The sequence below is a fragment of the Pantoea osteomyelitidis genome, from assembly GCF_044342975.1.
Classification (GTDB): Bacteria; Pseudomonadota; Gammaproteobacteria; order Enterobacterales; family Enterobacteriaceae; genus Pantoea; species Pantoea osteomyelitidis.
The window spans coordinates 399,153-514,495 of the sequence record NZ_JBGFSN010000003.1; the positions used below are offsets into that span (position 1 = coordinate 399,153).

General features: G+C 57.0%; 92 protein-coding genes and 4 pseudogenes (1 of these 96 only partly in view). 51 read left to right on the top strand and 45 right to left on the bottom strand.

The genetic code is table 11. The annotated features are described in order from the left end of the window. The 4 genes in view from leuD to leuA are tightly spaced (at most 3 nt apart) and all read right to left on the bottom strand, a layout consistent with a single transcriptional unit that may run on beyond the window. A protein-coding gene (leuD, locus tag ABU178_RS04105; protein WP_397212240.1) for a 3-isopropylmalate dehydratase small subunit crosses the window boundary here: on the bottom strand, positions 1 to 578 show its 5' portion. The gene continues 28 nt to the left of window position 1, outside the view; 578 of the gene's 606 nt are visible here — the first part of the coding sequence; its start codon is at positions 576 to 578; its stop codon lies beyond the left edge, outside the window. A gap of 3 nt (positions 579 to 581) precedes the next feature. Continuing rightward, positions 582 to 1,991 (bottom strand): 3-isopropylmalate dehydratase large subunit, encoded by a 1,410-nt coding sequence (gene leuC / locus ABU178_RS04110; protein ID WP_397212242.1) that lies wholly within the window; start codon positions 1,989 to 1,991, stop codon positions 582 to 584. 2 nt (positions 1,992 to 1,993) lie between these two features. After that, a complete protein-coding gene (gene leuB, locus ABU178_RS04115; protein ID WP_397212244.1) occupies positions 1,994 to 3,085 on the bottom strand; it encodes a 3-isopropylmalate dehydrogenase in 1,092 nt (363 codons plus the stop codon). A gap of 2 nt (positions 3,086 to 3,087) precedes the next feature. Beyond that, positions 3,088 to 4,653, bottom strand: a complete 1,566-nt coding sequence (gene leuA, locus ABU178_RS04120; protein ID WP_397212246.1) for a 2-isopropylmalate synthase — start codon at positions 4,651 to 4,653, stop codon at positions 3,088 to 3,090. Positions 4,654 to 5,567: 914 nt separating this feature from the next. Here leuA and ilvI point away from each other — a divergent pair. From ilvI to mutT, 22 genes are all read left to right on the top strand, one after another. Further along, the gene (ilvI, locus tag ABU178_RS04125; protein WP_397212247.1) at positions 5,568 to 7,292 is read left to right on the top strand and encodes an acetolactate synthase 3 large subunit; all 1,725 of its coding nucleotides are present in this window, start codon (positions 5,568 to 5,570) and stop codon (positions 7,290 to 7,292) included. 2 nt (positions 7,293 to 7,294) lie between these two features. Next, positions 7,295 to 7,786, top strand: coding sequence for an acetolactate synthase small subunit (gene ilvN, locus ABU178_RS04130; protein ID WP_397212249.1), 492 nt, complete (start codon positions 7,295 to 7,297; stop codon positions 7,784 to 7,786). A gap of 198 nt (positions 7,787 to 7,984) precedes the next feature. After that, positions 7,985 to 8,995 carry a catabolite repressor/activator gene (gene cra / locus ABU178_RS04135; protein ID WP_397212251.1) on the top strand — a complete coding sequence of 337 codons (1,011 nt, stop codon included), beginning with the start codon at positions 7,985 to 7,987 and terminating at the stop codon, positions 8,993 to 8,995. Positions 8,996 to 9,496: 501 nt separating this feature from the next. Continuing rightward, on the top strand, positions 9,497 to 9,955 hold the full coding sequence (gene mraZ, locus ABU178_RS04140) for a division/cell wall cluster transcriptional repressor MraZ (RefSeq protein ID WP_397212253.1): 459 nt from the start codon (positions 9,497 to 9,499) through the stop codon (positions 9,953 to 9,955). Between the two features lie 2 nt (positions 9,956 to 9,957). After that, positions 9,958 to 10,899, top strand: coding sequence for a 16S rRNA (cytosine(1402)-N(4))-methyltransferase RsmH (gene rsmH, locus ABU178_RS04145; RefSeq protein ID WP_397212255.1), 942 nt, complete (start codon positions 9,958 to 9,960; stop codon positions 10,897 to 10,899). Next, a complete protein-coding gene (ftsL, locus tag ABU178_RS04150) occupies positions 10,896 to 11,216 on the top strand; it encodes a cell division protein FtsL (RefSeq protein WP_397212257.1) in 321 nt (106 codons plus the stop codon). Before rsmH ends, ftsL begins: the two co-directional genes overlap by 4 nt. Before the next feature lie 16 nt (positions 11,217 to 11,232). Beyond that, a complete protein-coding gene (locus ABU178_RS04155) occupies positions 11,233 to 12,996 on the top strand; it encodes a peptidoglycan glycosyltransferase FtsI (protein ID WP_397212259.1) in 1,764 nt (587 codons plus the stop codon). Next, on the top strand, positions 12,983 to 14,470 hold the full coding sequence (gene murE / locus ABU178_RS04160; RefSeq protein WP_397212261.1) for a UDP-N-acetylmuramoyl-L-alanyl-D-glutamate--2,6-diaminopimelate ligase: 1,488 nt from the start codon (positions 12,983 to 12,985) through the stop codon (positions 14,468 to 14,470). Before ABU178_RS04155 ends, murE begins: the two co-directional genes overlap by 14 nt. Next, entirely contained in the window at positions 14,467 to 15,828 is a 1,362-nt protein-coding gene (gene murF / locus ABU178_RS04165) for a UDP-N-acetylmuramoyl-tripeptide--D-alanyl-D-alanine ligase (RefSeq protein ID WP_397212263.1), read from the top strand. Before murE ends, murF begins: the two co-directional genes overlap by 4 nt. Next, a complete protein-coding gene (gene mraY, locus ABU178_RS04170) occupies positions 15,822 to 16,904 on the top strand; it encodes a phospho-N-acetylmuramoyl-pentapeptide-transferase (protein WP_397212265.1) in 1,083 nt (360 codons plus the stop codon). Before murF ends, mraY begins: the two co-directional genes overlap by 7 nt. A 2-nt stretch (positions 16,905 to 16,906) precedes the next feature. Further along, positions 16,907 to 18,223 (top strand): UDP-N-acetylmuramoyl-L-alanine--D-glutamate ligase, encoded by a 1,317-nt coding sequence (gene murD, locus ABU178_RS04175; protein ID WP_397212267.1) that lies wholly within the window; start codon positions 16,907 to 16,909, stop codon positions 18,221 to 18,223. Next, positions 18,223 to 19,446: a cell division protein FtsW gene (gene ftsW, locus ABU178_RS04180; RefSeq protein ID WP_397212269.1), complete on the top strand. Its 1,224-nt coding sequence runs from the start codon at positions 18,223 to 18,225 to the stop codon at positions 19,444 to 19,446. Before murD ends, ftsW begins: the two co-directional genes overlap by 1 nt. Continuing rightward, positions 19,443 to 20,522, top strand: a complete 1,080-nt coding sequence (gene murG / locus ABU178_RS04185; RefSeq protein WP_397212271.1) for an undecaprenyldiphospho-muramoylpentapeptide beta-N-acetylglucosaminyltransferase — start codon at positions 19,443 to 19,445, stop codon at positions 20,520 to 20,522. Before ftsW ends, murG begins: the two co-directional genes overlap by 4 nt. 48 nt (positions 20,523 to 20,570) lie before the next feature. Next, on the top strand, positions 20,571 to 22,046 hold the full coding sequence (gene murC, locus ABU178_RS04190) for a UDP-N-acetylmuramate--L-alanine ligase (protein ID WP_397212273.1): 1,476 nt from the start codon (positions 20,571 to 20,573) through the stop codon (positions 22,044 to 22,046). Then, positions 22,039 to 22,959: a D-alanine--D-alanine ligase gene (locus ABU178_RS04195; protein ID WP_397212275.1), complete on the top strand. Its 921-nt coding sequence runs from the start codon at positions 22,039 to 22,041 to the stop codon at positions 22,957 to 22,959. Before murC ends, ABU178_RS04195 begins: the two co-directional genes overlap by 8 nt. 1 nt (position 22,960) lies before the next feature. Next, a complete protein-coding gene (gene ftsQ, locus ABU178_RS04200; protein ID WP_397212277.1) occupies positions 22,961 to 23,803 on the top strand; it encodes a cell division protein FtsQ in 843 nt (280 codons plus the stop codon). Next, positions 23,800 to 25,056, top strand: a complete 1,257-nt coding sequence (ftsA, locus tag ABU178_RS04205) for a cell division protein FtsA (RefSeq protein ID WP_397212279.1) — start codon at positions 23,800 to 23,802, stop codon at positions 25,054 to 25,056. The genes ftsQ and ftsA overlap by 4 nt, the downstream gene beginning before the upstream one ends. Before the next feature lie 71 nt (positions 25,057 to 25,127). Next, positions 25,128 to 26,285, top strand: coding sequence for a cell division protein FtsZ (gene ftsZ, locus ABU178_RS04210; protein ID WP_312240259.1), 1,158 nt, complete (start codon positions 25,128 to 25,130; stop codon positions 26,283 to 26,285). A gap of 101 nt (positions 26,286 to 26,386) precedes the next feature. Beyond that, positions 26,387 to 27,304 carry a UDP-3-O-acyl-N-acetylglucosamine deacetylase gene (lpxC, locus tag ABU178_RS04215; RefSeq protein WP_397212282.1) on the top strand — a complete coding sequence of 306 codons (918 nt, stop codon included), beginning with the start codon at positions 26,387 to 26,389 and terminating at the stop codon, positions 27,302 to 27,304. A gap of 268 nt (positions 27,305 to 27,572) precedes the next feature. Next, positions 27,573 to 28,082, top strand: a complete 510-nt coding sequence (secM, locus tag ABU178_RS04220; protein WP_397212284.1) for a secA translation cis-regulator SecM — start codon at positions 27,573 to 27,575, stop codon at positions 28,080 to 28,082. A 73-nt stretch (positions 28,083 to 28,155) separates the two neighbouring features. Continuing rightward, positions 28,156 to 30,861, top strand: coding sequence for a preprotein translocase subunit SecA (gene secA / locus ABU178_RS04225; RefSeq protein WP_397212286.1), 2,706 nt, complete (start codon positions 28,156 to 28,158; stop codon positions 30,859 to 30,861). A 158-nt stretch (positions 30,862 to 31,019) separates the two neighbouring features. After that, on the top strand, positions 31,020 to 31,415 hold the full coding sequence (gene mutT / locus ABU178_RS04230; protein WP_397212288.1) for an 8-oxo-dGTP diphosphatase MutT: 396 nt from the start codon (positions 31,020 to 31,022) through the stop codon (positions 31,413 to 31,415). 30 nt (positions 31,416 to 31,445) lie between these two features. On the opposite strand, the gene yacG is transcribed toward mutT, so the two are convergent. From yacG to coaE, 3 genes are read right to left on the bottom strand one after another with little or no spacing between them, the layout of a single operon-like run. After that, the gene (yacG, locus tag ABU178_RS04235) at positions 31,446 to 31,643 is read right to left on the bottom strand and encodes a DNA gyrase inhibitor YacG (protein WP_397212290.1); all 198 of its coding nucleotides are present in this window, start codon (positions 31,641 to 31,643) and stop codon (positions 31,446 to 31,448) included. Positions 31,644 to 31,653: 10 nt separating this feature from the next. Next, on the bottom strand, positions 31,654 to 32,397 hold the full coding sequence (zapD, locus tag ABU178_RS04240) for a cell division protein ZapD (protein WP_397212292.1): 744 nt from the start codon (positions 32,395 to 32,397) through the stop codon (positions 31,654 to 31,656). Between the two features lie 4 nt (positions 32,398 to 32,401). After that, the gene (gene coaE, locus ABU178_RS04245; RefSeq protein ID WP_397212294.1) at positions 32,402 to 33,010 is read right to left on the bottom strand and encodes a dephospho-CoA kinase; all 609 of its coding nucleotides are present in this window, start codon (positions 33,008 to 33,010) and stop codon (positions 32,402 to 32,404) included. A 235-nt stretch (positions 33,011 to 33,245) separates the two neighbouring features. Between coaE and ABU178_RS04250 the strand changes: the two genes are divergently transcribed. Continuing rightward, a complete protein-coding gene (locus ABU178_RS04250) occupies positions 33,246 to 34,286 on the top strand; it encodes a GMP reductase (protein ID WP_397212296.1) in 1,041 nt (346 codons plus the stop codon). A gap of 36 nt (positions 34,287 to 34,322) precedes the next feature. Here the strand turns inward: ABU178_RS04250 and hofC are convergent, their stop codons facing one another. The 4 genes from hofC to nadC form a co-directional block, all read right to left on the bottom strand. Further along, entirely contained in the window at positions 34,323 to 35,522 is a 1,200-nt protein-coding gene (hofC, locus tag ABU178_RS04255) for a protein transport protein HofC (protein ID WP_397212297.1), read from the bottom strand. Continuing rightward, entirely contained in the window at positions 35,515 to 36,903 is a 1,389-nt protein-coding gene (gene gspE / locus ABU178_RS04260) for a type II secretion system protein GspE (RefSeq protein WP_397212299.1), read from the bottom strand. Before gspE ends, hofC begins: the two co-directional genes overlap by 8 nt. Continuing rightward, positions 36,900 to 37,346: a prepilin peptidase-dependent pilin gene (gene ppdD / locus ABU178_RS04265; RefSeq protein ID WP_397212301.1), complete on the bottom strand. Its 447-nt coding sequence runs from the start codon at positions 37,344 to 37,346 to the stop codon at positions 36,900 to 36,902. Before ppdD ends, gspE begins: the two co-directional genes overlap by 4 nt. 179 nt (positions 37,347 to 37,525) lie before the next feature. Beyond that, on the bottom strand, positions 37,526 to 38,422 hold the full coding sequence (nadC, locus tag ABU178_RS04270; RefSeq protein WP_397212303.1) for a carboxylating nicotinate-nucleotide diphosphorylase: 897 nt from the start codon (positions 38,420 to 38,422) through the stop codon (positions 37,526 to 37,528). A gap of 242 nt (positions 38,423 to 38,664) precedes the next feature. Here nadC and ampD point away from each other — a divergent pair, with 242 nt between their 5' ends. Both ampD and ampE read left to right on the top strand, forming a co-directional pair. Beyond that, positions 38,665 to 39,216: a 1,6-anhydro-N-acetylmuramyl-L-alanine amidase AmpD gene (gene ampD / locus ABU178_RS04275; protein ID WP_397212304.1), complete on the top strand. Its 552-nt coding sequence runs from the start codon at positions 38,665 to 38,667 to the stop codon at positions 39,214 to 39,216. Positions 39,217 to 39,235: 19 nt separating this feature from the next. Further along, the gene (gene ampE, locus ABU178_RS04280) at positions 39,236 to 40,090 is read left to right on the top strand and encodes a beta-lactamase regulator AmpE (RefSeq protein WP_397212306.1); all 855 of its coding nucleotides are present in this window, start codon (positions 39,236 to 39,238) and stop codon (positions 40,088 to 40,090) included. Here ampE and ABU178_RS04285 read toward each other — a convergent pair. The 3 genes from ABU178_RS04285 to aroP form a co-directional block, all read right to left on the bottom strand. Then, on the bottom strand, positions 40,072 to 41,031 hold the full coding sequence (locus ABU178_RS04285; protein ID WP_397212308.1) for a glycoside hydrolase family 43 protein: 960 nt from the start codon (positions 41,029 to 41,031) through the stop codon (positions 40,072 to 40,074). The two genes, ampE and ABU178_RS04285, sit on opposite strands and share 19 nt — an antisense overlap. Then, a complete protein-coding gene (locus ABU178_RS04290; RefSeq protein WP_397212310.1) occupies positions 41,028 to 42,425 on the bottom strand; it encodes a glycoside-pentoside-hexuronide (GPH):cation symporter in 1,398 nt (465 codons plus the stop codon). The genes ABU178_RS04285 and ABU178_RS04290 overlap by 4 nt, the downstream gene beginning before the upstream one ends. Positions 42,426 to 42,629: 204 nt before the next feature. Then, complete coding sequence (aroP, locus tag ABU178_RS04295; RefSeq protein WP_397212312.1) at positions 42,630 to 43,985, bottom strand: aromatic amino acid transporter AroP; 1,356 nt, start codon at positions 43,983 to 43,985, stop codon at positions 42,630 to 42,632. Positions 43,986 to 44,502: 517 nt separating this feature from the next. On the opposite strand from aroP, the gene pdhR reads away from it, so the two are divergent. The 5 genes from pdhR (at position 44,503) to acnB (ending at position 55,144) form a co-directional block, all read left to right on the top strand. After that, the gene (gene pdhR / locus ABU178_RS04300; protein WP_397212314.1) at positions 44,503 to 45,267 is read left to right on the top strand and encodes a pyruvate dehydrogenase complex transcriptional repressor PdhR; all 765 of its coding nucleotides are present in this window, start codon (positions 44,503 to 44,505) and stop codon (positions 45,265 to 45,267) included. A gap of 122 nt (positions 45,268 to 45,389) precedes the next feature. Beyond that, positions 45,390 to 48,053 (top strand): pyruvate dehydrogenase (acetyl-transferring), homodimeric type, encoded by a 2,664-nt coding sequence (gene aceE, locus ABU178_RS04305; RefSeq protein ID WP_397212317.1) that lies wholly within the window; start codon positions 45,390 to 45,392, stop codon positions 48,051 to 48,053. Between the two features lie 14 nt (positions 48,054 to 48,067). Continuing rightward, entirely contained in the window at positions 48,068 to 49,957 is a 1,890-nt protein-coding gene (gene aceF, locus ABU178_RS04310; protein WP_397212319.1) for a pyruvate dehydrogenase complex dihydrolipoyllysine-residue acetyltransferase, read from the top strand. Positions 49,958 to 50,158: 201 nt separating this feature from the next. Further along, a complete protein-coding gene (lpdA, locus tag ABU178_RS04315; protein ID WP_397212321.1) occupies positions 50,159 to 51,583 on the top strand; it encodes a dihydrolipoyl dehydrogenase in 1,425 nt (474 codons plus the stop codon). A gap of 963 nt (positions 51,584 to 52,546) precedes the next feature. Next, on the top strand, positions 52,547 to 55,144 hold the full coding sequence (acnB, locus tag ABU178_RS04320; protein ID WP_397212324.1) for a bifunctional aconitate hydratase 2/2-methylisocitrate dehydratase: 2,598 nt from the start codon (positions 52,547 to 52,549) through the stop codon (positions 55,142 to 55,144). A gap of 56 nt (positions 55,145 to 55,200) precedes the next feature. Here the strand turns inward: acnB and ABU178_RS04325 are convergent, their stop codons facing one another. The 9 genes from ABU178_RS04325 to ABU178_RS04365 form a co-directional block, all read right to left on the bottom strand. Beyond that, a complete protein-coding gene (locus ABU178_RS04325; RefSeq protein ID WP_397212326.1) occupies positions 55,201 to 56,505 on the bottom strand; it encodes an MmgE/PrpD family protein in 1,305 nt (434 codons plus the stop codon). Then, positions 56,502 to 57,428 carry a serine hydrolase domain-containing protein gene (locus tag ABU178_RS04330; RefSeq protein WP_397212327.1) on the bottom strand — a complete coding sequence of 309 codons (927 nt, stop codon included), beginning with the start codon at positions 57,426 to 57,428 and terminating at the stop codon, positions 56,502 to 56,504. The genes ABU178_RS04325 and ABU178_RS04330 overlap by 4 nt, the downstream gene beginning before the upstream one ends. A 9-nt stretch (positions 57,429 to 57,437) precedes the next feature. Then, on the bottom strand, positions 57,438 to 58,196 hold the full coding sequence (locus ABU178_RS04335) for an ABC transporter ATP-binding protein (protein ID WP_397212329.1): 759 nt from the start codon (positions 58,194 to 58,196) through the stop codon (positions 57,438 to 57,440). Next, on the bottom strand, positions 58,193 to 59,059 hold the full coding sequence (locus tag ABU178_RS04340; RefSeq protein ID WP_397212330.1) for an ABC transporter ATP-binding protein: 867 nt from the start codon (positions 59,057 to 59,059) through the stop codon (positions 58,193 to 58,195). Before ABU178_RS04340 ends, ABU178_RS04335 begins: the two co-directional genes overlap by 4 nt. Next, entirely contained in the window at positions 59,052 to 59,987 is a 936-nt protein-coding gene (locus ABU178_RS04345) for an ABC transporter permease (RefSeq protein WP_397212332.1), read from the bottom strand. The genes ABU178_RS04340 and ABU178_RS04345 overlap by 8 nt, the downstream gene beginning before the upstream one ends. Then, positions 59,984 to 61,054: an ABC transporter permease gene (locus ABU178_RS04350; protein WP_397212334.1), complete on the bottom strand. Its 1,071-nt coding sequence runs from the start codon at positions 61,052 to 61,054 to the stop codon at positions 59,984 to 59,986. The genes ABU178_RS04345 and ABU178_RS04350 overlap by 4 nt, the downstream gene beginning before the upstream one ends. A gap of 11 nt (positions 61,055 to 61,065) precedes the next feature. Next, positions 61,066 to 62,658 carry an ABC transporter substrate-binding protein gene (locus tag ABU178_RS04355; RefSeq protein ID WP_397212335.1) on the bottom strand — a complete coding sequence of 531 codons (1,593 nt, stop codon included), beginning with the start codon at positions 62,656 to 62,658 and terminating at the stop codon, positions 61,066 to 61,068. A gap of 20 nt (positions 62,659 to 62,678) precedes the next feature. After that, a complete protein-coding gene (locus ABU178_RS04360) occupies positions 62,679 to 64,106 on the bottom strand; it encodes a M20 family metallopeptidase (protein ID WP_397212337.1) in 1,428 nt (475 codons plus the stop codon). 201 nt (positions 64,107 to 64,307) lie between these two features. Then, a complete protein-coding gene (locus ABU178_RS04365) occupies positions 64,308 to 65,222 on the bottom strand; it encodes a LysR family transcriptional regulator (protein ID WP_397212339.1) in 915 nt (304 codons plus the stop codon). A gap of 466 nt (positions 65,223 to 65,688) precedes the next feature. On the opposite strand from ABU178_RS04365, the gene gbpA reads away from it, so the two are divergent. Both gbpA and yacL read left to right on the top strand, forming a co-directional pair. Beyond that, positions 65,689 to 67,131 (top strand): N-acetylglucosamine-binding protein GbpA, encoded by a 1,443-nt coding sequence (gene gbpA / locus ABU178_RS04370; RefSeq protein ID WP_397212340.1) that lies wholly within the window; start codon positions 65,689 to 65,691, stop codon positions 67,129 to 67,131. Between the two features lie 172 nt (positions 67,132 to 67,303). Next, entirely contained in the window at positions 67,304 to 67,666 is a 363-nt protein-coding gene (gene yacL, locus ABU178_RS04375; protein ID WP_397212342.1) for a protein YacL, read from the top strand. A 59-nt stretch (positions 67,667 to 67,725) separates the two neighbouring features. Here yacL and ABU178_RS04380 read toward each other — a convergent pair whose 3' ends face one another. The 6 genes from ABU178_RS04380 to ABU178_RS04405 all read right to left on the bottom strand — a co-directional run bounded on the left by ABU178_RS04380 (position 67,726) and on the right by ABU178_RS04405 (position 74,630). Then, on the bottom strand, positions 67,726 to 68,775 hold the full coding sequence (locus ABU178_RS04380) for a cyclase family protein (RefSeq protein ID WP_397212344.1): 1,050 nt from the start codon (positions 68,773 to 68,775) through the stop codon (positions 67,726 to 67,728). Next, positions 68,772 to 70,112, bottom strand: a complete 1,341-nt coding sequence (locus ABU178_RS04385) for an MFS transporter (protein ID WP_397212346.1) — start codon at positions 70,110 to 70,112, stop codon at positions 68,772 to 68,774. Before ABU178_RS04385 ends, ABU178_RS04380 begins: the two co-directional genes overlap by 4 nt. A gap of 90 nt (positions 70,113 to 70,202) precedes the next feature. Further along, on the bottom strand, positions 70,203 to 71,522 hold the full coding sequence (locus tag ABU178_RS04390) for an MFS transporter (RefSeq protein ID WP_397212348.1): 1,320 nt from the start codon (positions 71,520 to 71,522) through the stop codon (positions 70,203 to 70,205). Between the two features lie 43 nt (positions 71,523 to 71,565). Beyond that, complete coding sequence (locus tag ABU178_RS04395; RefSeq protein ID WP_397212350.1) at positions 71,566 to 72,519, bottom strand: phosphoglycerate dehydrogenase; 954 nt, start codon at positions 72,517 to 72,519, stop codon at positions 71,566 to 71,568. Positions 72,520 to 72,579: 60 nt separating this feature from the next. Continuing rightward, positions 72,580 to 73,464: a dihydrodipicolinate synthase family protein gene (locus ABU178_RS04400; protein WP_397212352.1), complete on the bottom strand. Its 885-nt coding sequence runs from the start codon at positions 73,462 to 73,464 to the stop codon at positions 72,580 to 72,582. 17 nt (positions 73,465 to 73,481) lie between these two features. Continuing rightward, complete coding sequence (locus ABU178_RS04405; RefSeq protein ID WP_397212354.1) at positions 73,482 to 74,630, bottom strand: iron-containing alcohol dehydrogenase; 1,149 nt, start codon at positions 74,628 to 74,630, stop codon at positions 73,482 to 73,484. Between the two features lie 190 nt (positions 74,631 to 74,820). Between ABU178_RS04405 and dtnK the strand changes: the two genes are divergently transcribed. The 3 genes from dtnK to ABU178_RS04420 are packed head-to-tail and all read left to right on the top strand — an operon-like array spanning position 74,821 to position 77,833. After that, positions 74,821 to 76,092, top strand: a complete 1,272-nt coding sequence (dtnK, locus tag ABU178_RS04410) for a D-threonate kinase (RefSeq protein ID WP_397212356.1) — start codon at positions 74,821 to 74,823, stop codon at positions 76,090 to 76,092. Then, positions 76,085 to 77,065: a D-threonate 4-phosphate dehydrogenase gene (locus ABU178_RS04415; RefSeq protein ID WP_397212358.1), complete on the top strand. Its 981-nt coding sequence runs from the start codon at positions 76,085 to 76,087 to the stop codon at positions 77,063 to 77,065. The genes dtnK and ABU178_RS04415 overlap by 8 nt, the downstream gene beginning before the upstream one ends. A gap of 6 nt (positions 77,066 to 77,071) precedes the next feature. Beyond that, positions 77,072 to 77,833 (top strand): DeoR/GlpR family DNA-binding transcription regulator, encoded by a 762-nt coding sequence (locus tag ABU178_RS04420; protein WP_397212359.1) that lies wholly within the window; start codon positions 77,072 to 77,074, stop codon positions 77,831 to 77,833. 54 nt (positions 77,834 to 77,887) lie between these two features. On the opposite strand, the gene speD is transcribed toward ABU178_RS04420, so the two are convergent. The 3 genes from speD to ABU178_RS04435 all read right to left on the bottom strand — a co-directional run bounded on the left by speD (position 77,888) and on the right by ABU178_RS04435 (position 80,047). Then, positions 77,888 to 78,697, bottom strand: coding sequence for an adenosylmethionine decarboxylase (speD, locus tag ABU178_RS04425; protein ID WP_397212361.1), 810 nt, complete (start codon positions 78,695 to 78,697; stop codon positions 77,888 to 77,890). 28 nt (positions 78,698 to 78,725) lie between these two features. Further along, positions 78,726 to 79,589, bottom strand: coding sequence for a polyamine aminopropyltransferase (speE, locus tag ABU178_RS04430; RefSeq protein ID WP_397212363.1), 864 nt, complete (start codon positions 79,587 to 79,589; stop codon positions 78,726 to 78,728). A gap of 110 nt (positions 79,590 to 79,699) precedes the next feature. After that, positions 79,700 to 80,047 (bottom strand): YacC family pilotin-like protein, encoded by a 348-nt coding sequence (locus ABU178_RS04435; RefSeq protein ID WP_397212365.1) that lies wholly within the window; start codon positions 80,045 to 80,047, stop codon positions 79,700 to 79,702. A gap of 177 nt (positions 80,048 to 80,224) precedes the next feature. Here ABU178_RS04435 and cueO point away from each other — a divergent pair, with 177 nt between their 5' ends. Continuing rightward, entirely contained in the window at positions 80,225 to 81,802 is a 1,578-nt protein-coding gene (gene cueO / locus ABU178_RS04440; RefSeq protein WP_397212367.1) for a multicopper oxidase CueO, read from the top strand. Positions 81,803 to 81,805: 3 nt separating this feature from the next. Here the strand turns inward: cueO and ABU178_RS04445 are convergent, their stop codons facing one another. Together ABU178_RS04445 and oxlT are read right to left on the bottom strand one after the other, a co-directional pair. Next, positions 81,806 to 83,089, bottom strand: a complete 1,284-nt coding sequence (locus tag ABU178_RS04445) for a cystathionine gamma-synthase family protein (RefSeq protein ID WP_397212369.1) — start codon at positions 83,087 to 83,089, stop codon at positions 81,806 to 81,808. Positions 83,090 to 83,256: 167 nt separating this feature from the next. After that, the gene (gene oxlT, locus ABU178_RS04450) at positions 83,257 to 84,513 is read right to left on the bottom strand and encodes an oxalate/formate MFS antiporter (RefSeq protein WP_397212370.1); all 1,257 of its coding nucleotides are present in this window, start codon (positions 84,511 to 84,513) and stop codon (positions 83,257 to 83,259) included. A 269-nt stretch (positions 84,514 to 84,782) separates the two neighbouring features. On the opposite strand from oxlT, the gene hpt reads away from it, so the two are divergent. After that, positions 84,783 to 85,313 carry a hypoxanthine phosphoribosyltransferase gene (gene hpt, locus ABU178_RS04455; RefSeq protein WP_397212372.1) on the top strand — a complete coding sequence of 177 codons (531 nt, stop codon included), beginning with the start codon at positions 84,783 to 84,785 and terminating at the stop codon, positions 85,311 to 85,313. A gap of 61 nt (positions 85,314 to 85,374) precedes the next feature. Here the strand turns inward: hpt and can are convergent, their stop codons facing one another. Further along, positions 85,375 to 86,037, bottom strand: coding sequence for a carbonate dehydratase (can, locus tag ABU178_RS04460; RefSeq protein ID WP_397212373.1), 663 nt, complete (start codon positions 86,035 to 86,037; stop codon positions 85,375 to 85,377). A gap of 106 nt (positions 86,038 to 86,143) precedes the next feature. Between can and ABU178_RS04465 the strand changes: the two genes are divergently transcribed. Both ABU178_RS04465 and ABU178_RS04470 read left to right on the top strand, forming a co-directional pair. Beyond that, positions 86,144 to 87,070 (top strand): ABC transporter ATP-binding protein, encoded by a 927-nt coding sequence (locus ABU178_RS04465; protein WP_397212375.1) that lies wholly within the window; start codon positions 86,144 to 86,146, stop codon positions 87,068 to 87,070. Then, positions 87,067 to 87,837: an ABC transporter permease gene (locus tag ABU178_RS04470; protein WP_397212377.1), complete on the top strand. Its 771-nt coding sequence runs from the start codon at positions 87,067 to 87,069 to the stop codon at positions 87,835 to 87,837. The genes ABU178_RS04465 and ABU178_RS04470 overlap by 4 nt, the downstream gene beginning before the upstream one ends. A 49-nt stretch (positions 87,838 to 87,886) precedes the next feature. Here ABU178_RS04470 and panD read toward each other — a convergent pair whose 3' ends face one another. The 9 genes from panD to thpR all read right to left on the bottom strand — a co-directional run bounded on the left by panD (position 87,887) and on the right by thpR (position 94,891). Continuing rightward, positions 87,887 to 88,267: an aspartate 1-decarboxylase gene (gene panD, locus ABU178_RS04475; protein WP_397212379.1), complete on the bottom strand. Its 381-nt coding sequence runs from the start codon at positions 88,265 to 88,267 to the stop codon at positions 87,887 to 87,889. Between the two features lie 48 nt (positions 88,268 to 88,315). Beyond that, positions 88,316 to 89,170 (bottom strand): pantoate--beta-alanine ligase, encoded by an 855-nt coding sequence (panC, locus tag ABU178_RS04480; protein ID WP_397212381.1) that lies wholly within the window; start codon positions 89,168 to 89,170, stop codon positions 88,316 to 88,318. A 15-nt stretch (positions 89,171 to 89,185) separates the two neighbouring features. Beyond that, positions 89,186 to 89,980 (bottom strand): 3-methyl-2-oxobutanoate hydroxymethyltransferase, encoded by a 795-nt coding sequence (gene panB, locus ABU178_RS04485; protein ID WP_397212383.1) that lies wholly within the window; start codon positions 89,978 to 89,980, stop codon positions 89,186 to 89,188. 92 nt (positions 89,981 to 90,072) lie between these two features. Then, positions 90,073 to 90,552, bottom strand: a complete 480-nt coding sequence (gene folK / locus ABU178_RS04490; protein WP_397212385.1) for a 2-amino-4-hydroxy-6-hydroxymethyldihydropteridine diphosphokinase — start codon at positions 90,550 to 90,552, stop codon at positions 90,073 to 90,075. Continuing rightward, positions 90,549 to 91,964 carry a polynucleotide adenylyltransferase PcnB gene (gene pcnB / locus ABU178_RS04495; RefSeq protein WP_397212526.1) on the bottom strand — a complete coding sequence of 472 codons (1,416 nt, stop codon included), beginning with the start codon at positions 91,962 to 91,964 and terminating at the stop codon, positions 90,549 to 90,551. The genes folK and pcnB overlap by 4 nt, the downstream gene beginning before the upstream one ends. A 39-nt stretch (positions 91,965 to 92,003) precedes the next feature. Then, entirely contained in the window at positions 92,004 to 92,933 is a 930-nt protein-coding gene (gluQRS, locus tag ABU178_RS04500; RefSeq protein ID WP_397212528.1) for a tRNA glutamyl-Q(34) synthetase GluQRS, read from the bottom strand. Positions 92,934 to 93,009: 76 nt separating this feature from the next. Then, positions 93,010 to 93,465, bottom strand: coding sequence for an RNA polymerase-binding protein DksA (gene dksA / locus ABU178_RS04505; RefSeq protein ID WP_352410680.1), 456 nt, complete (start codon positions 93,463 to 93,465; stop codon positions 93,010 to 93,012). Between the two features lie 181 nt (positions 93,466 to 93,646). Beyond that, positions 93,647 to 94,351 carry a DNA/RNA nuclease SfsA gene (sfsA, locus tag ABU178_RS04510; RefSeq protein ID WP_397212387.1) on the bottom strand — a complete coding sequence of 235 codons (705 nt, stop codon included), beginning with the start codon at positions 94,349 to 94,351 and terminating at the stop codon, positions 93,647 to 93,649. A gap of 12 nt (positions 94,352 to 94,363) precedes the next feature. Beyond that, positions 94,364 to 94,891, bottom strand: a complete 528-nt coding sequence (gene thpR / locus ABU178_RS04515) for an RNA 2',3'-cyclic phosphodiesterase (protein ID WP_397212389.1) — start codon at positions 94,889 to 94,891, stop codon at positions 94,364 to 94,366. A gap of 24 nt (positions 94,892 to 94,915) precedes the next feature. Between thpR and hrpB the strand changes: the two genes are divergently transcribed. From hrpB to imm45, 9 genes and pseudogenes are all read left to right on the top strand, one after another. Further along, a complete protein-coding gene (gene hrpB, locus ABU178_RS04520; RefSeq protein ID WP_397212392.1) occupies positions 94,916 to 97,408 on the top strand; it encodes an ATP-dependent helicase HrpB in 2,493 nt (830 codons plus the stop codon). A gap of 98 nt (positions 97,409 to 97,506) precedes the next feature. Next, entirely contained in the window at positions 97,507 to 100,044 is a 2,538-nt protein-coding gene (gene mrcB, locus ABU178_RS04525) for a bifunctional glycosyl transferase/transpeptidase (RefSeq protein ID WP_397212394.1), read from the top strand. A gap of 212 nt (positions 100,045 to 100,256) precedes the next feature. Continuing rightward, positions 100,257 to 101,891: pseudogene (locus tag ABU178_RS04530) on the top strand (ShlB/FhaC/HecB family hemolysin secretion/activation protein). 73 nt (positions 101,892 to 101,964) lie between these two features. Beyond that, entirely contained in the window at positions 101,965 to 110,475 is an 8,511-nt protein-coding gene (locus ABU178_RS04535; RefSeq protein WP_397212396.1) for a hemagglutinin repeat-containing protein, read from the top strand. Then, positions 110,472 to 110,768, top strand: coding sequence for a hypothetical protein (locus ABU178_RS04540; protein ID WP_397212398.1), 297 nt, complete (start codon positions 110,472 to 110,474; stop codon positions 110,766 to 110,768). Before ABU178_RS04535 ends, ABU178_RS04540 begins: the two co-directional genes overlap by 4 nt. A gap of 96 nt (positions 110,769 to 110,864) precedes the next feature. After that, positions 110,865 to 111,935: pseudogene (locus tag ABU178_RS04545) on the top strand (VENN motif pre-toxin domain-containing protein); the annotation flags it as partial. Next, positions 111,932 to 112,174 (top strand): hypothetical protein, encoded by a 243-nt coding sequence (locus ABU178_RS04550; RefSeq protein WP_397212400.1) that lies wholly within the window; start codon positions 111,932 to 111,934, stop codon positions 112,172 to 112,174. The pseudogene ABU178_RS04545 and the gene ABU178_RS04550, both read left to right, overlap by 4 nt. Next, positions 112,161 to 112,942: pseudogene (locus tag ABU178_RS04555) on the top strand (colicin E3/pyocin S6 family cytotoxin); the annotation flags it as partial. The gene ABU178_RS04550 and the pseudogene ABU178_RS04555, both read left to right, overlap by 14 nt. Further along, positions 112,942 to 113,262 (top strand): Imm45 family immunity protein, encoded by a 321-nt coding sequence (gene imm45, locus ABU178_RS04560; protein ID WP_397212402.1) that lies wholly within the window; start codon positions 112,942 to 112,944, stop codon positions 113,260 to 113,262. The pseudogene ABU178_RS04555 and the gene imm45, both read left to right, overlap by 1 nt. 45 nt (positions 113,263 to 113,307) lie before the next feature. Here the strand turns inward: imm45 and ABU178_RS04565 are convergent, their stop codons facing one another. Next, a complete protein-coding gene (locus tag ABU178_RS04565; protein WP_397212404.1) occupies positions 113,308 to 113,517 on the bottom strand; it encodes a SymE family type I addiction module toxin in 210 nt (69 codons plus the stop codon). Positions 113,518 to 113,604: 87 nt separating this feature from the next. Here ABU178_RS04565 and ABU178_RS04570 point away from each other — a divergent pair. The 3 genes and pseudogenes from ABU178_RS04570 to ABU178_RS04580 all read left to right on the top strand — a co-directional run. Next, positions 113,605 to 114,234: pseudogene (locus ABU178_RS04570) on the top strand (tyrosine-type recombinase/integrase); the annotation flags it as partial. A gap of 31 nt (positions 114,235 to 114,265) precedes the next feature. Next, a complete protein-coding gene (locus tag ABU178_RS04575) occupies positions 114,266 to 114,541 on the top strand; it encodes a type II toxin-antitoxin system ParD family antitoxin (protein ID WP_397212530.1) in 276 nt (91 codons plus the stop codon). Beyond that, complete coding sequence (locus ABU178_RS04580) at positions 114,538 to 114,846, top strand: type II toxin-antitoxin system RelE/ParE family toxin (RefSeq protein ID WP_397212406.1); 309 nt, start codon at positions 114,538 to 114,540, stop codon at positions 114,844 to 114,846. The genes ABU178_RS04575 and ABU178_RS04580 overlap by 4 nt, the downstream gene beginning before the upstream one ends. Positions 114,847 to 115,343: the final 497 nt, after the last annotated feature.

The following is a 115,343-nucleotide window of genomic DNA, read 5'->3' on the forward strand; positions in this document are numbered from 1 at the left end:
TCGTAGTCGGCGATGGCGTCGTCGTGTTGCAGCGTCAGGCCGATGCTGTCGAGACCGTTAATCATGCAGTGGCGGCGAAAGCTGTCGATCTCAAAGCTGTGGGTTTTGTCGCCGGCGCGCACGGTCTGCGCTTCCAGATCCACGGTAAACTGCACGCCCGGCTGGGCGGCGACCAGCTTAAACATCTCATCCACTTCTTCTTCGCTCAGCTTCACCGGCAGCAGCTGGTTGTTAAAGCTGTTGCCGTAAAAGATATCGGCGAAGCTGGGGGCGATCACCACGTGAAAACCGAAGTCGGTCAGCGCCCAGGGCGCGTGCTCGCGCGAGGAGCCGCAGCCGAAATTTTCACGCGCCAGCAGAATGCTGGCGCCTTTAAACTCCGGCTTGTTCAGCACGAAATCGGGATTCGGCACCTTGCCGGCATCGTCAACAAAACGCCAGTCGTTAAACAGGTGCTGGCCAAAACCGGTGCGCGTCACCTTTTGCAGAAACTGCTTGGGAATGATGGCGTCGGTATCCACGTTCGCCGCATCCAGCGGCGCCACAATGCCGCTATGTTGAGTAAATTTTTTCGCCATGACTCACACTCCTCCGTTCAGTTCGCGAATATCGGCAAAATGGCCGGTTACCGCTGCCGCCGCGGCCATCGCCGGGCTGACCAGATGGGTGCGTCCGCCACGACCCTGACGACCTTCAAAGTTACGGTTGCTGGTTGACGCGCAACGCTCGCCCGGATTCAGACGGTCGTTGTTCATCGCCAGACACATGGAGCAGCCCGGCAGACGCCATTCAAATCCCGCCTCGAGGAAGATTTTGTCCAGACCTTCCGCTTCCGCCTGCGCTTTCACCGGGCCGGAACCCGGTACCACCATCGCCATCACGCCCGGTGCCACTTTGCGCCCTTTGGCAATCGCCGCAGCGGCGCGCAGATCTTCAATACGCGAGTTGGTGCAGGAGCCGATAAAGACTTTGTCGATGCTGACGTCGGTCAGTCGGATGCCCGGCTGTAAGTTCATATAGGCCAGCGCTTTTTCCGCCGAGGCGCGTTCTACCGGATCGGCAAAAGAAGCCGGGTTCGGGATCAGCTGATCCACCGCAATCACCTGACCCGGATTGGTGCCCCAGGTCACCTGCGGCGCGATCTCTTCGGCATGCAGCGTCACCACGCGATCAAATTGCGCGTCGGCGTCCGACTTCAGGGTACGCCAGTACGCTACCGCCTGTTCCCACTTCTCGCCCTGCGGCGCGAACTGGCGGCCCTTCAGATAGGAGAAGGTGGTGTCATCCGGCGCCACCAGGCCCGCTTTGGCGCCCATCTCGATCGCCATGTTGCACAGCGTCATACGACCTTCCATGCTCAGCGCTTCGATGGCCGGGCCACAGAACTCGACGACGTGACCGGTGCCGCCGGCGCTGCCGGTTTTGCCGATGATCGCCAGCACGATATCTTTTGCGGTGATACCGGTTGCGGCTTCGCCCAGCACTTCAATCTTCATGGTTTTGGCGCGACCCTGCTTCAGGGTTTGCGTCGCCAGCACATGTTCTACTTCCGAAGTGCCGATGCCGAAAGCCAGCGAACCGAAAGCGCCATGAGTCGCAGTATGGGAGTCGCCGCAGACAATGGTCATTCCCGGCAGGGTCATCCCCTGTTCCGGGCCGATCACATGCACGATGCCCTGGAACGGGTGATTCAGGTCATAGAGCTGCACGCCAAACTCGCTGCAGTTTTTAATCAGCTCCTGCATCTGGATGCGCGCCATTTCGCCGGAGGCATTGATATCTTTGGTCTGCGTCGAGACGTTGTGATCCATAGTCGCGAAGGTCTTTGACGGCTGACGCACTTTGCGGCCGTGAGCGCGCAGACCATCAAAGGCTTGCGGCGAGGTCACTTCATGGACCAGGTGACGATCGATATAGAGCAGTGGCGTCTCGTTGGGCGCTTCGTAAACGACATGTGCATCAAATAACTTCTGGTATAAGGTCTTGCTCATTTTTATTTTTCCTCTGCGATAAAGCGGGCAATGATGCTGCCCATCTCATCGGTGCTGACTGCCTGGCCGTCGCCAGCCAGATCGCGGGTGCGGTAACCCTCTTCCAGGGCGCGGCTGATGGCGCGCTCGATGCTGTCGGCGGCCTCGTCGGCGTTCAGGCTGTAGCGCAGCAGCAGAGACAGCGACAGAATCTGGGCGACCGGGTTAGCGATGTTTTGCCCGGCGATATCGGGGGCAGAGCCACCCGCCGGTTCAAACAGGCCAAAGCCTTGCTCGTTCAGACTGGCTGACGGCAACATTCCCATGGAACCGGTGATCATGGCGCACTCGTCAGAGAGAATGTCGCCAAACAGGTTGGAGCAGAGCAGAACGTCAAACTGCGACGGATCTTTGATCAGCTGCATGGTGGCATTATCGATGTACATGTGGCTCAGCTGCACATCCGGGTAATCTTTTGCCACTTCATTCACGATCTCGCGCCACATTACAGAAGTCTGCAAGACGTTGGCTTTATCTACCGAGGTCACTTTCTGACGACGCTTGCGTGCCGACTCGAAGGCGATGCGGGCGATGCGTTCAATTTCGAAACGGTGATAAACCTCGGTATCGAATGCGCGCTCATGCGGGCCGCTGCCTTCGCGGCCTTTCGGCTGGCCAAAGTAGATGCCGCCGGTGAGCTCGCGCACGCAGAGAATATCGAACCCTTTCGCAGCGATGTCGCTGCGCAGCGGACAGAAAGCTTCCAGACCTTTATACAGCGCCGCCGGACGCAAGTTGCTGAACAGCTTGAAGTGCTTACGCAGCGGCAGCAGGGCGCCGCGCTCCGGCTGGGCGGCGGGCGGCAGATGCTCCCACTTCGGGCCGCCGACGGAGCCGAACAGAATGGCGTCGGCCTGCTCGCAGCCCGCAACGGTAGCGGCCGGCAGCGGCTCGCCGTGACGATCGATGGCGATACCGCCAACATCATATTCGCTGGTGGTGATACGCATATCAAAGCGCTGACGAATGGCATCCAGCACCTTGATAGCCTGCGCCATCACTTCCGGGCCGATACCGTCGCCTGGCAATACCGCGATATGAGAGGAGTTTGACATAGTTACACCGTTTCCTTCTGCTCAGTCTTAAATTTACGCTGCAATTCTTTTTCAACTTGTTTGGCGCGCCAGATATTATTCAGGGCGTTCACCATCGCTTTCGCCGAGGATTCGACGATATCTGTCGCCAGGCCCACGCCGTGGAACTTACGACCGTTGTAATTCACTACGATATCCACCTGGCCCAGCGCGTTTTCGCCGTGGCCTTTGGCGGTCAGCTTGTAGTTCACCAACTCGGCATCAAACTCGGTGATGCGGTTGATCGCCTGATATACCGCATCCACCGGGCCGTTGCCGGTGGCCGCTTCCGCTTTCGCTTCGTCGCCGCAGCCCAGATTGACCGAGGCGGTAGCAGTGATGCTGGAACCGGACTGCACGTTAAATTCGTTCAGCTGGAAATATTCCGGCTCTTCGTTCTGTTTATTGATGAATGCCAGCGCTTCCAGATCGTAATCAAATACCTGACCTTTTTTGTCGGCCAGCTTCAGGAAGGCGTCATACAGCGTATCCAGGTTGTAGTCGCTCTCTTTGTAGCCCATCTCTTCCATGCGGTGTTTCACCGCCGCACGGCCGGAGCGTGAAGTCAGGTTCAGCTGGATTTTGTGCAGGCCGATCGACTCCGGCGTCAGGATCTCGTAGTTTTCGCGATTTTTCAGCACGCCATCCTGATGAATGCCGGAGGAGTGAGCGAAGGCGTTAGAGCCGACCACCGCTTTGTTCGCCGGGATCGGCATGTTGCAGATCTGGCTGACGATCTGGCTGGTGCGCCAGATTTCCTGATGATGAATATTGGTATGCACATTCATGATCTGCTGACGGGTTTTGATCGCCATGATCACTTCTTCCAGCGCGCAGTTACCGGCGCGCTCGCCCAGTCCGTTCAGAGTGCCTTCTACCTGACGCGCGCCCGCCTGCACGGCGGCCAGCGCGTTGCCAGTGGCCATGCCCAGATCGTCATGGGTATGCACAGAAAGAATCGCTTTGTCGATGTTCGGTACGCGCTGGATCAGCTGGCTGATAATGGCGGCGTACTCGCCCGGCAGGGTATAACCCACGGTATCGGGAATGTTGATGGTGGTGGCACCAGCGTTGATCGCTGCTTCAACCATACGGCAGAGATCGTCAATCGGCGTACGACCGCCATCCTCGCAGGAGAACTCCACATCATCGGTATAGTTACGTGCACGTTTGACCATATGTACCGCGCGCTCAATCACTTCCGGCAGCGTGCTGCGCAGTTTGGTGGCGATATGCATCGGCGAAGTGGCGATAAAGGTATGAATGCGAAAGGCTTCTGCAACGCGCAGCGCTTCATAAGCGGCATCGATATCTTTCTCAACGCAGCGCGCCAGGCCGCAGACACGGCTGTTTTTGATGCTGCGGGCGATGGTCTGAACAGACTCAAAATCACCAGGAGAAGAGACCGGGAAACCCACTTCCATCACATCAATGCCCATGCGCTCTAACGCCAGAGCGATCTGCAGTTTTTCTTTCACACTCAGGCTCGCCTGTAAGGCTTGTTCACCGTCGCGCAGAGTGGTATCGAAAATAATAACTTGCTGGCTCATGTTGTTCATCCTTTTGCGTTATCTTCGCCTGTGCAACGAGCATAAAAAAACCCGCGCATGGCGCGGGTTTTTAACTTTTTGCAGGCTCGAATCAGTGTTTGATTTCGCCCACAAGGTCACCGCGCAACATAATTGCGTTAAGTAGTAGACCTGGTAGGCGGAAAGCGCGAAACATGGATTCAAACCTCATAAAATTTTTTGCTGCCCCTATTGGTACTGGAATCAAGATAGGATGTCAACCATAAGTAAAAGGTTATTAAACGAAGCGATAAAGAAAAATATGCTGCGATTAACTTCTCAGACAGCGTAATGAAAAGCAGTAACGGCAGGTAATAAAAATAAAAGGCGTAAATCAGGGTTTTTAGTGGTTTTTTTTGCGTATATGATATTGAATTATATACTATTATTATCGTTTTCTTCGGCGCGGGAAACAGCCGGAATGCAGGTTGGCACAGAGGAATGTCATGCCCAGCGGCTGTTTAAAGGATAATAACGCCAGAAATCAATTGTCCGGTAAAATAGTGGGCTAAGCAGCGAGAGAATGAATTTTAAATATTTCTTACATCAGCCTGAAAATAATCATAACAGCAGCATATTCATCTGTGGTTGCGCCATTGAATTAGCGTATTCCTCGCAAGGGAATCTTTCCTTGCAGAAGCTTTTATGCAGCATTTGCGGCAGGGCGTGAGTTTGGCGTTTGCCTGCTAACTTTTCTGCGGTTATGGTAATCATCCTACTCTTACAAGAATTAACTCAGCAGATTTCTCTGTACCTGGATGGCGGAAATGAATTCCGCCGTCTGCGCATAAACATAAGATTTTGATCTTAATTGGCGAATCGGGGACAGAATGCATGTGACACGCTGGTTTTGCGTTCATCCATGGATTCTGTTCTTCACGCCTGGAGGCAGAAAAATGGAGATGTTGTCAGGAGCCGAAATGGTCGTACGCTCTTTAATCGACCAGGGCGTGAAGCAGGTTTTCGGTTATCCGGGCGGAGCGGTGCTCGATATCTATGATGCTCTGCAGACGGTGGGCGGGATCGACCATATTTTAGTGCGTCATGAACAGGGCGCGGTACATATGGCCGACGGCTACGCCCGAGCCACGGGAGAAGTCGGCGTGGTGCTGGTGACCTCCGGCCCCGGCGCGACCAATGCCATTACCGGCATCGCCACCGCCTATATGGACTCTATTCCGCTGGTGGTGCTCTCAGGCCAGGTTCCTTCATCCTTGATTGGCTACGACGCCTTCCAGGAATGCGACATGGTGGGCATTTCGCGGCCGGTGGTGAAGCACAGTTTTCTGGTGAAGCACACGGAAGAGATTCCCGGCATATTGAAAAAAGCGTTCTGGCTGGCGGCAAGCGGGCGTCCGGGACCGGTGGTGATCGATCTGCCGAAAGATATCCTGAATCCGGCGAATAAGCTGCCTTACGCCTGGCCCGACTCGGTAAGCATGCGTTCTTACAATCCTACCATTCAAGGCCATAAAGGGCAGATCAAGCGTGCGCTTCAGACACTGTTAGCGGCCCACAAGCCGGTAATGTATGTGGGCGGCGGCGCCATTACTTCTGCATGCGAAGCTGAACTGCTTCAGCTGGCGGAAACGCTGAATATTCCGGTGACCACCTCCTTAATGGGACTGGGCGCCTTTCCGGGCACGCATCGGCAGTGCGTAGGCATGCTGGGTATGCATGGCACCTACGAAGCCAACATGACGATGCACAATGCCGATTTAATTTTCGGCGTTGGCGTACGTTTTGACGATCGCACCACCAACAATCTGGCGAAATATTGTCCGAACGCCACCGTGATGCATATCGATATCGATCCCACCTCTATTTCGAAAACCGTGGCGGCCGATATTCCGATCGTCGGCGATGCGAAGCAGGTGCTACAGCAGATGCTGGAGCTACTGGCGCAGAGCGAGGCTAAACAGCCGTTCGACAGCCTGCGCGACTGGTGGCAATCCATTGAAACCTGGCGCGGCCGCAAGTGCCTGGAGTTCGATCGCAGCAGCAGCAAAATCAAGCCGCAGGCGGTGATCGAGACCATCTGGCGTTTAACCAAAGGCGATGCCTACGTCACCTCTGACGTCGGGCAGCATCAGATGTTCGCCGCGCTCTACTATCCGTTCGATAAACCGCGCCGCTGGATCAACTCCGGCGGTCTCGGCACCATGGGGTTTGGTCTGCCCGCCGCGCTGGGCGTGAAAATGGCGCTGCCGGAAGAGACGGTGATTTGCGTCACCGGCGACGGCAGCATCCAGATGAACATCCAGGAGCTTTCCACGGCGTTGCAGTACGATCTGCCGGTGCTGGTGCTGAACCTGAACAACCGTTTCCTCGGTATGGTGAAGCAGTGGCAGGATATGATCTATTCTGGCCGCCATTCACAGTCCTATATGGAGTCGCTGCCTGACTTTGTGCGTCTGGCGGAAGCCTATGGTCATGTGGGCATCGGCATTCATCATCCCGAAGAGCTGGAAGATAAGCTGAGCCTGGCGCTGACAGAGCTGGCGAAAGGCCGGCTGGTGTTTGTGGATGTCAATGTGGATGGCAGCGAGCATGTTTACCCGATGCAGATTCGCGGCGGGAGTATGGACGAAATGTGGTTGAGCAAAACGGAGAGGACTTAATTATGCGTCGCATCTTATCGGTTCTGCTGGAAAACGAATCTGGCGCATTGTCACGCGTGGTTGGATTGTTTTCCCAGCGCGGCTATAACATTGAGAGCCTCACCGTGGCGCCCACTGACGATCCCACGCTTTCGCGCATGACGATTCAGACCGTGGGCGACGAGAAAGTGCTGGAGCAGATCGAAAAGCAGCTGCATAAGCTGGTGGACGTGTTGCGCGTCACCGAGCTGGGGCAGGGCGCTTATGTCGAGCGTGAAATCATGCTGGTGAAGATCCAGGCCAGCGGTTACGGTCGCGAAGAGGTGAAACGCAGCGCGGAGATCTTCCGTGGGCAGATCGTGGACGTGACGCCTACGCTGTATACGGTTCAGCTTGCCGGTACCAGCGATAAGCTCGACGCGTTTTTAAACTCGGTGCGCGACGTGGCGGAAATCATTGAGGTGGCCCGCTCCGGCGTGGTCGGCGTTTCACGCGGCGATCGCATTATGCGTTAACGGCGCTGCGTGACAATCGACAAAACTAGCTAACCCGGCGTAATGCCGGGTTTTTTTATTTTTATGCGGTAGTGCCCCTTCGTTAACAAAAGCGGTTGCCCCGCGCACTTTTCTGCTGTTAGATGTAACAAACGTCTAATCCATAGCTAAACTGCGGATATTTTCAGCAGCGAGGCTTTGTTGAGGTGTGGGGTTCTTGTGAAACTGGATGAAATTGCGCGCCTGGCGGGCGTGTCGCGTACCACGGCCAGCTATGTCATTAACGGCAAAGCCAAGCAGTATCGTGTCAGCGACAAAACCGTTGAGAAAGTGATGTCGGTGGTGCGTGAGCATAATTACCATCCCAACGCGGTAGCGGCGGGTCTGCGCGCGGGCCGCACGCGCTCGATCGGACTGGTTATTCCCGATCTGGAGAATACCAGCTATACGCGTATCGCCAATTATCTGGAGCGTCAGGCGCGTCAGCGTGGTTATCAGCTGCTGATCGCCTGTTCGGAAGATCAGCCTGATAATGAGATGCGCTGCATTGAGCATCTGTTACAGCGTCAGGTGGATGCGATTATTGTCTCAACCTCGCTGCCGCCGGAACATCCGTTCTATCAGCGCTGGATCAACAATTCATTGCCTATCATTGCGCTGGATCGCGCGCTGGATCGTGAACACTTCACCAGCGTGGTCGGCGCCGATCAGGATGATGCTTTTATGCTGGCGGCTGAATTGCGTCAGCTGCCGGTTAAAAACGTGCTGTTTCTCGGCGCGCTGCCGGAGCTGTCGGTGAGCTTTCTGCGGGAAACGGGCTTTCGCGAGGCCTGGAAAGAGGATCCGCGTCCCATCGACTATATCTACAGCAACAGTTTTGAACGCAGCGCGGCGGCGGCGCTGTTTGAAAGCTATCTTGACGCGCATCCTATGCCGGAGGCGCTTTTCACCACCTCGTTTGGCCTGCTGCAGGGGGTAATGGACGTCACGCTGAAACGCAGCGGCCGTTTGCCGACCGATCTGGCTATCGCGACCTTTGGCGACCACGAATTACTGGACTTCCTGGAATGCCCGGTACTGGCGGTAGGGCAGCGTCATCGCGATGTGGCGGAACGGGTGCTGGAACTGGTATTAGCGAGCCTGGATGAGCCGCGAAAACCTAAACCTGGCTTAACCCGCATCCGCCGTAATTTATTTCGGCGGGGACAATTAAGCAGGAAAGTAAAATGAATAAGCGGGCAGAAAATTGCTGCCCGCCTGGTTTTTTTATCGCAGGAAATCTATTTTTGGCGCGCTTTTTTAGCGTAAAAAAGCGTAAATTCTCGCCACGCTTGCTAACATTTTAGAATTATTAATATTTCTAATTTGTATAGATCTGCATCAATGCAAAATCTCAGGCCCCGTCTGCACCTTGCAGCCTGACTTTCGGAAATCCCCTAAAATGCCGCCTTTGTCGCAGAATCACATGTAAATATAATTCAGGGTAAATTTGTGTTATTTTTAGCCAACCAATCAGGCGTAAAAATTTTTATTCAATTATTCATCGGGTTAATATTTCTTTTTTAATCCCTTTCCAATTAATCCCCTCCTTTTTTTATTTCTGTTAGCAGGAAATAGTGATATTCAGCCCCCGCTCCGGCTTGACAAGGATTTCGTCGGCTCCGTAAACTCGTTTCGTGGTAAAAAGTGGGATAAAGTGGTGAAAACAGGTGATTGAGGGGAAAGGCTGGCATGTTCCGTGGAGCAACGTTAGTCAACCTCGACAGCAAAGGTCGTTTGGCCGTACCAACGCGCTATCGTGAAACGCTGATCGGGGAGTCTCAGGGGCAAATGGTTTGTACCATTGACCTTCATCAGCCCTGCCTGTTGCTCTACACCTTGCCCCAGTGGGAAATTATCGAAAAAAAGCTGTCTCGCTTATCCAGCATGAATCCGCTTGAGCGCCGCGTGCAGCGCTTGTTATTGGGTCATGCCAGTGAGTGTCAGATGGATAATGCAGGCCGTTTACTGCTGGCGAATACGCTTCGTCAACATGCGAACCTGACAAAAGAAGTGATGCTGGTCGGCCAGTTTAATAAGTTTGAACTGTGGGATGAACAGACCTGGTATCAACAAGTCAAGGATGACATAGACGCAGAACAGTCGGCTCAGGAACCTTTATCTGAGCGGTTGCAGGACTTGTCGCTATAGCTATGCAGGAAAATTTTAAACATACCACCGTGCTGTTAGATGAGGCCGTTAACGGCCTGAACATCAAGGATGACGGCATTTACATCGATGGCACTTTCGGTCGCGGCGGACATTCACGCCTGATCCTTGCGCAGCTGGGCGAGAAAGGCGAACTGATCGCCATCGATCGCGATCCGCAAGCAATTGCTGCAGCCGCTGAGATGAAGGACCCGCGATTCTCCATTATTCATGGTCCTTTTTCTGAACTGGCTGGCTATATCACGGAGCGCGGGCTCAGCGGCAAGATCGACGGCGTTTTGCTGGATTTAGGCGTTTCATCGCCGCAGTTAGATGACGCGGAGCGCGGGTTTTCTTTTATGCGCGACGGTCCGCTTGATATGCGCATGGATCCGACGCGCGGCCAGTCGGCGGCGGAATGGCTGATGCAGGCGGAAGAGAGCGATATCGCCTTTGTACTAAAGACCTATGGCGAAGAGCGTTTTGCGAAACGCATTGCGCGCGCCATTGTGGAACGCAACCGCCTGGAGCCGATGACGCGCACCAGGGAGCTGGCTGAGGTGATTGCCGCGGCCACGCCGGTGAAAGATAAGTTTAAGCATCCGGCGACGCGCAGCTTCCAGGCGATTCGTATCTGGATCAATAGCGAGCTGGAAGAGATTGAAACCGCGTTGAAAGGCGCGCTTGAGGTGCTGGCACCGCAGGGACGTCTGTCGATTATCAGCTTCCATTCGCTGGAAGATCGCCTGGTGAAGCGCTTTATGCGCGATCGCAGCCGTGGTCCGCAGGTGCCTGCCGGTCTGCCGATGACCGAAGCGCAGCTGAGCGCGCTCGGCGGACGCGAGCTTAAATTGCTGGGCAAAATGGTGCCGGGCGAAGCGGAAGTGGCGGAAAACCCGCGCGCGCGCAGTTCGGTATTACGCATCGCTGAAAGGAACGCCTCATGATCGGCAATGAGCGCCACAGCCTGCCCGGCGTGATCGGGGCCGATCTGCTGCGGTTTGGCAAAATTCCGGTTTTGCTGATTATTGCGGTGCTGGTCTCTGCGGTGCTGGTGGTGACCACCACCCACAAGACGCGTTTGTTAACCGCGCAGCGCGAACAGCTGGTGCTGGAGCGTGACGCGCTGGACATTGAGTGGCGCAACCTGATTCTGGAAGAGAACGCGCTGGGCGATCACAGCCGCGTGGAACGCACAGCGACGGAAAAACTGCATATGCAGCATGTGGATCCTTCACAGGAAAACATTGTGGTACAGCAATAAGGAATCCCTGAACCAAATGAGCGGCAGCAGAACGCTGAAGTTGAAAAAACAGGAAGATAAAGCCAGCTTTGTGAGCTGGCGTTTTGCGTTGCTGTGCGGCTGTATTCTGCTGGCGCTCTGCGGTTTGCTCTCTCGTGTCGCCTGGCTGCAGGTGATCAAACCGGACAAACTGGTTAAAGAGGGCGATCTGCGTTCGCTGCGCGTACAGGCGATCCCCACCGCACGCGGCATGATCAGCGACCGCGCCGGCCGTCCACTGGCGGTGAGCGTGCCGGTTAACGCCATTTGGGCCGATCCGAAAGAGCTTCATGAGCACGGCGGCGTCACCCTCGACAGCCGCTGGAAAGCGCTCGCTGACGCGCTCTCTGTTCCTCTCGATCAGCTGGCCGCCCGCGTCAACGCCAACCCAAAAGGGCGTTTCGTCTATCTTGCCCGTCAGATCAATCCGGCGATTGGCGACTACATCAAAAAACTCAAGCTTCCTGGCATCTATCTGCGCGAAGAGTCGCGTCGTTATTATCCCGCCGGTCAGGTAACCTCGCACCTGATCGGCTTTACCAATATTGACGGTCAGGGCATTGAAGGGATCGAAAAAAGCTTCGATAAATGGCTGACCGGCCAGCCGGGCGAACGTACGGTGCGTAAGGACCGCTATGGTCGCGTGATTGAAGATATCTCTTCCGTTGACAGCCGCGCAGCGCACAACCTGACGCTCAGCATTGATGAGCGCTTGCAGGCGCTGGTGTACCGCGAGCTCAATAATGCCGTGGCGTTTAACAAAGCGGAATCGGGCACCGCCGTGCTGGTGGATGTCAATACCGGCGAAGTGCTGGCGATGGCCAACAGCCCGGCCTACAACCCGAATAACCTCAGCAACACGCCGAAAGATGTGATGCGCAACCGCGCCATTACCGACATCTTCGAACCAGGCTCCACGGTCAAGCCCATGGTGGTGATGACCGCGCTGCAGCGCGGCGTGGTGAAAGAGAACAGCGTACTAAATACCATGCCGTACCGCGTTAATGGTCATGAGATCAAAGATGTGGCGCGCTATAACGAATTGACCCTTACCGGGGTTCTGCAGAAGTCGAGTAACGTCGGCGTTTCACGTTTGGCGTTAGCGATGCCCTCCTCAGCGTTAGTAGATACTTACTCTCGCTTTGGATTGGGAAAGCCGACCAATTTGGGGTTGGTCGGGGAAAGTAGTGGCTTATATCCGCAAAAACAACGGTGGTCTGACATAGAGAGGGCCACCTTCTCTTTCGGCTACGGGCTAATGGTAACGCCGTTACAGTTAGCGCGAGTCTATGCAACCATCGGCAGTTACGGCATCGCCCGTCCGCTGTCGATCACCAAAGTTGACCCGCCGGTTGCCGGCGAGCGCGTCTTCTCCGAATCACTGGTAAAAACCGTGGTGCATATGATGGAGAGCGTGGCGTTACCCGGAGGCGGCGGCGTGAAGGCGGCTATCAAGGGCTACCGCATCGCCATTAAAACCGGTACCGCGAAGAAAGTCGGCCCGGACGGGCGTTACGTCAATAAATATATCGCTTATACCGCAGGCGTCGCGCCTGCCAGCCATCCTCGTTTTGCCCTGGTCGTGGTGATTAACGATCCCCAGGCCGGGAAATATTATGGCGGTGCGGTTTCGGCACCGGTGTTCGGCGCCATCATGGGCGGCGTTCTGCGCACCATGAACATCGAGCCAGACGCGTTGCCGGTCAATGAGAAAAACGAGTTGGTGATTAATTCAAATGGGGATCCAAGTGACAGATCGTAATCTGCGCGACTTACTGGCTCCGTGGGTGCCTGGCGCGCCGGAGCGTCCGCTTCGTGACATGACACTGGACAGCCGCAGCGCGGCGTCCGGCGATCTGTTTGTTGCTGTAGCCGGTCATCAGGCTGACGGACGGCGCTTTATTCCACAGGCTATCGCCCAAGGCGTTTCGGCAGTGATTGCCGAAGCGGAAGGCGAAGCCGCCGACGGCGATATGCGCGAACTGCACGGCGTGCCGGTGATTTACCTGGCGCAGCTGCAGCAACGCCTTTCCGCGCTGGCCGGGCGTTTTTACCGCCAGCCGGGCGAAAAGCTGAAGCTGGTCGGCGTAACCGGCACCAACGGTAAAACCACCACCACGCAGCTGCTGGCGCAGTGGACGAACCTGCTGGGCGAAACCGGCGCGGTGATGGGCACCGTCGGCAATGGCCTGTATGGCCGCCTGGTGCCGACTGAAAATACCACCGGCTCTGCCGTTGAGGTGCAGCAAGTGCTGCACGATCTGGCAGGGCAGGGGGCGACCCTCGCCGCAATGGAGATCTCTTCTCATGGTCTGGTGCAGCATCGCGTGGCGGCGCTGCCTTTTGCCGCCGCGGTATTTACCAACCTGAGCCGCGACCATCTCGATTATCACGGCGATATGCAGAGCTACGAGTCAGCCAAGTGGCTGCTGTTCTCAGAGCATCATCCGGGCCAGGCGATTATCAATGCCGATGATGAGGCAGGTCGCCGCTGGCTGCAAAAATTGCCCGATGCGGTCGCGGTCACGCTGGAAGATAACTTACAGCCAGGCTGCCATGGTCGTTGGCTGAAAGCGACCGACGTGCATTATCACGACAACGGCGCCCGTATCCGTTTCCGCTCCAGCTGGGGCGATGGCGAAATTGAAAGCCGCCTGATGGGCGCGTTTAACGTCAGTAATCTGCTGCTGGCGCTTGCCACGCTGCTGGCGCTTGGCTATTCGCTGGATCGACTTGTGGAGAGCGCCTCACAGCTGCAGCCAGTCTGCGGGCGCATGGAGGTGTTTAACGCGCCGGGCAAGCCTACCGTTGTCGTCGATTATGCCCACACGCCTGACGCGCTGGAAAAAGCGCTCGAAGCGGCGCGTCTGCACTGCAAAGGCCAGCTCTGGTGCCTGTTTGGCTGCGGCGGCGATCGCGACAAAGGAAAACGCCCGTTAATGGGCGCTATCGCCGAGCAGTATGCCGACGTGGTGGTGATAACCGATGACAATCCGCGCAGCGAAGAGCCGATGGCGATTGTGAACGATATTCTGAGCGGTCTGCTGGATCCGGGCCGGGCGCGCGTGGTGTCAGGACGGGCGCAGGCGGTGACCAATACGGTGATGCAGGCGCAGCCTGACGATATTGTGCTGGTAGCGGGCAAAGGCCACGAGGATTACCAGATTGTCGGTAACCACCGTCTCGACTACTCCGACCGCCTGACGGTCGCCCGTTTACTGGGGGTGATCGTATGATTCCTGTTTCTCTGCAAACCCTGGCGGAAATCAGCGGCGGCACGCTGGTTGGCAGCGATCTCACGCTGAACGACGTGACGACCGATACGCGTAAGGTTACCGCCGGCAGCCTGTTTGTGGCGCTGGTGGGCGAGCGCTTCGACGCGCACGATTTTGTCGGTGACGCTATTGCCAACGGCGCGCAGGCGTTACTGGTGAGTAAGCACTTACAGGTCGCTGTGCCGCAGGTGATCGTCAGCGATACGCGTCTGGCGTTTGGCAAGCTTGCCGCCTGGGTGCGTCAGCAGGCCAAAGCGCGCGTGGTCGCGCTCACCGGCTCCTCCGGCAAAACCTCAGTGAAAGAGATGACGGCGGCGATTCTGCGCCAGTGCGGCGAGACGCTCTATACCGCCGGCAACCTCAACAACGATTTTGGCGTGCCGATGACGCTGCTGCGCCTGACGCCGGAGCATGATTACGCGGTGATCGAGCTGGGCGCCAACCATCAGGGCGAAATTGCTTATACCACCGAGCTGGTGCGCCCTGAGAGCGCGCTGGTCAACAACCTGGCCGCGGCGCATCTGGAAGGTTTCGGCTCGCTGGACGGCGTGGCGAAAGCCAAAGGCGAAATCTTTGCCGGTTTACCGGTGCATGGCACGGCCATTCTGAATCAGGAAAGCAATGACTGGCCGCACTGGCAGACGCAGCTGCACGGCAAAACCGTCTGGCGCTTTGCGCCGCAGGCGCAGGCCGACAGCGATTTCTGGGCCAGCGATATTCAGGTCAGCGGCGACGGCACGCGATTCATCATGCATACCCCGCGCGGCGAGACCGATATCCTGCTGCCGCTGCCGGGCCGCCATAACGTGGCGAACGCGTTGGCTGCGGCGGCGCTGGCGCTCTCCGTGGATGTGCCGCTCAGCGCCATCCAGGCCGGTCTGAAAACGTTGCAGGCGGTGCCTGGCCGACTTTTCCCGGTGCGCCTCTCTGACACTCAGCTGCTGCTGGACGACAGTTACAACGCCAACGTCGGTTCGATGACTGCCGCCGCACAAGTACTGGCTACCATGCCGGGCTACCGCGTGATGGTGGTGGGCGATATGGCGGAACTGGGCGACGAAGCGGAGCAGTGCCACCGTGAGGTTGGTCTGGCGGCGAAGCTGGCAGGTATCGATCTTGTGCTCAGCACCGGGTCGCTCAGCCATTTCATCAGCGAAGCCAGCGGCGCTGGCGAACATTTCAGCAATAAGACCGCGCTGGTTGAACGTTTACGGACGCTGTTGTCCGAATACCCGGAAATTACCGTTTTGATAAAAGGCTCGCGTAGTGCCGCCATGGAGCAGGTAGTACAGAGCTTACAGGAGAAAGGAACATGTTAGTCTGGCTGGCCGAGCATCTGGTCACATTCTATTCCGGCTTTAACGTCTTTTCCTATTTGACGTTTCGCGCCATTGTCAGCCTGCTGACCGCACTTTTCCTCTCGCTGTGGATGGGGCCGCGCCTGATCGCGTGGCTGCAGAAGTTACAGATTGGTCAGGTCGTACGTAACGATGGCCCGGAGTCGCACTTCAGCAAGCGCGGCACGCCGACCATGGGCGGCATTATGATCCTTACCTCAATCACCGTTTCGGTGCTGATGTGGGCCTATCCTTCCAATCCCTATGTCTGGTGCGTGCTGGTGGTGCTGGTCGGCTTCGGCGTTATCGGCTTTGTGGATGATTACCGCAAAGTGGTGCGCAAAGATACTAAAGGACTGATCGCGCGCTGGAAATATTTCTGGATGTCGGTGATCTCGCTGGGCGTGGCGTTCGCGCTGTTTGTCGCGGGCAAAGGCACCCCGGCTACCCAGCTGGTGGTGCCGTTCTTCAAAGACATCATGCCGCAGCTCGGCTTGTTCTATGTGCTGCTGGCTTACTTCGTCATTGTCGGCACCGGCAACGCGGTCAACCTCACCGACGGTCTGGATGGTCTGGCGATCATGCCCACGGTGTTTGTGGCGGCGGGCTTTGCGCTGGTCGCCTGGGCAACGGGCAACGTGGTGTTCGCGGAATATCTGCATATCCCTTATCTGCGCCATGCTGGCGAACTGGTGATCGTCTGCACCGCCATTGTAGGCGCCGGTCTCGGTTTTCTCTGGTTCAACACCTATCCGGCGCAGGTCTTTATGGGCGACGTCGGCTCGCTGGCGCTGGGTGGCGCGCTGGGCACCATCGCTGTGCTGCTGCGTCAGGAGTTTTTGCTGGTGATCATGGGCGGCGTATTCGTGGTTGAAACGCTGTCGGTGATTCTGCAGGTGGGATCGTTCAAGCTGCGCGGTCAGCGTATTTTCCGCATGGCGCCGATTCACCATCACTATGAATTGAAAGGCTGGCCGGAGCCGCGCGTGATTGTGCGTTTCTGGATTATTTCGCTGATGCTGGTGCTGATTGGCCTGGCAACGCTGAAGGTACGTTAATTATGGCTGACTATCGGGGCAGAAAAGTAGTCATTATCGGGTTAGGCCTGACCGGGCTCTCCTGTGTTGATTTCTTTTTAGCGCAGGGCGTAACGCCCCGCGTGATGGATACCCGTGTGTCGCCGCCGGGCGTTGATAAGCTGCCGGAAAACGTTGAGCGTTACCTTGGCGGCATTAACCGCGACTGGCTGCTGGCGGCTGATTTGATTATCGCCAGTCCGGGTATTGCGCTGGCTCATCCTGACCTGAGCGAAGCGGCTGACGCGGGAATCGAAATCGTTGGCGATATCGAGCTGTTTTGCCGCGAGGCGCAGGCGCCAATCGTGGCGATTACCGGCTCCAACGGCAAAAGCACCGTGACGACGCTGGTGGGCGAAATGGCGAAAACGGCAGGCTGGCAGGTAGGTATCGGCGGCAATATCGGCTTACCGGCTTTATCCCTGCTGAAAGAGCCTGCGCAGCTTTATGTACTGGAGCTTTCCAGCTTCCAACTGGAAAGCACCTGGAGCCTGAAGGCCGCGGCGGCGACGATCCTGAATGTGACCGAAGATCATATGGATCGTTATCCGCTCGGTATGCAGCAATACCGCGCCGCCAAGCTGCGCATTTATGAAAACGCCGACGTCTGCGTGGTCAATGCTGATGACGGCATGACGATGCCAGTGCGCGGCGCTGACGCGCGTTGCGTCAGCTTCGGCGTAGACGTGGGCGATTATCATCTGAACCAGCAGCAAGGCAGCACCTGGCTGCGGGTAAAAGGTGAGAAGGTACTGAACACCGACGAAATGAAGCTGGTGGGTCAGCACAACTATACCAATGCGCTGGCGGCGCTGGCGCTGGCCGATGCCGCAGGCGTGCCGCGCGCCTCCAGCCTGAAAGCATTGACCACCTTTACCGGTCTGCCGCACCGTTTTCAGCTGGCCCATGAACGTAACGGCGTACGCTGGATTAATGACTCGAAAGCCACCAACGTCGGCAGCACCGAAGCGGCGCTGAACGGCTTGCAGGTGAAAGGCACGCTCTGGCTGCTGCTGGGCGGCGACGGCAAATCCGCCGATTTTACCCCGCTGGCGCACTACCTTCAGGGCAATAAAATCAGGCTTTACTGTTTTGGCCGCGACGGCGACGCGCTGGCCGCTTTGCGGCCCGAAATCGCCACGCGTACCGAAACATTGCAACAGGCGATGGAACAGATTGCGCCTCAGGTGCAGCCAGGCGATATGGTTTTGCTCTCGCCCGCCTGCGCCAGCCTTGACCAGTTCCGTAATTTTGAACAGCGCGGCGAACGCTTCGCGCAGCTGGCGAAGGAGTTGGGCTGATGCGCATTCCCGGAGTGAAAAACCTGGCGGGCGCTATTACCGGGCGTCTGAAAGAGTGGGTGATGGGCGTTGGCGCACGCGAAAGCGATGGCGCCCCGATGGTGCTTTACGATCGCACGCTGCTCTGGCTGACCTTTGGCCTGGCGATTGTGGGTTTCGTAATGGTGACTTCGGCCTCGATGCCGGTGGGTCAGCGTCTGTCAGAAGACCCGTTTTACTTTGCCAAGCGCGATGCGCTCTATCTGGCGCTGGCGCTGGGTATCGCGCTGGTCACCCTGCGCGTGCCGATGAGTTTCTGGCAGCGTTACAGCAACATTATGCTGCTGGTGTCGGTAGTGATGCTGCTGATCGTGCTGGTGGTGGGCAGTTCGGTTAACGGCGCATCACGCTGGATTGCGCTCGGGCCGCTACGTATTCAGCCCGCTGAATTGTCGAAGCTGACGCTGTTCTGCTACCTCGCCAGCTATCTGGTGCGCAAGGTGGAAGAGGTACGCAACAATTTCTGGGGCTTCTGTAAGCCGATGGGCGTGATGGTGGTGCTGGCGGTGCTGCTGCTGGCGCAGCCGGACTTAGGGACAGTGGTAGTGTTGTTCGTCACCACTTTGGCGATGCTGTTTCTCGCCGGGGCCAAGCTGTGGCAGTTCCTGGCGATTATCGGCTCCGGCATTTTTGCCGTGGTGCTGCTGATTATCGCCGAGCCGTACCGTATGCGTCGCGTCACCTCGTTCTGGAACCCGTGGGAAGATCCCTTCGGCAGCGGTTACCAGTTAACCCAGTCGCTGATGGCGTTTGGCCGCGGTGAGTTCTGGGGACAAGGCCTCGGCAATTCGGTGCAAAAACTTGAATATCTGCCGGAGGCGCATACCGACTTCATTTTCTCGATTATCGGGGAGGAACTCGGTTATGTCGGTGTGGTTTTGGCGTTGTTAATGGTATTCTTCGTGGCTTTTCGTGCCATGTCGATTGGTCGCCGGGCATTAGAGCTTGACCAGCGTTTTGCCGGTTTTCTGGCCTGCTCGATTGGCGTCTGGTTCAGCTTTCAGGCGCTGGTGAACGTTGGCGCGGCAGCGGGAATGCTGCCAACCAAAGGGCTGACGCTGCCGCTGATCAGTTACGGCGGCTCGAGCCTGATTATCATGTCGACGGCCATTGTGTTTTTATTGCGCATAGATTACGAAACGCGTCTGGCGAAAGCGCAGGCGTTTACCCGAGGTGGTCGATGAGTGGCAAGCGACTGATGGTAATGGCGGGCGGAACCGGTGGACATGTGTTTCCCGGCCTGGCCGTTGCTCATCATCTGATGGAACAGGGCTGGCAGGTGCGCTGGCTGGGAACCGCTGATCGTATGGAAGCGGATCTGGTGCCGAAGCACGGCATCGACATTGAATTTATCCGCATCAGCGGCTTGCGCGGCAAAGGCCCGAAGGCGCTGCTGCTGGCGCCGGTGCGCATTTTCAACGCCTGGCGTCAGGCGCGCGTCATTATGAAAAAGTGGCAGCCGGATGTGGTGCTGGGCATGGGCGGCTACGTCTCGGGTCCCGGCGGCCTGGCAGCCTGGAGCTGCGGCATTCCGGTAGTGCTGCATGAACAGAACGGTATCGCGGGCCTGACTAACAAGTGGCTGGCGAAAATCGCCAAAAAGGTGATGCAGGCATTTCCCGGCGCGTTTCCCGATGCGATCGTCGTAGGCAATCCGGTGCGCACCGACGTGCTGGCGCTGCCGTTACCGGCGCAGCGTCTGGCGAACCGCAGCGGACCGATCCGGGTGCTGGTAATTGGCGGCAGCCAGGGCGCGCGCATTCTGAACCAGACGATGCCGCAGGTGGCAGCCCGCATGGGCGAGCAGATTACGCTCTGGCACCAGACAGGCAAAGGCGCGCTGGAAAGCGTGTTGAATGCCTATCAGCAGGCAGGGCAGGAGCAGCACAAAATCGTCGAGTTTATCGATGATATGGCAGCCGCTTACGCCTGGGCCGATGTGGTGGTTTGCCGTTCCGGCGCGCTGACGGTGAGCGAAGTGGCGGCCGCGGGTTTACCGGCGATTTTTGTCCCGTTTCAGCATAAAGATCGCCAGCAGTACTGGAATGCGCTGCCGCTGGAGAAAGCGGGCGCAGCCAAAATTTATGAGCAGCCGCAGTTTAATGCGGATGCCGTGGCGGAAACGCTGAGTCATTGGGATCGTGAAACCTTGCTGGCGATGGCGGAAAAAGCCCGTCAGGTCGCGATTCCCGATGCCACTGAACGTGTCGCTGTTGAAGTGGCAAAAGCCGCAAACACCTTTTCCGGTCAGCCCGGCTGACCCGTGTCGTTATACGGCACAAACCGAAACAACAGGTAATTGAGAAAGATGAATACACAACAATTGGCAAAACTGCGTTCCATTGTGCCCGAGATGCGTCGCGTCCGGCACATCCATTTTGTCGGCATCGGCGGTGCCGGCATGGGCGGTATTGCCGAAGTGTTGGCGAATGAAGGCTATCATATCAGCGGCTCCGATCTGGCGCCGAACGCTGTGACTCAACACCTGACCTCGCTGGGCGCGACCATCTATTTTAACCACCGGCCGGAAAACGTTAATGACGCCAGCGTGGTAGTGGTTTCCAGCGCGGTTGCGCAGGATAACCCGGAGCTGGTTGCCGCGCGTGAAGCGCGAATCCCGGTGATCCGTCGTGCGGAGATGCTGGCGGAGCTGATGCGATTCCGCCACGGTATCGCGATTGCCGGGACGCACGGAAAAACCACCACCACCGCGATGGTTTCCAGCATCTATGCCGAAGGCGGACTCGATCCCACCTTCGTGAACGGCGGCTTAGTGAAAGCGGCGGGTACTCATGCGCGCCTGGGCAGCAGCCGCTATCTGATTGCGGAAGCGGACGAAAGCGACGCCTCTTTCCTTCATTTGCAGCCGATGGTGGCCATTGTCACCAATATCGAAGCTGACCATATGGATACCTATCAGGGCGATTTTGAGAACCTGAAGCAGACCTTTATCAACTTCCTGCACAACCTGCCTTTTTACGGCCGTGCGGTGATGTGCGTGGATGATACGGTGATCCGCGATCTGATCCCGCGCGTCGGTCGTCAGATTACCACCTACGGCTTCAGCGACGACGCGGACGTGCGCATTGAGAATTATGAGCAGCACGGCGCGCAGGGGCATTTTACGCTGGTGCGTCACGATAAGCCGTTGATGACGGTGACGTTGAACGCGCCGGGACGCCACAATGCGCTGAACGCAGCGGCGGCAGTTGCCGTGGCCACGGAGGAGGGCATTGATGACCACGCCATTCTGGCGGCGCTGGAGAGTTTCCAGGGCACAGGTCGTCGCTTCGACGTACTGGGCGAATTCGCCACCGAAGGGGTGAACGGCACAGCGGGCAGCGCGATGTTGGTAGACGATTACGGACATCATCCAACGGAAGTGGATGCCACCATCAAAGCCGCACGCGCGGGCTGGCCGGATAAAAAACTGGTGATGGTGTTCCAGCCGCACCGCTACAGCCGCACGCGCGATCTGTTTGATGATTTCGCCAATGTGCTGTCGCAGGTTGACGTTCTGCTGATGCTGGACGTGTACCCGGCGGGCGAGCCGGCGATTCCCGGCGCCGACAGCCGATCGCTTTGCCGCTCGATTCGCGGTCGCGGCAAAGTCGATCCGATTCTGGTTTCCGATCACGATGCGCTGCCTGGCATGCTGGCGCCGACGCTCTCCGGCAACGATTTGATCCTGGTGCAGGGAGCCGGTAACGTTGGCAAAATCGCCCGGAAACTGGCTGAACTGAAGCTGCAACCGGCGCGTCAGCAGGAGGAACAGCATGGCTGAGAAAGTAGCAGTATTAATGGGCGGCACCTCGGCGGAGCGTGAAGTGTCGCTGATGTCAGGCAACGCGGTGCTGGCTGGACTGCGCGAAGCGGGCATCGATGCGTATCCGGTCGATACGCGCGATTTTTCCGTGCTGCGCCTGAAAGATGAAGGTTTCGACAAAGCGTTTATCGCGCTGCACGGTCGCGGCGGCGAAGATGGCACCTTGCAGGCCATTCTGGATTTTATTCAGCTGCCTTATACCGGCAGCGGCGTGATGGCTTCGGCGATCACCATGGATAAACTGCGCACCAAGCTGCTGTGGCAGGGGCGGGGACTGCCGGCCGGACGCTTTGTCTGGCTAACGCGTCAGCAGAAGGAGAGCGGGTTGAGCGCGGAGACCGAGGCGGCGATTGCCGCGCTGGGCCTGCCGCTGTTTGTTAAGCCGAGCTGCGAAGGCTCCAGCGTCGGCATCAGCCGGGTCAACAGCCTGGAGGCGTTGCCCGCCGCGCTGGAAGAGGCGTTTCGCCACGACAACGACGTATTGGTCGAGGCCTTTCTCAGCGGAGCGGAATACACCGTGGGGATCGTTGGCGATCGTATCCTGCCTTCGATTCGCATTCAGACCGCCAGCGAATTTTATGACTATCAAGCAAAGTATATTTCTGACGATACTCAATATTTCTGTCCGAGCGGCTTAAGCGCGGAGCGGGAAGCGGAGTTGCAGGCGCTGGTGCTGTCAGCCTGGCAGGCGCTGGGCTGCAGCGGTTGGGGTCGTGTGGATGTAATGAGCGACGGCGATGGAAAATTTTATCTGCTGGAGGTGAATACCTCGCCAGGCATGACCAGCCATAGCCTGGTGCCGATGGCGGCAAAGCAGGCGGGCTTGAGCTTCTCACAGCTCGTGGCGCGTATTCTGGAGCTGGCCGACTGATATGTCACAGGCGGCGCTGAACGTACGTAACCGCGAAGCTCAGGAGCAGCGCGCGCGCTCCGGGCGGAGCAATGGTGCCCGACTCTTCGGCATTGGTTTTTTGCTGATCGTTGTTGGCATCATGATTTTTGGTGGACTGGTGGTGCTGAAGTGGATGAATGACGCATCCCGACTGCCGCTGTCGAGACTGGTGGTCACCGGGCAGACGCACTACACCACCAACGACGATATTCGTCAGGCGATTCTGTCGCTGGGCGCGCCCGGCACCTTTATGTCGCAGGACGTCAATATTATCCAGCAGCAGATCGAACGCCTGCCGTGGATCAAGCAGGTCAGCGTGCGCAAGCAGTGGCCGGACGAACTGAAGATCCATCTGGTTGAGTATGTCGCCATCGCCCGCTGGAACGACCTGCATATGGTGGATGCTGACGGCGTGTCGTTCAGCGTACCGGCCAATCATGCCGGCAAAGAAACGCTGCCGATGCTGTACGGGCCGGAAGGCAGCGAAAAAGAGGTGCTGGCGGGTTATCACAACCTCAGTGACGTGCTAAAGGCGAACAAGATAACCCTGAAGGCGGCGTCGATGGCGGCGCGGCGTTCATGGCAGCTGGTCACCAGTGACGATGTGCGAATTGAGCTTGGACGCAGCGACACCATGAAGCGTCTGCAGCGATTTATTGAGCTCTGGCCGGTGCTGCAACAGCAGGCGCAGACGGAGAATAAACGCGTCGACTACGTTGATTTGCGTTATGACTCGGGCGCGGCGGTAGGTTGGTCGCCGGCATTGATGGAGCCACAGGACAGTAATCAGCAACAAAACCAGGCACAGGCTAAACAACAATGATCAAGGCAACGGACAGAAAACTGGTAGTGGGACTCGAAATCGGCACCGCTAAGGTTGCCGCCCTGGTTGGGGAAATTCTGCCCGATGGTATGGTCAACATTATTGGGGTGGGCAGCTGCCCGTCCCGCGGTATGGATAAAGGCGGCGTAAACGATCTGGAGTCGGTGGTGAAATGCGTGCAGCGCGCCATCGACCAGGCGGAACTGATGGCGGATTGTCAGATTTCTTCGGTCTACCTCGCATTATCGGGCAAACATATCAGTTGTCAGAATGAAATCGGGATGGTTCCGATTTCCGAAGAGGAAGTCACCCAGGATGATGTGGAGAACGTAGTACATACTGCCAAATCCGTGCGTGTACGCGATGAGCACCGCATCCTGCATGTGATCCCACAGGAATATGCCATCGACTATCAGGAAGGGATCAAAAACCCGGTGGGACTTTCCGGCGTGCGTATGCAGGCGAAGGTCCATTTGATCACCTGCCACAACGATATGGCGAAAAATATTGTCAAAGCCGTTGAACGTTGTGGCTTGAAAGTTGACCAATTGATTTTTGCCGGCCTTGCATCCAGCTTTGCGGTGCTGACCGAGGATGAACGTGAACTGGGCGTCTGTGTTGTCGATATTGGTGGCGGTACAATGGATATCGCCGTCTATACTGGCGGGGCGCTGCGTCATACCAAGGTGATCCCGTATGCCGGGAACGTGGTGACCAGCGATATCGCCTATGCGTTCGGCACGCCGCCCACTGATGCGGAAGCGATCAAAGTGCGTCACGGTTGCGCCCTGGGGTCCATTGTCGGCAAAGATGAGAACGTCGAGGTGCCCAGCGTGGGCGGTCGTCCGCCGCGCAGCCTGCAGCGTCAGACTTTGGCGGAAGTGATTGAGCCACGTTACACCGAGCTGCTGAATCTGGTTAACGACGAGATTCTGCAGCTACAGGAGCAGCTGCGTCAGCAGGGAGTGAAACACCATCTTGCCGCCGGCATCGTATTAACCGGCGGCGCGGCGCAGATTGAAGGGCTGGCGGCCTGCGCGCAACGCGTATTCCATACGCAGGTGCGCATCGGTCAGCCGCTGAACATTACCGGCTTAACAGATTATGCGCAGGAGTCGTACTACTCAACGGCAGTGGGACTTCTGCACTACGGAAAAGAATCGCATCTGAATGGCGATGCGGAGACGGAAAAACGAGCGTCAGTCGGCAACTGGTTCAAACGAATCAACAGTTGGCTGAAAAAAGAGTTTTAATTTTAGTAAAAGGGGATCATGCTGACACTATTAATGATCTCCAGGCGACAGGCACATAACGGAGAGAAATCATGTTTGAACCTATGGAATTAACCAACGACGCGGTGATTAAAGTCATCGGCGTCGGCGGTGGCGGCGGCAACGCCGTAGAACACATGGTACGCGAACGTATCGAAGGTGTGGAATTCTTCGCTGTGAACACCGACGCGCAGGCGTTGCGTAAAACGGCGGTCGGCCAGACTATCCAGATTGGTAACAATATTACCAAGGGGCTGGGCGCGGGTGCGAACCCGGAAGTGGGCCGCACCTCAGCAGAAGAAGATCGCGAAGCACTGCGTTCTGCGCTGGACGGGGCAGACATGGTGTTCATCGCGGCAGGCATGGGTGGCGGTACCGGTACCGGTGCGGCGCCTGTGGTGGCGGAAGTCGCCAAAGATTTAGGTATTCTGACGGTTGCGGTGGTTACCAAGCCGTTCAACTTCGAAGGCAAAAAGCGTATGGCTTTTGCCGAGCAGGGTATCGCTGAGCTGTCGAAGCATGTTGACTCGCTGATCACCATCCCTAACGACAAGCTGTTGAAGGTATTGGGACGCGGCATCTCTTTGCTGGACGCTTTCGGCGCGGCCAACGACGTGCTGAAAGGCGCAGTGCAGGGTATCGCTGAGCTGATTACCCGTCCGGGTCTGATGAACGTCGACTTTGCCGACGTGCGCACTGTGATGTCCGAAATGGGCTACGCCATGATGGGTTCCGGCGTTGCCTGTGGCGAAGACCGCGCGGAAGAAGCGGCCGAAATGGCGATCTCCAGCCCGCTGCTGGAAGATATCGATCTCTCCGGTGCACGTGGCGTACTGGTTAACATCACGGCTGGCTTTGACCTGCGTCTGGACGAGTTCGAAACCGTGGGTAACACCATCCGCGCCTTCGCCTCTGACAACGCGACCGTAGTGATCGGCACTTCGCTGGATCCGGAAATGAATGACGAACTGCGCGTCACCGTGGTAGCAACCGGTATCGGCATGGATAAGCGCCCGGAAATCACGCTGGTCACTAACAAACCCGCCAGCCAGCCGGTTATGGATCATCGCTACCAGCAGCACGGTATGTCACCGCTGCCGCCGCAGGAGCAGAAGCCGGCCGCTAAAGTGGTAAACGACCAGAATACGCCGTCAAACAAAGAGCCTGACTATCTGGATATTCCGGCGTTTCTGCGCAAGCAGGCCGACTAGGAATAAGCTGAGAATTGGGATTCTCCGCTCTTTGTGCTAAAGTACTCGCCCGCCGGTAAAGTATACTGGCGGTCGGATGGGTAATATTGCGAGATAATACGATGATCAAACAAAGGACTCTAAAACGTATCGTTCAGGCGACTGGCGTCGGTTTGCATACCGGCAAGAAAGTCACCCTGACGTTGCGCCCTGCGTCGGCTAATACCGGGGTCATCTATCGTCGCACTGACTTGAATCCACCGGTAGACTTCCCGGCTGATGCAAAATACGTGCGCGACACCATGCTGAGTACCTGCCTGGTGAACGATGAAGGCGTGCGTATTTCCACGGTCGAGCATCTTAATGCCGCGCTGGCGGGTCTGGGTATCGACAACATTATTGTTGAAGTTGATGCGCCGGAAATCCCGATTATGGACGGCAGCGCTGCGCCTTTCATCTATTTGTTGATGGATGCCGGTATCGACGAGCTGAACAGCGCGAAAAAATTCGTGCGCGTGAAGCAAACAGTGCGTGTTGAAGATGGCGATAAATGGGCTGAGATCAGACCCTTTAACGGCTTCTCGCTCGATTTTACTATCGACTTCAAACACCCGGCGATCGATGCCAGTTCGCAGCGCTACAAGATGAACTTCTCGGCTGAGGCCTTTATGCGCCAAATCAGCCGTGCGCGTACCTTCGGCTTTATGCGCGAAATCGAATATCTGCAGTCTCGTGGCCTGTGCCTGGGCGGTAGTCTTGATTGCGCCATCGTGGTTGATGATTTCCGCGTACTGAATGAAGAAGGCCTGCGTTTCGAAGATGAGTTCGTTCGTCACAAAATGCTGGACGCTATCGGCGATCTGTTTATGTGCGGCCACAACATTATCGGCGCGTTCACCGCCTTTAAATCGGGCCACGCCTTAAACAACAAATTGCTGCAGGCGGTGCTGGCGAAACAGGAAGCCTGGGAATGGGCGACCTTCAAAGACGAAGCTGAACTGCCGCTGGCATTCAAAGCCCCGAACCTGGTTCTGGCATAAGCTGTTAAGGCAGCTGGTTTCGCTGACACTCTCTCCGGTCAGTTGAACCAGCTGTTTTTATTGTTTTTTCTCTGCGTTGCGCTCCTGCTTCCACACTTTTCTTTCCCTGCTGAAAGCCTGCGCAAAAAAGCGCGGTTTCTCTCTGACGACACCAATCTTTGATGTGGAAACAGCGCAATAGTGATACTATCAGGCGCTTAAACAGGCATGGCGCCGTTGCGATAACGCAACAGGCAGGCTCCTCCACGTTGTGTTCTATGGACAGGTTGTGATCGGAATTCTTCTACGCTGGCGACAATTTGGCAGACGCTATTTCTGGCCTCATCTCTTATTCGGGATGGTGGCGGCCAGCCTTGGCTTGCCGGTCAACGCACAAAGCACCGATCCAAATGCGCAGCCTGAAAAACCCTCAAGCAGCCAGTTTATCGGCAATGCCGCCCGTTTCGATCATCTTATTCGTCTGCAGGAAACGGCAAGGCGGCCCAATTTTACGGTGGATTATTGGCATCAGCATGCCATTCGCACCGTTATTCGCCATCTCTCCTTTACGCTTGCGCCGCAACATCTTACCGAGCAGGCCGATGCGCTGCCGCTGGCGGTGCAAAAGCTGGCGTTAATCGATTCACTGCACGCGCTACTGACGCATCAATCACAGCCTCTCTTGCTCCAGCATGCTGCTGAAAAAGCACAGCCATCCAGTGCCGAATCGTTTCACAGTGGACGCTGGCGAGCTAAAGTTCTGGGCATTCGCGCCGGTCCGCAATCCGATCTCTGCTAAGCTTGTTGGTTTTTTCACTCTGTTAAGATTTCGCAGCCCGTGTTGTCACGGCTGAATTGAGAACATATTTATCATGTTAATCAAATTATTAACCAAGGTTTTTGGTAGCAGCAACGATCGTACTTTGCGCCGCATGCGCAAAGCGGTAGAGATCATCAACAAAATGGAGCCTGATTTCGTCAAGCTCTCTGATGATGAACTTAAAGCGAAAACTCAGGAGTTCCGCGCGCGTCTGGAGAAAGGCGAAGTGCTGGAGAACCTGATCCCGGAAGCCTTCGCCACAGTACGTGAAGCGAGTAAGCGCGTATTTAATATGCGTCACTTTGACGTACAGCTGATTGGCGGGATGGTGCTGAATGATCGCTGCATCGCCGAAATGCGTACCGGTGAAGGTAAAACGCTGACGGCAACGCTGCCCGCTTATCTTAACGCGCTGAGCGGCAAGGGCGTGCATGTCATTACGGTGAACGACTATCTGGCGCAGCGTGACGCCGAAAACAACCGTCCACTGTTTGAGTTCCTTGGCCTGACCGTGGGCATCAACCTGCCTAACATGCCGGCGCCGGCCAAACGTGCCGCCTACGCGGCCGATATCACTTACGGCACCAACAACGAATACGGCTTTGACTACCTGCGCGACAACATGGCGTTCAGCCCGGAAGATCGCGTTCAGCGCAAGCTGCACTATGCGTTGGTGGATGAGGTGGACTCCATCCTGATTGATGAGGCGCGTACGCCGCTGATCATCTCAGGACCGGCAGAAGACAGTTCCGATCTCTATATCAAAGTAAACAAAATCATTCCTCATCTGATCCGTCAGGAAAAAGAAGATTCTGATACCTTCCAGGGCGAAGGTCACTTCTCCGTGGATGAGAAAGCGCGTCAGGTTCACCTGACCGAGCGTGGTCTGGTGACGATTGAAGAGCTGCTGGTCAGCCAGGGCATCATGGAAGAGGGCGAATCGCTCTATTCACCGACCAATATCATGCTGATGCATCATGTCACCGCAGCGCTGCGTGCGCATGTGCTCTTTACGCGCGATGTGGATTACATCGTCAAAGATGGCGAAGTGATCATCGTTGATGAGCACACCGGTCGTACCATGCAGGGGCGTCGCTGGTCCGATGGTCTTCATCAGGCGGTGGAAGCGAAAGAAGGCGTGGAGATTCAGAACGAAAACCAGACGCTGGCCTCCATCACTTTCCAGAACTATTTCCGTCTCTACGAGAAACTGGCCGGTATGACCGGTACGGCTGACACGGAAGCCTTTGAGTTCAGCTCCATTTACAAGCTTGATACCATTGTTGTGCCGACCAACCGTCCGATGGTGCGTAAAGATTTGTCGGATCTGGTCTACATGACCGAGAAAGAAAAAATCGACGCCATCATTGAAGATATCCGCGAGCGCACCGCGAACGGACAGCCGGTGCTGGTCGGGACTATCTCGATTGAAAAATCTGAGGTGGTGTCAAACGAGCTGACCCGCGCAGGCATCAAGCATAACGTGCTGAACGCCAAGTTCCATGCGCGCGAAGCGGATATCGTGGCCCAGGCTGGCCAGCCGGGCGCGGTGACCATTGCCACCAACATGGCCGGTCGTGGTACCGATATCGTGCTGGGCGGCAGCTGGCAGGCAGAGATCGCCGAACTGCAGGAACCTGATGCCGCTCAGATTGAAGCGATCAAATCAGCCTGGCAGCAGCGTCACGAAGCGGTGCTGGCGGCGGGTGGTCTGCATATTATTGGTACTGAGCGCCATGAATCACGCCGTATCGATAACCAGCTGCGTGGCCGCGCAGGTCGTCAGGGCGATGCCGGTTCCTCTCGTTTTTACCTTTCAATGGAAGATGCGCTGATGCGTATTTTTGCCTCGGATCGCGTCTCCAATATGATGCGTAAGCTGGGAATGAAACCGGGTGAAGCGATTGAGCATCCGTGGGTTACCAAGGCGATCGCCAATGCGCAGCGCAAAGTTGAAAGCCGTAACTTCGATATTCGTAAGCAGCTGCTGGAATATGATGATGTGGCGAACGACCAGCGTCGTGCGATCTACAGCCAGCGTAATGAACTGCTGGATGTGGCGGACGTGAGCGAAACCATCAACAGCATCCGCGAGGATGTGCTTAAGGCCACTATCGATACCTGCATTCCGCCGCAATCGCTGGAGGAAATGTGGGACGTGCCGGGTCTGGAAGAGCGTCTGCGTAACGATTTCGATCTTGATCTGCCGATTGCTGACTGGCTGGATAAAGAACCGGATCTGCATGAAGAGACGCTGCGTGAGCGTATCATGACGCGCGCCGTCGAGAGCTATGCCGCGAAAGAAGAGATCGTGGGCGAAGAGATGATGCGCAACTTTGAAAAAGGCGTGATGCTGCAAACGCTCGACTCACTGTGGAAAGAGCATCTGGCGGCGATGGACTATCTGCGTCAGGGCATTCACCTGCGTGGTTATGCGCAGAAGGATCCGAAGCAGGAGTACAAGCGCGAATCTTTCGCCATGTTTGCGGCAATGCTGGAGTCACTGAAATATGAAGTAATCAGCACGCTAAGCAAGGTACAGGTACGTATGCCGGAAGAGGTTGAGGCGATGGAGCAGCAGCGCCGTGAAGACGCTGAGCGCCTGGCACAGCAGCAGCGACTGAGCCATGTGGATACCGAAACGGAAGCGGCGGTCGCGCTGGCGGCGCAAAGCGGCGAGCGTAAAGTGGGCCGCAACGATCCTTGCCCGTGCGGCTCAGGCAAAAAATATAAGCAGTGCCACGGTCGCCTGGCCTGACAGTCAGCCAAAACAGAAAAGGAGCCGCTGGCTCCTTTTTTTGTGCTGTATTTTGCCGGCGCTTTTGGCATTATCCCTTTAGCAATAGCGTTTAACATCAGCGATCTTATGATGCGCAATGTTGCGCTTACCCGTTAAAACGATCAGGACAGCAATATATGAAACACCTGCAGGTTGCAGTGGGCGTGATCCGCAATGCCAGTAAACAGATTTTCCTCACTCAACGGGCAGCAACATCACATATGGCCAATAAGTGGGAGTTTCCCGGCGGGAAAATCGAAGCGGGCGAGAGCGCTGAAGAAGCGTTAAAGCGCGAGCTGCATGAGGAGACCGGGATTGAGGTGGCCGCGGCGCAGGCTATCGGCAGTGCCGATCACAGCTACAACGATGTACGCGTCACGCTGCATTTTTTCCTGGTGGAGAACTGGGAAGGCGAGCCGTGGGGACGGGAAGGACAGCCGCAGCGTTGGGTTGAGCAACAGGATCTCGTGGCAGATGAGTTCCCACCTGCCAATCATGGACTGATTTCCCGCCTGGTTTCCGGCGCGCTTTAAACCTTGTGGGGCAAACAGCCCCACAATGCTCTAGCGATCCTCTTCACTCCACTCGTCGCTGTCTGTCATATCGCCGCTGCTAGGAATGCGTTTTTCTTCCGCCGCCCATTCGCCCAGGTCAATCAGCTGGCAGCGCTTGCTGCAAAAAGGCCGCCACGGGCTCAGCTCATCCCAAATCACCACTTTCCCGCAGTTCGGGCAGCTTACGGTTACCATTTCATTTTGCATGATTTACCTCTCAACAACATGCCAGTTCAAAATTCAGGCGCGCTGGCACTTCGCCGCGTTCGCTGTCGAGCGGCAGAAAGCGTATCGCGTAGCGACTCTTATGTCCGGAAACCTGAGGATAAAGCGAGTCCTCCAGCGTCAACTGCAGGCGCAACAAATCGGCGCCTTCGGCATTGTCCTGATAAAAACCATTCAGGCTGGTTTGATGGCGAAATACGCCGGATTGACGAATCAGGTTGAGAATCATCGCGAGGCTGGCCCGCAGCGGCGTCAGCGTCGCCAGCCATGCATTAACCTGCTCATCGCGCGCCGCCTGCGGAAGATGCAGCCAAATATGCAAACCCGGTAAGTCGAAGCTGCAGCAGCCGCCGGGAATGCTCAGGCGCTGGCGAACCAGGCCAATTAAGCGATCTTCGCGCAGAGGTTGCCCCATGCGCGGTGCGGCCATCAGCTCGGCAGAGTGAGCTTTTAACTGGTCGCGCAGCGCGTTAACGCGCTCGCTATCCACGCCAGGAACATCGGTCCACGCCAGCAGTTTCTGCTGCTGACGATCGAGCTCTTTAAGCAGTTCGGTGCGCATATCGCCGCGCTCGAAAATATCCAGCAGGTCGCCCACGATGCGAAAGAAGCCCAGCGCCGTAACGGTGCTGGTAACCGGAATGGTTTCATATAACTGATTAATAAGAAACTCAACGCGCAGCCAGGTGCGCATTTTTTCATTTAATGGGTGTTCAAACAGAACGACTGTACTCATGATGTTAATCCTGTTTCGTTGCCGCCAGCGCCAGATAACGCTGGTGGAGTTCGGCAACATACGGCAGCGCAGCTTCAGGTGCGCCGCTGTTATCTATGACGTCATCGGCAGCTGCCAGGCGCTGTTGTCGCGTAGCCTGAGCAGCAAGAATATTTTTAGCCTGTTCGGGTGAAATGCGATCGCGTTTCAACGTGCGGGTAATCTGCGTCTCTTCATCCACATCCACCACCAGTACGCGATCGGCCTGCTGCTGCAACCCATTTTCCACCAGCAACGGTACCACCCACAGTACGTAGGGCGAGGCGGCCTGCGCCTTCAGCTGCCGGGTACGGGCGTTGATCAGAGGATGCAGCAGCTGATTTAACCAGGCTTTCTCATCCGGCGAGCGGAAAATCACCTCACGTAACGCCGCGCGCAACAAGGTTCCGTCAGGGTTCAACATGCGATTGCCGTAACGCTGCGCAATGGCCTGCAAAGCAGGCGTGCCCGGCTCAACGACCTCTCTGGCAATGATGTCGGCATCAATAATTTCAACACCAAAGTCGGCAAACGCGTTGGCGATAGTACTTTTTCCGCTGCCGATTCCGCCGGTCAGCGCAACGGTATAGGGCATCTCACTCTCTCACTGATAGCGATCGTAACAACCACAGACTGCGCCCTTGCTTCGAACCCGGAACAAAATGAGCGCACGATCACAATCACGTTTCACAGGTAAATTTATCGGATTGTAGCTTATATAAAGTGAAATTCGCAGTCTTGTCGGCGGGCAAATGGCGCGTATGATAACGTCACTGGAGCCGTGAGCTGCACCCGAACAGTGTTCGCTGCCACTAACCAGGATATTCCTTATGCGTATTGAAGAAGATTTGAAGCTGGGCTTTAAAGATGTGCTGATTCGGCCTAAGCGTTCCACCTTGAAAAGCCGATCTCAGGTTGAACTGGAGCGGACTTTCACCTTTAAACACTCCGGGCTGAGCTGGACAGGCGTGCCGGTTATCGCTGCAAACATGGATACCGTGGGCACCTTCAGCATGGCCGAGGCACTGGCCTCGTTTGATATTCTCACCGCCGTACATAAACACTATAGCGTGGAGCAGTGGAAAGCCTTTATCCAGCGCGTACCGGCGTCAGTGCTTAATCATCTGATGGTTTCCACCGGCACATCCGAAGCGGATTTCAGCAAACTCAGCGCCATTGTCGCCCTTTCCCCGGCGCTGAAGTTTCTCTGTATTGATGTCGCCAATGGCTATTCAGAGCATTTCGTTGAGTTTTTGCAGCGCGCGCGTGAAGCCTTTCCGGGCATGACGATTTGCGCCGGCAACGTCGTGACCGGCGAAATGGTGGAGGAGCTGATCCTCTCCGGCGCTGATATTGTTAAAGTGGGCATTGGCCCCGGCTCAGTCTGTACCACCCGTGTGAAAACAGGGGTGGGTTATCCTCAGCTCTCTGCGGTAATCGAATGCGCTGACGCCGCGCATGGCCTCGGCGGCCAGATTGTCAGCGACGGCGGCTGTTCCGTGCCGGGTGACGTGGCTAAAGCGTTTGGCGGCGGTGCGGATTTCGTGATGCTCGGCGGCATGCTGGCGGCGCATGATGAGTGCGAAGGCACCATTGTTGAGGAGAACGGCGAGCAGTTTATGCTGTTCTACGGGATGAGTTCCGAATCGGCGATGAAACGCCACGTTGGCGGCGTCGCGCAATATCGTGCCGCGGAAGGCAAAACAGTTAAGCTGCCTTTACGCGGTCCGGTCGAGGAAACGGCGCGCGATATTCTGGGCGGCCTGCGTTCAGCCTGTACCTATGTAGGCGCTGAACGGCTCAAAGAGCTGACCAAGCGCACCACCTTTATTCGCGTGGCAGAGCAGGAAAACCGCGTTTTTACACGCTGAGTAAGCAGCCGGTAAGGGTGCGCGCCTGGCGTGCCCTTACTGTATCGCATCGCCCAAGCCAAAAACCGGCAGGTACATGGCAATCACCAGCGTACCCACGATTCCTCCAATCACCACCATCATCATCGGCTCCAGCGATGCGGCAAGGCTTTCCGCGCGTGACAGCGTTTGTCCTTCATGCCATTCAGCCAGCCTCGCCAGCATGATATCCAGCGCGCCCGCTTCCTCGCCAACCCTGATAAGCTGATGACAAAGCGGCGTAAACAGCCTGTGGTCTTGTACCGCCTGGTGCAAAGGCAGTCCACGAGCGATATGCTGCTGGAGATAACCCACCGCTTCACGCCAGATCAAGGGCGTCAGCGTCTCCTCGACTGCCTGTAAACTCTGCAACAGCGTCAGGCCCGCTTTTTGCGTAAGCTGCAGGATGGCAAAGATCTGGCTCAGCTGGCTGCCGCGCCAGAGCGGAGCGATCAGCGGCAACCGCAGCATCAGCAACTGCTCCCTGCGTTGCCAGTCCGCTGATGCCTTTCGCAGTTTTCGCCAGCCAAACGCAATGCTCAGCGCCACCGCTGCGATAAGCCCGCCCCAACGTTGTAATCCTTGTGATAGCGCTATTACCGCAGCGGTAAAGGCTGGCAACGGCGCATTAAAGGCGCTGTAAACCGAGACGAACTCTGGCAACACAAACAGCAGCATACCCACGGTGACGCCGACAGCCACCAACAGAATAAACAAGGGATAGCGCAGCGCTTTTACCACCTTTTGCCAGAGATGCTGCTGGCGAGTCTGCTGTTGCGCCAGTTGATTACAACATTCATCCAGCTGGCCGGTCAGTTCACCGACCTGCATCAAAGCGGGATAGAGCGATGGAAAAACCTGCGGCCACTGGCGTAACGCTGCTGAAAAGGCCTCACCTTTCATTACGCTGCGCTGCAGATCGTTCAGCAACGCGCGCCATCCGGGATGCGGATGGCCGTCAGCGAGCAGGCGTAATCCTTCTGATAAGGGCAGGCCCGCTTTGAGTAAGGTAGCCAGCTGGCGAAACAGGGCAATTTTCTGCTCCCATTTCCAGTCGCGCGCGCGCCAGGTTTTTCGTTTGCGCCAGGAGACTGGCAGCAGCTCACGATCGGCCAACTGTCGCAACAGAAGTTCGCTGCTTGCCGCCAGTGATTCTCCCTGTTGCAGATTGCCTGCGCCATCCACCGCCTGCCAGTGAAAAAGCGATACTTCAGCCATCATCCATGCCTACTACGCGTTGCATCTCTTCCAGTGAGGTATCGCCACGGCTAACCGCTTCCAGCCCCGCAACAAACAGGCTGCGCATTCCCTGCTGTTTCGCCAGCAGCAGGGTTTGTTCAAAAGGGGCGTCAGCGGCAATGGCATTCTGTAATTTAGCTGTTATCGGCAACACTTCAAACAGCGCCAGTCGACCAAAATAGCCGGAAAAACAGTGATCGCAGCCCGGCGCGCGCCAGGTTTGCAAGGTGCCAGGCCAAAGTTCGCTGGGAAAATGGGAGACGATCTGTGAAGGCTGTCGGCAGTGTGGGCAAAGCCGCCGCACCAGACGCTGCGCGATAATAAGCCGCAGCGCAGAGCTCAGCAGATAACCGGGCAGCCCCATCTGCCGTAGCCGGGTCAGGGTTTCGGCAGTGGAGTTAGTATGCAGGGTAGAAAGTACCAGGTGGCCGGTTTGCGCCGCCTTTACGGCGATCTCGGCAGTTTCCGCATCGCGTATTTCGCCAATCATAATCACGTCCGGGTCCTGACGCAGCAGCGCGCGCAGCACGCGGTTAAAATCGAGACCGCACTTTGGATTGATTTGGGTCTGGTTGATGCCCGCCAGCGGGATCTCTACCGGATCCTCCACGCTGCAAAGATTTTTCTCCGCCACGTTAAGCGCGCTGAGGCCGCTATAAAGCGTAAAGGTTTTCCCGCTGCCGGTTGGGCCAGTAACCAGAATCAGCCCCTGCGGCCGTGCCAGCGCCGCTTTAAACTGGCGAAGCTGGTTCGCATGCATGCCGAGCTTATCCAGCGAGATGGCCGACGCCTCGCTTTGCAAAAGACGAATGACCGCTTTTTCACCCCAGCGGGTCGGCAGGGTAGAGAGGCGAAAAGCCTCCTGCTTCCCGTTCAGCTCCAGAGCGAACTGACCATCCTGCGGCAAACGCCGCTCGGCGATATCCATGCCGCCTAATATTTTCAACCGCGCCAGCATGGCGTTGGGCTGCGCTTCAGGCAGATTGGTGAGCGTTTGTAATACCCCATCGATACGCAAACGCACGCGCATCAGGTTATGCTGAGGCTCAATATGAATATCGGAAGCACGGCGCTCCAGCGCCTGACGCAGAATCTGGTTTACCGCTTCAACTGCCGATTCTGTGGGGGCGTGTTCATGCGCCCCGACAGGCGAAGCATTCTGCTGCTGATACTGCTCCAGCCGCGCCTGCGGCCAGCACTCCACCTCAACCTGACACTGACTGGCAAACCGCAGCGCCTCAAGAAATTCTCCTGACGGCGTATCGGCCAGGGCGACGCGTAACAGCATGTCGTTATGGCTCAGGATAACGGCCCGGTAACGCTGGCAAAGGAGCTGTAATGCACGTCGCTGTTCGCTCATTCTGCGCCTTCCTTATCGGCAAAGCGGAACTGGGCAAGACAGTTATCACGCAGGCTGCTGCTATCGCTATTACAGCTACGCTGCCAGGTGATAAAGCCTTCATTGCTGTCCCAGACCGGCAGCATTTCTACACTCAGGCCGCTCAGACTCTCCTGGCCGGTCAGGCTGATTGCGCCGTTAACCACGCTCAGCGATGAGACATAGCGCGAACCTTTCGCCGCCGGAATGTTATTTTCACCTGCGCTACACTGCGCCGGTCCGCCATGTTCAATGGCGCACAGCTCTACGGCGGTTTTGTAAGGCACCATGGTTTGTAGCATGTCGGTCAGTGCGGCACGTTGCAGATAGTTTTGATAGGCGGGCAAACCGATAGCGCTGAGGATGGCAACGATGCCCACCACGATCATGAGCTCTATCAGGGTAAATCCCTCTTCTTTTTTCATCTTTCAGCCTCCTTGTTGAGAAGGCGTCACCATAAAAAGAATGGGATGACGAAAAAAGCGGGAGATTTTGCGGCTGGAAAGCGTTACGCAGGAAAGCGTCGGCGTTGCAGGAAACTGAAGTCGAACCGGAAGCCCGTTCACAAAACACCGCCCGACGCAGGCCGGGCGGCAGCGGCTTGTCAGACTTCCTGAAAGCGCATGGAGAGATCGAGCGCGCGCAGATGCTTGGTCAAGGCGCCGACGGAGATGTAGTCCACGCCGGTTTGGGCGTAGAGCGGCAGCGTCTCATCAGTGACGTTGCCGGAGACTTCCAGCAGGGCGCGGCCGTTAGTGATGGCGACCGCTTCGCGCATCGTTTCAGGGGTGAAGTTATCCAGCATCACAATGTCCGCACCCGCATCCAGCGCGGCGGAGAGCTCCTGCAGGTTTTCCACCTCTACTTCAACCGGCACGTCGGGATAGAGCCAGAGCGCTTTTTCTACGGCCTGACGAATCGAGCCGCTGGCAATAATATGGTTTTCCTTGATCAAAAAGGCGTCGGAAAGTCCCAGACGATGATTGTTGCCGCCGCCGCACAGCACCGCATATTTCAGCGCGGTACGCAGACCCGGCAATGTTTTGCGGGTATCAAGAAGCTGAGTTTTTGTCCCTTCCAGCAGTGATACGTAGCGGCGAACTTCTGTCGCCGCGCCGGAAAGGGTTTGTACGAAATTTAAGGCGGTGCGTTCTGCGGTAAGCAGCAGGCGCGCCGGGCCGTCGATATCGAACAGCGCCTGATTGGCGATCAGCGTTTGTCCATCCTCAACGTGCCAGGTAAGCGTTACCTTATTGCCTAACTGGATAAAAACCTCTTCGACCCAGCGTTTACCACAAAAAACGCCCGCCTCGCGCGTGATAACCTGCGCATGAGCCATCTTGTCAGCGGGCAGCAGCAGGGCGGTAATATCCCGGTCAGCATCGACTTCGCCGCCAAGATCCTCCTGCAATGCCCGCGCTACGGCGGAGGGAATGTCATGTTCAATACGCTGAAGAAGTTCTTTACGGCGGCGATCGGGGTCATAACCTCGGGTTGACATAAGCTGAGCGCTCCGGTTGAAAGAGAGGAGAAAAGGGTCACTCTAGCGTGAATAACGCAAGCTTGCCAGAAGCAGGTTCGCTTTTTGTTTAGTATCCTTAACAGCAAGGCTTTGTCTTATTGATGCTGCGCTGGAAAAATAACCCATGGCCTGTAACATCTGTTTACATAACGCATTATGCGACAAGAAGGTTAAAAAAATCATGTTATTCTCAGCCGACACTAAGAAAAGGTAGATAAGGCATGAGACTGGAACAGGGCTGGATCGCTGAAGCGCGAAAAGTATTATCGCCGCACTTTAACGAGCGGCCGGATAACGAAGCGCCTTCGCTATTGGTCATACATAACATCAGTTTGCCGCCCGGTGAGTTTGGCGGTCCCTGGATCGATCGGCTTTTCACCGGAACGCTTCCGCCCGATGCGCATCCTTATTTTGCCGATATTTGCCAGCTACGCGTCGCCGCGCACTGTCTGATTCGCCGCGACGGCGAGATCGTTCAGTATGTCCCTTTCGACAAGCGCGCCTGGCACGCGGGCGTCTCCTGCTTTCAGGAGCGGGAAAACTGCAACGATTTCTCCATTGGCATTGAGCTGGAGGGCACCGACGCCTTGCCCTACACCGATGCGCAGTATCAGCAGCTAAGCGCCATCACCCAATTATTACTGACGCACTATCCGTTGACGCCGGAGCGAATCACCGGGCACAGCGATATCGCACCCCAACGTAAAACCGATCCTGGTCCGGCATTCGACTGGAATCGCTACAGGACACAAATAATGCAGGAGAAGGTATGATCTTGCGGGAGCCGCTGGTATGACGTTGTTTACCCTGTTGTTAGTGTTAGGTTGGGAACGCCTGTTTAAGCTGGGCGAGCACTGGCAGTTAGATCACCGGCTTGAGCCGCTGTTTCGGCAGCGTCGGCATTTTTCGCTGCTGCGCACGCTATTGATGACGCTGCTGGCGATGCTGATTACCTGGCTGGTGGTCTGGAGCCTGAAGGGCGTGCTGTTTGGCGTGGTACAGCTGCTGTTCTGGATTGTGGTCGGACTGCTGTGCATCGGCGCCGGTTCGGTGCGTCTGCATTATCATGCCTATCTCAAGGCGGCCAGCCATGACGACCTGGCTGCGCATCAGGCGATGGCCGCAGAACTGACCCTGATCCACGGCGTACCGGTTGAATGCAGCGAGGGGGAGTTTCTGCGCGAGCTGCAGAATGCGCTGCTGTGGATTAACTTTCGCTTTTATCTGGCGCCGCTTTTCTGGTTCGTGGCAGGCGGGCAATGGGGACCGGTGCTGCTGGTCGGCTACGCTTTTCTGCGCGCCTGGCAGAGCTGGCTGGCACGACATCAGTCGCCGCTGGAGCGTGCGCAGTCGGGCGTGGACAAAATCCTTCATCTGCTGGACTGGATCCCGGTGCGCCTGGCTGGCGTCGCTTATGCCCTGCTGGGACATGGCGAGCGCGCCTTGCCCGCCTGGTTCGCTTCGTTAACCGACTGGCGCAGCGCCCAGTATCAGGTGCTGACCAGCCTGGCGCAATTCTCGCTGGCGCGCGATCCGCACCTGGATAAAGTCGAGACGCCGCGTGTCGCGGTGGCGCTGGCGAAGCGGGTCTCGCTGGTGCTGGTTGTGGTAGTGGCGCTGCTGACGATTTACGGCGCGCTGGTGTAATCGGCGGGCGGCACGCCGAAATCAGGGGTGCCGTCGTCACGCCAGTCAATGGTTTTCAGCCGCGTATGACGGTTGGGATCCCAGAGCGGATCGCCCTCAATTTCGGTGTAGTTGCGCGCATGATAAACCATCACCTCGCGACCGGTTTCGTCCTGAGTAAAACTGTTGTGTCCCGGACCATATTGCCGATTCTGCCAGCTGGTGCCAAACACCGGCCGTGCTGATTTCTGCCAGTTGTCGGCCTGCATCGGATCGGCATTCACGTCAATACTCAGCAATCCCAGACAGTAATTTTCATCCGTCGCGCTGGCTGAGTAGGTGACAAACAGCCGCTCGCCATGACAAATCACCGCCGGGCCTTCGTTGACGCTGAACCCCGCACACTCCCATTCATATTCAGGACGGCTCAGCATTACCGGCTGTCCCTTAATCGTCCACGGATTGATCAGCTGCGCCAGATAAAGGTTTGAATTGCCGGGTATGGCAGGATCTTTCTGCGCCCAGAGATACCAGTTTTTTCCCTGATGAACAAAATGGGTCGCATCCAGCGAGAAGCTGTCAATAGGGGTGAATACGCGACGGCACGGCTGCCAGTAGCCGCTTAACGGATCGGCATCATCGCAAACCAGCGCATACATACGGTGCTGAAACAGACCATCCTTGATAGCGCGCGTGGGCGCAGCCGCAAAGTAAATTACCCATTGCCCGTTGATGTGGTGCAGTTCCGGCGCCCAGATCAGCTGGCTGAAGGGACCGCTGTCGGGCTTGCGCCACACCACAACGGGTTCGGCGGAACGCAGGCCAGCGAGGGAGTCGGCTTGACGAATCTCCAGCCGATCATATTCAGGCACCGAGGCGATAAAGTAGTAATGCGCTTCGTGGCGCAGAATAAAGGGATCGGCGCGCTGCTCGATAAAGGGATTCGGCCATTCAGTGTTCATTTTACCACTCCCGGATTGATGGTGGTCAGTTCATTAAGCTCGCGAAAATTTTCACGTCGCAGTGCCAGATCGTTCTGAATGGTGCGCATTAATGCGCGATCGACTTTCAGCAATCTCACCACCCCTGCGGTAATCAGATAGCCGATACCGGGTATCACCGTGAACAGCAGCATAATGCCGTTAAGCGCGGCAGCAGACTGTTGTTTCGCACCGGCATCGTAACCATAAAAAGAGAGCAGAAAGCCCACCATTGCCCCGGCGACCGCCAGCCCAACCTTGAGAAAGAACAGGTTGCCGGAAAAGCTAATCCCGGTGATGCGTTTGCCGGTTTTCCATTCGCCATAATCGTCGACGTCAGCCATCAGCGACCAGTGCAGCGGCGAGGGGATCTGATGCAGGATATTGAGCAGAAAATAGGCCGCCATCACGGCTGTTGTGGCGTGCGGGTCGAGCCAGTAAAAGCCGCAGGAGAAGAGCGCCAGCGCGATATTGGTCCAGAAGAAAACTTTAAGCTTGCACCAGCGGTCGGTAAGCACCTTCGCCAGCGTGCTGCCAACCATCATGCCGATTACGCCGAGACTAATAAACAGCGTGGCGAAGCGCGTGGATTGCTCCATGACCCAGGTCACGTAATACATAGTGGCGGCCATACGGATAAAGCCGGGGCAGACGTTACAAAAGGTCAGCAACAAAATGCGCACCCACTGGTCGTTTTTCCAGACGTCGCGCAGGTCTTTTTTCAGATCGTCGTTGCTGGGCACAGCCGGGCGGATGCGCTCGCGCACGGTAGCGAAGCAGTAAAGAAACATACACAGACCAATCAGCGCCAGAACGCTCATCGCCATCTGGTAGCCGCGCGCCTTGTCCGCACCGCCAAACCACTCCGCCAGCGGCAATAGCGAGAGTGAGAGAATCAGGGTAGCAATGCCGACCATAACAAAACGATAAGACTGACAGGATACGCGCTCACCCGGATCGTTGGTAATCACGCCGCCCAGCGAGCAGTAGGGAATATTGATCGCGGTATAGGTGAGCGACATCAGAAAGTAGGTAATAAACGCGTAAATAACCTTATTGTCGTAGCTCCAGTCGGGTGTGGTGAACATCAGCACGCTGAACAGCACATAGGGCACGGAAACCCAGAGCAGCCATGGACGAAAACGCCCCCAGCGGCTTTGCGTCCGATCGGCGATGGCGCCCATTATCGGATCGGTCACCGCATCCAGCACCCGCACCGACAGCAGCAGGGTGCCGACCAGCGCCGGGGCCAGGCCAAAAATGTCGGTATAGAAGTAAGTGAGAAACAGCATGATCGCGCCGTTAATCATGTTGCATCCGGCATCTCCCATGCCATAACCCACTTTCTCTTTAAAAGAGAGGGCGGAACCTTTCATGGTCTTTCTCCTGCTCATCCAGTGTGAGCAGAAATTATTAATGCATTATCAGCAGAATGGCTGGCAGTAAATAGTCACGATAATGGACAAAACGCGCGCGCGGAGAGAAATGTGAGGTTGATCGGCAAGCAAACAGGGCTGGGAGAGGGGAATATTCCGCCAGCGACAAGGGTATCGCCGGCGGAAAGCAGTCAGCAGAATCGTTTAGCGCTGCTGCGCTTTATTCTTCACAAAGTAACCGATACCCAGAATCACCAGCCACACAGGGATCAGCCAGACGGAGATAGCCATGCCTGGGGTCATCGCCATGATAACCAGAATTGCGGCCATAAAGAGCAGACAGATCCAGTTGCCCACCGGATAGAACATCGCTTTGAAGCGGGTAGTCACGCCCTGCTGATCCTTTTTACGGCGGAACTTCAGGTGCGCCAGACTGATCATCGCCCAGTTGATCACCAGCGCGGAGACGACCAGCGCCATCAGCAGGCCAAAGGCTTCACCCGGCATCAGGTAGTTGATCAATACGCAGATGGCGGTCGCCAGTGCAGACAGGCCAAGCGCCACATAAGGTACGCCGCGACGATCCACCTTCAGCAGCGATTTCGGACCGTTGCCCTGTTTAGCCAGGCCGTAAAGCATACGGCTGTTGCTGTAAACGCAGCTGTTATACACCGACAACGCCGCAGTCAGGATCACCACGTTCAGCGCGTTAGCCACCAGGCTGTCGCCTAACTCGTGAAAAATCATCACGAACGGGCTGCCGCCTTCGATGACTTTAGTCCAGGGATAGAGCGACAGCAGTACCGCCAGCGAACCGATATAGAAGATCAGGATACGGTAGATCACCTGGTTTGTGGCTTTCGGAATGCTCTTCTCCGGCTCATCCGCTTCGGCAGCGGTGATGCCGACCAGCTCCAGACCGCCAAACGAGAACATGATCACCGCCATCGCCATCACCAGACCGGTAACGCCGTGCGGGAAAAAGCCGCCCATCGCCCAGATATTGCTGACGCTGGCTTCCGGACCGGCGTGCCCGCTCAGCAGCAGCCAGCAGCCGAACACGATCATCCCCACCACGGCGGCGACTTTAATAATGGAAAACCAGAACTCCAGCTCGCCGTAGACCTTCACATTGGTGAGGTTGATGGCGTTAATAAACAGGAAGAATACCGCAGCGGAGACCCAGGTAGGGATGCCCGGCCACCAGTACTGGATATAGATACCCACGGCGGTGAGTTCCGCCATGGCGACCAGCACGTAAAGCACCCAGTAGTTCCAGCCAGAGGCAAAACCGGCAAAGTTGCCCCAGTATTTATAGGCGAAGTGGCTGAAGGAACCGGCAACCGGCTCTTCCACCACCATCTCACCCAGCTGACGCATAATCAGAAAGGCGATAAAGCCGCCGATAGCATAACCCAGCAGAACTGACGGACCGGCCATTTTGATCGTTTGCGCGATCCCCAGAAACAGACCGGTACCCACTGCACCACCCAGCGCGATCAGCTGAATATGGCGGTTTTTCAGACCACGTTTCAGCGTTTCGCCGTGCTGTTGTTCCATACAAACCTCGTGATGTTTTTTATGCTTCTTCCGCAGCGCAGGCACGCTGTAAGAAAGTTATTACGGTAATGTATTCATTCTTTTACGGTATCAGGCGTGCTGTTTACAGACGGATGCTACCCTGGCGACAAGAATAGTGATAAGCGTGCGGCTTTGCACCTGGTTTCGCTTTTTGTGCTAAGAGATGGCCGAAAAAGCAGCATTGCTCTGATTTTTGCTCTTTTTTTCCTGCTGCTATAAATAAAGAAGAAACACGAATAGTTTTCTCTTATGGCGGTAATGATCGGCAATCTAACTCTGTGTAAGTTTTGGTAAAAATGCCGCAGCATAAACCGCCCCGCTAAAGTGACTTTTTTGTTTTTTTCCCACAGGCTTATCGCTGTTACAACTTTTTAACTTCTTTTATTGTGACGGCGCTCATATAGACACCGCGTGAATACTTTGTTACTTTACCGGCACCTTTTTGCAATTGGTATTACCAATTTACTCCGGACGATTGGCATAATAAGAAGGGAAGATGGCTTATACTAAGATTCGCCAACCCAAACTCTCTGACGCCATCGAGCAACAGCTCGAATCCCTGATCATGGAAGGGACGCTGCGTCCGGGAGAAAAGCTGCTCCCTGAGCGCGAACTCGCCAAACAATTCGATGTCTCACGTCCTTCATTACGCGAAGCGATCCAACGTCTGGAAGCCAAAGGGTTGTTGCTGCGCCGTCAGGGCGGCGGCACCTTCGTGCAAAACAACCTTTGGCGAAGCCTCAGCGACCCGCTGGTGGATCTGCTTGCCGAACACCCGGAGTCTCAGTTCGACCTGTTAGAAACCCGTCATGCTCTTGAAGGCATTGCGGCCTATTATGCTGCCCTGCGCGGCACGGAAGAGGACCTGCAACGCATACGCGACTGCCATTTGCAGATCCAGCAGGCGCAGGAAAGCGGCGATCTCGACGCCGAAGCGGACGCAGTAATGCAGTATCAGATCGCTGTCACAGAAGCGGCCCATAATGTTGTGCTTTTGCATTTGCTCCGTTCCATGGGCCCTATGCTGGAACAAAACGTTCGCCAGAATTTTGAATTGCTCTACTCCCGCCGGGAAATGCTGGCGAAAGTGAGCGGTCACCGCGCCAGAATTTTCGAGGCGATTGTTGCTCGTGAGCCGGAACAAGCGCGCGAAGCATCACACCGCCATCTGGCGTTCATAGAGGAAATCTTGCTGGACAGAAGTCGGGAGCAGAGCCGGCGTGAACGCTCCCTGCGTCGTTTACAGCAACGTAAGGAATAACGCGCGGCAACGAACGTGCGGATAAAACGACGGGCCTGTCTCCTTGTGCTTTTCAGAAAAGAGTACAGGGAGACAGGCTCCAGACAATTCAACGTATTAGACACAGATAAGGAATACCCCCCATGTCAGAACGTTTACATAATGACGTGGATCCGATCGAAACTCGTGACTGGCTACAGGCGATCGAATCGGTCATCCGTGAAGAAGGTGTTGAGCGCGCGCAGTATCTGATCGATCAGGTTCTGGGTGCTGCCCGCAAAGGCGGCGTGAAAGTAGCTGCAGGTTCCACCCTCAGCAACTATATCAACTCTATTGCCGTTGAAGATGAACCGGACTATCCGGGGAATACGACTCTGGAGCGCCGTATCCGTTCCGCTATCCGCTGGAACGCGATCATGACCGTTCTGCGTGGTTCGAAAAAGGATCTGGAGCTGGGCGGACATATGTCCTCTTTCCAGTCCTCCGCAACCATTTACGAAGTGTGCTTTAACCATTTCTTCCGTGCGCGCAGTGAAAAAGATGGCGGCGACCTGGTCTATTTCCAGGGCCATATTTCGCCCGGCGTCTATGCGCGCGCCTTCCTGGAAGGGCGTCTGACCGAAGAGCAGATGAACAACTTCCGTCAGGAAGTGGATGGTAAAGGTCTCTCTTCCTATCCGCACCCGAAACTGATGCCGGAATTCTGGCAGTTCCCGACCGTCTCTATGGGTCTTGGCCCGCTGTCGGCGATCTATCAGGCCAAATTCCTGAAGTACCTTGAGCATCGTGGACTGAAAGATACTTCCGGTCAGACCGTTTACGCTTTCCTTGGCGATGGCGAGATGGATGAGCCGGAATCCAAAGGCGCCATCACCATTGCGACGCGCGAGAAGCTGGACAACCTGGTGTTTATCATCAACTGTAACCTGCAGCGTCTCGACGGCCCGGTCACCGGCAACGGCAAAATCATTAACGAACTGGCAGGCATCTTTGGTGGCGCCGGTTGGGAAGTGATCAAAGTGATTTGGGGCAGTCGCTGGGATGAACTGCTGCGTAAAGATACCAGCGGCAAGCTGATCCAGCTGATGAACGAAACCGTCGACGGTGACTATCAGACCTTTAAATCCCGCGACGGCGCGTACGTGCGCGAGCACTTCTTCGGTAAATATCCGGAAACCGCCGAGCTGGTTAAAGATATGACCGACGAGGAGATCTGGGCGCTGAACCGTGGCGGTCACGATCCGAAGAAAATCTATGCGGCGCTGAAAAAAGCGCAGGATACCAAAGGCAAGCCGATCGTTATCCTGGCGCATACCATTAAAGGCTATGGTATGGGCGACACCGCCGAAGGCAAAAACATCGCGCACCAGGTGAAGAAGATGAACACGGATGGCATTCGCTATATCCGCGACCGCTTCAACGTGCCGGTAGCGGATGAGCAGCTGGAAAGCCTGCCGCTCGTCACCTTCGAAAAAGGTTCCGAAGAGCACAGCTACCTGCACGCGCAGCGTGAAAAGCTGGGTGGCTATCTGCCGAGCCGTCAGCCGCAGTTCAGCGAGAAGCTGGAGCTGCCGAACCTGGAAGATTTCAGCGGCCTGCTGGAAGAGCAGAGCAAAGAGATCTCCACCACCATCGCCTTTGTGCGTGCGCTGAACGTGATGCTGAAGAACAAGTCGATCAAAGATCGTCTGGTGCCGATCATCGCGGACGAAGCCCGTACTTTCGGTATGGAAGGCCTGTTCCGTCAGATCGGTATCTACAGCCCGAACGGCCAGCAGTACACCCCGCAGGACCGTGAGCAGGTGGCGTACTATAAAGAAGATGAGAAAGGCCAGATTCTGCAGGAAGGGATCAACGAGCTGGGCGCAGGCGCATCCTGGCTGGCTGCGGCGACCTCTTACAGCACCAACAACCTGCCGATGATTCCATTCTACATCTACTATTCCATGTTCGGCTTCCAGCGCATCGGTGATCTGCTGTGGGCGGCGGGCGACCAGCAGGCGCGCGGCTTCCTCGTAGGCGGCACCTCAGGTCGTACTACCCTGAACGGCGAAGGTCTGCAGCACGAAGATGGTCACAGCCACATTCAGTCGCTGACCATTCCTAACTGCATCTCCTACGATCCGGCCTATGCGTACGAAGTGGCGGTCATCATGCATGACGGTCTGGCGCGTATGTATGGCGAAGCGCAGGAAAATATCTATTACTACATCACTACGCTGAACGAAAACTACCATATGCCAGCGATGCCGGAAGGCGCGGCAGAGGGTATCCGTAAGGGTATCTACAAGCTGGAAACGGTGGAAGGCAGCAAAGGTAAAGTGCAGCTGCTCGGCTCTGGTTCTATCCTGCGTCACGTACGTGATGCGGCGCAGATCCTGGCGAAAGATTACGGCATCGGTTCTGACGTCTACAGCGTGACCTCATTCACCGAACTGGCGCGTGACGGCCAGGATTGCGAGCGCTGGAACATGCTGCATCCGACCGAAGAAGCACGCGTGCCTTACATCGCTCAGGTGATGAACGACGCGCCTGCCGTCGCCTCAACGGATTACATGAAACTGTTTGCTGAACAGGTTCGTAGCTACATTCCGGCCAGCGATTATCGCGTACTGGGCACTGACGGTTTCGGCCGCTCTGACAGCCGCGAAAATCTGCGTCACCACTTCGAAGTGGACGCGGCTTATGTTGTGGTTGCGGCACTGGGCGAACTGGCTAAACGTGGCGAAGTCGACAAGAAAGTGGTGGCCGATGCGATCGCCAAATTCAACATCGATGCAGATAAAGTTAACCCGCGTCTGGCATAAGAGGTAAATGAGTAATGGCTATCGAAATTAAGGTACCGGATATCGGGTCAGATGAAGTTGAAGTGACCGAGATCCTGGTGAAGGTGGGCGACAAGGTAGAAGCTGAGCAGTCGCTGATCACCGTGGAAGGCGATAAAGCCTCTATGGAAGTGCCGTCGCCTCAGGCCGGCGTGGTAAAAGAGATCAAAATCTCAACCGGCGACAAAGTGGAAACCGGCTCGCTGATCATGATTTTTGAAGCGGAAGGTGCGGCACAGGCTGCGCCAGCTCCGGCCGCAGCGGAAGAGAAGAAAGAGGCTGCTCCGGCCGCCGCGACGCAGAGCAAAGACGTAAACGTGCCGGATATCGGCGGCGACGAAGTGGAAGTCACCGAGATTCTGGTGAAGGTGGGCGATAAGGTTGCCGCTGAGCAGTCGCTGATTACTGTGGAAGGCGATAAAGCTTCGATGGAAGTCCCGGCGCCTTTCGCCGGCACCGTGAAAGAGATCAAGATCGCTACCGGCGATAAAGTGAGCACCGGCTCGCTGATCATGATCTTTGACGCGGAAGGTGCAGCGCCGTCTGCCGCGCCTAAGCCGGAAGTGAAAGAAGAAGCCGCCACGGCGCCTGCCGCGGCCGCTGGCGCGAAAGATGTTGAAGTGCCAGACATCGGCGGCGACGAAGTGGAAGTGACCGAAGTGATGGTGAAGGTTGGCGATAAAGTCGCGGCTGAACAGTCACTGATCACCGTAGAAGGCGACAAGGCTTCTATGGAGGTCCCGGCACCATTCGCGGGCACCGTAAAAGAGATCAAAGTTGCTACCGGCGACAAGGTGAAAACCGGCTCTCTGATCATGGTATTCGAAGTGGAAGGCGCTGCGCCTGCCGCGGCCCCGGCTGCGAAGCAAGACGCAGCGGCTGCCCCGGCGAAAGCCGAGCAGAAAGCGGCTCCGGCAGCGGCGAAAGCTGACGCGAAGAGCGACTTCGCCGAAAACGACGCCTATGTCCACGCTACGCCGGTTATCCGTCGTCTGGCGCGCGAGTTTGGCGTGAATCTGGCGAAAGTCAAAGGCACCGGACGCAAAGGCCGTATCCTGAAAGAAGACGTTCAGGCATACGTGAAAGAGGCGGTGAAACGCGCTGAAGCCGCACCGGCTGCCGCTGCGACCGGCGGTGGTCTGCCAGGCATGCTGCCGTGGCCGAAAGTCGACTTCAGCAAGTTTGGTGAAATCGAAGAAGTCGAGCTGGGCCGTATCCAGAAAATCTCAGGCGCCAACCTGAGCCGTAACTGGGTGGTGATCCCGCACGTTACCCACTTCGACAAAACTGATATCACCGATCTGGAAGCGTTCCGTAAGCAGCAGAACGCGGAAGCGGAAAAGCGTAAGCTGGATGTGAAATACACCCCGGTGGTGTTTATCATGAAAGCGGTCGCGGCTGCGCTGGAGCAGATGCCGCGCTTCAACAGTTCGCTGTCTGAAGATGCGCAGAAACTGACGTTGAAAAAATATATCAACATCGGTGTGGCGGTCGATACGCCAAATGGTCTGGTGGTTCCGGTGTTTAAAGACGTGAACAAAAAAGGCATCACCGAACTTTCTCGCGAGCTGATGGCGACCTCGAAAAAAGCGCGTGACGGCAAGCTGACCGCAAGCGACATGCAGGGCGGATGCTTCACCATCTCCAGCCTGGGCGGCCTGGGCACCACGCACTTCGCGCCGATTGTTAACGCGCCGGAAGTGGCGATCCTCGGCGTCTCCAAATCGGCGATGGAGCCGGTGTGGAACGGTAAAGAGTTTGTGCCGCGTCTGATGATGCCAATCTCGCTTTCTTTCGATCACCGCGTGATCGACGGTGCTGATGGTGCGCGCTTCATCACCATCATCGGCAACATGTTGTCAGATATTCGTCGTCTGGTGATGTGAAAGTAATCAAGGCCGGCAAATGCCGGCCTTGTTGTCGCCGTTCGTGACACTGCTGTTTGCAGTCTGTTAACATTTCTGTAAACTCTTGCGGTGAACGCGTCCCGGTGGATGAAGGGCGTTGCTAATAATTGATTTACTCGTCGCCTGCGGCGGCAAGTAATAAAGACGTCTGACCCGCCGGAAATCAATTAAGAGGTCATGATGAGTACAGAGATTAAAACTCAGGTCGTAGTACTTGGGGCAGGTCCTGCAGGCTACTCTGCAGCCTTTCGTTGCGCTGATTTAGGTCTGGAGACCGTGATTGTCGAGCGTTACAGCACCCTTGGCGGTGTTTGTCTGAACGTTGGCTGTATCCCTTCTAAAGCATTGCTGCACGTTGCGAAAGTGATCGAAGAGGCGAAAGCCCTTGAAGAGCACGGTATCGTTTTCGGTCAGCCCTCTACCGATATTGACAAGGTTCGCACCTGGAAAGAGAAAGTCATTAACCAGCTGACCGGTGGTCTGGCGGGTATGGCGAAAGGGCGTAAAGTCAAAGTGGTTACCGGCCTGGGTAAATTTACCGGCGCCAATACCCTGGTGGTGGAAGGTGAGGGTGGCGCAACCACCATCAATTTCGATAACGCCATCATCGCAGCCGGCTCCCGTCCGATTCAGCTGCCGTTTATTCCGCATGAAGATCCGCGCGTATGGGATTCCACCGCCGCGCTGGAGCTGAAAGAAGTGCCGAAACGCATGCTGGTGATGGGCGGCGGTATTATCGGTCTGGAGATGGGTACCGTTTACCATGCGCTGGGTTCAGAGATTGATGTGGTCGAAATGTTCGATCAGGTCATCCCGGCCGCTGATAAAGATGTGGTGAAGGTGTTCACCAAACGCATCAGCAAGAAGTTCAACCTGATGCTGGAAACCAAGGTCACCGCCGTAGAAGCGAAAGAAGACGGTATCTACGTTTCTATGGAAGGCAAAAAAGCCCCAGCCGAAGCGCAGCGTTATGACGCGGTGCTGGTCGCGATCGGTCGCGTACCGAACGGGAAAGGTCTGGATGCAGGCAAAGCGGGCGTGGAAGTTGACGATCGTGGCTTTATCCGCGTTGACAAGCAGATGCGCACCAACGTGCCGCACATCTATGCGATTGGCGACATCGTCGGGCAGCCGATGCTGGCGCACAAAGGCGTGCATGAAGGCCACGTAGCGGCAGAAGTGATCGCCGGTAAAAAACATTACTTCGATCCGAAAGTGATCCCGTCTATCGCCTACACCGAGCCGGAAGTGGCATGGGTGGGTCTCACCGAGAAAGAAGCGAAAGAAAAAGGCATCAGCTACGAAACTGCCACCTTCCCGTGGGCAGCGTCTGGCCGTGCTATCGCTTCTGACTGCGCGGACGGCATGACCAAGCTGATTTTCGATAAAGAAAGCAATCGTATTATCGGCGGCGCGATTGTCGGCACCAACGGCGGCGAGCTGCTGGGTGAAATTGGTCTGGCGATCGAAATGGGTTGTGATGCCGAAGATATCGCGCTGACCATCCATGCTCACCCGACGCTGCACGAGTCTGTGGGTCTGGCGGCAGAGATCTTTGAAGGTAGCATCACCGATCTGCCGAACGCGAAAGCGAAAAAGAAGTAATTCTTTAGCGTGTTAATTAACGGCCCCGCATCGGGCCGTTTTTTTTTGCTTATTTTGTTAGTGGAACGTTTTAATAAACTAAGTAAGGCGATGTGTTAAATCTCATATCAATTAATTAAAAAAGGGCGCCCGAGGCCGACACATCACAACATCAGGAAGGGCGGGATATTGCTATCCCGCCAATGTTTTACTGTCTGGATTCGTAGGCCATGACAGCGGAAATTTCAGCGATGATCATTTTAAACCGAAATTCGCAAAGGCGGTTTCGGCTCGGTAGAATTATTGTAAATAAAATAATTCCACTGATAATGATTATATAAAATTTCAACTTCATGGTAACTTCTCCTTGTCTTTTAACGAGCAAGAAGCTACCCTGACATTGTTCAGGTGTCGGGTAGCCCCCCGCTCTGGTTTAAGTAATTAAATCGAGCGGGGCTTTCTTCTTTCAGCTTCCCGATACACGCCTGAAGCTGAAAGCCTCAAGCGCCCAAATAGAGTCTACGTATTTTTAATTTTATTTCACGCTTTAAATTCCAATATTTTTAATTTAACGGTTTCTTATTAATTTTTTAATTAAAACGTTTAACGCGTTTGTATAATGTTATTTCCTTAGTTGGGTTTTATTTTTTACGGCTTTTAAAACCCCAAATTAAATAGCAGTCACGCTATTACTGTGTAAAAGAAGCTGTGCCTGCGCAATAAGCATAACTAAAAGCAAGCTAAATTCCCTGTCAGCAAACAAAAGGTAATGGCGCGGGCTACGACCTGCCGCCCGAATGCGGGGAGCTGCCCCCTCTGCACATCGCGATCATGTTGCTTTTTTGTAAACAGATTAACAAACGCACGAAATTCTGCTATGCTGCCCCCCGCAAACCGGACACCATGGCCCTACACAGGATGCCGATCTCCAGGACATCAACGAGGTGGCCGGAAAGCCTATACAATGAGAGCGAGGAGAACGTCGTGCTAGAAGAATACCGTAAGCACGTTGCCGAGCGTGCAGCCCTGGGAATTGTTCCTAAACCATTAGATGCATCCCAGATGGCCGCGCTGGTTGAACTGCTGAAAAACCCGCCAGCGGGTGAAGAAGAATTCCTGACTGACCTGTTAGTTAATCGTGTTCCACCGGGCGTCGACGAAGCGGCCTATGTTAAAGCCGGTTTCCTGGCGGCAATCGCCAAAGGCGAAACGACCTCTCCTCTGGTAACCCCCGAAAAAGCCATTGAACTGCTGGGCACCATGCAAGGCGGTTATAATATTCATCCGCTGATTGATGCTCTCGACGATGCCCGACTGGCGCCCATCGCCGCTAAAGCGCTCTCCCACACGCTGCTGATGTTCGACAGCTTCTACGATGTGGAAGAAAAAGCGAAAGCAGGCAATGCGCATGCGCAGCAGGTGATGCAATCCTGGGCTGACGCCGAGTGGTATCTGGCGCGTCCGGAACTGGCTGAGAAGATCACCGTCACCGTGTTCAAAGTCACCGGTGAAACCAATACCGACGATCTTTCTCCGGCGCCGGATGCCTGGTCACGTCCCGATATTCCCCTGCACGCGCTGGCCATGTTGAAAAACGCCCGCGAAGGCATCGAGCCGGATGAGCCGGGCAACGTGGGTCCGATCAAGCAGATCGAAGCGTTGCAGGCCAAAGGTTTCCCTCTGGCTTATGTTGGCGACGTGGTAGGTACCGGTTCTTCCCGTAAATCCGCCACCAACTCGGTGCTGTGGTTTATGGGCGACGACATCCCGAACGTGCCGAACAAAAAAGGCGGCGGCGTGGTGCTGGGCGGTAAAATCGCGCCAATCTTCTTTAACACCATGGAAGATGCGGGCGCGCTGCCGATCGAAGTGGATGTGAACAACCTGAATATGGGCGATGTCATCGACATCTATCCGTTTAAAGGCGAAGTGCGCAATCACGAAAGCGGCGAAGTGCTGGCCACTTTCGAACTGAAAACCGACGTCCTGATCGACGAAGTGCGCGCCGGTGGCCGTATTCCGCTGATCATCGGTCGTGGCCTGACCACCAAAGCGCGCGAAGCGCTCGGCCTGCCGCACAGTGACGTGTTCCGCCAGGCGAAAGACGTGGCGGAAAGCGCGCGCGGCTTCTCGCTGGCGCAGAAAATGGTCGGTCGCGCCTGTGGCGTTGACGGTATTCGTCCGGGCCAGTATTGCGAACCGAAAATGACCTCGGTCGGCTCACAGGATACTACCGGTCCGATGACCCGTGACGAGCTGAAAGATTTGGCGTGCCTCGGTTTTTCTGCCGATCTGGTGATGCAGAGCTTCTGCCACACCGCCGCCTATCCGAAGCCGGTTGACGTTACCACGCACCACACGCTGCCGGACTTTATCATGAACCGTGGCGGCGTCTCGCTGCGTCCGGGCGACGGCGTAATTCACTCCTGGCTGAACCGTATGCTGCTGCCGGATACCGTTGGCACCGGCGGTGACTCGCACACCCGTTTCCCGATCGGCATCTCTTTCCCGGCCGGCTCCGGTCTGGTAGCTTTTGCCGCCGCAACCGGCGTTATGCCGCTGGATATGCCGGAATCGGTGCTGGTGCGCTTTAAAGGCAACATGCAGCCGGGCATCACCCTGCGCGATCTGGTTCACGCCATCCCGCTCTATGCCATCAAACAAGGCCTGCTGACCGTTGAGAAGAAGGGCAAGAAAAACATCTTCTCTGGCCGCATCCTTGAGATTGAAGGTCTGCCGGATCTGAAAGTTGAGCAGGCGTTTGAGCTGACCGATGCGTCAGCTGAGCGTTCCGCTGCCGGTTGTACCATTAAGCTGGATCAGGCGCCGATCATCGAATACCTCAGCTCTAACATCGTGCTGCTGAAGTGGATGATTGCGGAAGGCTATGGCGATCGCCGTACGCTGGAGCGTCGTATCCAGGGCATGGAAAAATGGCTGGCGGATCCGCAGCTGATGGAAGCGGATGCGGATGCGGAATACGCTGCCGTAATCGAAATCGATCTGGCTGAGATCAACGAGCCGATTCTCTGCGCGCCGAACGATCCGGACGATGCGCGCCTGCTCTCTGACGTGCAGAACGAGAAGATCGATGAGGTGTTTATCGGTTCCTGTATGACCAACATCGGTCACTTCCGTGCTGCCGGTAAGCTGCTCGACAGCCATAAAGGCCAGCTGCCGACCCGCCTGTGGGTTGCGCCGCCGACCAAAATGGACGCCGCGCAGCTGACGGAAGAGGGCTACTACAGCGTCTTCGGCAAGAGCGGTGCGCGTATTGAGATCCCTGGCTGCTCGCTCTGCATGGGCAACCAGGCGCGCGTTGCCGATGGCGCGACTGTGGTATCGACCTCAACGCGTAACTTCCCGAACCGTCTGGGCACTGGCGCGAACGTCTATCTGGCCTCAGCAGAGCTGGCGGCGGTCTCTTCTCTGCTGGGCAGACTGCCCACGCCAGATGAGTATCAGCAATTTATGGCGCAGGTGGATAAGACCGCGGCCGACACCTACCGTTACCTCAACTTTGACCAGTTGAATCAGTACACGGAAAAAGCGGACGGCGTGATTTTCCAGACTGCGGTATAACGCATCAGTCACAAAGCAAAGGGGCGATATTTCGCCCTTTTTTTATTGCGCTGTTTTTACATTAACAAAGTGCGTAGAAAAGACAGATTCTCTGCTTTATCAATTTGCTCCAGCTGTAGCCAGAGATTATCCCGATCGGCCAGCTGGCGACAACAGTCGTTAAATTTCTCTCTGCGCTCTGCGGCTGAAAATGGCTCGTCCAGCGTGCCTTTAGCGCGCAGTCGCTGGTGGCGCAGCGTACGTCCGTCTTTCAACGTCAGGGTAACGATATGTGGCCGATCCGCCTGTTCTGCCTCTTCTTCAGCACTCCAGTGCGTCATGCTCACGCGCGCCAGCCGATGTGGATCCGCCTGCTGCGCCCGGCGCGGCGTAAAGTCTTCTACGCTCAACGCTCCTTTTTCTAACATCACGTTAACGCAGTAGTTCATGGAGAAGCGCGCCTGCATCTCATCTTCCGGCTGGTTGTAGGCCAAATTGCGCCAGTTGGAGATACCTACTTTGCACGCGACCCGCTCAACGTCATCATCATGAAAGTGGTGCTTCGCCTGTAAATCAGCAATGGCATCCAGCACGCGATGCGTTGAGCCGCAGCAGGGATGCTTTTTCGGCATCACGCCCACGCTCTCAATAATATGAAGCGGGTCAGTGAGCCAGCTTGTCATCTTCTCCGGCGTGAAGTGTGCCCCGGCAAACAGTTGGTAGAACCCCTGTTCCCGCTCCAGGATATCGAGGCGTCCGGTCATGCCAGTCATCGCCAGCTGCGCCGCCTCGACCGCATTGCGGGCCGCCATACCGGCATGGAAAGGCTTTAGCGGCGTACCAAACTGTCCCTTTACGCCGCTGGCAAGGCTGACGGCAATACTCAGGGTGCGCGCGATACCGGCAGCGTCCATGCCTTTCAGCCAGGCAACGCCTGCCGCCGTACCGATGCAGCCCACGGTCGAGGTACCGTGCCAGCCCGCAGTATAGTGGGCATGGCTGACCATATCGCCTGTAAAAGCCTGCGCCTGTAACCCTATCAGATAGGCTTCCAGCAGACGCCGCCCTGAAAGCTGCTCTTCCAGCGCTACCGCCAGCAGGGCGGGGACCAATACCGCCGAGGCGTGGCTCATGCCTGGCGCAAAATTATCATCATAATCGATAGCGTGGGCGGCAGTACCGTTCAGCAGGGCAGCCACGGCGGCAGACGGCTCACCCTGATGTTGCCAGGCCTGCTGCACCGCCCGACTGGAAAAGTCTTCCCGACCGGCATACAAGCAGGCCAGGGTATCGATAATGGCGTCGCGTCCGAGCTGTAAAGCGCGCGCGCTGAAGCGGTGCGGCTGTACGCACCAGGCGGCAATGGTTTCTGTCACGGTCACAGAGCACCTCCGGAAGAGCAGGCATCCAGCAAGCGCTGTAAAAGTTGTCCGATGGCGAAGCGGTTAACTTCCCGCCCCGGTTGGTCGGTATCGACACGGTGCGCGATCACCATCTGCATATTGGGTATCACCAGGCAAAAGTGGCCGCCTGCGCCACGTGCGGAATAGCTTCCGGCAGGCAGCAGAACATCAGGCCAGGCGACTCCGTCGCGCGTTACCCACCACATATAGCCATAGGCGCCGCGCTCCCCGGCATGGGAGATAGCGGAAGTGCTGGTTTGAACCCAACGGGCAGGCAGAATCTGTTGCTCGCGCCAGCGCCCCTGCTGCAAAAAAAGTTGGCCGAAGCGCGCCAGATCCCGGTTGGAAAGCCGGAAGGGCCAGGCAGGATGGCGTGAAAATTCTCCCGGCTCCATCCAGCCGTCTCGATCGCAGTCAAAATCCTCCATGCCGAGAGGCTGCGCGATGCGGCGATAAAAAGCCTGATGGATATTTTCGCCGGTAAGCTGGAGCCAGAGCGTGCCCAGGGCGTTGAAATCCCAGTTGCTGTAGCACCAGTTAACGCCAGGAGCATAGTGATGACGGGGCGGTTTGATACGCCGCATCCAGGGCGTTTCATAGTTGGCCGGATGGTAGATGCCGGATCGGGCGGTCAGCAGATCGTAAATAGTGGCCTGTTTCTCTGTTTCTGTGAGCGGATCAAGGTCATCGATCTCAAGCTGGTTGAGCGTAAGCGAGAGATCGATTTTTCCTTCCGCCACGGCCTGTCCTGTTAGCGCGCTGAGAAAGCTTTTACGCATCGAGTGACACTGAAAGCGATGCTGGTTATCGCCATATTCATACAATACCTTGCCATGTTGCAGGATCAGCAGGGCATCGCTGTTATTCTTCTCAAGCCAGGCGTGCAGGTGCGTGAACTCCATTTTTCCTCCTCAGGCTTCACTGGCCGCCAGAAACCGGCGGGTATAATCTTCGCGCACGTCACCGCGACGCAGTGCGTCGGCACTCATCTCTTCCAGCAGGCTGCCCTGATGCATGATTGCGACGCGCTGACAGAGGTGGGTTACTACCGCCAGATCGTGTGTCACCATCAACCAGGTGAGCTGACGCTGTTTGCGCAGGCTCGCCAGCAGGTTAAGCACTTCCGCCTGCACGGAGACGTCCAGCGCCGAGGTGGGTTCGTCCAGAAGCAGCACCGAAGGCTCCACGATCAGCGCGCGGGCAATGGCGACGCGCTGGCGCTGGCCGCCGGAAAGCTGATGCGGATAGCGGTAGCGGAAGGCGTCGCTGAGCCCTACCGCATGCAGTGCCTCGCTGATGCGTTCCTGATGACGATCCATACCCTGCAACTGCAGCGGTTCACGCAGGGCGTTCCAGACCATTTTGCGCGGATGCAGCGAGGCGTAGGGATCCTGAAACACCATCTGCACCTTGCGGTAAAAGGCTTTATCGCGCTGCGGCTGCACCTCTTTGTTATCAAACAGAATGGCGCCCTGAAAATCGCTGTTCAGCCCGGCGAGGGCGCGCAGGATGGTGGATTTGCCGCAGCCGGACTCACCAATCAGCCCGTAGCTTTCACCGGCTGCCAGAGTAAAACTGACGTTGTTTACCACCTGACGCCGCTGGCGGCCCTGACCAAAGGCGATATTTAAATCAACGGTTTCGACCCGTCGTTGCTGTGTCGGGATCATAGCGCTACTCCGTTGCGGTAAGTCGGTCCGTGCAGCCAGGCGCTGTCGCGCGTCGGCACGCTGAGGGTTTCTACCGGATGGCGCAGACGCGGCTGGCTGGCCAGCAGCGCCTGTGTATAGGGATGACGCGCCTGGTGCAGGTCGCGCGCTGAAATCTCCTCGACGATGCGCCCGGCGTACATGACCAGCACGCGATCGCAGAAGCGCGAAACCAGATTAATATCATGCGTAATAAACAGCAGGCCGGTGTTGCGCCGCGCCAGCAGCTCATCAAGGATGCTCAGCACCTGCTGGCGCACGGTAACGTCAAGGGCAGAAGTCGGCTCGTCAGCAATAATCAGATCCGGTTCCGGGATCAGCATCATGGCAATCATCACACGTTGTCCCATGCCGCCGGAGATCTCATGGGGATAGAGCCGGAACACGTTATCCACGTCGCGGATATGTACCGACTCCAGCATCATGCGCGCCCGATTACGCGCCTCGGTTTTACTTACCCGACTGTGCAGGCGATAGGCCTCTATAATCTGATCGCCAATACGCATCAGCGGATTCAGAGAAAATTTCGGGTCCTGCAAAATCATCGAAATACGGTTACCGCGCACGCGCCGCATCGCTTTTTCGCTACTGTTCAGCAGATCGATATCGCCAAATTGCATCTTGTCCGCGCTGATGCGTCCCGCTTTGGGCGTCAGCTTCAGCAGCGCGCGACAGGTTTGCGACTTGCCGGAGCCTGATTCGCCGACAATGGCCAGCTTTTCCCGCCCCACGCAAAAGCTGACGTCGCGCACCGCATGATGGTCCTGATGTGCTCCTTTAAAAACGATATTCAGGTTTTCCACTTCGAGTAAGGTTTTATTCATGGCGCAGATCCATCACATCACGCAGGCCATCGCCCAACAGGTTAAAAGCCAGACTGGTAAACAGGATCGCTAAACCGGGGATGGCCGCAATCCAGCCGTTGTTCAGCATAAATTCCCGGCCGGAGGCGAGCATGGCGCCCCATTCCGGACTGGGCGCCTGAGCGCCAAGGCCGAGAAAACCCAGCCCGGCGGCGGTCAGGATAATCGCCGCCATGTTCAGGGTGACGCGCACCACCACCGAAGGCAGGCACATCGGAATCACATGACGCAGGATAATGTGCCACGAGGAGGCACCCTGCAGGCGCACCGCCGCGATATAGTCCATTTTGCGGATGGAGAGCGTCTCCGCACGGGCGAGGCGGGCAATCGGCGGCCAGGAAGAGAGCGAGATAGCGATAATCGCATTCTCAATGCCGGGACCGAGCGCGGCGACAAAAGCCAGCGCCAAAATCAGACTGGGGAAGGCGAGAAAAATATCCACCAGGCGCATCAGCACCGTATCCACCCAGCCGCCAAGATAGCCTGCGCTGGTGCCGATCAGTAGCCCCAGCGGCGTGATAATCAGCGCCGTCAGGCCCGCGATGTAAAGAGTGATGCGCGCGCCATAAAGCAGACGGCTGTAGATATCGCGTCCCAACTCATCGGTGCCGAGCCAGTGCGTCTGGCTGGGGGGGTGAAGCCGCGCGGTGAGATCCTGCGCGAAGATATCCTGGTTCGCCAGCCAGGGGGCGAAGAGCGCCGCCGTGATAATCACCAGCAATACCAGCAGGCCAAACAGCGCCGAGTGGTTGGCGCAAAAACGTCGCCATTGCAGCCAGAACTGCTGCACCTGCGCCTGAAAAGGCGAGCGCGGCGCGGGATCGCTCAGCCAGGCGCGCAGCGTGCCGTGCGCAGCGTGCGGGATCGTTTTGTTAAGGGAGCGGGTCATTTCATCTCCTGCCGCGTGCGCGGATCGAACAGGTGATAGAGCAAATCGCAGAGCAGATTGATCGCCACGAAAATGGCCCCGGTCAGCAGGGTGCAACCCACTACGGCGTTCATGTCGCCCGCCAGCAGCGCATTGGTGAGATAGCGGCCAAAGCCAGGCCAGGCAAAAACGGTTTCGGTGAGCACCGCGCCTTCCAGCAGCCAGGCCCAGGAGAGTGCTACCACGGTGAGCGTCGGTACCGCAACGTTGCGCAGGGCGTGCACCCAGACGCAGCGCGCCCATGACAGCCCCTTTACCCGCGCCGTGATGATGTACTCCTGCGACAGCTGCTCAAGCATAAAGCTGCGCGTCATCCGGCTGATGTAAGCCAGCGAACTCAGCCCCAGGATCGAGGCGGGCAGAATGATATGACTGAAAACATTTTTAAATACCCCCCAGTTGCCGCTCAACGCGCTGTCGATCAGCCAGAAGCCCGTCACCGGTTGCAGATCGAACTCATACATAAAATCGATCCTGCCGGGACCGCCGATCCAGCCGAGAGTGGCATAGAAGAGCAGCAGACCCATCAGGCCGAGCCAGAAGTGCGGCGTGGAGTAGCTGAGCAACCCCAGCGCGCGGATCAGATGATCGAACCAGGAGTTGCGATACATGGCGGAAAGCACTCCTGCGGGAATGCCGAGGCCGACCCCGATAATGGCGGCCACGGTGGCCAGCTCAAGGGTGGCCGGGAAGACGCGAGCGATATCCTGCGCCACCGGATGGCTGGTGGTCAACGCCACGCCGAAATCAAGATGAGCCAGCTGCCACACGTAATCGAGAAACTGTTTCCACAGCGGTTGATCCAGCCCCAGCTGGTGAAACATCTTCTCATAAGCCTCCTGGCTGGCGTTATCCCCGATAATCGCCACCACCGGATCGATCGGCAGCAGGCGGCCTATAAAAAAGGTCAACGCCGCCAGCCCCAGCAGAGTGCAGAAAATAGAGAGGATCCCTTTACCGATGCGTTTGACGAGACGCCAGCATGGTGAAGGGGATGAACTCAACGTAGTCGAACAGACGTGTGACATGCCGGCCTCCGTTATTTACTGGCTGCACCGTACCAGACGCGGAAACCATTCCAGGTCCAGTTCTTCACTGTCGGGCTAATGCCGGCGGTGTTATACATCTGGAACATGATGGCCATTGGCCCTTTCTGCATCACTTCGTGTTGCAGATCGGCATACAGAGCGATACGTTTGCTGTCGTCCGGCTCCAGCAGGGCGGCCTCGACTTTTTTGTTCATCTCCGGATCGTAATAAGCAGCGCGCCAGCTGGGATATTGCGTGGCGCGCGCCTCTTTACGGTTGTCAGGATTGAACACCAGGCGCGAGGCGTTGCCATAGGCATCGGGCACCGAGGTTTGCCATGCCATCATAGCGCTCTGAAATTCACGTCCGCGGGCGCGGCTGAAAAGCTGGGCGTTTGCCATGCGCTCGAGGTTGAGCTTGACGCCGATCTTCGCCGCATTTTGCTGCACGCTCTGAGCAATCGGCGCCGAGTGGGGCAGGGTGCCGAAAATCACCGAGGCGCTAAAGCCGTTGGGGTAGCCCGCCTCGTTCAGCAGCTGCTTCGCTTTTGCCAGATCGAGCTTAAACGGCTGGCCCGCCTGTTCATCCAGCGCGCCGAAAGCGCCAATCTGCACAAAGCTGGCTCGGGGAACGCCCAGATAAGGCATGACGCTTTTCGCCAGCCCGTCATAATCGATCAGGTAGCGCATTGCCAGCCGCACCTTTTCGTTTTTGAAAATCGGATCTTCATTATTGAAGGTCCAGAAGAAGAGCTGCGGCTTCAGGGTTTTTTCCACCTTCACCTTGCCGCCTTCATCCAGGGTTTTCAGATCGTCGGCAGAAAGATCGCGCGCGATATCTACATCCCCCTGAATCAGCAACAGACGCTGCGTGCCGGTTTCCGCTACGTGGCGGATCAGGATACGTTTCAGTTTTGGCTGCTCGCCCCAGTAGTTGGGCGTCGCCTGCAACACCACCCCTTCGCCGGCATTCCAGCGCATCAGCTGATAAGGACCGACGCAGGCGGTATGGGTAGAGAGGTATTTATGTCCCAGATCGCCATTCACTGCCTCTTTCTCCACGATCTTGCGGTTCAGCAGCGAAGAGACGTTATTGGCGGCAATCGCCTGCAATACCAGATTGGTTGGATAGGCTTTGTCAAAGCTCATCACCAGGGTTTTGTCATCGGGCGCGGTGATGCGTTGGTCAACGTTCTCTTTATCAAACCCGTACTCTTTGATATTGGCCGCATTGCCGTAACCCAGCTTCACAACGCGCTGCATCGACCAGGCGAGATCGCCTGCGGTCGCCGCAGAGCCGTCAGCAAACTTAAGGTTATCTTGCAAATGAAAAGTGATGGTTTTGCGATCCGCTGAAACCTCCCAGCTTTTCGCCAGGTCCGGCGTAACCTTTTTTTCATCGGCAACGGCAAAATCTGCCAGGGTGTCACAGGTATTGGAATAGATCTCGCTGGTTACCACTTCGCCAATTTGCGCCGGATCCCAGGTGCTGATGGCGTCAATGTTCCATGCCATGACCAGGGAATCAGGGGGCGTGGCGGCCAGACCTGCCGCGCTGTAAGAACTCACTAAAATCAGTGCGGCAGTAAGTTTCGTGAATTTCATTGAATTCTCCATTACGGACATCACAGATTTTCAGGACGTGGCTGAACAGGCGGCTTAACGTCAGTGGGAATAGGGCAGTGATAGGGGGTATCTCTGACCTGCTCGTAATGGGCTTTCTTGACCTGCGCCAGCAGCACCTTATCGGTCAGCACGTCGATGGCGGTCCCGACCATGACTTTCGCCACATGAGCTAACCCTTTATGCGCGGCCGGCATTTTTCCCTGCGCCGTTAGCTGCCAGGAGTGTCCCGGCGTGCCGATCGCCATGGTCGGGATGTGCGCCTGTACGGTCGGGATCACCCAGCTGACGTCGCCAACGTCGGTGGAGCCAATCATCACTTCGCCGTGGGTATCCAGCGGGATGATATAGTCGCTAAGCGGTTTCGGGCTGGCGGGTTTGATGCCGGTTTTACGATAGCAGTTATCAATTTCTTCCGGCGTCAGGGTCGCCTGGATGTCGGCGGCGAAGGCGTGATCGGCCTCGTCGAAGGGCACCGGTCCCAGCGCTTCCAGATTGCGCTGCATCGCCTCTTCCAGCGGACGGTTCCCCAGTAAGTTCGACACGGCGCTCATGATGCTGATCTCAACTTTGGTCTCTGTCATCATCGCCGCGCCCTGAGCGACGCGTTTTACCCGTTCATTCAGCTCAAACATGGCATGCACATCACGGGCGCGAATGGCGTAGCGTACCGCCGCCTTCGCCTGTACCACGTTAGGGGCGATGCCGCCGGAATCGAGCATGGCATAGTGGATGCGGGAATCCTGCGGAACATGCTCGCGCAGATACTGCACGCCCACATTCATCAACTCGACGCCATCCAGCGCACTGCGGCCAAGATGCGGTGAGGCGGCCGCGTGGGAAGAGCGTCCGGTAAAAAAGAAATCCATACGGGTATTGGCCAGCGAAAGCGGCTTCGCCACCTCATGATGAGCACTGGGATGCCAGGTGATGGCAACATCGACGCCGTCAAACGCCCCAGCGCGGGCCATGAACGATTTTGCCGCACCGCCTTCTTCAGCCGGACAGCCGTAGTAGCGCACGCGCCCCGGCAGTCCGCTTTCCGCCAACCAGTTTTTCATGGCGGTGGCGGCCAGCATCGCGGCTGAACCGAGCAGGTTATGCCCGCAGCCATGGCCATTACCATTGCCGGGCAGCGGCGAATAGTGCGCCACGCCCGCCGCCTGGCTCAGGCCCGGCAGGGCGTCATATTCGCCCAGAAAAGCGATCACCGGGCCGCCTTTGCCCGCTTCGGCCATTACCGCCGTGGGGATATCAGCGACGTTTTCCGTTACCCGAAAGCCTTGCTGTTTCAGCATGGCGGTATGCTCAGCCACTGAACGATATTCGGTATAACAGATCTCCGGCATTCCCCAGACGCGATCGCTCAGATCGCAGAAGTCAGCTTTGCTTTCGTCGATTAATTTCCAGGCTAGCGCTTTGTTTTCCATGGCACCCTCAGATTGGCTCGTCAGAGAATAAGCAGACGCCCCGGCGTCTGTGTGCCACCAGAATGGCGGAAAAAAGCGCGGCAAGGCCAATGAGCAATTCACACCCCCCATTCCAAAATTGCATAGTTAGCCGCAGCCGCAGAGGAGCAACAGGCAGGGGGCATCGCGCGCAAAATTGCACGATATGCCAGCCAGAAAAGGTTAGGCCGCGTCAGCGGTTTCGTTCTGCTTCGCGCTGCGCCACAGGGTTTCCGCCTGCGGATTTTGCAGGACCGGCTGCCGGTAGAGCCGGATCGCCAGCAGCATATCCCAGCAGGGCGTTCCGGCGCGTACCAGCGCGCCGCTTTTGAGTTCCTCCCGGATCAGACTGAGCGGCAGCCAGGCCAGACCGCTGCCAGCCAGCGTCATCGCCTTGAGGTTAATCGACATGCCGTTTTCATAAATGGTTTCCAGCGGCAGCGGTTTCTCGTTCAGCAAGGGCGTCAGGGCATGGGCGAAAAAGGAGTGTTGACCGTAGCTCAGCCAGGGGATAGGCGAGCCGTCGGGCGATATGGGGTAAAGCGGCTTGCCATCGCTGTCCGGGCGGCAGACGGCGATGGCGCGCTCGTGGCCCAGCTCCATCATCGGATAAGGCGCAAGTTGATGGATCAGCGAGACGGAATCATGCGCATAGGTCAGCAGAAAATCGGTTTCGCCGCTGTGCAATAAAGAGATGTGCTCGACAAATGTCGGCTTTTGATGGCACAGGCGAATATAACCCAGCTGCTGATGCAGATTCAGGCGCTGGATCCAGTCCGGAAAAAAGGTCAGCGAAAGGGTATTCAGCATGGCGAAACGTAATACTGCGGTGCGCGAAGCATAGCGTTGGTGAAGATCGTTGCGCAGATGCGTCATGGAAAATACCGTTTCACTGGCGGTGGTGAGGAAGGTTTGCCCCTCCGGGGTCAGCGTGACCGGATAGGTTTTGCGGTCAAACAGCGGCACGCCAAGCCACTCCTCAAGCTGGCGGATGCGGCGGCTCAAGGCGGATTGCGTGATATGGCGCTCATCGGCGGCGCGGGTAAAGCTATAACAGCGTGCAACACTGAGAAAATCTTCAAACCATTTCAGTTCCATAGCGTTTGCCTCATTGGACGGAAAGGGAAAACAATGCCAGCGGACGGACACACTCTGTAACACGCAAGAATCGCGCCAGTCTCGGTTTTAGTCCTGATGAGCGACAATCATGCGCTCCGGGCGATGCAGCCCAACGGCGGGGCGAGAAAAATGCACTAAGTAAGTGCATCAGCTGCTGCACGATTCATCATGATGCCGCTGTATGCTGAGCGATATCTCTGCATTCAGAACGCATGTGCGAAAGACAAAGTCTTTTATTAAATGAATTAAAGGTTCTTTTAAAATAAAAACTTTAATTTACAGAATTATTTTTTGCCGATTATACCCTGCCAGCTTATTGCTTTGCTTTAACAGAATAAAGGTAAGTTGCCGTTACTATCCCATCATTTTTTATTCTTTCACTTGCTTAAAATACAACGCCTGAAAGGAAGGCTATTTATTAAAAAAACAACGCAGGATGTAGAAATTGAAATTTAAAAATATTGCACTGACAGTTTGTTTAACACTCATTTCTGGCGGCGCGCTGGCGCACGGCTATGTCGAAAAGCCGGAAAGCCGTGCTTATATGTGTAAGTTAAACAAACAGCAAAACTGCGGCAGCGCGCAGTGGGAGCCGCAAAGTATTGAGCAACTTAAAGGATTTCCCGCGCAGCCCAAGGTGGTTGATGGCCAATTAGCCAGTGCGGGCTTAGCAGGATTTGCGCCTCTTGATCGGCAAAGCGTTTCTGACTGGTTAAAAACGGATATCAAGCCGGGCCTCAATGAATTTACCTGGTATCACACAGCAAAACACGCCACAACAAAATGGCAGTATTTTATTACCAAACAGCACTGGGATGTAAATAAGCCGCTGACGCGTGACTCGCTGGAATTAACGCCGTTCTGCGAGGTTGATGGCAAAGGTCTGGCGCCGCAACCACGCGAGACGCATACCTGTAACGTACCTCAGCGTAGCGGTTATCAGGTTATTTATGCGGTATGGGAAATCGCAGATACGGCCAACAGCTTTTATCAGGTTATTGACGTTAATTTCCCGACAGAGGGCGGTGACGAAAATGGCCAGGTATCAGAGTGGAGTAAACAGCTTAACGGCGGAATTTATGGTCAGAATCTGAAAAAAGGCGATAAGGTTATTGCGCGCTTTATTGACAATAACGGTCAGGAAGTCAGCGCAATGCAGACCTCTCTGGAGATCGCCAGCGACGAGCAGGGCGCAATGCAATATTGGTCCCACGCTCTGGCAACGAAATTGAACGCCAACCATAACGATATTCGTGTGGGCGTAAAAGACCAGAACGGAGAAATTAACCCGACATACGGCGCCAATAATATTTATGTGCGTGCGAACAGCAATTTGCAGAGCATAGTGATTTCGTATGAAATAAGTCAACCCGGTGTGGAAGAGAGCATGACCCTGAGCGACGCGCAGGTCAGCGAAATCGTTGACGGCAAATCTGATGTCGGGCTGACGGCGAATGTGAGCGGCAACGTCACGCTGGAGATCAGCGTAAGCGATCATGCCGGCAGCAATAAAGGCTTTATGAAGAAAAGCCTCAGCACCGGCGAGCATTCTCTGAACCTGACGCTGGAAAATGTCCAGCCGGGACACCATATCCTGAGCTACGTTGCCAACAACCCGGCAGGAGAGCTTGTTGATCAAGGCACGCAGAATTTGCAGCTGACCTCTGCTGCTGGCGACGAGGATAACGGCGTGTATGACTTTCGCTTCCCTGATAATCTGAAGTCTTATAAAGCGGGTACGGTGGTTCTACAGCCGAAAGATGGCCGCACCTATGAGTGCAAGCCTTTCCCTTACAGCGGTTACTGCTCGCAGTGGAACGCCTCAGCGAACCACTACGAGCCGGGCGCAGGCAGTCACTGGCAGGATGCGTGGATCCTGAAAAAATAAACTTTTGCCGAGCGGCCCCGGATGGGCCGCTTTTTAGTTCCTGCCTGCTAATCCTCTGCCGCCAGGCGGCGAAATCCGCTGACTTTCTTAGGGCAGATTGCGATAATCCCACTCTGAAGACGTTCCGTTCGTCTGGCGGATAAAACAGGCGTGACAGTCAGAGGGCAGCACCATGGAGTATGAGTTTTTACGCGACCTTACCGGCCAGGTAAAGGTACGCATGTCGATGGATCACGAGGCGGTCGGCCACTGGTTTAACGACGAAGTGAACGAGAATCTGGCCCTGCTGGCGGAGGTGGAAGCGGCGGCGCAAAGCATCAAAGGCAGCCAGCGTCAATGGCAGCGCGTGGGCCGTGAGTATACGTTGTGGATGGATGACGAAGAGGTGATGATTCGCGCCAACCAGCTCGCCTTCGACAACGATGAACTGGAAGAGGGGATGAACTACTACGACGAAGAGAGCCTGGCTTTTTGCGGCGTGGAGGACTTTCTGGCGGTGATTGCCGCTTACCGGCAATTTTTACAGGGGCGATAAGCATCGCCCCGTTGGCTCTGATAAAACATAGACGGTCTGGCGGGAAAATCTTGTGGAATTTACACCGTGGCGATCGGCGTGACGGGCGAACCGACCGCGCCAGGAAGCCTTAACGGCGGGGCCGTCAGCAGAAAGGCATGGCGCTGATGTTTTGCCAGCCACTCCGCTAAAGGGCTGAGCAGCCAAAGCTCGCCAAGATAAACACCAAGTCGGAACAGGCAGAGATCGTGCAAAGGATGCGAAGGATAGAAGTCATCATTCAGCGGGCGGGCGGGCAGGATCTCAACGGCGGGATTGTCGGCAATTAACGCCACCACGCCGCTCTCCTCGACCCATTGCCGCAGTTTGCTGTCCGCGCCATCCAGCCCGGCAAAATGGCTGTTGAGATAATCCATGTCAGGTTCGCCTGCCATCGACAGGATCGCTTCATCCATTCCGGTGCGAAAACAGACCATATCCCCTGGCGCGATGGTAATGTTATCGGCAGCCAGAATCTGTTGCAGATGCTGATAGCCAAAAGAAAAACGCGCCGTGCCAAAGTGACGCTTGATATCGATCATCACCGCACGTCCCTGAATTCCCTGCTGCGCCATATTTTCAATGCCGAGCGCTTTCGCGCCCAAATGCGTGCCGTGATCGCAACCGCATCCGGCGCGGTAATCGGTTTCGCCGACGATATCCACGCCCGCGCGGTAGCCGTTATAGAAAACCATCTCTGGTTGCCCGTTGTCATTCACGTCAAACCACTGGCCCATATGCGCCAGGCTGTCCCACTGCGTGGAGTATTGCAGCGCCAGCGTAACGGTATCATCGCAAATCACATCGGTAAGATGGGCATTATCCCGTGACAGCGGATAGGTCATGTTGGCCGCTTCACCACGTCGCGTGGCGTTTAGCTGTGGCGGCGGGCGGCGCGGATTCATCGCGGTGCCGCCGGGCAAATCCAGCGGCAGGCTCAGGCAAAAGGTCTGCCCGGTGCGAACCTCGGCGACGCCTGCGCGTACTTTATCCGCGGTCAGAAGATTGAGCCGACCCAGCTGGTCGTCGGCGCCAAAATCGCCCCAGGTAGCGTGCGCAGGGCGTTTTTTCCAGCGTGAATGCGCATTCATATATTAACTCCTGTTTTACTCTGCATAGCCTGGTCCACATTGAGCTGCATCGGTTTAACGCGCGGCAACCAGAAACCATAGATGAACGCGCCAGCGATACCGACCACGCCCGCAATTTCCAGCGGAATCACAAAGGAGTGGGTAAATTGCATAATCACACCGATCATCACCGGAGAAATGATACCGGCGAGATTGGCCGCCATATTCTGGATGCCGCCGATGGTGGCGACGTTAGCGCGATTTGGCGCGACATCTGAAGGCAGTGCCCAAAGGGCGGCCGACGCGAAGGTCGCAGCAAAGTTGGCGAAGCAGAGCGCCGAAAGCGCCAGGCCCACCGTGGGCGAGAAAGCCGCCAGGCCAATCACCGCGCTGCCCAACATGCCGCCTACCAGCGGGATTTTACGCGCTACGCTGAGGGAATAGCCGCGCCGCACCAGGCTGTCTGAAAGCAGGCCGCCGCACCAGCCGCCAACGATCGCCGCCACGCCCGGCAGCATTCCCAGCAGGCCAAACTTCATCAGGGAAAGGTGGAAGGTTTCCACCAGATAGGTCGGGAACCAGGTAAAGAAAAAGTAGGAGACGAAATTGATACAGAAGAAGCCCGCCATCATCGCCTGCACGGTGCGCTGCGCCAGCAGCTGACGTACGCTCATCGGCTCGCCGGTTTGCGGATCCTGATTGGCTTCAATAAAGGCCACTTCCTGCGCTGAAACCGTTTTATGATCGCGCGGGTCGCGATACCAGAGATACCAGCCCAGCGCCCAGACAACGGCCACCACGCCGGAAATCACAAAGGTCATACGCCAGCCGACCAGCGCAATCAAAAAAGAGATCACGGGAATCGCCAGGGTGCCGCCAATTTTACTGCCGTTGTTGAAGGTGGCCGCAGCAAAGCTGCGCTCCTGGCGAGGGAACCAGCGGGTTACCGTTGAGGAGCTGGCGGGATAGCTGGGCGCTTCCACTGCGCCAAGCACAAAACGAAAACCCACCAGCGCGGCAACGCTGCTGGCGAGACCGCAGGCCGCCGTGGCCAGACCCCAGCCGAGGCTGCTGAGCGCGAAGGTGAGGCGCGGCCCCAGCCTGTCCACCAGCCAGCCGCCGGGAAGCTGAAACAGCACGTAACTCCAGAAAAAGGCGGAAAGCAGCAACCCGCTGTCAGTGGGAGAAAAATGCAGTTCCTCGCTCATAAAGGGGATCGCTACGCTCATGGCGGCCCGATCGATATAGTTGATGGCAATGCCCACTGAAAGCACCGTCAGGATGACGAAGCGGAATTTGCCGGTCTGTTTTTCACTTGCCGAAACGGTCATGGGAGACCCATTGGAATTAAGCGACATTATCGCCTCCAATTTGCGTTGTTATGGTTTGGGTGAGGTAAGGAAAACGCCGCCACGGCAGCAGCCGTTACGGCGTCAGGAACCGCTTGTTCAGGCCCGGCTTGCTACAGCAGAGTGCGCCGTCGCCCTCTTTTCATCCACAATCGGCTCGACTTTGCCCATCAGGAACAGATAATTAAGGATGCCGATCACCACCAGCGCGGCAGAGAAAACCAGCGCCCAGGTGAAGTGGCCGGTAGCGCCCACAATGGCGCCGGTGATAATCGGGCCGACCGCGCCGCCCATATTGGAAACAGTATTCTGAAGCCCCGCCACGATGGAAACGCTGTTTTGCGGCGCCACATCGCCCGGCAAGGCCCAGACCTGAGAAGCCGCCACCGTGGTGCCCGATTTAGCAATACAGAGCAGCAGCACCGTCATGAAAACCGATTCGGTAAAGGGAGCAAAGCCGATGCACAGCGCCATCAGCAGACCGATGGTCAGAAACAGCTTGCGCGTGGCGGTCAGGGAGAGCACTTTTTTATGTACCATGCGATCCGACGCCCAGCCAGCGATCACTTCGATCACCATGCCGCAAATCAGCGGCAGCGCGGCCACCATCCCCATCTTGAGAAAATCCATCCCCTTGTCTTTCACCAGATAGGTCGGCAGCCAGGTGATAAAGAAGTAGGAGGTGTAGTTAATGGTGAAGAAACCGATGCACATCGCCCAGATGTTGCGGTAGCGCAACAGCTTGTACCACTTCATTGGCCGCACGCTTTTATCGCCGTGCTTCTGCGCCTGGCCATCACGGATCAGGCTGACTTCGCTCGCGGAAATCTTTGTATGCGCTTCCGGGTTTTCGGCGTAGATGAAATACCAGGCGATGACCCAAAACAGCCCGAGTCCGCCAATGACCAGAAAGGTAATCCGCCAGTCGAACATGGCGATCATCCAGACGATCAAGGGCATCGCCACCGCGCCGCCAAATTTCGAGGCGCTGTCGAACAGGCCGGACACGGTAGCGCGCTCGCGATCCGGGAACCAGCGTGCGGTGATGCCGGCATTGCTGGGGTAAGCCGCCGCTTCGCCCACGCCCAACGCCAGGCGCAGCGCCAGCAGAGATTTAAAGCCGGTCGCCAGCCCCATCGCCATCGTCGCAACAGACCACCAACCCACCGCGATCCCTAAGCCTTTTTTCTGACCGAAGCGATCGGCAAACCAGCCCGCCGGGATTTGCAGCAGCGCATAAGACCAGAAAAAGGCGGCCATGATAAAGCCCATCATTTCCGGGTTGATCTCCAGCTCCTTGATCAGGTGCGGAGCCGCCGCAGAGAGTACGGTACGGTCAATGTAGTTAATGGCGATAGCCAGCCACATCAGGCCGGCGATCCACCAGCGAATACGGGTCGCGCTCAGGGTGTTGTTCATAATAATAATCACCTGAAGGTAGGATTGCAGGGTAGGGCGGCGCTTACGCCAGCCCGTTCATGACGTTCATCGGGCGCTCGCCCTGGGTAATAGATTGCAAAATCTGCTGTACGCAGCGTTCGCCAATCGCGCTAATCGCGCCGTCGGTGTAACCGGCGATATGCGAGGTGGGAATAAAATTGGCCAGCGAAAAGAGCGGATGCGTCTCCAGCGGCTCCTGTACGAAAACGTCTGCCGCCGCACCGGCGATCACGTTGTCCTGTAGCGCGTGGAACAGATCCTGTTCATTCACCACGCCGCCGCGCGAAACGTTGATCAGAAAAGCGCTCTTTTTCATGCGTCCGATGCGCGCGCGGTCAAACAGGTTGCGGGTCTCGTCAGTGAGCGGCGTGTGCAGCGTGATAAAATCGCTCGCTTCGGTGAGCCGATCCATGCTGACAAATTCAATGTTGTGTTCAGCGGCAAATTTCTCATCCGGGTAAAAGTCGAAGGCGATAACGCGCATGTTGAAGCCTTTGGCGCGCAGCGCCACCTGCTTGCCGATATTTCCCAGACCAATAATGCCCAGCGTTTTGCCATAAACATCGGTAGCGAAAATACGCGGCCAGTGACCTGCACGCGTCTCAAAGGCCGCCTGCGTCACCTGACGGGCACTGTTCAGGATCAGCGCAAAGGCGAAATCGGCGACCGCATGCTTATTGGCGTCCGGCACGTTGGTGACGTAAATGTCGCGCGCGCGCGTCGCTTCCAGATCGATATTATCGACGCCGACGCCGTGCTTGCAGACAATCTTCAGATTGGGCGCGTTTGCCAGCAGCGCATCGTTGACGTTGGTAAAGGCCACGATCATCGCGACGGTTTCCGCCAGATGCGGTTCCAGTGCGGAGAGCGGCGCATCGGCGGCCAGAGTAATCAGCTCGAAGCCGTTCTGTTTCAAAGTCTCGATCGGCGTCGCATCATATTTGGCGAAGGACGGCGAGGTGCAAATCACTTTCATAAGGCTTTCCGGTGTTGAAATGTTAACGGGCAAGGGCAGCAACCGCTGCCCTGACGGCCATTACTGCAGGTACTGATTCACAATCTGACGAATCTTCTGCTCGTCATCGTTGCTGAAGCTCACCGCGTAGCGGCTTTCGCCGACGTCGTGGCCCAGCAGCGCCAGCGCTTTTTTCACCGCGGCAGGTGAAAAGGCGACGCTGTAAAGATCGGTGCGCAGGCCGGTAACGCTCTCCTGCGCCTCGCGGGATCCTGCGATATCGCCTGCCTGGAAACGTGTCCAGATGGCATTAATCGCCTCGGGCGCCACATTAGCGAGGCCGGAAATGCAGGCGGAACAGCCATCGACGAAGCCCTGATGGATCAGCGAATCCGGGCCGTTCAGCACGTCAAAGTTGTCGATGCCGTCGGCCGCTTTCAGGAAGCCGCTCAGGCTCTCATAGCTGCCAGCGCTGTCTTTAATGCCGATGATGTTGGGATGCGCGGCCAGAGTACGTACCGTATCCGGCTGTAGGGTATTGCCGGTACGCGCCGGAATGTTATAAAGAAACAGCGGGACCTCAAGGGCATCGGCGACGGTCTGATAGTGATAAATCAGCTCCGTCTGCTTGAGCGGCACAAACCAGGGGGTGATAACCGATACGGCATCAACGCCCAGCTTCGCCGCCTGTTTGCCGAGACGGATGGTTTCACGCGTGGAGATTTCGCCCACGTGTGCCACCACCGGTGCGCGGCCGTTAACCTCATCCAGACAGGTCTCGGTCACCGCCAGCTTTTCCTGCTCGTTCAGGACGAAGAATTCCCCATTGGTGCCGCCGCAAAAAATTCCGTTGCCAGCATCCAGCTGGCGCTTAACCTGGACGCGCTGGGCTGCCGGATTAAAGGCGCCGTCACGGTCAAAGGCGGTGACAATGGCGGTCAGTACGCCGTTAATTTTCTTATTCATCTCTTCCTCGCAATCCTTTAGTGATTCAGGGTGGGAAACAGGGTCAGATAGACATCGCGCACGTCGTTAGCGCTGACGGACGCAGGCACGTTTTTCATCAGGCGCTGCACATCCAGCGCCGCTTCCACCAGGTAAGGCAAGTGATCCGGGCCGATGCCCAGCTCATCCAGGCTGGCCGGCAGCTTGAGACGCTTCACCAGCGCAGCGAAGTACTCCACCAGCGCGTGAGATTTGGCGTCGTCATCCAGAGAGCGGTCAGCATCAGGCAGCAGATCGTACGCCTGGGCGAATTTCGCCACCGCCGCCGGACGGACAAAGCGCATGCAGGGCGCCAGCAGAATGGCGTTCGCCACGCCGTGCGGAATATGATATTTGCCGCCCAGCGGATAGCTCATGGCATGCACCAGATGGGTGCCCGCATGGGCGATGGCCGCGCCGCCGTAGTATGACGCCCAGAGCATATCGAGACGCGCCTGCAGGTTGTCCGGCTCGGCGACCGTCTTCTCCAGACTGGCGAACAGCTTTTTCATGCCGATCAGGGCGTAGTTATCGCTGACCGGATTGGCGACGGTAGCGGTAAAGCACTCAATCAGGTGACAAAGGGCATCAATGCCGGTCGAAGAGGCGATATGCGCGGGCATGCTGGTGGTAAGCTCCGGCACCAGCGCCACATAGTCGGGCAGCATCACAGGGGTAATGATGCCGACTTTGGTCTCTTTTTCCGGGATCGCCAGGATCGCGTTCGGCGTGGCTTCCGAGCCGGTTCCGGCGGTGGTGGGAATCAATAAAGAAGTGGTGCGCGACTGCGGTTTCTCACCGGCCAGCAGCGCATCCAGCGTGGGCGCGCCCGCAACGCAAAGCACGGAGAGCAGCTTGGCGACATCCAGTACGCTGCCGCCGCCCACGCCGATCACCAGATCGATATCGCGCGTCGGCAGCGCGGCAACAATCGCGGCCACGTCATGCTGGCTGGGTTCCGGCGGAACGCTGTTCACCAGGCTCAGGCTGGCGATCTGGCCGCGCAGCTGCTGGATGAACGCCTGAACGGCGGGAATAGCTTCAATATTCTTGTCGGTGACCAGCAGCGCTTTTTGCTTACCCTGCAAAAGATAGCTCACATCATTAAGCGCCTGATAACCACTGAGCACCGTGCTGTTGATATTCATCTCGTTACCCTTTCTCCTGCGACGTTTCGATCGCCTGATTGGTTTTGCTCATACCAGTGCGGCATGTATCACTTACTGTGGAGAAGTTATAGGGCATCCTGATTTCAATTAATTTGATCTTGCTCACATATAATCAATCGTGATTGAATATAATCATCCCAGCGGCAAACAGCCGGAACCAGGAGAGAAGATGAAGCAGCAGCAATGGACCACACCCGTACTGGCGATCGCCGACGACTTTACCGGCGCAAACGATGCCGGAAGCGGACTGGCGCGAGCCGGCGCCAGGGTGCATGTGCTGTTCAACAGCGACGCGCCGGTTGCACCCGGCGCAGCGGACGTTTGGGTGATCAGTACCGACAGCCGCGCCTTGTCAGCCGCCGAGGCGGCAAAGCGCACCACGCAGGCCGTGCGTCAACACCAGGACCTGGCGATACGTGGATGGCTGTTTAAGAAGATCGACTCTACGCTGCGCGGCAATCCCGGCGCGGAGATTGCCGCCGCCCTGCAGGCCGCCGGTAAATCGCTGGCGCTGGTGGTTGCGGCGGTGCCGAAGCTGGGGCGCACCACACGTAACGGCGAGGTATTGATTAATGGCCGCCTGCTTACGGAAACCGAGTTCGCCAGCGATCCCAAAACGCCCGTGCTCAGCGCCAGCGTGCTGGCGGCTCTGCAGGCGCAGAGCGATTTGCCTGGCGCGGTGCTCGACCTGGCTGCGCTGCGCGCGCCGGGACTGGCGGCCAGGCTGGCCGGTAAGCAGGGTTTTCTGGTGGTGGATGCGGAGAGCGATGAGGATATCGCCTGCCTGATGGCCGCCGCCGCAGAGCTGGAGGAGAAGCCGCTGCTGGCGGGAGCGGCCGGGCTGAGCGATGCGCTCGGCGCCTGGCTCTCCACCCGCAGGCCGCGGCCGGTACTGGCGATGGTGGGTTCCATGAGCGCTATCGCACAACAGCAGATCGACCGTTTAGCGCAGCAGCGGCGCGTCACGCTGGTGGATATCGATATTCGCCAGCTCTTTTCCCGGCCCGCCTGGCGCGACCGCGCCTTCTGGATCGAACAAGCGCTGGATGCGCTACGGCGCGGAGAACATACGGTGATTCGCACCTGCCAGTACGCCGGGCAGCGTCATGAGATTGCCGCGCTCTGCGAGCAGCATCAGCACTCGCGTCAACAGCTGGGAGAGCAGATTTGTCAACTGCTGGGCGAGCTGGCGCAGGCGATTTGCCAGCACGCTGAACCGGCCGGGCTTTATCTTTCCGGCGGCGATGTGGCGCTGGCCGTTGCAAAAGCGCTGGGAGCTAACGGGTTTCAGATTCAGGGCCTGATCGCGGGCTGCGTCCCGCACGGGTTTTTACTAAACAGTCACTCACACCTGCCGGTGATGACCAAAGCCGGTGGCTTTGGTGATGAAAACACCCTGGTAGAAGCCATTCGTTTTATTGAGGAGATGTCGAATGAGTAAGGTTATAGCGGTCACCATGGGCGATCCGGCGGGCATTGGCCCGGAAATCATCATCAAATCACTGGCGGAAGGCGCGCTTTCCGGCGCACCGGCGGTTGTGGTGGGCTGCGCCAGCACGCTGCACCGTATCATGGGCATGGCGATCACGCCGCAGGCGGAGCTGCGCGTGCTGGAGCGCGTCAGCGATGCGCATTTCGCGCCGGGCATCATCAATATTATCGACGAGCCGCTGGCCGATCCGGATGCGCTGAAGCCGGGCGTGGTGCAGAAAGCGGCAGGGGATTTAGCCTATCGCTGCGTCAAACGCGCCACCGAACTGGCGCTGGCGGGAGAAGTGCAGGCGATCGCCACCGCGCCGCTGAATAAAGAGGCGCTGCATTCGGCAGGGCATATCTATCCGGGCCATACCGAGCTGCTGGCGAAACTCACCGACAGCAAAAATTACGCCATGGTGCTTTATACCGATCGCCTGAAGGTGATCCATGTCACTACCCATATCGCCCTGCGTAAATTCCTCGATACCCTGAACCGCGAACGCGTAGAGACGGTGATCGGCATGGCGGATACCTTTCTGCGTCGCGTCGGCTACAGCAACCCACGTATCGCCGTAGCGGGCGTCAATCCGCACGCCGGGGAGAATGGCCTGTTTGGCGACGAAGAAATCAACATCGTCGGTCCTGCTATCGAAGCGATGAAAGCGCAGGGTATCCAGGCCAGCGGCCCTTGCCCGCCCGACACGGTTTACCTGCAGTGCTACGAAGGGCAGTACGATATGGTGGTGGCGATGTATCACGATCAGGGACACATTCCGCTGAAGCTGCTGGGTTTTTACGACGGCGTGAATATTACGGCGGGCCTGCCCTTTATCCGCACCTCGGCTGACCACGGCACGGCTTTTGATATCGCATGGACAGGTAAAGCGAAGTCTGAGAGCATGGCGATCTCAATTGAACTCGCGATGCAGCTTGCATAAGGAAATATGACAGGACAAAGCCGCCTCGATCAGATTATGGATTACCTGAAAAGCCATAATCTGGTCACCGTTGACCAACTGGTGAGCGCGATTAACGCGTCGCCAGCCACTATTCGCCGCGATCTGATTAAGCTGGATAAAGAGGGCGTTATCAGCCGGACGCACGGCGGCGTGACCCTTAACCGTTTCATTCCTTCCCAGCCTACCACGCTGGAAAAAATGCAGCGTAACCTGGTTGAAAAGCAGGCTATTGCCCGAAGTGCCGCCACATTTGTGCAGGCGGGCGATGCGGTGGTGCTGGATGCCGGGACTACCATGCTGGAGCTGGCGCGTCAGCTGACGCACCTGCCGCTGCGCGTGATTACCGCCGATCTGCATATCGCGTTGTTTCTTTCTGAGTTTAAACAGATTGAGGTGACCATTATCGGCGGGCGCATCGATGACTCCAGCCAGTCCTGCATTGGTGAGCACGGACGACGCCTGCTGCGCGCCATCAACCCCGATATCGCCTTTGTCAGTTGCAACTCCTGGAGCCTGGATCGCGGCATCACCACGCCAACCGAAGAGAAGGCCGGACTGAAGCAGGATCTACTGGCAAACGCCCGTCGGCGCGTGCTGCTGGCGGACAGCAGTAAATATGGTTCTTGGTCGCTGTTCTGCGCCTCGCCGCTGGCTAACCTCACCGATATCGTCACCGATCAGCGGCTGGATAGCGAGGTTTGCCGCAGCCTGCGGGAGCGCGGCATTACGCTGATGCTGACGGCGTAACCGCAATAAAAAAGGGCATCCGTTGATGCCCTCTGTTTTTGCCTCAGACCAACCTTACTGCGTTTTCAGGCCCACGGCGGGAATATTGCGGCCGTAGTAGATCTCACGCATCTCTTTCCACAGCAGGTCGGTGATGCGCTTGTGCTCTTCGGCGCTCAGCTCTTCCGGTTTGGTGTGGAAAAGATAGTGTTTAAGGTCGAACTCTTTCAGCAACATCTTGGTGTGAAACATGTTTTCCTGATAAACGTTCACATCCATCATGTCATACATCGACTTCATATCTTCCGACATAAAGTTCTGAATCGAGTTGATTTCATGATCGATAAAATGCTTTACACCGTTGATATCGCGGGTAAATCCCCGGACGCGATAATCAATGGTAACGATGTCCGACTCCAGCTGATGGATAAGGTAGTTCAGCGCTTTCAGCGGGGAAATCACGCCGCAGGTGGAGACTTCGATATCGGCGCGGAAGGTGCAGAGTCCGCCTTCCGGATGGCTTTCCGGATAGGTATGCACGCAGATATGGCTCTTATCCAGGTGGGCGACCACGGAGTTCGGCAGCGGGCCGGGATGTTCCGAGTTATCGATATCTTTCGGATCGATCGGCTCTTCGCTCACCAGAATGGTGACGCTCGCGCCCTGGGGTTCATAATCCTGGCGCGCGATGTTCAGCACGTTGGCGCCAATGATCGAGCAGGTTTCCGTCAGGATTTCAGTGAGACGGTTGGCGTTATATTGCTCATCAATATAGGCAATGTAACCGTCGCGTTCAGCTTCAGTATTCGCATAGCAGATATCGTAAATACAAAAACTCAGGCTTTTCGTCAGGTTGTTGAAGCCATGTAGTTTCAGCTTTTGCAATTTCGTTCACCCCCTTATAAATGCCCGATCAGCGCGCGTCTGACAGTGCATTCAGCAGATATTGCGGCAGAGCAAAGCTGCCCGTATGGATTGCCGGATTGTAATAACGGCAGTTCAGGCCTGCGGCCGCAAAACGCGCCTGCAGGGTTGCTGCGTCAAGCTGGCGCAGCGCCGGATTGTCGCTCGCCCAGGCAAAGGTCATGATGCCGCCGTAGTAGGTCGGAATCGCTGCCTGGTAGAAGCTGACGTCGGCAAAATAGTTTCCCAGCTTGCGGTGGCTGTTGATCGCCTCGTCCTGCTGTAAAAAGCAGACGCCGTTCTGCGCAACGAAAATACCGTTTTCATTCAGGGCATTTTTGCAACCAGCATAGAATTCTGAGGTGAAGAGGCTCTCGCCCGGCCCGATGGGATCGGTACAGTCAGAGATGATCACGTCGAATTTGTCGCGGGTCTGGTTAACGAAGTTGACGCCATCGTCAATCACCAGGGTGAAACGCGCATCCTCATAGGCGCCAGCGCTGTGGTTGGGCAGATACTGCTTGCAGAAGGTCACCACGCCCGCATCGATCTCCACCATGGTGATTTTGTCGATTTGGCTATGGCGGGAAACTTCGCGCAGCATCGCGCCGTCGCCGCCGCCGATAATCAGCACGCTTTTTGCTGCCCCATGCGCCAGAATGGGTACGTGGGTCATCATTTCGTGATAGATAAACTCATCACGTTCGGTGGTTTGTACCACACCATCCAGCGCCATAACGCGACCAAAAGCCGCATTTTCGAAGATAATTAAATCCTGATGCGCGGTTTTTTCCCGGTAAAGCACCTTGTCGACCGTGAAATATTGTCCAAAACCGGCATGAAGGGTTTCATACCACATTTCATGTTGGGCCATGGTGGGGGCTCTCCTCTGATGACATCACCCTGAAAAATGGGCGGAACATCATAGCTAACTCTGACCGTGGTTGCACGGTCAAATTATCAGCAGAGAGGCGGGGCGGCGGGTTACTTCACGTAGGCAAGCAGGCTCAGGGAGTCGCGCGCCAGCGACTTACACTTTTTGTCATTGGCGATGGCGATGCCGCTCAGATCGCGGTAGCTCGCTTCACCCAGCGCTTTCATGTTGTAGCTGCCGTAGTTGCTTAAATCCCAACGGTTTTGCTGGGCGAAGAAGACCAGCGCCTTACGGATTTGCGCATCCGGCAGATCCTGGTAGCCACAGTCATTTTTCAGGTAGACAAACACGGCGGTAAGATCGGCCAGATCTTCCGCTTCCGATTCACTCAGGGCAAAGCTGGTGGAGGAGAAGCCAAGGAGTCCCGACAGCAGCAGGATCTTGATGCTTTTCTTCATGATGGTTCTCAATAAGGGATAGTGATCTGACGTTAGCACAGTTGCCGACAGGATTCCGATAATTTTGACCTGAGCGGGCAGGCTGGTTATTTTTTGGTACCGATCTGTTATCTCAGCTTGACCCTCCCGTTGGGGAAGGGTTTAGTCTGACGCTTTTACCGCTACAAGGATGAGATTATGCAACGCCGCCAATTCCTGAAACTCTCCGCTGTGCTTAGCGCCGCAGGGGCACTGCCGCTCTGGAGTCGCTCTCTGCTGGCCGCGACACGCCCGCTGCTGCCGGTTCCCTCGCTGCTCGAGCCGGATGCGCGCGGTCACTATAACCTGACGGCGATGACCGGCAGCACGCGGTGGCAGGATAAAGAGGTGCCGAGCTGGGGCTATAACGGCAGCCTGCTCGGTCCGGCGCTGGTGCTGGAGCGCGGCAAGGCGGTGACGGTGAACATCCATAACCGGCTGCCGGAAGCCACCACCGTGCACTGGCACGGGCTGGAGGTGGCGGGCGAGGTGGATGGCGGTCCCCAGGCGCGTATCGAACCGGGTGCGTCGCGTCAGGTAACTTTTACCCCCGATCAGCCTGCCGCTACCTGCTGGTATCATCCTCATTTGCATGGCAGAACCGGCTATCAGGTGGCGCAGGGACTGGCGGGATTGGTGGTGCTGAAGGATGTGGCGTCCGCTAAGATACGGCTGCCAGGCCAGTGGGGCGAAGATGACGTGCCGCTGATCTTCCAGGATAAGCAGCTCAGCGCGGACAGCAGCCGCATCGACTATCAGCTTGATATCATGCGCGCCGCAGTCGGCTGGTTCGGCACTCTGATGTTGACCAATGGCGTGCAGTATCCGCAGCACGCGGTGCCGCGCGGCTGGCTGCGCCTGCGCCTGCTGAACGGCTGCAATGCCCGTTCGCTGCACATCGCCGCCAGCGACCAGCGACCGTTTTACGTGATCGCCAGCGACGGCGGCCTGCTGGCGGAGCCGGTAAAAGTGGCGTCGCTGCCGCTGCTGCCGGGCGAACGTTTCGAAATCATGGTGGATACCAGCGACGGCAAAGCCTTTGATCTGGTGACGCTGCCGGTTGAGCAGATGGGCATGACGCTGGCGCCGTTCGACCAGCCGCTGCCGCTGGTGCAGATTCTGCCGCTCAGGGTGCAGGCGAGCGCCATTCTGCCCGACAGTCTGGCGACGCTGCCGCCGCTGCCGACAACTGAGGGGCTGAATACGCGCTGGTTACAGCTGATGATGGATCCGCAGCTCGACCAACAGGGCATGCAGGCGCTGATGCAGCGCTACGGCCACGGCGCAATGGGCGGCATGAAAATGGATCGCAGTATGCCGATGGATCACAGCATGAAAATGGATCACAACATGCCAATGGATCATGGCGATCATGGCCAGTCCGGCTACGACTTCCATAACGGCAATAAGATCAACGGCCAGGCGTTTAATATGGCGAAGCCGATGTTTAACGTCGCGCCGGGCACTTTTGAAAAATGGACCATCTCCGGCGAAGGCGATCAGATGCTGCATCCTTTCCATATCCACGGTGCCCAGTTCCGCATTCTGTCGGAAAATGGCAAGCCGCCTGCGCCGCACCGTCAGGGATGGAAGGATATGGTAAACGTTGACGGCTGGCGCAGCGAAGTGTTGGTGCGCTTTAACCACCGGGCCACGGCGGAACACGCCTATATGGCCCACTGTCACCTGCTGGAGCATGAAGATACTGGCATGATGCTCGGCTTCAGTGTCGGCTGAGGGTTACGCCTGTTCCAGCGCCAGGCGAATATCTTCCACCAAATCGTCGGCGTTTTCGATGCCGATCGACAGACGGAGGGTAGCATCGCTAATGCCGATGCGCTGGCGTACCTCGATCGGCACGCCCGAATGGGTGGTGCTGGCGGGATGGCTGGCCAGCGACTCGGTGCCGCCCAGGCTGACCGCCAGCTTAAACAGCCCCAGCGCATTCAAAAAGCGGAATGCCGCCTCTTGTCCGCCGCGAATATCAAAGGAGAAGGTGGAGCCTGCGCCCTGGCACTGAGTATGGAAGGTTCTGCCCGCCGGGCTGTCTTTATCCAGAAACGAGAGCCAGTGCAACTTTTCCACCTTTGCGTGATCGCGCAGAAAGGCCGCCACCGTTTCGGCATTGCGCCAGGCTTTCTCCATACGCAGCGACAGCGTTTCCAGCGAACGGCTAATCATCCAGCTGGAGTGCGGATCGAGCTGCGTGCCGATGGCGCTGCGCAGCGCACGAATCTGCGTCATCACCGCCTTGCTACCCATTGCCGCGCCGGCAATCAAATCGGAATGGCCGCCGACATACTTCGTTAGCGAATAGAGCGAAATATCCGCGCCGAGCGCCAGCGGACGCTGAAACAGCGGGCCGAGCAGCGTGTTGTCGCAGGCCACATAAGGGCGCGAACCCTGCTGCTGCGCAATCTCATCCGCCACGCGCGCCATCAGAGCGATATCCACCAGGCTATTGGTGGGGTTAGCGGGCGTCTCCACCAGAATCAGCGCAACCCGACCCTGCGCCATGGCGCGGCGAGCAGCGTCGCGCACTTTCGCCTCGTCATTGCCGTCGCTAAAGCCAACCGCCTGAATCGACAGATTATGAAACGTCTTGCTCAGCAGGGTTTCCGTGCCGCCATACAGCGGCTGTGAATGCAAAATTACCTCGCCGGGACGCGCAAAGGCCAGCAGGGCAGTGGAGATAGCTGACATGCCGGAGGAAAACAGCGCACAGCTCTCCGCCCCTTCATAAACCGCCAGCCGATCCTCAACAATCTCGCTGTTGGGATGGTTAAAACGTGAATAAACCAGCCCGCCGCTTTTACCTTCCGGTGGCTCACGTCGGCCCGCGACATAATCGAAGAAATCGCGTCCCTCTTCCGCGCTGTTAAATACAAAGGTCGAGGTCAGGAATACTGGCGGCTTAACCGCACCCTCCGACAGACGCGGATCGTAACCGTAGTTAAGCATCTGTGTTTCCGGATGCAGGGGACGGGTGCCGATATGAGTTTTCTTGTGCGATGAAGATGACATGAGATCTCCTCTCGGGAAGGCCAGTTATACAAGGTTATGTTGAGCATACGCTACCATGCAGGGGATTGTGCCGGGAAAGAGGCAAATGTTCTGTGCTTATAACGCGCGTCATAAAAAAGCCGCCTTCGCAGATTGCAGAAGGCGGCCAGGTTAAGGCTCAGCCACGATTAGCTGTGCTGTTTGATAAAGCGATGGCGCAGAGGCTTAAGCAGCAGCAGCGCCAGCAGCGCGCTGAGGATATCCAGCGTAATGGCGCTGCCGAAAACAACGCCCCAGCCGTGGGTGTGCTGATAGAGCAGCGCGGCGAGCGGGCCGCCCAGCACTGAACCGATGCCCTGAGAAATATAGAGCCAGCCGTAGTTGCTGGTGGCGTGTTGGGTACCAAAGGTATCAGTCAGGGTGGCGGGAAACAGGGAAAAAATCTCGCCCCAGCCAAAAAACACCACGCCGGAGAGCAGCACGAACAGCAGCGGATCGCTGTGACACATCAGCCACAGCGCCATGGCGCAACCTTCGAGGCCAAAGGCGATAAACATCATGTTTTCGCGGCCAATTTTATCGGAGATAAAGCCGCAAACCGGGCGCGTCAGGCCGTTCATCACTCTGTCGATGCTTAACGCCAGCGGCAACGCCGCCATGCCGAACAGCGTGATTGAGGTCATGCCGAAATCCTGGGCAAAAATCGCCATTTGCGAGGTAACCATCAGGCCCGAAGTCGACATCATGGTCATCATCAGAAACATTAGCCAGAACAGCGGCTGGCGCAGCATCTCTTTCGGCCTGAACTGACGTCCGCTGACCATCCGATCGGCCAGCGCTGGCGCAACGTGCTCAGCAGGTGGCACGCGCAAACCCTGGCTGGCGATAAAGCCGATGGCGGCCAGCAGCAGGCCGAACTGCCAGAGCGTGGTTTCCAGCCCGTGAGTCTGCAATGAATGGGAAATCGGAAAGGTGGTCAATACCGCGCCCATGCCGTAACCGGCGGCGACCATACCGGCAGCGAAGCCGCGTTTTTCCGGGAACCAGCGCACCATTAATCCCACCACGCCGACATAAACAATGCCGGTACCGAGGCCGCCCAGCACGCCATAGCAGATCCAGATAGCGGTGATGCTGTCAGCAAAAGAGGCCAGTACCCAGCTGAAGCCGGCAACCAGCGTGCCGATGGCGATCAGACGGCGCGGACCATAGCGATCGATCAGTTTCCCCTGAAACGGCGAGAAAAAGGTTTGCAGCACAATCAGCAGTGAGAAGGTCAGCTGAATCTCAGCCAGCGGAACATGAAGCTTATCCATTAAAGGACGGGTAAACAGCGTCCAGACATATTGCGGGCTGGAGATGGCCCCCATACAGATTAATCCCAACAGGAGCTGTTGCCATTTGCGTGCTCCGCTGGCAACGCCGGTTAAGGTTACTTCACTCATAGTCTCGTTCTCTCGCCAGATGATATCGGTAACATCTGAAGCAGGAAGCGTGCCAAAGCGGCAACCATAAGCAAAAATCAGGAAAAATAGCGGAAAGAGGCTGAGGATCGGAATGGGAGAAAGCAAAGCGGTGCAACGCTGCCCCGCTTAAGTGCAGCGCGACGTGGGGGAAATCTTACAGGGTATCGTTTGCGTCCGGGCGCATCGGCTGTGCTCGCAGTGAAGTGTGGTAAACTGCATGGCTTTCTGATCTAACCGGGAACAACCTGATGAAACACACCGTTGAAGTGATGATCGCACAAGAAACGATCGCTTCGCGCATCGCCGAACTGGGCAAAGAAATTACTGAACATTACCGTGACAGCGGCAGCGAAATGGTTCTGGTGGGTTTGCTGCGCGGCTCCTTCATGTTTATGGCCGATCTTTGCCGTGCCATTGAGGTGTCGCATGAGGTCGACTTTATGACCGCTTCCAGCTACGGCAGCGGTATGTCCAGCAGCCGTGATGTGAAAATTCTCAAGGATCTGGATGAGGATATTCGCGGGAAAGATGTGTTAATCGTGGAAGATATCATTGACTCAGGCAATACCCTGAGCAAGGTGCGTGAAATTTTGCAGCTGCGTGCGCCGAAGTCGCTGGCGATCTGTACGCTGCTGGATAAGCCGGATCGGCGCGAAGTGGCGGTTACCGTGGAGTATGTCGGTTTTACCATTCCCGACGAGTTTGTCGTGGGCTACGGCATCGACTACGCTCAACGCTATCGTCATCTGCCCTACATCGGCAAAGTTGTGAAGCTCTGAATCGGGATCGCACAATCTTCCAAGGCCGGACGAGCCGGCCTGAATTATGATGCGCAACCCGTTAGCGGTGGCTGTCGGGATTGACCAGCAGGTTGGCAATGCCGTGGCGGTAACGCTGCTCAAGAATTTCGCGGTTGGTTGCGGTCACTTCGAGGTCGCGCAGGTAACCGTCGTGAATGCCGTAAACCCAGCCATGCAGCGAAACCTTCTGGCCGCGCTTCCAGGCTGACTGCAAAATGGTCGAGTGGCCGAGGTTATAAACCTGCTCTACTACGTTGATTTCGCAGAGTTTATCAAAACGTTTTTCCGGCGGAAGCTCGCCGAGAAACGAACTGTGTTTATACCAAAGATCGCGGATGTGCAGCAGCCAGTTGTTGATCAGGCCCAGCTCAGGATTCTCTACCGCCGCCTGGACGCCGCCGCAGCCGTAATGGCCGCAGATGATGATATGTTCCACTTCGAGCACTTCTACCGCGTACTGCACCACGGAGAGGCAGTTGAGGTCGGTGTGGATCACCAGGTTAGCGACGTTGCGATGGACAAAGAGTTCGCCCGGTTCCAGGCCGGTGAGACGCTCAGCCGGAACGCGGCTGTCCGAGCAGCCAATCCAGAGAAAACGGGGTTTTTGCGCCAGCGCGAGGCGCTCAAAAAAACCGGGATCCTCTTCAACCAGCAGTTTGGACCATTCGCGGTTATTACTGATGAGCCTTTCAATTTCTTTCATCGGAGTGACCTGTAATACATCAAAAATGCGTTGCAGTACTATAGGACAACGCCAGGCAATTTCAAACGGCTAAAAAAATGCAATCAAAACAGGGTATGGATTCTGTATGACTTATGCACTCGAACTTTCCAGGCTGACAAAGATCTATACCGGCGGCGTTCAGGCGCTGAAAGGGCTTGATCTGAATGTAGAAGCCGGTGATTTTTATGCGCTGCTGGGGCCGAACGGCGCCGGGAAATCGACCACCATCGGCATTATCAGCTCGCTGGTGAATAAATCTTCCGGCAGCGTACGGGTTTTTGGTTACGACCTGGAAAAAGATGTGGTCAACGCCAAGCGCCAGCTCGGCCTGGTGCCGCAGGAGTTTAACTTCAACCCGTTTGAAACCGTACAGCAGATTGTGGTGAACCAGGCGGGCTATTACGGCGTTGAGCGCCGCGAAGCGGTGGTGCGGGCGGAGAAATATCTCAAACAGCTCGACCTGTGGGGAAAACGCAACGAGCGCGCGCGTATGCTCTCCGGCGGCATGAAGCGCCGTCTGATGATCGCCCGCGCGCTGATGCATGAGCCGAAGCTGCTGATCCTTGACGAACCCACCGCCGGTGTCGATATCGAGCTGCGCCGTTCCATGTGGACCTTCCTCAAAGAGCTGAATGCCAAAGGTACCACCATTATCCTCACCACTCACTATCTCGAAGAAGCGGAGATGCTGTGCCGCAATATCGGCATCATTCAGAGCGGCGAGCTGGTCGAGAATACCTCGATGAAAGGTCTGCTCGGCAAGCTGCAATCGGAAACTTTTATTCTCGACCTCGCGCCGCGCAGCCCGCTGCCGTCGCTGGAGGGCTTCCAGTACCGCCTGGTGGATACCTCAACGCTGGAAGTTGAAGTAATGCGCGAACAGGGGCTGAACAGCGTGTTCGGCCAGCTGAGCGCACAGGGCGTTCAGGTGCTGAGCATGCGTAATAAGGCAAACCGACTGGAAGAGCTGTTTGTCAGCCTGACCCAGGGAAAAACAGGAGTAAAAGCATGACACATTTGTACTGGGTGGCGCTGAAAAGCATCTGGAGCAAGGAGATCAATCGCTTTGCGCGCATCTGGGTGCAGACGCTGGTGCCGCCGGTGATCACCATGACGCTTTATTTCATCATCTTCGGCAACCTGATTGGTTCGCGCATCGGCGATATGCACGGCTTCAGCTACATGCAGTTTATCGTGCCGGGCCTGATCATGATGTCGGTGATCACCAATGCCTATGCCAATGTCGCCTCCTCGTTCTTCGGCGCCAAGTTTCAGCGCAACATTGAGGAGCTGCTGGTAGCGCCAGTGCCGACGCATGTGATTATCGCGGGTTACGTGGGCGGCGGCGTGGCGCGCGCTGTCTGCGTGGGCGTTCTGGTGACGGCGGTTTCGCTGTTCTTTGTGCCGTTCCACGTTCACTCCTGGACGATGGTCGCCATCACGCTGTTGCTGACCGCCGTGCTGTTCTCGCTGGCGGGTCTGCTGAATGCAGTGTTTGCCCGCACCTTTGACGATATCAGCCTGATCCCGACCTTTGTGCTGACGCCGCTAACCTATCTGGGCGGGGTATTCTATTCGCTGACGCTGCTGCCGCCGTTCTGGCAGGCGGTATCGAAGCTGAACCCGATCGTCTATATGATCAGCGGCTTCCGCTACGGTTTTCTCGGCATAAACGATGTGCCGCTGGCGCTGACCATGTCGGTGCTGGTCGCCTTCGTCGTGGTGTTCTATCTGTTGGCCTGGATGTTGATTCAGCGCGGCAGAGGGTTGCGCACCTGATTGGCAACATAAAAAATGCAGCCTGCGGGCTGCATTTTCATTCAGGCAGTTAAGCAATCTGTACCGGCACCGCTTTCGCCAGCCGCTTCATCTCATTTTTGCCATCAAAATAGGCCACTTTCGGCTGCCACTGGCGCGCATCCGCATCATCCATCTGCACATAGGAGCAGATGATGAGGATGTCGCCAGCACAGGCGCAGCGGGCGGCCGCGCCGTTAACCGAGATGATTTTCGAACCGCGCTCGGCGGCGATGGCATAGGTAGAGAAACGCTGACCGTTGGTCACGTTGTAAATATCAATGGCTTCATATTCCAGAATGCCAGAGGCATCGAGGAAATCCTGATCGATGGCGCAGGAGCCTTCGTAGTGTAAATCCGCCTGCGTCACCGTGACGCGATGCAGTTTGCCTTGCAACATAGTGCGTATCATAAACGATCCTGTTCTGCTGCTAAAAAAACGAACCACAGTATCCACAGCTTACTGGGTTAAATCTACCCGTTGATTATCGATCAGGCGCGCTTTTCCAAGCCAGGCCGCCATCAGGATCACAGCGCAACGGCTGTCGACGGTAAGCGGTTGTAAGGTATCGGCATCGCAAATCGCCAGACCGTCCGGCTTGAAGCCTTTCTCCAGCAGGGCCGCTTCGCCCGCCTCGATAATCTCTTCAATGTGCCGTTCGCCGTTAGCCAGACGCGCCGCCATGCTGTTCATCACTTCGCTCAGGCCGGGAGCCAGCTTGCGCTCGTCAGCGCTGAGATAGCCGTTGCGCGAGCTGAGCGCCAGACCATCTTTCGCGCGCACCGTGGGCACGCCAATAATGTCGATGTCATAGCCCATGTCCGCCACCATCTTGCGGATGATCGCCAGCTGCTGAAAATCTTTTTCGCCGAAGCAGGCGATATCGGGCTGCACCAGGTTAAACAGCTTGCTGACGATGGTCGCCATGCCACGAAAATGGCCGGGGCGGCTGGCGCCTTCCAGCAGGTAAGAGAGGCCCGGCACTTCAACAAAAGTCTGGCTCTCCAGCCCTTTAGGGTAGATATCAGCCGGGGCGGGGGCGAACACCACATCCACGCCGTGCCGGTTCAGCTTTTCACAATCTTCCTGCAGGGTACGCGGATAACGGGCCAGATCGTCGGCGCGATCGAACTGCATCGGGTTGACGAAAACAGAGACCACCACGATGTCGGCCTGCTCACGCGCTTCGTCCACCAGCGTCAAGTGACCCTCATGCAAATTGCCCATGGTAGGCACCAGCGCAATACGTTTGCTCTCCTGGCGCCAGCGACGCACTTCACGGCGCAGCATGGGCGGCGTTTCAATGATCAGCACTGCGATTCTCCTGATTTACTGGAAACTGTGTTCTGCGGCGGGATAAGCGCCAGCTTCGACTTCAGCGATATAGTGGCGGATGGCGGCGCGAATATCACCGGTTTCAGCAAGAAAGTTTTTGGCGAATTTGGGGATGTGGCCGCCGGTAATGCCAAAGGCGTCATGCATCACCAGAATCTGACCGTCGGTCACGTTGCCGGCGCCAATGCCGATCACCGGAATGGTCAGCGCGGCGGTTATGCGCTGCGCCAGCGCCACCGGCACGCACTCCAGCACCATCAGCTGCGCGCCCGCTGTTTCCAGCGCCAGCGCATCGGCCAGCAGACGATCGGCGGCGGCCTCGTCACGTCCCTGCACCTTATAGCCGCCAAAGATATTGACCGACTGCGGCGTCAGGCCGAGATGGCCACACACCGGCACCGCGCGCTCAGTGAGCATATGCACGGTTTCGCACAGCCAGGCGCCGCCTTCCAGCTTCACCATATTAGCGCCGACGCGCATCAGCTGCGCCGCGCTGTCAAAAGTTTGCGCTGGCGTGGCGTAGCTCATAAAGGGCAGGTCAGCGAGTAGCAGCGCCTGTGGCGCGCCACGGCGCACCGCGGCGGTGTGATAAGCGATATCAGTTACCGTCACCGGCAGGGTGGAGTCGTGTCCCTGAACCGTCATGCCGAGGGAATCTCCTACCAGCAGCACCTGAATACCTTCATCGGCAAAAAGCCGGGCGAAGCTAAAATCGTAGGCGGTCAGGGTCGCGAATTTGCGTCCGCTCTGTTTCCACTGACGCAGATGAGTAATGGTCGTTGGCTTCATCGCAATCTCTTGTCAAATAACAGGGATTGGCGGAGTTTACTGGATTGCTGAGATAAGCGGAATGATGGCAATGCGATTCTGCCGGGTCATGCTCACCAGGGACGAATCGCGCTGCAATCGAGGGCGGCAAGCAGCGCAGCCAGCGGGTGGCCATCGGGCAGGCAACCCTGCGGGGCGATCTCCAGCAGCGGCACCAGCATAAAGGCGCGGTTGTGCATATCGTAGTGGGGCACCGTCAGGCGCGGCGTATCGATCACGTCGTCGCCGAACAGCAGAATGTCGAGATCGAGGGTACGCGGTCCCCAGCGCTCGGCTTTACGCACACGACCATGCGCCAGCTCAATGCGCTGGGTATGGTCGAGCAGGCTTTCCGGCGCGAGACGCGTTTCCAGCGCCACCACCGCGTTCAGATAGTCGGGCTGGTCGGGCGGGCCGTACGGGGGCGTGCGGTAAAAAGAGGAGGTCGCCACGCGCTGCGTCTCGGGAATGTGATCCAGGGCAGACAGCGCCGCATCCACCTGTTGCAGAGGATCGGCGAGATTGCTGCCCAGAGCGAGATAAACCCGCGTCATGATGCGGGGTTATTGTCGCGACGCGGACCGGCAGGACGGCGACGCGGACGGCGCGTTTTGCGGCGCGGCGCCGGATCGTCGCCCAGGGTATTGAGCATGGTTTTCTGCTGCGGCGGCGCGGCGGCCTGGAATTCACCCCACCAGTGGCTGAGACGCAGCAGCTCGGGATTATTCTCGACCTCAGCGCGCAGCGCCAGCAGGTCGTAAGCGGCGCGGAATTTAGGATGCTCCATCAGCTTCCAGGCGCGCTTGCCGTGACGACGCGACATACGCAGCTGCAGCTGCCAGATATCGCGGATCAGCGTGGTGATGCGTTTCGGAATGGCGAGCGCGCGACAGGCTTCGTCCAGCGTATCGTTCATCGCCAGCGCGAAGGCATCGAACCAGGTCAGGCCACTCTCCTGCGAAATCTGCTGGGCCGCCTCAATCTGCGGATACCAGAACATCGCGGCGAACAGGAAGGCAGGATTGACGCGCATATCGTTGTGAATGCGGCTGTCGGTGTTCTTCAGCACCTGAATCACCATGCGCTCCATCGCGCTGTCGCCCTCTTCGGTGAAGTAGCGCGTGATGGTTGGGAACAGCGGCTGGAACAGCTGATATTCGCGCAGCATCAGGTAGGTGCTGTAGCCGTAGCCGGTTTGCAGCAGCTTCAGCGACTCTTCAAACAGGCGGGCAGGCGGGATATCGTTCAGCAGCGTGGCGAGACGCGGAATCGGCTCGGCGGTCTCCGGCGCGATACTCATCTCCAGCCGGGCGGCGAAGCGCACCACGCGCAGCATACGCACCGGGTCTTCGCGATAGCGCGTTTCCGGGTCGCCAATCAGGCGAATAATGCCCTGCTGCAGATCCTGTAGGCCGCCGACATAATCGCGTACGGTGAAATCCGCCACGTTGTAGTAGAGGCTATTGATGGTGAGATCGCGGCGCTGTGCGTCATCTTCAATGCTGCCGAAAATATTGTCACGCAACAGCATGCCGTTCTGACCGCGCTGAGAATTGTTGCGATCGTCCTGCTCTGCTTCGCTCTGATGATGACCACGGAAAGTCGCAACCTCGATCACTTCCGGGCCGAACATCACATGGGCCAGGCGGAAGCGACGGCCAACCAGACGGCAATTGCGAAACAGCTTGCGCATCTGCTCTGGCGTGGCGTTGGTGGTCACGTCGAAATCTTTTGGTTTTTTCCCCAGCAGCAGATCGCGCACGCCGCCGCCGACCAGATAGGCTTCGTAGCCCGCTTTGTTCAGGCGATAGAGCACTTTGAGGGCATTTTCGCTGATGTCTTTGCGTGAGATATTGTGGCTTTCACGAGGAATGATGGTCATAAGACTCTCTGGTTCAACCTCTGCTGGCGCCTCCTCGTCTCGCTTAAGGACTTTCCGGCAAAAATTAGCAACTCGGGTAAAAATAGGACACCTCGACAGTGACGTAAGTATGTGGTGTTAAAATCAGCGGCTAATCATAGCCTGTTGCGAACCGTTTGAGAATGCTGTTGTGGTTTCATCGCCTTTCAACCCGCTCTGCTCTGGGATTTGTCTGCTGTCCCAGCCAGCCACCGCGCGCTTAAGTAAAATTTCCAGCGGCTCATCACGCCACGACGCAGCGACAGGTTGCCCCAGAAAGCGCAGCGCCTGCGCCAGTACCGGCCGGGCATCGTCGTCAGGCAGGGAAGGGGCATGGTTCTGCTTCGAAAGCTTGTTGCCTCTTTCGTCCAGCGCCAGCGGCAGATGCAGATACGCCGGTACGGGCCAGCCAAACTGCTGATAAAGGGCGATCTGGCGTACCGTGGGTTCAATCAGATCGGCGCCGCGCACAATCTCCGTTACGCCCTGGAAATGATCGTCCACCACCACCGCCAGATTATAGGCAAACAGCCCATCGCGGCGGTGAATGATAAAATCCTCTTCCGCCAGGCGCGGGTTGGCGACCAGCGTACCGCGCAGGCGATCGCTGAACTGATATACCGGCGCGTGCTGACGCAACCGCAACGCTGCATTTTCCGGGCCATGATGAAGATCGCGACAGTGACCGTCGTAAAAGCCGCCGATCTGCTGGATACGGCTGCGTGTGCAGGTGCAAAAGTAGCTTTGTCGATGCGCTCGCAGCCAGGCGAGCGCATCGCGATAGGCCGCATGGCGCGTTGATTGCCGCAGCACCTCACCATCCCAGTGCAGGCCGTAATGTTCCAGCTGACGCAGAATCGTATCGGCAGCGCCGGGAACTTCGCGCGGTGGATCGATATCCTCAATGCGCACCAGCCAGCGACCATGCTGCGCGCGCGCGCTGAGATAGCTGCCCAGAGCGGCAATCAGCGAGCCAAAATGAAGTTCACCGGAAGGAGAGGGGGCGAAGCGCCCGATGCAGGCGGAATCAGACATAATCATCAGAGAATCGCCGCACAGCGGGGAAAGAAGTGTTTTTCCCCACGGTGCGGTGACAGGACGGCGATGGACATTAGCCTGCCATCTGTTTCTCGCGGATTTCCGCCAGCGTTTTGCAGTCAATGCAGAGATCGGCGGTAGGACGCGCTTCCAGACGGCGGATACCAATTTCAACACCGCAGGATTCGCAGTAGCCGAAATCGTCATCTTCCACTTTCTTCAACGTCTTTTCGATCTTCTTGATCAGCTTGCGCTCGCGATCGCGGTTACGCAATTCAAGGCTGAACTCTTCTTCCTGAGCGGCGCGATCCACCGGATCCGGGAAGTTGGCAGCTTCGTCCTGCATGTGCGAAACGGTACGATCAACTTCATCCCTGAGTTGGTTGCGCCAGGCCTCCAGAATTTTTCTGAAGTGGGTCAGCTGGGCTTCGTTCATATACTCTTCGCCCGGTTTCTCCTGGTAAGGCTCCACCCCAGCGATGGCGAGAATACTCAGGGACGATGTTTTACGGTTTTGCCCTTCTTGCATGTTGTTTCTCCTGGATAACACGCACTATCGATCCCCAACGGGGGATAAAAACAGGCCGCTATAAATAACAGAAGCAGTCAGGGTTGGCAATTATTGATGATCGCACCTTGACAAGCCTGTGAGGAACAGCGTATTTAGCGCGTCGGTAGAATATTCATATCACAATAAATTGTAATGAATATTACAACGCAATCCTGACGGGATTTTTCAGAAATATACCCGTCGCAGAGAGCGTAGCCTGATATGCCAAAACTTCCACGCCATTCCGTTGCGCCTGGACCAGTAGTTCTGCGTAACGTGCGTCGATATGACGCGCGGGGGAAACGTCCTCAATCCCCGAGTGCAGAACGGTAAACAACAATACTGCCCGATGTCCTTCCGCCACGATAGTAATCAATTCGCGTAAATGCTTCTGTCCACGAACAGTGACCGCATCCGGAAAATAGCCTTTACCTTGTTGCAAAAGCGTTACGGATTTCACTTCAATATAGCAGTTACGTCTGCCCTGCGCCTGGAGCAAAAAATCAATTCGGCTATTTTCCATGCCATATCTCACTTCCGGCTGGCAGCGGGTATAAGCCACTAATTCCGGAATCCGATCGGCCGCCAGCGCCTCACGTACTAACTGATTGGCGCGTAAGGTATTTACGCAGATCCAGTGGCCCTGCTGCGTCTCGGTCAGTTCCCAGCTGTGGGGATACTTGCGCGTCAGACTGTCGGAGGTGGAATACCAGACGGTGTCGCCCGGCGTGGCGCAGCCGGTCATAGCGCCGGTATTGGCGCAGTGAATGGTCAGGGTTTCGCCCTCGGGCGTCACCACATCGGCAAGAAAACGTTTGTAACGGCTAATCAGGCGCGCCGGGCGCAGCGGCGGGGAAAACTCCATTCTTGTTCCTTTTCAGGCATCCAGCGACCAGCGCGCCAACTGGCGATAGCGGGTGCGGCCCTGTTCAAAAACTGAGGCAAACAGTGAAAAGTGATCCACCTGACACCGCCAGTGAAAATCGCGCGGCGGCAGCGCCATGCTGCGGGTAACGTTGCGCAGCAGCGTCACATGGGGATGAAAAGGCTGCGGACTCTGTTGGCAGCCGTGACGGGCCGCCTGTGAGCGCAGCAGATTCGCCAGCTGCAACAGGCCGCGTGGCGGACGCTGGCAGCCCAGCCATACCACGCCGGGACGCGGCCAGTGTCCGGCATCGTCCAGCGCCAGGGTAAATCCCGCCTGCCGAATACGCGCCGCCTGCTGCTGCAGTATCTGCGACTTCTCATCGCTGACCTCGCCTAAAAACGCCAGCGTCAGGTGCAGGTTGGCGGCAGCGATTGGCCTGCCGACGTCGGCAGGAAAGGCCTCAGCCCGCCAGCGTACCAGCTGCTGCTGTAAACTTTCAGGCAGGGCGATGCCAAAAAACAGGCGTTGCGTCTTCATGGCTGTCTCCGGTAATCCGGGCGGATGAGTGCTACAATTCGCGCCATCTTAACACAGGCGGATGTGGAGTTTGCTTTGAGTGAATTACCGGTAAGCGCGGTGCTGCCTGAGCTATTATCGGCGCTTCAGTTGTCGCAACAGGTGCTGCTGGCGGCCCCCACCGGCGCGGGAAAATCGACCTGGCTGCCGTTGCAGATCCTGCATCATGCCGGGTTGCCCGGACGCATCATTATGCTGGAGCCGCGCCGACTGGCGGCGCGCAATGTGGCGCAGCGGCTGGCTGAGCTGCTGAACCAACAGCCCGGCGAGACCGTGGGCTATCGCATGCGGGCGGAGAACTGCGTGGGGCCGGATACGCGGCTGGAGGTAGTGACCGAAGGCATTCTGACGCGCATGTTGCAGGGGGATCCGCTGCTGGAAGGGGTGTCGTTGGTGATCCTCGATGAGTTTCACGAGCGCAGCCTGCAGGCCGACCTGGCGCTGGCGCTGCTGCTTGACGTGCAGCAGGCGCGCGACGATCTGAAAATTCTGCTGATGTCCGCCACGCTGGATAACGCGCGTCTCGCCGCGCTGCTGCCCGACGCGCCGCTGATCGTTTCGCAAGGGCGCAGCTATCCGGTGGAGCGGCGCTACGCCTCGCTCAGCAACGCCTTTCGTTTTGAGGAAGCGGTAGCGCGCGAAATATTGCTGCTGCTGCGCAGCGAAACCGGCTCAATGCTGGTATTTCTGCCGGGCGTGAGCGAGATCGAGCGCGTGAAGCGCGAGCTGGAGTCGCGCGTCGCGGAAGATATCGATCTCGCCCCGCTCTATGGCGCGCTGCCGCTGGCCGTACAGCGCCGGGCGATTCTGCCCGCCGCCGCCGGACGGCGTAAAGTGGTGCTCGCCACCAATATCGCCGAAACCAGCCTGACGATTGAAGGCATCCGGCTGGTGGTGGACAGCACGCTGGAGCGCGCCGCGCAGTTTGATGTCCGCAGCGGGCTGACGCGCCTGCAAACCCAGCGCGTCAGCCAGGCGTCGATGACGCAGCGCGCCGGTCGCGCCGGTCGCCTTGAGCCGGGCATCTGCCTGCATCTGGTCAGCCAGGAACAGGCGGAGCGCGCGGCGGCCCAGAGCGAAGCGGAGATCCTGCACAGCGATCTGGCGGCGCTATGGCTCGATCTGCTGCAGTGGGGCTGTCAGCAGCCTGAACAGCTCTGCTGGCTCGACCTGCCGCCCGCAAACAATTTGCGCGCGGCACAGCGTCTGCTGGCGCAGCTGGGCGCGCTGGACGAAAGCGGCAGGCTGACGGCGAAAGGCCGACGTATGGCGCAGCTGGGAAGCGATCCACGCCTGGCGGCATTACTCTGTGCGGCAGGCGACGCGCCGGACAGAGTCGCCAGCGCCGCGCTGCTGGCGGCGGTGCTGGAAGATCCGCCGCGCAGCGGCAGCCCGGATCTGCGTGACGCGCTGCTGCGTCCACAGCCGCAGTGGCAACGGCGCGCGCAGCAATTGCAGAAACGGCTGCGCATCAGCGGCGGCAGGGTGGATGTCGATCGGATTCCGGCGCTGCTGGCGGCGGCCTTTGGCGATCGGCTGGCGCGACGGCGCGGCGAGGGTGGTCGTTATCAGCTGGCGAACGGTATAGGCGCGATGCTGGATGAGCAGGAGGGGCTGACGCGCCATGAGTGGCTGATCGCGCCGCTGTTGTTGCAGGGCAACGCGTCGCCGGACGCGCGCATTCTGCTGGCGCTGCCGGTGGAGATCGACAGGCTCTGCCAGCAGGCGCCGCAGCTGATAGAGACGCGCACCGAAGTGGAGTGGGATGAAGAGAAAGGCACGCTGCGCGCCTGGCGACGCGAACAGATTGGCGCGCTGGTGCTGAAGGCCCAGCCGCTGGCGAAACCGCAGCCGGAAGCGCTGCACGCAGCGATGCTGCGCTGGATCCGTGAGAAAGGACTGAAGGTTTTGAACTGGTCGCCGGAAGCGGAGCAGCTGCGCCTGCGCCTGCAGTGCGCCGCGCAGTGGCTGCCGGAGGAGAGCTGGCCCGCCATGGATGAATCCACCCTGCTTGAGACGCTGGAGCGCTGGCTGCTGCCGGAGATGACCACGGTGCGCGATCTGAAAGGATTGCAGGGCATTAACCTTGTCGGCGCATTATTACATTTGCTCACATGGACACAACGTCAGCGGCTGGATAGTGCGCTGCCAACTCATTACACTGTGCCGACCGGAAGCCGACTGCCGATTCGCTACGATGCGGAAAAGCCGCCCGCGCTGGCGGTGCGCATTCAGGAGATGTATGGCGAAGCGTCCAATCCTGCCGTGGCGGAAGGGCGAGTGCCGCTGGTGCTGGAGCTGTTGTCTCCCGCGCAGCGGCCCTTGCAGATTACCCGCGATCTGGCGGCCTTCTGGCGCGGCGCCTGGCCTCAGGTACAGAAAGAGATGAAAGGGCGTTATCCCAAACATCCCTGGCCCGACGATCCGGCCAACGCCTTGCCGACAAGGCGTACCAAAAAATATTCCCCGCAGGGTTAAATAACCCTGGATCGCTTTCAGAGGGTTCTGTCATGCGGGAAACAAGAAAGCGTATAGAGTAGCGGCACAGCCGTGGCTATGCCTGGAGAATGAAACCAATGTCTGGGAACGATCGCGAACCTATTGGGCGCAAGGGAAAACAGCCCAAACCGCCGCGCAACGCTGCGCGCCGGGGTCGCCGCAGGGATGTCCATGATGATGTCAGTCAGGACGATTTTGATGATGAGTACGAGGAGAGAAAGCCGGTGCCACGTAAAGGTAAAGGAGGACGTCCGCCGCGCGGAAAACGTCGCTGGTTAGGCTGGCTGATTAAGCTTTTTCTGGTGTTTGTGGTGATAATGGCCGCCTGGGGTGTTTACCTCGATTCTGAAATCCGCAGCCGTATCGACGGGAAAGTCTGGCAGCTGCCGGCGGCGGTTTATGGTCGCATGGTCAGCCTTGAGCCAGGCATGGCTTACAGCAAGAAAGAGATGGTGGCGCTGCTTGAGGGAACGCAATACCGCGAAGTGTCGCGCATTACGCGTCCTGGCGAATTCAGTGTAAAAGGCAATACCATTGAGCTGCTGCGCCGTCCGTTTGATTTTCCGGACAGCAAAGAAGGGCAAATTCACGCGCAGATGAGCTTCAGCGCGAATGAGCTGAATTCGATTAAAAACCTTGATACCGGCCGTGACTTCGGCTTTTTCCGGCTCGATCCGCGCCTGATCACTATGTTGCAGTCGCCGAACGGCGAGCAGCGCCTGTTTGTGCCGCGCGCGGGTTTCCCGGATCTGCTGGTCGATACGCTGGTCGCCACCGAAGATCGTCATTTCTATGAGCATGACGGCATCAGCTTCTATTCCATTGGCCGTGCTTTCCTGGCGAACATTACCGCCGGTCGCGCGGTGCAGGGCGGCAGTACGCTGACGCAGCAGCTGGTGAAGAACCTGTTTCTCACCAACGAGCGTTCGCTATGGCGTAAAGCACGTGAAGCCTATATGGCGGTGATCATGGATGCGCGCTACAGCAAAGATCGCATCCTTGAACTCTATCTGAACGAGGTTTATCTCGGTCAGGCGGGCAACGACCAGATCCGTGGCTTTCCGCTCGCCAGCCTCTACTATTTTGGCCGTCCGGTGGATGAGCTGAGCCTCGACCAGCAAGCGCTGCTGGTGGGCATGGTGAAAGGGGCGTCGCTTTATAACCCGTGGCGTAATCCAAAGCTGGCGCTGGAGCGGCGTAACCTGGTGCTTCGCCTGCTGCAACAGCAGAAGGTGATCGATCAGGAGCTGTATGACATGCTCTCGGCGCGTCCGCTCGGCGTTCAGCCGAAGGGCGGCGTGATCACGCCTCAGCCCGCCTTTATGCAGATGGTGCGTAATGAGCTGCAGGCAAAGCTGGGCGACAAGATGAAAGATCTCTCCGGCGTGAAGATCTTCACCACGCTGGACCCGGTGTCGCAGGATGCCGCGGAGAAAGCGGTGGTCGACGGCATTCCGACGCTGAAAAAGCAGCGCGGACTAAAAGATCTTGAAACCGCGATGGTGGTAGTTGACCGCTTCAGCGGCGAGGTGCGCGCCATGGTAGGCGGCGCCGATCCGCAGTTTGCCGGTTATAACCGTGCGCTGCAGGCGCGTCGTTCTATCGGCTCGCTGGCGAAACCGGCAACCTATCTCACGGCGCTCGGCCAGCCGAACAGCTATCGTCTGAACAGCTGGATCGCCGATGAGCCGATTGCGCTGAAACAGCCGAATGGCACCGTCTGGAAGCCGCAGAATGACGATCACCGCTTCAGCGGCAAAGTGATGCTGGTGGATGCGCTGACCAACTCCATGAACGTGCCGACGGTCAACCTCGGTATGACGCTGGGACTGGATAACGTCATCGATACCTGGACCAAACTGGGCGTGCCGAAAGATCAGCTGCACCCGGTACCGGCGATGCTGCTGGGCGCGCTGAACCTGACGCCGGTTGAAGTCGCGCAGGTGTTCCAGTCAATCGCCAGCGGCGGCAACCGTGCGCCGCTTTCAGCGGTGCGTTCAGTGATTGCCGAAGATGGCACCGTGCTTTACCAGAGCTTCCCGCAGGCGCAGCGCGTGGAACCCGCTCAGGCGGCCTATCTGACGCTCTACACCATGCAGCAGGTCGCCGATCACGGTACCGCCCGTGCGCTGGGCGCGCGTTTCCCGAGCGCGCATCTGGCAGGCAAAACCGGTACTACTAATGACCTGATCGACAGCTGGTTTGCCGGTGTTGACGGCAAAGAAGTGGCGATAACCTGGGTGGGTCGTGATAACAACCAGCCCTCGAAGCTGTATGGTGCCAGCGGCGCGATGCAGATTTATCGTCGCTATCTCGATAACCAGGCGCCGATGCCGCTGACGCTGACGCCGCCGGAAGATGTCACCATGATGAACGTCGACTCGGCAGGCAACTTTGTTTGCGGCACCGGCAGCAGCACCTGGCGCTCGCTGCCGATCTGGGCATTGGATCCCAACGCGCTTTGTCAGCAGCAACAGCAGATTGAGCAGCAGCAGTTACAGCAGCAACAACAGCAACAGCAACAGCAACAGCAACAGCAACAGCCGCAGCAGCAAGATCAGAAGGATAGCGACGGCGTTGCGGGCTGGATTAAAGATATGTTCGGCAGCAAATAAGCCAGACGGGTCAGAGAATAAAGGGCGCTTCGGCGCCCTTTTTTTGTCACTGATTTACAAAACAGCATATTGCCTGACTGGCGGTAAAACCATTAAGATCCCGCCGCCTGTACTTGAGTACAGTTTGGATCTTAATAACGATGACAAGGATTGTCATGGCTGATTACTTCTCTCTGTGGCTGCGGGGATTACGCCTGCTGCCGTTATCGCTGATGTTATTTTCGGCCTCGCAGGTCACTGCCGCCGAAGGCGATCAGCAGTTTATTCATCAGCAGGAACAGCAAAAAGCGCTTGAGCAACAGCTTACGCCGCCCACGCCCGATATCCGTCTCTCTCCGCCGCCCTCATCCGCAGGAAAAATAACCTTTCCGGCCGAAACGCCCTGTTTCCCGATTCATCAGATTGTGCTGACCGGCCAGCAACCGCTGCCGCACTGGTTGCCGTTGCCGCGCCTCGCCAGCCAGGCGCAGGGCTTCTGTCTGGGCAGCAAAGGCATCAACAAGCTGATGGCTTTTCTGCAAAATCGTCTGGTGGATAGCGGCTATGTCACCACGCGCATACTGGCGCCGGCACAGGATCTGAAAAGCGGTCACCTGCAGCTGGTTATCGTACCGGGCATGATTCGCGAAGTGACGCTAACGCCGAACAGCAATCGCTATCTTACGCTTTACGGTGCCTTTCCGGCGCACGCGGGAAACTTGCTGGATCTGCGCGATATCGAACAGGGGCTGGAGAATTTGCAACGCCTGCCCACCGTTCAGGCCAGCATGGACATTCTTCCCGCAGATCAGCCCGGCGAGAGCGATATCGCCCTGACGTGGCAGCAAAGCGAAATTTGGCGTCTGGACGCCTCGCTGGACGATGCCGGCACCCGCAACACCGGTCGCTATTAGGGCGGGCTGACCTTTTCGCTGGATAACCCCTTTTCCCTGAGCGATCTGTTTTATCTTTCGGGCACGCACGATCTCAACAAGCAGGGCGGCAAAGGCACCAAAAACCTCACCGCGCACTATTCCGTGCCTTTTAACTACTGGCTGCTCGGCGTCACCGGCAATGACTACGGCTATTACCAGACCGTCGCCGGGCTGAACGAGGATTACCGCTACAGCGGTAAAAGCAGCAACCTCACTATCCAGCTGAGCCGGGTGCTGCATCGCAACGGCAGTCAGAAGACCACTTTTAGCTGGGACGTCATGGCGCGCGAGTCGCAAAATTTCATCAACGACACGGAAGTTGGCGTGCAGCGCCGCAAAACTGCCGCCTGGAAGCTGGGTTTGCAGCATCGCCACTATTTTGACCTGGCGACGCTCGATGCAGGCGTCAGCTATCAGCGCGGCACCCGCTGGTTCGGCGCGATGCCCGCCCCGGAAGAGACCTTTAATGAAGCCACCGCGCTGAGCCGGATCCTGCAGTTCAATGCGCAGCTCGACGTGCCTTTCCAGCCTGGCACGCAGCGTTTCCATTACAACGCGCGCTATCAGCGCCAGATTGCCAATACACCGCTCACGCCGCAGGATCAGTTCTCTATCGGTAATCGCTGGACGGTACGCGGCTTTGATGGCGAGCGTTCGCTAAGCGCCGATCGCGGCTGGTACCTGCGCAACGATCTCGGCTGGTATCTTCCCCTGCCCGGACAGGAGTTATGGCTCGGCGTGGATTATGGTGAGGTCGGCGGCTACGGCAGCGATCTGCTTATCGGCAAGCATCTGGCGGGCGGCGCGGTTGGCCTGCGCGGCAGCCTGTGGCATACCCGCTACGAATTCTTTGCGGGCATTCCGCTTTCAAAACCGGACGGCTATCAAACCAGCCCGGTCAGCATCGGCTTCAACCTGAACTGGAGCTATTAAGGGGCAGGAATGCGCGCGTAAAGAAGAGAGAACGCGCGCGGCCCGCCAGTAAAATGTCAGTAAGGACACTGCCATGAATAAACATCTCTATCGAATCGTGTTTAACCAGGCCCGCAACATGCTGATGGTGGTGGCGGAAATCGCCCGCAGCGCACGTCCCGGCGATCGTCGTGCGCCAGGGTTGGGCCACACGTTGAGCCAGCGCCTCATTAAGCTCAGCGCGCTGAGCTTTGGTCTGCTGCTGGCGCTGGGGGCGGTGCAGCCAGCGGCGGCGGGAGTAGCGGCGGATCGCAACGCGCCGGGCAACCAGCAGCCCACCATCATCAACAGCGCCAACGGCACGCCGCAGATCAATATCCAGACGGCAGGCAAAGGCGGCGTTTCGCGTAACCTCTACAGCCGGTTCGACGTCGATCAAAAAGGCGTGATCCTGAATAACTCCCGCGTCAACGCGCAGACCCAGCTTGGCGGCATGATTACCGCCAACCCCTGGCTGGCGAAGGGAGAAGCCAGCGTCATTCTCAACGAAGTAAACGCGCGCGATCCAAGCAAGCTTAACGGCTTTATTGAGGTAGCCGGAAAATCGGCGCAGGTAGTCATCGCTAACCCGTCAGGCATCACCTGCGACGGCTGCGGTTTTATCAACGCCAACCGCACAACCCTGACTACCGGCAACGTACAGCTAAATAACGGCCTGGTTACCGGCTATGACGTTGCGCGCGGCGAGATCGTTATTCAGGGAATGGGTATGGACAGCAGCCGCCAGGATCATACGGATCTGATTGCCCGTTCGGTAAAAGTAAACGCCGGGCTGTGGGCTAGGGATCTCAAGATCACTACCGGCGTTAACCATGTCGATGGTGCTCATCAGCAGATTTCCGCGAAAAACGCGGATGGCGCACCTCCCGCCTTTGCGCTGGATGTGGCGCAGCTTGGCGGCATGTATGCCGGTAAAATTCGCCTGACCGGCACGGAGCAAGGGGTCGGGGTGCGTAACGCGGGCGCGATTGGCGCTTCCGCCGGGGATGTAGTGGTGAATGCCGACGGCAGCCTTACCAACAGCGGCACGCTTGACGCCGCGCAACATTTACAGCTAAGCGCGCAGGGCAAGCTGGATAATCAGGGACGGCTTTACGCCTCCGGCAACACTCAGCTCAAGCTGGGCGATACGCTCACCAATACGGGCATTATCGCTGCCGCTCAGCATACCGTTATCAATGCCGCCGCTGTAACCAGCCAGAGCAACAGCGTACTGGCCGCCGGAATAAACAGCGACGGCACGGCTGGCGCGTCCGGCGCCCTGACGGTGACCAGTCAGGGAGCGCTTAATGCGCACGGGCAAAATCTGGCGGCCTCTTCCATGACGCTGCATGGCGCTGCCGTCGATCTGAGCGGCAGCCAAAGCCAGGCGCAGGAAATAGCCATCACGACCAGCCGTGGGGATATCAGCACCGCGTCAGGCAATCTCTCCGCCGGGCGGCTAACGCTTTCCACTTCCGCTCTGTTGAATAACAACAGCGGTAAAATCGCCGCTGATAAGCTGGCGCTGACTGCCGCGCGTCTCTCTAATCAGAAAGGGGTGATCCAGCAGCTGGGCACCGGGGATTTAACCCTGAACCACAGCGGCGGCATCAATAACCGCGAAGGTATTCTCGCCAGCAACGGTAACAACCTGACGCTTATCACCGGTGAGTTGGATAACCAGCAGGGGGAGCTGATCCACGCCGGTAGCGGCATGATGTCGCTTACCCTCGATCGCCAGCTGAACAATCAACAGGGCAACATCGCCGCTAACGGTTCTATCGATCTGCATGCCGACAGCCTGAATAACGCACAGGGCAGCCTGCTCGCGGCGCAAAACGGTTCCCTGACGCTCGATATCAACCAGGATCTGAATAATGAGCAGGGGCAAATTGGCGCATCTCAGAATTTGGTTCTGAGATCCGATAACCTGAATAATCAGCAAGGATTCATTGCCGCGCTGCGTGAGCTTTCATTAAAAAGCCACGGATTAGATAATGAGGGTGGGTTACTGCAATCGGGAAGCGCTATGTCGCTTGATCTGCAGGGCGGTAGCCTGAGCAATCGCTTCAGCGGCGGCATTCTCAGCCAGGGAAGTCTCTGGCTCTCCGCCGGAGAGGTTAATAACGAGCAGGGCGTGATGATGGCTGGCGAAAATGCCTGGCTCTCCACGCTGGCGCTGCATAACCTGAACGGCACGCTGGCCAGCGAAAAAGCCGTCACGCTCTCGACCCAACAGCTGAATAATCAGCATGGCCGCATTCAGGCTGGAACGGCGCTGGAGATTGATACGCAAAGCCACACGCTGGATAACCGTTCCGGCGAACTGAATGCGGGCGAAGCGATGAGCCTGAAAAGCGGTGCGTTGTTCAACCTCGACGGGCAGATACTCAGCCTTGGGGAACTGGCGCTGCACACCCAAGGGCAAGAGGTCGATAACCAGCAGGGATCCATTGCCGCCGCAGGCAATGCGCGTATCGATAGCGGCGCATGGAATAACCGCAGCGGGCAGCTTCAGGTTGTAGGCAATTTGATACTGAATGCGCTGAATGCCTTGCTGGAGAACAGCGCGGGGCTGATCCGCAGCGGCGCTCAGATGACGCTGAACGCAGGGCAGATCGTGAATGTCGCCACTAATACTGATAACAGCGGCATTGAAGCGCGGTCCGTCACCCTTAACAGCGACAGGATCGACAACAGCAACGGCATCGTGCGGACAACCGATCTGCTGGATATTACCAGCGGGCAAACGCTGAATAACAGGGATGGCCTGCTCTCTTCCGGCGCGACGCTGAACGTTAATGGCGCAGCGTCGCTGTCAGTAATCAACAGCGGCGGCACGCTGATCGCAGGCAAAAACCTTAACCTGACGGCATCCGAACTGAGCGGAGATGGCAGCCTGTTGTCGCAGGATGCGATGCAACTGCTGCTGCAACAGACCTTTTTCAATCAGGGCGAAGTGATTGCCAGCGGCGATCTGGATTTTTCCCTTTCCCAACAGGTGATCAATGAAAACCTGATAACCGCAGGCGGCGTGTTAACGCTTAACGCCACTGCGCTGGAAAACCGTCAGAGCGGGGAGATCGCCGCCGGGGAAAACCATCTGCTGATAGCCGGGGAGCTGACCAACTATGGCCTGCTGGATGGCGAGCTGACGCATATCGCTGCCGCTACGCTGAACAACATCGGCAGCGGGCGTATTTATGGCGATCGCATCGCGTTGCAGGCGGAGACGCTCAACAACCTCGCCGAAGCGGGCACGGCGGCAACCATTGCCGCCCGCGATCGTCTCGATATCGGGACATCGCTGCTGAACAATCGCGACCACGCATTGATTTACAGCGCTGGCGATCTGTTCGTCGGCGGCACGCTGGACGCCGGGGCACAGGCCAGCGGGCAGGCGAAAGTGTTAAACAATCACAGCGCCACGCTGGAATCCGCAGGTAACATGACGCTGAACATCAGCGAGATCAACAACATCAACGATAACCTGGTGCTGACAACCGCAGTGGTTGAGGAATCAACGCATCACGAAGCCGCATTGAAAGGGGCAACAACGCGCTACGACTGGGATGAGGTGGACATTAGCTACAAGGACAAAGATGGCGTTCACTATGCGCTTATGCCGGATGGCACGCGAGACAGAAAATTTTATGAATATGAGTACCAGCGCACCATAACCGAAACGCAGGTCAGCGAAAGCGATCCCGGCCAGATCATCGCTGGCGGCAACCTTAGCGTCAACAGCGATCGGGTCAACAACCATGACAGCCGCATTCTGGCTGGCGGCACGCTGGGCGGCGCAATCGGTGAGTTAAATAACGTCGCCACCCTGGGCGAGCGCATCATTACTGATGTGGGTCGGCAAACCTACTGGTACGACAAAAAATCGAGCAATGATTGGGGCGGCACAGACACGTCCCAGGGCAAAAAAAAGAGTAGCTATGACCCTGAGGCGATCATTCAACGCATCGATCCGGGCGCCATGCAGTGGCAGGGCAATACTCGGGTAGAGGGCAGCGGCACGAGCATTGCCGGACGCGACACCACGGGCGTGGAGATGTCGATTATTCACGCTGGCAACATTAGCGCCGATCTGGCGCAGCGGCCCGTCACGCCTCCCGCTGGTCACGTGGTTGAGATTGCCTTGCCGCCCGCCATGCAGGATAACTCTGGCGCAGTTTCTATTATCCGCATTACCGCGCCGGATACCCGCCTGCCGGATAACAGTCTTTACCGGGTCAACCCCGCCGCAAACCTGCCTTATCTGATTGAAACCGATGCGCGCTTTACCGGCCAGCGCCAATGGCTCAGCAGCGACTACATGATGAGCCAGTTTCAACAGAACGGGGATAATGTGCTTAAGCGTCTCGGCGACGGCTACTATGAGCAGAAGTTGATCCGTGACCAGATCGTCAGGCTGACGGGGCTACGCTATCTTGAAGGCTACAGCAACGATGAAGATCAATATAAAGCGTTAATGGAAGCGGGCGTGGACTTCGCCCAACGTTATAACCTGACGCCCGGCGTTGCCCTGACGCCAGCGCAGATGGCGATGTTAACCAGCGATATGGTATGGCTGGTGAAACAGGAGATTACCCTGGCTGACGGCTCAGTGCAGAGCGTGCTGGTGCCGCAGGTGTATGCGCGGGTCAGAGAGGGCGATCTGGATGGCAGCGGCGCGCTGCTGGCCGGGAACAATGTCTCGCTCGATATCAAAAACGACCTGACCAACAGCGGACATATCAACGGACGTGAGGTGACCCTTCTCAGCGCAGAAAACCTGCATAACAGCGGCTTTATCGGCGGCAACCAGCTCAGCCTCGCCGCCCGCGCCGACATCAATAATATCGGCGGCATATTGCAGGGAACCGGCAGCCTGTTTGCTCAGGCCGGAAGGGATATCAACAGCATCAGTACCCTTGGTGAAAACAATCGTTACCTCGATCGCCCGGCAGGCATTTACGTACAAAACGATAACGGCACGCTGGCGCTTCAGGCGCTGAACAATATCAACCTGACCGCCACGCAGATCAGCAACGCCGGTTCCGGCAGCCAGACGCAAATCCTCGCCGGGCACGATCTTAACCTTAATACGCTCACCACCACCTCCGGCGAATATGCCCGCTGGGGCAAAAGCGCCGATCGCAGCCTGACGCAGCAGACCGATATCGGCTCGCAGATCACCGTCGGCGGCGCGCTGGATTTGCAGGCGGGGCACGATCTGAACGCCCGCGCCGCTCAGGTGAGCGCGCAGGAGAGCCTCAGCGCGGCGGCCGGTAACGATCTGAACATTCTGAGCGGCAGCGCGTCTTATCATCTGGTCGAGAACAGCAGGCAGAGCAGCGGCGGATTGCTGTCGGGCAAGTCGCTGAAAACCCATGATGACGTTTACAGCCAGAGCGTGCTGGGCAGTAACTTCAGCGCCGACAGCTTGACATTAGTGGCCGGACGGGACCTGACGATAAGCGGCAGTCAGGCGGCCGCAACCGGCAACGTCACGCTGGCGGCGGGCAATAACCTGAACATCACCGATGCCAGCGCCCGGCACGAAGAGACGCACCTGCGCGAGGAGAAAAAAAGCGGCTTTTCCGGCACCGGCGGGGTGGGCGTCAGCTACGGCAGACAGAGCGTCAAAACCACCGACGATGCCGCCTCCCTGAGCAGCGTCGGCAGCCTGGTGGGCAGCACGCAGGGCAACGTGCAGCTCAGCGCCGGTAACGCCCTGACGATAAAAGGCTCCGACGTGCTGGCGGGCAAAAATCTCAGCCTGACCGGGAAAGAGGTGAGCATTCAGGCGGCGGAGCATCAGAGCCGACAGACCCATATCGTTGAGCAAAAACAGAGTGGGCTGACGCTGGCGCTTTCCGGCACGGTGGGCAGCGCGGTGAACACGGCGGTTTCCGGCGTGAATGCCGCCAGCCAGGCAAACAGCGGTCGTCTGGCGGCGCTTGAAGGGATGAAGGCGGCGCTGGATGGCGTCCGGGCGTATCAGGGCGCGGAGCGGGCGGCGCTGGAGGGCAGTACCGATACCCTGTTCGGGGTAAATCTCTCGCTGGGCAGCTCCTCGTCGCGCTCGGAGCAGACCACCACCCGGACGGAGAGCCAGGGAAGTCAGCTGACCGCCGGGAATAACCTGAGCATTGTCGCCACCGGCAGCGATATTAACGTGCAGGGCAGCGGGTTGCAGGCCGGGAAAGATATCAGCCTGAACGCGGCGCGGGATGTGAACCTGGTCTCCGCGCAGAACAGCCAGCGGCTGGAAGGCAAAATCGAAAGCCACGGCAGCAGCGTGGGCGTGGGAGTAAATTTTGGCGGCGGCAGCAATGGCCTTAGTCTCTCCGCCAGCGTTAACCAGAGCAAAGGCCGCGAGCAGGGCAACGGCGTCACGCACACGGAGACCACTGTGGATGCGGGCAGCCGGGTCAGTATCGTCAGCGGTCGCGACACCACGCTGACCGGAGCGCAAGTCAGCGGTGAGTCGGTGAAGGCGGACGTGGGGCGCAACCTGACCCTGACCTCAGAGCAGGACAGTGACCGCTATGAGATGAAACAGCAGAGCGTGAGCGGCAGTGTCAGCGTGCCGGTCGGCGGCGCGGGCGGCTCGGTGAGCCTGAATGCCAGCCGCGACCGGATGCACAGCGACTATGCGTCCGTGCAGGAGCAGACCGGTATCTTTGCCGGAAAAGGCGGTTTTGACATCAGGGTAGGTGAGCACACGCAGCTTGACGGTGCGGTTATTGGTTCGACGGCAACGGCAGACAGGAACCGGCTGGATACCGGCACGCTGGGCTTCAGCGACATTGAGAACCGGGCAGATTATCAGGTGGAACATCAGGGCGCGGGGATCAGCTCCGGCGGCAGCATCGGCGGGCAGTTCGCGGGCAATCTGGCGAACGGGCTGCTGGTGGGGGCGAACAACGAAGGGCACGACAATTCGGTCACTCACGCGGCGGTCAGCGATGGCGCGATAATCATCCGCGACCGCGACAGCCAGCAGCAGGATGTGGCGGCACTGAGCCGGGACGCGGAGCATGCGAACCAGACGCTGTCGCCGATATTCGACAAGGAGCGTGAGCAGAACCGGCTGGCGGAAGCGCAGCTTATCGGGGAAATCGGGGCGCAGGCGGCGGATATTGCCCGCACGCAGGGGGATATCAGCGGGCTGGAGGCGGCGAAAGAGAAATATCCCGGCATGAGTGCCGACGAGCTGAGACAGACCGATACCTACAAAGCGGAGATGGCGAAATTCGGCACCGGGTCGGCGCTTCAGCAGGGAATCCAGGCGGCCACGGCGGCGGTGCAGGGGCTGGCGGGAGGCAATCTGGCGCAGGCCGTGAGCGGCGCGGCGGCGCCGTATCTGGCGGAGCAGATACACAAACTGACGGAAGGCAACCCGGAGGCGCAGGCGATGGCCCACGCGGTGGTGGGCGCGGTCACCTCTTATGCATCGGGCAACAGCGCACTGGCAGGCGCGACGGGTGCGGTCAGCGGCGAACTGATGGCGCAGCTGGTTGCGGAGCAGCTGTATCCGGGCAGAAAGGTCAGCGAACTGACGGAGACGGAAAAGCAGACCGTGAGTGCGCTGGGTACGCTGGCGGCGGGTCTGGCAGGCGGTCTTGCGGGAGACAGTACGGCAGCGGTAATATCAGGCGCGCAGGGCGGGAGAAATGCGGTTGAGAATAATTTCCTCAGCGTCAGTGAGAAAACTGAACTGGAACTGGCGAAGCAAAAACTCCAGAACAGTAAAGACCCGGCAGTACGTGAGCAGGCACAGCAGACCATTAATGATCTGCGTGAAAAGGACATCAGCCGTGACCAGAAGGTCATCGAAGCATGTGGGAACGGAAAGGCAGGAAGTGCGGGGTGTGCTTCAGCACGGCTTGATGCGATAGCGGCTAAAGTAGAATACGAGAACACCGGCAACTACAACTCGAAAGCCAGCCAGCAGTATGCGGATGCTTATGGCCAGATAGTAAACCTACTGAACATCACCAGCGTTGATGCGCAGAATCAGCAGCAGGTGAAAGATGCACTGACGCAATACGCGATGGATGTGCTTGGAGTGGATCGCCAGACTGCTCAGGGTTATGTAGAAACCAAGCAAGGAATGGATATTATTGTTGCTTCAGTGACGCCTATATTAGGTAGTGCTGCGGCAAGTAAACTGGGAAATATAAGTATAGAAGCTAATACAAAAGCATCATTACTTAAAGAAATGACATCTCAAGGAATAAAATACACTCCTGAAAATATTGTACAGGTTGCTAAAAATGCGGATGGCAAAATTGTCTTCCTTGAAACTGGTAATAGTAAGGCCGGATTGCAACACATCATTGGAGAACACGCAAAAGACTTTGCTAATATAGGTGTATCTGAAGCACAAATACCTGGCGTGGTAATGAAAGCCGTTTCAGAAGGGAAAATTGTTGGATATCAAGGAAAAGGAACAGGACGTCCAATATATGAAACAGTTATAAATGGTGAAGTTCATCGCCTCGCAATTACTGTATCTAGCAATGGTTTTATGGTAGGTGCTAATCCTGCCGGGAGAGTGAAATGAAAATGATAAAATTAATGGCGGATTATTACTCATTTCCACTATGGGAAAATTCTCCTGGAGAAGTCGGTAATATTGATCCGGAAAGCTTACCTCTTTCTGAGGAATTAAAGGAACGACTTGATAGTTGGTCAGAAAAATATGACTCAATATTAAATGATGAAGACCCAGCAGCATCAGGCTTTGAGACAAAAGAAGATGAATTAAATTTTATTAGAGAAGGTAGCGAATTAGCTAAATCTCTTCAGCTAGAATTAGGCGACACTTATCAAATTACATATTACTCTGATTATTAAATGAACTAAATCCCGGCCGCCAAGCCGGGAGCGCATCCGGAAATGAGTGCGGATGAACTGAGGCTGACGCCGGAATACAGAGGCGAGATGGCGAAGTTCGGTACCGGCTCGGCGCTGCAGCAGAGGATACAGGCGGCGACGGCGGCGGTGCAGGGGCTGGCGGGCGGGAATCTGGGCCAGGCGCTGGCAGGTGGCGCAGCGCCGTACCTGGCGGAGGTCATTCACAGGATGACCACCGACCCGGTGACGGGCAAAGTGAACACCGAAGCGAACCTGATGGCCCACGCGGTGCTGGGCGCCGTCACCGCAGCGGCTGGCGGCAACGGCGCGCTGGCGGGCGCATCAGCGGCGGCAATGGGGGAATATATCGCACAGCAGATGTACCCGGGGGTGAAGAGGGAGAACCTGACGGAGGCGCAGAAGCAGACCATCAGCGCGCTGGGGACGCTGGCGGCGGGACTGGCAGGCGAGCTTGTGGGAGACAGTACGGCAGCGGTAATATCAGGCGCGCAGGGCGGGAGAAATGCGGTTGAGAATAATCTCCTTGGAGGAAATGAAGAATCACAGGCTGCATGGATACGCCAGCACGGAATAAATATGGCGAGCTGTTCTGATAATCCTGGCGGGAGCGCATGCCAGAAAGCAAAAAATGAACGTGATGCAGCAGGACTGGCACTGGCAACGGGTAGCGTCACTTTGTTACCAGGTAGCGTTCAGGCAATGTGGGGACTCGGAGCGAGTGCGAATGCCGGTATCAATTATCTAATGGATGGTACGATAGATCCGGCAAATTCAGCGATTGCGGGCTGGGTGAACGTTATCAGTATGGGAAATAGCCTGGCGGGTACAGTCGGCTGGAATGCCGCAGGTGGTGCGGTTGGTAACTGGATAGATGGAAAAGATCCAACATTTGGTGCGATTATGAATGGTGGCTCATCAGCAATAGGATATGGGACTGGAAAAATCATCCAGAGGCCACTGGAGAAAGTAATTAATCCTAACTGGAAAAACTGGGAATGGACTGATATAGGTGTGGGAGTTAGTAAGCCTTTACCTCTAAATCCAGCTCCAGGAATTGCTGGGAATATAGGTTCTTCAATCGGATCAGAAGGATCAGGGGTTATTCTTCAGGAACAGATCAGAAACCAACAGGAGAGGATGAAATGAAAAAATATCTTCTTCTACGTTTTGTAATGACTTTTTCCATATGTTTTTTTGCCATATTTTTTATGGCAGCAGTGATATTTTTTATCATGAGAATTTTTGCTTTTTATTGGATTGGTGGTGATTTTCTATTTTCTTATGCTGATATTGTGAGGGCTTTAAAAATAGGTGGGTATTGCTCTTTGTTATGTAGTGCAGGAGGTTGGGTTTTATGCTGGCTCAATAAGAAAATTAATAGTTGAGAATAACTCGCTGTCCGGTGACCAGGCGCGTGCAGCAGTGAAAGAGGCTGCCGACTCGCTGAAAAACCAGGTCAGGAACAAGCTGGGGAACGGCACCACATCGTCCATCGCCAACGGTATCATTAATGCCCTTGCTGATACCGGTGATGCAGCATTAGGCGGGGCAGATTACGCTGCCGATGCGGCAATGGCGCTGGCGGCCTGTGCGGCGGGTGACAGTGACTGTGGAACCGCCCTGAATGACCTGTCAGGCAAGAATCAGGCGGTGGCAGACAGCGTCAGGGCGCTGATGAGCAGCGACACCTGGTCTGCGGTTGCCGACACCATCAAACAGGCGTCTGAAGGCGATCAGTTTGCGCTGGAAGCCACAGGCGGGATGCTGGCGGGAATTATACTGCCCGGTAAGAAAGTGCCGGGTGTGGTTAAAGCCGTTGATCCGACTATCAAGATCGCTACTGGTATACTGTTGGCGAGTTCGAAAATAAATTATTCAATCTTCCTCCTGGTGAGCGTGTTGCTCTTATTAAAGAAACAGCGCCTTCTGTAGCTTCATCCTACGGAATGGTCAAAGATAATAAATTAACCAGAATGAATAACCGTGATGTTTATCGTGGCAAGGATGGCAATTTATATGCCCTTGATACTCAACATGGACGTTTTGAAGTTGTTTCACCAAATGGAAAACATTTAGGAGAGGTCGATTTTTCGATGCAAAGTATGCCACGGAGTATCGATAAATCAGGAAAACATGATTTAAAGGTGAAGTAATGGAAATGACAAAGCTGATTGACTACAAAGAGATTTTTATCAGTCGAGGCATGATCTTTAGATTGCCTGCCTGCTGGCCTTATGAAGAAGTTGTTGATTTTATGGTTGTTGACTTTGCTGAAACCCACGGTCTGGTTGTCTCATCTGGTTATAAAGCAGGTCTTATCTTGATTAAATTGCCTCAAGAAAGTCATTTAAAAGAAATGAGAGCTTTAAGTACAGAATGGATTATTGATAATTGGACAAAATGGATATATCCCGAATGCGATGTTAATGACGTTTATTTACTAGATGGTTATATAGCGACAGAACTGAATTGACCTACGATCCCGGCCATCGAGCCGGGATCTTTTTTTACCTGCTGTTCAATCCCTAGCCAGCCGGATTACCAGCTCACCCTGTTCGCAAATCACCTCAACCCTTCTGCCCGTCTCAAATCCCAGCGCCTCCATCCAGTGGCCCTTAAGGACAATGGACGGCGACGGCCGGAACTTCCTCGCATCCCGAATGTAACCTACCGTATATCTGTGGGTTGTGGATGTGGGGCACTCTGGCTTAGTATCTGCGTCAGCCATAAATCAACTCCTTGTCAGTTGGTTGTGGTCAGCGGGCTGGGGTGTTCGAGCACCTCAGTTCCGCGTCTGTTAACTACTCTGTTTTACCAATCACGTCTGCCGCGCACGATACTGAGCGTGGAACAGGTGGAAGACATCGTGAGCCTGTGCGACCTGAGCACGCTTCAGGGCGTGCGTGACCGGACACTGCTGGAGCTGCTGTGGTCAACGGGTATCCGGCGCGGTGAAGCAGCCATGCTTGAGATATACAGCCCGGACTTCGTGCGAAAGATACTGACCGTCATGCAGGGGAAGGGGAAGCAGGACAGGGTTATCCCGGTGGGCGAGCGGGCGCTGTGGTGGCTGCAACGCTATATCAGCCACGTCAGGCCGGAGATACTGGCCGCACCGGACTGTCAGGCGCTGTTCCTGGCGATGGACGGCGTGGCGGGGCTGACCGCAAACGGCATCACAAACGCGGTGGTGCCGTACCTGAGAGCGGCAGGGATAAACAAAGGAAGCTGCCACCTGTTCCGCCATGCGATGGCCACACAGATGCTGGAGAACGGCGCAGACCTCAGATGGATACAGGCGATGCTGGGGCACCGCAGCGTGGAGAGCACGCAAATCTACACGCAGGTGAGTATCCGGGCGTTGCAGGCGGTACATGCCTCAACCCATCCGGCGGAGCAGCGGGAGAGTGAGCATGACAACACCGGTAATGATGAGTATGATTAAATCCTACTCTCAACAAACAGAGGTATCGCTGATGAGAACCACACAGCAAATGAGTATCACGCTGCCCAATGAAATGGCGGCACAGGTGAAAGCCCGAGTAGCCAGTGGTGAGTATGCGTCAGAAAGTGAAGTTATCCGCGAAGGAATAAGGGCACTGGCCGCACGTGACCGCGCTGTAGAAAACTGGTTACGTGAGCAGGTGGTGCCTGCTTATGAAGCGCTGAAAGCTAATCCGGAAAGCGGCATCAGCGGTAAGCAACTCAGGGATAAACTGGCCAAAGCACATCAGGAAAGCAATAAAGGATGAGGGAATACCCGGTTATCTTCGCCCCGGAAGCCGAAGAACAACTGCTTGCGTTGTATCATTACATCCGTGAAGCAGCCAGTGCAGCAACAGCGCAGACGTATACTGAAGGCATCATCGGCTACTGCGAAAGCCTGGGTCTGTTCCCGGAAAGAGGTAACCAGCGTGATGATCTGCTCACAGGACTGCGTGTGACAAACTGGCGTAAGCGGACGGTCATCGCCTTCGTGCTGGAAGATGAGCAGGTTAAAATCCTGGGTATCTGGTATGGCGGTCAACAATATGAAGCCGGGTTCGCTGAAGAGTGAAGCGTTGCCAGGCAGCCCGCAGAGTTAGCGGAGTCCTCTGTAAACGGCGTTGTCCGTGCACGGCAGTACGCGCTATCCGTGGCGCTTCCTGCCTTCATGGTGTTCCGTGCCGCGCGGGGTAAATGGCCGCGCAGCGGCATCCCCCGCCAGCCACCTGTAAAACCCGCGTGGCCGCCGCCCGGCCATTCACCATAATGTGGGAAATTATACGCACTCCCGCCGTTCCGCGGTGAAGCCCGGTTGCGCCGCGTCCTGCGGCGGTTATGGGTATAATTTACATTATGGCGCGCGCCCCGCGTCGGGTTGTGGGTGCGGCCGCCATCCCTGGCGGCCCCGGCTGCGGTGCCGTCTGTAAGAACTCACCTCAGCTTCATCATCGTCTTCAGCAAACAACAAAAAGGGCTGTCGGCCTGACGGCCTCCGCTTAAAGGGCTCTATGCCCGCCCGCTGCGTCTGGCTGCACGGGGTCGCACGCCGCTTCGCTCTGTTGCTCCTTC

Bases quoted from the DNA above. Each gene is read 5' to 3' on its own strand.
- leuC (WP_397212242.1), bottom strand. From the start codon at position 1,991: ATGAGCAAGACCTTATACCAGAAGTTATTTGATGCACATGTCGTTTAC.
- leuB (WP_397212244.1), bottom strand. From the start codon at position 3,085: ATGTCAAACTCCTCTCATATCGCGGTATTGCCAGGCGACGGTATCGGC.
- leuA (WP_397212246.1), bottom strand. From the start codon at position 4,653: ATGAGCCAGCAAGTTATTATTTTCGATACCACTCTGCGCGACGGTGAA.
- ilvI (WP_397212247.1), top strand. From the start codon at position 5,568: ATGGAGATGTTGTCAGGAGCCGAAATGGTCGTACGCTCTTTAATCGAC.
- ilvN (WP_397212249.1), top strand. From the start codon at position 7,295: ATGCGTCGCATCTTATCGGTTCTGCTGGAAAACGAATCTGGCGCATTG.
- mraZ (WP_397212253.1), top strand. From the start codon at position 9,497: ATGTTCCGTGGAGCAACGTTAGTCAACCTCGACAGCAAAGGTCGTTTG.
- rsmH (WP_397212255.1), top strand. From the start codon at position 9,958: ATGCAGGAAAATTTTAAACATACCACCGTGCTGTTAGATGAGGCCGTT.
- ftsL (WP_397212257.1), top strand. From the start codon at position 10,896: ATGATCGGCAATGAGCGCCACAGCCTGCCCGGCGTGATCGGGGCCGAT.
- ABU178_RS04155 (WP_397212259.1), top strand. From the start codon at position 11,233: ATGAGCGGCAGCAGAACGCTGAAGTTGAAAAAACAGGAAGATAAAGCC.
- murF (WP_397212263.1), top strand. From the start codon at position 14,467: ATGATTCCTGTTTCTCTGCAAACCCTGGCGGAAATCAGCGGCGGCACG.
- mraY (WP_397212265.1), top strand. From the start codon at position 15,822: ATGTTAGTCTGGCTGGCCGAGCATCTGGTCACATTCTATTCCGGCTTT.
- murD (WP_397212267.1), top strand. From the start codon at position 16,907: ATGGCTGACTATCGGGGCAGAAAAGTAGTCATTATCGGGTTAGGCCTG.
- ftsW (WP_397212269.1), top strand. From the start codon at position 18,223: ATGCGCATTCCCGGAGTGAAAAACCTGGCGGGCGCTATTACCGGGCGT.
- murG (WP_397212271.1), top strand. From the start codon at position 19,443: ATGAGTGGCAAGCGACTGATGGTAATGGCGGGCGGAACCGGTGGACAT.
- murC (WP_397212273.1), top strand. From the start codon at position 20,571: ATGAATACACAACAATTGGCAAAACTGCGTTCCATTGTGCCCGAGATG.
- ABU178_RS04195 (WP_397212275.1), top strand. From the start codon at position 22,039: ATGGCTGAGAAAGTAGCAGTATTAATGGGCGGCACCTCGGCGGAGCGT.
- ftsQ (WP_397212277.1), top strand. From the start codon at position 22,961: ATGTCACAGGCGGCGCTGAACGTACGTAACCGCGAAGCTCAGGAGCAG.
- ftsA (WP_397212279.1), top strand. From the start codon at position 23,800: ATGATCAAGGCAACGGACAGAAAACTGGTAGTGGGACTCGAAATCGGC.
- ftsZ (WP_312240259.1), top strand. From the start codon at position 25,128: ATGTTTGAACCTATGGAATTAACCAACGACGCGGTGATTAAAGTCATC.
- lpxC (WP_397212282.1), top strand. From the start codon at position 26,387: ATGATCAAACAAAGGACTCTAAAACGTATCGTTCAGGCGACTGGCGTC.
- secA (WP_397212286.1), top strand. From the start codon at position 28,156: ATGTTAATCAAATTATTAACCAAGGTTTTTGGTAGCAGCAACGATCGT.
- mutT (WP_397212288.1), top strand. From the start codon at position 31,020: ATGAAACACCTGCAGGTTGCAGTGGGCGTGATCCGCAATGCCAGTAAA.
- yacG (WP_397212290.1), bottom strand. From the start codon at position 31,643: ATGCAAAATGAAATGGTAACCGTAAGCTGCCCGAACTGCGGGAAAGTG.
- zapD (WP_397212292.1), bottom strand. From the start codon at position 32,397: ATGAGTACAGTCGTTCTGTTTGAACACCCATTAAATGAAAAAATGCGC.
- coaE (WP_397212294.1), bottom strand. From the start codon at position 33,010: ATGCCCTATACCGTTGCGCTGACCGGCGGAATCGGCAGCGGAAAAAGT.
- ABU178_RS04250 (WP_397212296.1), top strand. From the start codon at position 33,246: ATGCGTATTGAAGAAGATTTGAAGCTGGGCTTTAAAGATGTGCTGATT.
- hofC (WP_397212297.1), bottom strand. From the start codon at position 35,522: ATGGCTGAAGTATCGCTTTTTCACTGGCAGGCGGTGGATGGCGCAGGC.
- gspE (WP_397212299.1), bottom strand. From the start codon at position 36,903: ATGAGCGAACAGCGACGTGCATTACAGCTCCTTTGCCAGCGTTACCGG.
- ppdD (WP_397212301.1), bottom strand. From the start codon at position 37,346: ATGAAAAAAGAAGAGGGATTTACCCTGATAGAGCTCATGATCGTGGTG.
- nadC (WP_397212303.1), bottom strand. From the start codon at position 38,422: ATGTCAACCCGAGGTTATGACCCCGATCGCCGCCGTAAAGAACTTCTT.
- ampD (WP_397212304.1), top strand. From the start codon at position 38,665: ATGAGACTGGAACAGGGCTGGATCGCTGAAGCGCGAAAAGTATTATCG.
- ampE (WP_397212306.1), top strand. From the start codon at position 39,236: ATGACGTTGTTTACCCTGTTGTTAGTGTTAGGTTGGGAACGCCTGTTT.
- ABU178_RS04285 (WP_397212308.1), bottom strand. From the start codon at position 41,031: ATGAACACTGAATGGCCGAATCCCTTTATCGAGCAGCGCGCCGATCCC.
- ABU178_RS04290 (WP_397212310.1), bottom strand. From the start codon at position 42,425: ATGAAAGGTTCCGCCCTCTCTTTTAAAGAGAAAGTGGGTTATGGCATG.
- aroP (WP_397212312.1), bottom strand. From the start codon at position 43,985: ATGGAACAACAGCACGGCGAAACGCTGAAACGTGGTCTGAAAAACCGC.
- pdhR (WP_397212314.1), top strand. From the start codon at position 44,503: ATGGCTTATACTAAGATTCGCCAACCCAAACTCTCTGACGCCATCGAG.
- aceE (WP_397212317.1), top strand. From the start codon at position 45,390: ATGTCAGAACGTTTACATAATGACGTGGATCCGATCGAAACTCGTGAC.
- aceF (WP_397212319.1), top strand. From the start codon at position 48,068: ATGGCTATCGAAATTAAGGTACCGGATATCGGGTCAGATGAAGTTGAA.
- lpdA (WP_397212321.1), top strand. From the start codon at position 50,159: ATGAGTACAGAGATTAAAACTCAGGTCGTAGTACTTGGGGCAGGTCCT.
- ABU178_RS04330 (WP_397212327.1), bottom strand. From the start codon at position 57,428: ATGGAGTTCACGCACCTGCACGCCTGGCTTGAGAAGAATAACAGCGAT.
- ABU178_RS04335 (WP_397212329.1), bottom strand. From the start codon at position 58,196: ATGATCCCGACACAGCAACGACGGGTCGAAACCGTTGATTTAAATATC.
- ABU178_RS04340 (WP_397212330.1), bottom strand. From the start codon at position 59,059: ATGAATAAAACCTTACTCGAAGTGGAAAACCTGAATATCGTTTTTAAA.
- ABU178_RS04345 (WP_397212332.1), bottom strand. From the start codon at position 59,987: ATGACCCGCTCCCTTAACAAAACGATCCCGCACGCTGCGCACGGCACG.
- ABU178_RS04350 (WP_397212334.1), bottom strand. From the start codon at position 61,054: ATGTCACACGTCTGTTCGACTACGTTGAGTTCATCCCCTTCACCATGC.
- ABU178_RS04355 (WP_397212335.1), bottom strand. From the start codon at position 62,658: ATGAAATTCACGAAACTTACTGCCGCACTGATTTTAGTGAGTTCTTAC.
- ABU178_RS04360 (WP_397212337.1), bottom strand. From the start codon at position 64,106: ATGGAAAACAAAGCGCTAGCCTGGAAATTAATCGACGAAAGCAAAGCT.
- ABU178_RS04365 (WP_397212339.1), bottom strand. From the start codon at position 65,222: ATGGAACTGAAATGGTTTGAAGATTTTCTCAGTGTTGCACGCTGTTAT.
- yacL (WP_397212342.1), top strand. From the start codon at position 67,304: ATGGAGTATGAGTTTTTACGCGACCTTACCGGCCAGGTAAAGGTACGC.
- ABU178_RS04380 (WP_397212344.1), bottom strand. From the start codon at position 68,775: ATGAATGCGCATTCACGCTGGAAAAAACGCCCTGCGCACGCTACCTGG.
- ABU178_RS04385 (WP_397212346.1), bottom strand. From the start codon at position 70,112: ATGTCGCTTAATTCCAATGGGTCTCCCATGACCGTTTCGGCAAGTGAA.
- ABU178_RS04390 (WP_397212348.1), bottom strand. From the start codon at position 71,522: ATGAACAACACCCTGAGCGCGACCCGTATTCGCTGGTGGATCGCCGGC.
- ABU178_RS04395 (WP_397212350.1), bottom strand. From the start codon at position 72,519: ATGAAAGTGATTTGCACCTCGCCGTCCTTCGCCAAATATGATGCGACG.
- ABU178_RS04400 (WP_397212352.1), bottom strand. From the start codon at position 73,464: ATGAATAAGAAAATTAACGGCGTACTGACCGCCATTGTCACCGCCTTT.
- ABU178_RS04405 (WP_397212354.1), bottom strand. From the start codon at position 74,630: ATGAATATCAACAGCACGGTGCTCAGTGGTTATCAGGCGCTTAATGAT.
- dtnK (WP_397212356.1), top strand. From the start codon at position 74,821: ATGAAGCAGCAGCAATGGACCACACCCGTACTGGCGATCGCCGACGAC.
- ABU178_RS04415 (WP_397212358.1), top strand. From the start codon at position 76,085: ATGAGTAAGGTTATAGCGGTCACCATGGGCGATCCGGCGGGCATTGGC.
- ABU178_RS04420 (WP_397212359.1), top strand. From the start codon at position 77,072: ATGACAGGACAAAGCCGCCTCGATCAGATTATGGATTACCTGAAAAGC.
- speE (WP_397212363.1), bottom strand. From the start codon at position 79,589: ATGGCCCAACATGAAATGTGGTATGAAACCCTTCATGCCGGTTTTGGA.
- ABU178_RS04435 (WP_397212365.1), bottom strand. From the start codon at position 80,047: ATGAAGAAAAGCATCAAGATCCTGCTGCTGTCGGGACTCCTTGGCTTC.
- cueO (WP_397212367.1), top strand. From the start codon at position 80,225: ATGCAACGCCGCCAATTCCTGAAACTCTCCGCTGTGCTTAGCGCCGCA.
- ABU178_RS04445 (WP_397212369.1), bottom strand. From the start codon at position 83,089: ATGTCATCTTCATCGCACAAGAAAACTCATATCGGCACCCGTCCCCTG.
- oxlT (WP_397212370.1), bottom strand. From the start codon at position 84,513: ATGAGTGAAGTAACCTTAACCGGCGTTGCCAGCGGAGCACGCAAATGG.
- hpt (WP_397212372.1), top strand. From the start codon at position 84,783: ATGAAACACACCGTTGAAGTGATGATCGCACAAGAAACGATCGCTTCG.
- can (WP_397212373.1), bottom strand. From the start codon at position 86,037: ATGAAAGAAATTGAAAGGCTCATCAGTAATAACCGCGAATGGTCCAAA.
- ABU178_RS04465 (WP_397212375.1), top strand. From the start codon at position 86,144: ATGACTTATGCACTCGAACTTTCCAGGCTGACAAAGATCTATACCGGC.
- ABU178_RS04470 (WP_397212377.1), top strand. From the start codon at position 87,067: ATGACACATTTGTACTGGGTGGCGCTGAAAAGCATCTGGAGCAAGGAG.
- panD (WP_397212379.1), bottom strand. From the start codon at position 88,267: ATGATACGCACTATGTTGCAAGGCAAACTGCATCGCGTCACGGTGACG.
- panB (WP_397212383.1), bottom strand. From the start codon at position 89,980: ATGAAGCCAACGACCATTACTCATCTGCGTCAGTGGAAACAGAGCGGA.
- folK (WP_397212385.1), bottom strand. From the start codon at position 90,552: ATGACGCGGGTTTATCTCGCTCTGGGCAGCAATCTCGCCGATCCTCTG.
- gluQRS (WP_397212528.1), bottom strand. From the start codon at position 92,933: ATGTCTGATTCCGCCTGCATCGGGCGCTTCGCCCCCTCTCCTTCCGGT.
- dksA (WP_352410680.1), bottom strand. From the start codon at position 93,465: ATGCAAGAAGGGCAAAACCGTAAAACATCGTCCCTGAGTATTCTCGCC.
- sfsA (WP_397212387.1), bottom strand. From the start codon at position 94,351: ATGGAGTTTTCCCCGCCGCTGCGCCCGGCGCGCCTGATTAGCCGTTAC.
- thpR (WP_397212389.1), bottom strand. From the start codon at position 94,891: ATGAAGACGCAACGCCTGTTTTTTGGCATCGCCCTGCCTGAAAGTTTA.
- hrpB (WP_397212392.1), top strand. From the start codon at position 94,916: ATGAGTGCTACAATTCGCGCCATCTTAACACAGGCGGATGTGGAGTTT.
- mrcB (WP_397212394.1), top strand. From the start codon at position 97,507: ATGTCTGGGAACGATCGCGAACCTATTGGGCGCAAGGGAAAACAGCCC.
- ABU178_RS04535 (WP_397212396.1), top strand. From the start codon at position 101,965: ATGAATAAACATCTCTATCGAATCGTGTTTAACCAGGCCCGCAACATG.
- ABU178_RS04540 (WP_397212398.1), top strand. From the start codon at position 110,472: ATGAAAATGATAAAATTAATGGCGGATTATTACTCATTTCCACTATGG.
- ABU178_RS04550 (WP_397212400.1), top strand. From the start codon at position 111,932: ATGAAAAAATATCTTCTTCTACGTTTTGTAATGACTTTTTCCATATGT.
- imm45 (WP_397212402.1), top strand. From the start codon at position 112,942: ATGGAAATGACAAAGCTGATTGACTACAAAGAGATTTTTATCAGTCGA.
- ABU178_RS04565 (WP_397212404.1), bottom strand. From the start codon at position 113,517: ATGGCTGACGCAGATACTAAGCCAGAGTGCCCCACATCCACAACCCAC.
- ABU178_RS04575 (WP_397212530.1), top strand. From the start codon at position 114,266: ATGAGAACCACACAGCAAATGAGTATCACGCTGCCCAATGAAATGGCG.
- ABU178_RS04580 (WP_397212406.1), top strand. From the start codon at position 114,538: ATGAGGGAATACCCGGTTATCTTCGCCCCGGAAGCCGAAGAACAACTG.